Annotated in this window: 77 protein-coding genes, 17 tRNA genes and 1 pseudogene (1 of these 95 running past the window's edge); 51 read left to right on the forward strand and 44 right to left on the reverse strand. The window is 55.2% G+C overall.

Annotation, left to right across the window (positions count from 1 at the left end; translation table 11 throughout):
* Positions 1-372: 372 nt before the first annotated feature.
* Positions 373-2,514 (forward strand): bifunctional serine/threonine-protein kinase/formylglycine-generating enzyme family protein, encoded by a 2,142-nt coding sequence (locus RBB63_RS02820; protein WP_309380897.1) that lies wholly within the window; start codon positions 373-375, stop codon positions 2,512-2,514.
* 10 nt (positions 2,515-2,524) lie between these two features.
* On the forward strand, positions 2,525-2,854 hold the full coding sequence (locus tag RBB63_RS02825; protein WP_309380899.1) for an FHA domain-containing protein: 330 nt from the start codon (positions 2,525-2,527) through the stop codon (positions 2,852-2,854).
* 32 nt (positions 2,855-2,886) lie between these two features.
* On the opposite strand, the gene RBB63_RS02830 is transcribed toward RBB63_RS02825, so the two are convergent.
* The 3 genes from RBB63_RS02830 to RBB63_RS02840 form a co-directional block, all read right to left on the reverse strand.
* Complete coding sequence (locus RBB63_RS02830) at positions 2,887-3,981, reverse strand: Gfo/Idh/MocA family protein (protein ID WP_309380901.1); 1,095 nt, start codon at positions 3,979-3,981, stop codon at positions 2,887-2,889.
* Positions 3,982-3,985: 4 nt separating this feature from the next.
* Positions 3,986-6,490, reverse strand: a complete 2,505-nt coding sequence (locus RBB63_RS02835; protein ID WP_309380906.1) for a beta-mannosidase — start codon at positions 6,488-6,490, stop codon at positions 3,986-3,988.
* Positions 6,491-6,617: 127 nt separating this feature from the next.
* Positions 6,618-7,655, reverse strand: a complete 1,038-nt coding sequence (locus RBB63_RS02840) for an aldo/keto reductase (RefSeq protein WP_309380908.1) — start codon at positions 7,653-7,655, stop codon at positions 6,618-6,620.
* 389 nt (positions 7,656-8,044) lie between these two features.
* Between RBB63_RS02840 and RBB63_RS02845 the strand changes: the two genes are divergently transcribed.
* The 6 genes from RBB63_RS02845 to RBB63_RS02870 all read left to right on the forward strand — a co-directional run bounded on the left by RBB63_RS02845 (position 8,045) and on the right by RBB63_RS02870 (position 14,378).
* A complete protein-coding gene (locus RBB63_RS02845; RefSeq protein ID WP_309380910.1) occupies positions 8,045-8,914 on the forward strand; it encodes a tetratricopeptide repeat protein in 870 nt (289 codons plus the stop codon).
* A gap of 1 nt (position 8,915) precedes the next feature.
* Positions 8,916-10,769: an extracellular solute-binding protein gene (locus tag RBB63_RS02850; protein ID WP_309380911.1), complete on the forward strand. Its 1,854-nt coding sequence runs from the start codon at positions 8,916-8,918 to the stop codon at positions 10,767-10,769.
* Positions 10,770-10,787: 18 nt separating this feature from the next.
* Positions 10,788-12,251, forward strand: coding sequence for a carbohydrate ABC transporter permease (locus RBB63_RS02855; RefSeq protein ID WP_309380913.1), 1,464 nt, complete (start codon positions 10,788-10,790; stop codon positions 12,249-12,251).
* Positions 12,252-12,253: 2 nt separating this feature from the next.
* The gene (locus RBB63_RS02860; RefSeq protein WP_309380915.1) at positions 12,254-13,090 is read left to right on the forward strand and encodes a carbohydrate ABC transporter permease; all 837 of its coding nucleotides are present in this window, start codon (positions 12,254-12,256) and stop codon (positions 13,088-13,090) included.
* A gap of 4 nt (positions 13,091-13,094) precedes the next feature.
* Positions 13,095-14,225, forward strand: a complete 1,131-nt coding sequence (locus RBB63_RS02865) for an ABC transporter ATP-binding protein (RefSeq protein ID WP_309380918.1) — start codon at positions 13,095-13,097, stop codon at positions 14,223-14,225.
* A 77-nt stretch (positions 14,226-14,302) separates the two neighbouring features.
* Positions 14,303-14,378, forward strand: a tRNA-Thr gene (locus RBB63_RS02870).
* Between the two features lie 157 nt (positions 14,379-14,535).
* On the opposite strand, the gene RBB63_RS02875 is transcribed toward RBB63_RS02870, so the two are convergent.
* Together RBB63_RS02875 and RBB63_RS02880 are read right to left on the reverse strand one after the other, a co-directional pair.
* Entirely contained in the window at positions 14,536-16,119 is a 1,584-nt protein-coding gene (locus tag RBB63_RS02875) for a cellulase family glycosylhydrolase (RefSeq protein WP_309380920.1), read from the reverse strand.
* 170 nt (positions 16,120-16,289) lie between these two features.
* Positions 16,290-17,276 (reverse strand): DUF4886 domain-containing protein, encoded by a 987-nt coding sequence (locus RBB63_RS02880; RefSeq protein WP_309380921.1) that lies wholly within the window; start codon positions 17,274-17,276, stop codon positions 16,290-16,292.
* 195 nt (positions 17,277-17,471) lie between these two features.
* On the opposite strand from RBB63_RS02880, the gene RBB63_RS02885 reads away from it, so the two are divergent.
* The 3 genes and pseudogenes from RBB63_RS02885 to RBB63_RS02890 all read left to right on the forward strand — a co-directional run bounded on the left by RBB63_RS02885 (position 17,472) and on the right by RBB63_RS02890 (position 19,012).
* Positions 17,472-18,293 carry a hypothetical protein gene (locus RBB63_RS02885; RefSeq protein WP_309380923.1) on the forward strand — a complete coding sequence of 274 codons (822 nt, stop codon included), beginning with the start codon at positions 17,472-17,474 and terminating at the stop codon, positions 18,291-18,293.
* A gap of 47 nt (positions 18,294-18,340) precedes the next feature.
* Positions 18,341-18,436: pseudogene (locus tag RBB63_RS23635) on the forward strand (prepilin-type N-terminal cleavage/methylation domain-containing protein); the annotation flags it as partial.
* 318 nt (positions 18,437-18,754) lie between these two features.
* The gene (locus RBB63_RS02890) at positions 18,755-19,012 is read left to right on the forward strand and encodes an H-X9-DG-CTERM domain-containing protein (protein WP_309380925.1); all 258 of its coding nucleotides are present in this window, start codon (positions 18,755-18,757) and stop codon (positions 19,010-19,012) included.
* 84 nt (positions 19,013-19,096) lie between these two features.
* On the opposite strand, the gene RBB63_RS02895 is transcribed toward RBB63_RS02890, so the two are convergent.
* Positions 19,097-19,867: an IclR family transcriptional regulator gene (locus RBB63_RS02895; protein WP_309380927.1), complete on the reverse strand. Its 771-nt coding sequence runs from the start codon at positions 19,865-19,867 to the stop codon at positions 19,097-19,099.
* A gap of 140 nt (positions 19,868-20,007) precedes the next feature.
* Between RBB63_RS02895 and RBB63_RS02900 the strand changes: the two genes are divergently transcribed.
* From RBB63_RS02900 to RBB63_RS02925, 6 genes are all read left to right on the forward strand, one after another.
* Positions 20,008-21,372 (forward strand): FAD-dependent oxidoreductase, encoded by a 1,365-nt coding sequence (locus RBB63_RS02900; RefSeq protein ID WP_309380929.1) that lies wholly within the window; start codon positions 20,008-20,010, stop codon positions 21,370-21,372.
* Between the two features lie 123 nt (positions 21,373-21,495).
* Positions 21,496-23,016 (forward strand): GH39 family glycosyl hydrolase, encoded by a 1,521-nt coding sequence (locus tag RBB63_RS02905; RefSeq protein ID WP_309380931.1) that lies wholly within the window; start codon positions 21,496-21,498, stop codon positions 23,014-23,016.
* Between the two features lie 674 nt (positions 23,017-23,690).
* Positions 23,691-25,367 (forward strand): hypothetical protein, encoded by a 1,677-nt coding sequence (locus RBB63_RS02910; RefSeq protein ID WP_309380933.1) that lies wholly within the window; start codon positions 23,691-23,693, stop codon positions 25,365-25,367.
* A gap of 37 nt (positions 25,368-25,404) precedes the next feature.
* A complete protein-coding gene (locus RBB63_RS02915; protein ID WP_309380935.1) occupies positions 25,405-34,512 on the forward strand; it encodes a PA14 domain-containing protein in 9,108 nt (3,035 codons plus the stop codon).
* A 12-nt stretch (positions 34,513-34,524) separates the two neighbouring features.
* Positions 34,525-35,580 carry a hypothetical protein gene (locus RBB63_RS02920; RefSeq protein WP_309380937.1) on the forward strand — a complete coding sequence of 352 codons (1,056 nt, stop codon included), beginning with the start codon at positions 34,525-34,527 and terminating at the stop codon, positions 35,578-35,580.
* Positions 35,577-36,509, forward strand: a complete 933-nt coding sequence (locus tag RBB63_RS02925) for a peptidylprolyl isomerase (RefSeq protein WP_309380938.1) — start codon at positions 35,577-35,579, stop codon at positions 36,507-36,509. The genes RBB63_RS02920 and RBB63_RS02925 overlap by 4 nt, the downstream gene beginning before the upstream one ends.
* 13 nt (positions 36,510-36,522) lie before the next feature.
* Here RBB63_RS02925 and RBB63_RS02930 read toward each other — a convergent pair whose 3' ends face one another.
* The 10 genes from RBB63_RS02930 to RBB63_RS02975 form a co-directional block, all read right to left on the reverse strand.
* Complete coding sequence (locus RBB63_RS02930; RefSeq protein ID WP_309380940.1) at positions 36,523-36,768, reverse strand: hypothetical protein; 246 nt, start codon at positions 36,766-36,768, stop codon at positions 36,523-36,525.
* A gap of 629 nt (positions 36,769-37,397) precedes the next feature.
* On the reverse strand, positions 37,398-37,856 hold the full coding sequence (tnpA, locus tag RBB63_RS02935; protein WP_309380942.1) for an IS200/IS605 family transposase: 459 nt from the start codon (positions 37,854-37,856) through the stop codon (positions 37,398-37,400).
* A gap of 876 nt (positions 37,857-38,732) precedes the next feature.
* Positions 38,733-39,221 carry a YybH family protein gene (locus tag RBB63_RS02940; protein WP_309380944.1) on the reverse strand — a complete coding sequence of 163 codons (489 nt, stop codon included), beginning with the start codon at positions 39,219-39,221 and terminating at the stop codon, positions 38,733-38,735.
* Between the two features lie 773 nt (positions 39,222-39,994).
* Positions 39,995-40,984, reverse strand: coding sequence for a ParA family protein (locus RBB63_RS02945; protein WP_309380946.1), 990 nt, complete (start codon positions 40,982-40,984; stop codon positions 39,995-39,997).
* Positions 40,985-41,736: 752 nt separating this feature from the next.
* Positions 41,737-42,438, reverse strand: coding sequence for an HU family DNA-binding protein (locus RBB63_RS02950; RefSeq protein ID WP_309380948.1), 702 nt, complete (start codon positions 42,436-42,438; stop codon positions 41,737-41,739).
* Between the two features lie 691 nt (positions 42,439-43,129).
* Entirely contained in the window at positions 43,130-44,191 is a 1,062-nt protein-coding gene (locus tag RBB63_RS02955; protein ID WP_309380950.1) for an NAD(P)-dependent alcohol dehydrogenase, read from the reverse strand.
* A 296-nt stretch (positions 44,192-44,487) separates the two neighbouring features.
* Positions 44,488-45,972, reverse strand: coding sequence for an efflux transporter outer membrane subunit (locus RBB63_RS02960; RefSeq protein ID WP_309380952.1), 1,485 nt, complete (start codon positions 45,970-45,972; stop codon positions 44,488-44,490).
* 109 nt (positions 45,973-46,081) lie between these two features.
* Positions 46,082-49,261, reverse strand: coding sequence for an efflux RND transporter permease subunit (locus tag RBB63_RS02965; RefSeq protein WP_309380954.1), 3,180 nt, complete (start codon positions 49,259-49,261; stop codon positions 46,082-46,084).
* Between the two features lie 21 nt (positions 49,262-49,282).
* Positions 49,283-50,452: an efflux RND transporter periplasmic adaptor subunit gene (locus RBB63_RS02970; RefSeq protein WP_309380956.1), complete on the reverse strand. Its 1,170-nt coding sequence runs from the start codon at positions 50,450-50,452 to the stop codon at positions 49,283-49,285.
* 21 nt (positions 50,453-50,473) lie between these two features.
* The gene (locus RBB63_RS02975) at positions 50,474-50,968 is read right to left on the reverse strand and encodes a (R)-mandelonitrile lyase (protein ID WP_343219113.1); all 495 of its coding nucleotides are present in this window, start codon (positions 50,966-50,968) and stop codon (positions 50,474-50,476) included.
* A gap of 258 nt (positions 50,969-51,226) precedes the next feature.
* Between RBB63_RS02975 and RBB63_RS02980 the strand changes: the two genes are divergently transcribed.
* Complete coding sequence (locus tag RBB63_RS02980) at positions 51,227-52,141, forward strand: AraC family transcriptional regulator (RefSeq protein ID WP_309380960.1); 915 nt, start codon at positions 51,227-51,229, stop codon at positions 52,139-52,141.
* 94 nt (positions 52,142-52,235) lie between these two features.
* Here RBB63_RS02980 and RBB63_RS02985 read toward each other — a convergent pair whose 3' ends face one another.
* The 5 genes from RBB63_RS02985 to RBB63_RS03005 form a co-directional block, all read right to left on the reverse strand.
* Positions 52,236-53,636, reverse strand: coding sequence for an RtcB family protein (locus RBB63_RS02985; RefSeq protein ID WP_309380962.1), 1,401 nt, complete (start codon positions 53,634-53,636; stop codon positions 52,236-52,238).
* Between the two features lie 7 nt (positions 53,637-53,643).
* Positions 53,644-54,684 carry an RNA 3'-terminal phosphate cyclase gene (gene rtcA, locus RBB63_RS02990; protein WP_309380964.1) on the reverse strand — a complete coding sequence of 347 codons (1,041 nt, stop codon included), beginning with the start codon at positions 54,682-54,684 and terminating at the stop codon, positions 53,644-53,646.
* Positions 54,685-55,193: 509 nt separating this feature from the next.
* Positions 55,194-55,279 (reverse strand) — tRNA-Leu (locus tag RBB63_RS02995).
* Between the two features lie 5 nt (positions 55,280-55,284).
* Positions 55,285-55,370: transfer RNA gene (locus RBB63_RS03000), tRNA-Leu, on the reverse strand.
* Between the two features lie 155 nt (positions 55,371-55,525).
* Positions 55,526-57,151, reverse strand: a complete 1,626-nt coding sequence (locus tag RBB63_RS03005) for a vWA domain-containing protein (protein ID WP_309380966.1) — start codon at positions 57,149-57,151, stop codon at positions 55,526-55,528.
* A 261-nt stretch (positions 57,152-57,412) separates the two neighbouring features.
* Here RBB63_RS03005 and rtcR point away from each other — a divergent pair, with 261 nt between their 5' ends.
* Entirely contained in the window at positions 57,413-58,993 is a 1,581-nt protein-coding gene (rtcR, locus tag RBB63_RS03010; protein WP_309380968.1) for an RNA repair transcriptional activator RtcR, read from the forward strand.
* On the opposite strand, the gene RBB63_RS03015 is transcribed toward rtcR, so the two are convergent.
* Together RBB63_RS03015 and RBB63_RS03020 are read right to left on the reverse strand one after the other, a co-directional pair.
* A complete protein-coding gene (locus RBB63_RS03015) occupies positions 58,990-59,442 on the reverse strand; it encodes a hypothetical protein (protein ID WP_309380970.1) in 453 nt (150 codons plus the stop codon). The two genes, rtcR and RBB63_RS03015, sit on opposite strands and share 4 nt — an antisense overlap.
* On the reverse strand, positions 59,439-59,999 hold the full coding sequence (locus RBB63_RS03020; protein ID WP_309380972.1) for an RNA polymerase sigma factor: 561 nt from the start codon (positions 59,997-59,999) through the stop codon (positions 59,439-59,441). The genes RBB63_RS03015 and RBB63_RS03020 overlap by 4 nt, the downstream gene beginning before the upstream one ends.
* 181 nt (positions 60,000-60,180) lie before the next feature.
* Here RBB63_RS03020 and RBB63_RS03025 point away from each other — a divergent pair, with 181 nt between their 5' ends.
* Positions 60,181-61,806 carry a hypothetical protein gene (locus RBB63_RS03025; protein ID WP_309380974.1) on the forward strand — a complete coding sequence of 542 codons (1,626 nt, stop codon included), beginning with the start codon at positions 60,181-60,183 and terminating at the stop codon, positions 61,804-61,806.
* Positions 61,807-61,953: 147 nt separating this feature from the next.
* Here the strand turns inward: RBB63_RS03025 and speA are convergent, their stop codons facing one another.
* A complete protein-coding gene (gene speA / locus RBB63_RS03030; protein ID WP_309380976.1) occupies positions 61,954-63,909 on the reverse strand; it encodes a biosynthetic arginine decarboxylase in 1,956 nt (651 codons plus the stop codon).
* A gap of 75 nt (positions 63,910-63,984) precedes the next feature.
* On the reverse strand, positions 63,985-64,863 hold the full coding sequence (locus RBB63_RS03035; RefSeq protein ID WP_309380978.1) for a hypothetical protein: 879 nt from the start codon (positions 64,861-64,863) through the stop codon (positions 63,985-63,987).
* A gap of 366 nt (positions 64,864-65,229) precedes the next feature.
* Here RBB63_RS03035 and RBB63_RS03040 point away from each other — a divergent pair, with 366 nt between their 5' ends.
* The 4 genes from RBB63_RS03040 (at position 65,230) to RBB63_RS03055 (ending at position 69,682) form a co-directional block, all read left to right on the forward strand.
* The gene (locus tag RBB63_RS03040; RefSeq protein WP_309380980.1) at positions 65,230-65,985 is read left to right on the forward strand and encodes a hypothetical protein; all 756 of its coding nucleotides are present in this window, start codon (positions 65,230-65,232) and stop codon (positions 65,983-65,985) included.
* A 119-nt stretch (positions 65,986-66,104) separates the two neighbouring features.
* On the forward strand, positions 66,105-66,461 hold the full coding sequence (gene yajC / locus RBB63_RS03045) for a preprotein translocase subunit YajC (protein WP_309380982.1): 357 nt from the start codon (positions 66,105-66,107) through the stop codon (positions 66,459-66,461).
* Between the two features lie 60 nt (positions 66,462-66,521).
* Positions 66,522-69,182: a protein translocase subunit SecD gene (gene secD, locus RBB63_RS03050; protein WP_309380984.1), complete on the forward strand. Its 2,661-nt coding sequence runs from the start codon at positions 66,522-66,524 to the stop codon at positions 69,180-69,182.
* Positions 69,183-69,280: 98 nt separating this feature from the next.
* Positions 69,281-69,682, forward strand: a complete 402-nt coding sequence (locus RBB63_RS03055; RefSeq protein ID WP_309380986.1) for a cupin domain-containing protein — start codon at positions 69,281-69,283, stop codon at positions 69,680-69,682.
* A 6-nt stretch (positions 69,683-69,688) separates the two neighbouring features.
* Here RBB63_RS03055 and RBB63_RS03060 read toward each other — a convergent pair whose 3' ends face one another.
* The gene (locus RBB63_RS03060; RefSeq protein WP_309380988.1) at positions 69,689-70,270 is read right to left on the reverse strand and encodes a hypothetical protein; all 582 of its coding nucleotides are present in this window, start codon (positions 70,268-70,270) and stop codon (positions 69,689-69,691) included.
* 515 nt (positions 70,271-70,785) lie between these two features.
* Between RBB63_RS03060 and RBB63_RS03065 the strand changes: the two genes are divergently transcribed.
* Complete coding sequence (locus RBB63_RS03065; protein WP_309380989.1) at positions 70,786-75,552, forward strand: glycoside hydrolase family 9 protein; 4,767 nt, start codon at positions 70,786-70,788, stop codon at positions 75,550-75,552.
* 665 nt (positions 75,553-76,217) lie between these two features.
* Here the strand turns inward: RBB63_RS03065 and RBB63_RS03070 are convergent.
* The 3 genes from RBB63_RS03070 to RBB63_RS03080 all read right to left on the reverse strand — a co-directional run bounded on the left by RBB63_RS03070 (position 76,218) and on the right by RBB63_RS03080 (position 78,710).
* Complete coding sequence (locus RBB63_RS03070) at positions 76,218-76,847, reverse strand: PEP-CTERM sorting domain-containing protein (protein ID WP_309380991.1); 630 nt, start codon at positions 76,845-76,847, stop codon at positions 76,218-76,220.
* A gap of 252 nt (positions 76,848-77,099) precedes the next feature.
* Complete coding sequence (locus RBB63_RS03075) at positions 77,100-77,756, reverse strand: polysaccharide deacetylase family protein (RefSeq protein WP_309380993.1); 657 nt, start codon at positions 77,754-77,756, stop codon at positions 77,100-77,102.
* Positions 77,757-77,966: 210 nt separating this feature from the next.
* A complete protein-coding gene (locus tag RBB63_RS03080; protein ID WP_309380995.1) occupies positions 77,967-78,710 on the reverse strand; it encodes a hypothetical protein in 744 nt (247 codons plus the stop codon).
* A gap of 238 nt (positions 78,711-78,948) precedes the next feature.
* Here RBB63_RS03080 and RBB63_RS03085 point away from each other — a divergent pair, with 238 nt between their 5' ends.
* Positions 78,949-79,917: an aldo/keto reductase gene (locus RBB63_RS03085; protein WP_309380997.1), complete on the forward strand. Its 969-nt coding sequence runs from the start codon at positions 78,949-78,951 to the stop codon at positions 79,915-79,917.
* Positions 79,918-79,955: 38 nt separating this feature from the next.
* Here RBB63_RS03085 and RBB63_RS03090 read toward each other — a convergent pair whose 3' ends face one another.
* From RBB63_RS03090 to RBB63_RS03100, 3 genes are all read right to left on the reverse strand, one after another.
* The gene (locus RBB63_RS03090) at positions 79,956-82,697 is read right to left on the reverse strand and encodes an Ig-like domain-containing protein (RefSeq protein ID WP_309380999.1); all 2,742 of its coding nucleotides are present in this window, start codon (positions 82,695-82,697) and stop codon (positions 79,956-79,958) included.
* Between the two features lie 660 nt (positions 82,698-83,357).
* The gene (locus RBB63_RS03095; RefSeq protein ID WP_309381001.1) at positions 83,358-84,167 is read right to left on the reverse strand and encodes a hypothetical protein; all 810 of its coding nucleotides are present in this window, start codon (positions 84,165-84,167) and stop codon (positions 83,358-83,360) included.
* Positions 84,168-84,481: 314 nt separating this feature from the next.
* Positions 84,482-85,351: a hypothetical protein gene (locus RBB63_RS03100; RefSeq protein WP_309381002.1), complete on the reverse strand. Its 870-nt coding sequence runs from the start codon at positions 85,349-85,351 to the stop codon at positions 84,482-84,484.
* A 312-nt stretch (positions 85,352-85,663) separates the two neighbouring features.
* On the opposite strand from RBB63_RS03100, the gene clpB reads away from it, so the two are divergent.
* The 3 genes from clpB to RBB63_RS03115 all read left to right on the forward strand — a co-directional run bounded on the left by clpB (position 85,664) and on the right by RBB63_RS03115 (position 91,192).
* Positions 85,664-88,282 (forward strand): ATP-dependent chaperone ClpB, encoded by a 2,619-nt coding sequence (gene clpB, locus RBB63_RS03105; protein WP_309381004.1) that lies wholly within the window; start codon positions 85,664-85,666, stop codon positions 88,280-88,282.
* 328 nt (positions 88,283-88,610) lie between these two features.
* Positions 88,611-89,309: a class I SAM-dependent methyltransferase gene (locus tag RBB63_RS03110; RefSeq protein ID WP_309381006.1), complete on the forward strand. Its 699-nt coding sequence runs from the start codon at positions 88,611-88,613 to the stop codon at positions 89,307-89,309.
* Positions 89,306-91,192, forward strand: coding sequence for a hypothetical protein (locus RBB63_RS03115; protein WP_309381008.1), 1,887 nt, complete (start codon positions 89,306-89,308; stop codon positions 91,190-91,192). Before RBB63_RS03110 ends, RBB63_RS03115 begins: the two co-directional genes overlap by 4 nt.
* Here RBB63_RS03115 and RBB63_RS03120 read toward each other — a convergent pair whose 3' ends face one another.
* The gene (locus RBB63_RS03120) at positions 91,193-92,128 is read right to left on the reverse strand and encodes a glycosyltransferase family 2 protein (protein WP_309381010.1); all 936 of its coding nucleotides are present in this window, start codon (positions 92,126-92,128) and stop codon (positions 91,193-91,195) included.
* A gap of 421 nt (positions 92,129-92,549) precedes the next feature.
* Here RBB63_RS03120 and nadA point away from each other — a divergent pair, with 421 nt between their 5' ends.
* Positions 92,550-93,533, forward strand: coding sequence for a quinolinate synthase NadA (nadA, locus tag RBB63_RS03125; protein ID WP_343219114.1), 984 nt, complete (start codon positions 92,550-92,552; stop codon positions 93,531-93,533).
* A 42-nt stretch (positions 93,534-93,575) separates the two neighbouring features.
* Here the strand turns inward: nadA and RBB63_RS03130 are convergent, their stop codons facing one another.
* Together RBB63_RS03130 and RBB63_RS03135 are read right to left on the reverse strand one after the other, a co-directional pair.
* A complete protein-coding gene (locus RBB63_RS03130; RefSeq protein WP_309381014.1) occupies positions 93,576-94,046 on the reverse strand; it encodes an EVE domain-containing protein in 471 nt (156 codons plus the stop codon).
* Positions 94,047-94,078: 32 nt separating this feature from the next.
* Positions 94,079-94,294, reverse strand: coding sequence for a hypothetical protein (locus RBB63_RS03135; protein WP_309381016.1), 216 nt, complete (start codon positions 94,292-94,294; stop codon positions 94,079-94,081).
* 319 nt (positions 94,295-94,613) lie between these two features.
* Between RBB63_RS03135 and proS the strand changes: the two genes are divergently transcribed.
* Entirely contained in the window at positions 94,614-96,128 is a 1,515-nt protein-coding gene (gene proS / locus RBB63_RS03140; RefSeq protein WP_309381018.1) for a proline--tRNA ligase, read from the forward strand.
* Between the two features lie 1,360 nt (positions 96,129-97,488).
* Here proS and RBB63_RS03145 read toward each other — a convergent pair.
* The 8 genes from RBB63_RS03145 to RBB63_RS03180 all read right to left on the reverse strand — a co-directional run bounded on the left by RBB63_RS03145 (position 97,489) and on the right by RBB63_RS03180 (position 104,165).
* The gene (locus RBB63_RS03145) at positions 97,489-98,004 is read right to left on the reverse strand and encodes a cell wall hydrolase (RefSeq protein ID WP_309381020.1); all 516 of its coding nucleotides are present in this window, start codon (positions 98,002-98,004) and stop codon (positions 97,489-97,491) included.
* A gap of 251 nt (positions 98,005-98,255) precedes the next feature.
* The gene (locus RBB63_RS03150; RefSeq protein ID WP_309381022.1) at positions 98,256-98,723 is read right to left on the reverse strand and encodes a Dps family protein; all 468 of its coding nucleotides are present in this window, start codon (positions 98,721-98,723) and stop codon (positions 98,256-98,258) included.
* Between the two features lie 79 nt (positions 98,724-98,802).
* Positions 98,803-99,609 (reverse strand): MBL fold metallo-hydrolase, encoded by an 807-nt coding sequence (locus tag RBB63_RS03155; RefSeq protein WP_309381024.1) that lies wholly within the window; start codon positions 99,607-99,609, stop codon positions 98,803-98,805.
* A gap of 73 nt (positions 99,610-99,682) precedes the next feature.
* Positions 99,683-101,374 (reverse strand): MFS transporter, encoded by a 1,692-nt coding sequence (locus tag RBB63_RS03160; protein ID WP_309381026.1) that lies wholly within the window; start codon positions 101,372-101,374, stop codon positions 99,683-99,685.
* 78 nt (positions 101,375-101,452) lie between these two features.
* Positions 101,453-101,818 carry a dihydroneopterin aldolase gene (gene folB, locus RBB63_RS03165; protein WP_309381028.1) on the reverse strand — a complete coding sequence of 122 codons (366 nt, stop codon included), beginning with the start codon at positions 101,816-101,818 and terminating at the stop codon, positions 101,453-101,455.
* On the reverse strand, positions 101,811-102,647 hold the full coding sequence (gene folP, locus RBB63_RS03170; RefSeq protein WP_309381030.1) for a dihydropteroate synthase: 837 nt from the start codon (positions 102,645-102,647) through the stop codon (positions 101,811-101,813). The genes folB and folP overlap by 8 nt, the downstream gene beginning before the upstream one ends.
* Complete coding sequence (locus RBB63_RS03175; protein WP_309381031.1) at positions 102,628-103,398, reverse strand: ABC transporter permease; 771 nt, start codon at positions 103,396-103,398, stop codon at positions 102,628-102,630. Before RBB63_RS03175 ends, folP begins: the two co-directional genes overlap by 20 nt.
* The gene (locus RBB63_RS03180; RefSeq protein WP_309381032.1) at positions 103,395-104,165 is read right to left on the reverse strand and encodes an ABC transporter ATP-binding protein; all 771 of its coding nucleotides are present in this window, start codon (positions 104,163-104,165) and stop codon (positions 103,395-103,397) included. Before RBB63_RS03180 ends, RBB63_RS03175 begins: the two co-directional genes overlap by 4 nt.
* A 151-nt stretch (positions 104,166-104,316) precedes the next feature.
* Between RBB63_RS03180 and RBB63_RS03185 the strand changes: the two genes are divergently transcribed.
* The 19 genes from RBB63_RS03185 to RBB63_RS03275 all read left to right on the forward strand — a co-directional run bounded on the left by RBB63_RS03185 (position 104,317) and on the right by RBB63_RS03275 (position 112,930).
* Positions 104,317-104,469, forward strand: a complete 153-nt coding sequence (locus RBB63_RS03185) for a hypothetical protein (RefSeq protein WP_309381034.1) — start codon at positions 104,317-104,319, stop codon at positions 104,467-104,469.
* Positions 104,470-105,385: 916 nt separating this feature from the next.
* Positions 105,386-105,459, forward strand: a tRNA-Trp gene (locus tag RBB63_RS03190).
* 53 nt (positions 105,460-105,512) lie between these two features.
* Positions 105,513-105,588: transfer RNA gene (locus tag RBB63_RS03195), tRNA-Asn, on the forward strand.
* A 419-nt stretch (positions 105,589-106,007) separates the two neighbouring features.
* Positions 106,008-106,083, forward strand: a tRNA-Leu gene (locus RBB63_RS03200).
* A gap of 118 nt (positions 106,084-106,201) precedes the next feature.
* Positions 106,202-106,275: transfer RNA gene (locus RBB63_RS03205), tRNA-Ile, on the forward strand.
* A 54-nt stretch (positions 106,276-106,329) separates the two neighbouring features.
* Positions 106,330-106,402 (forward strand) — tRNA-OTHER (locus RBB63_RS03210).
* Positions 106,403-106,406: 4 nt separating this feature from the next.
* Positions 106,407-106,503, forward strand: a tRNA-Pro gene (locus RBB63_RS03215).
* Between the two features lie 169 nt (positions 106,504-106,672).
* Positions 106,673-106,749, forward strand: a tRNA-His gene (locus RBB63_RS03220).
* Between the two features lie 86 nt (positions 106,750-106,835).
* Positions 106,836-106,907: transfer RNA gene (locus tag RBB63_RS03225), tRNA-Met, on the forward strand.
* 7 nt (positions 106,908-106,914) lie between these two features.
* A tRNA-Asp gene (locus RBB63_RS03230) sits at positions 106,915-106,989 on the forward strand.
* Between the two features lie 8 nt (positions 106,990-106,997).
* Positions 106,998-107,072, forward strand: a tRNA-Gln gene (locus RBB63_RS03235).
* Between the two features lie 57 nt (positions 107,073-107,129).
* A tRNA-Cys gene (locus RBB63_RS03240) sits at positions 107,130-107,205 on the forward strand.
* 548 nt (positions 107,206-107,753) lie between these two features.
* Positions 107,754-107,828 (forward strand) — tRNA-Tyr (locus RBB63_RS03245).
* A 3-nt stretch (positions 107,829-107,831) separates the two neighbouring features.
* Positions 107,832-107,902: transfer RNA gene (locus RBB63_RS03250), tRNA-Phe, on the forward strand.
* Between the two features lie 3 nt (positions 107,903-107,905).
* Positions 107,906-107,983 (forward strand) — tRNA-Thr (locus tag RBB63_RS03255).
* 503 nt (positions 107,984-108,486) lie between these two features.
* Positions 108,487-110,004, forward strand: coding sequence for a slipin family protein (locus RBB63_RS03260; RefSeq protein ID WP_309381036.1), 1,518 nt, complete (start codon positions 108,487-108,489; stop codon positions 110,002-110,004).
* A gap of 51 nt (positions 110,005-110,055) precedes the next feature.
* Positions 110,056-110,418, forward strand: a complete 363-nt coding sequence (locus RBB63_RS03265; RefSeq protein ID WP_309381038.1) for an HNH endonuclease — start codon at positions 110,056-110,058, stop codon at positions 110,416-110,418.
* Positions 110,419-110,520: 102 nt separating this feature from the next.
* Positions 110,521-111,519 (forward strand): hypothetical protein, encoded by a 999-nt coding sequence (locus tag RBB63_RS03270; RefSeq protein WP_309381040.1) that lies wholly within the window; start codon positions 110,521-110,523, stop codon positions 111,517-111,519.
* A 265-nt stretch (positions 111,520-111,784) separates the two neighbouring features.
* A complete protein-coding gene (locus tag RBB63_RS03275) occupies positions 111,785-112,930 on the forward strand; it encodes an aldo/keto reductase (protein WP_309381042.1) in 1,146 nt (381 codons plus the stop codon).
* On the opposite strand, the gene RBB63_RS03280 is transcribed toward RBB63_RS03275, so the two are convergent.
* On the reverse strand, positions 112,927-114,297 hold the full coding sequence (locus tag RBB63_RS03280; protein WP_309381044.1) for a GH1 family beta-glucosidase: 1,371 nt from the start codon (positions 114,295-114,297) through the stop codon (positions 112,927-112,929). The genes RBB63_RS03275 and RBB63_RS03280 overlap by 4 nt on opposite strands.
* Positions 114,298-114,548: 251 nt before the next feature.
* On the opposite strand from RBB63_RS03280, the gene RBB63_RS03285 reads away from it, so the two are divergent.
* On the forward strand, positions 114,549-115,343 hold the 5' portion of the coding sequence (locus RBB63_RS03285) for a LacI family DNA-binding transcriptional regulator (RefSeq protein WP_309381046.1). Its footprint extends 255 nt past the window's final position; 795 of the gene's 1,050 nt are visible here — the first part of the coding sequence; its start codon is at positions 114,549-114,551; its stop codon lies off the right edge, out of view.

Below are 115,343 nucleotides of genomic sequence, written 5' to 3' on the forward strand. Positions count from 1 at the left end.
CTGCGACGCTCAAGCCGCCTTGCTGGACACGAAAAATCACTGCGGCCTGATCGGCCAATCTAGATGAAAAGTGCTCTTGTTATTCGCTCATCGCCGTTTTCCTAAAAGATTGCCGAATTTGATGGGACAGGTTGGCGCTTTTAGCGCCGTTGAAATCCATGAGTTCAATAGGGGCTGTACGGCCGTTAGCTTGGTGAGAGGCATTCCTTAAGCCATGGGTTTTTTGGTGTAGAGCAGAATAAACTTTGGTCATTATGGGAATATTACCCTGCATGCTAAGGTCTAACGTATAATGAACGATACTTAATCGCTCTTTCGGGTTTTACTTACTGCAAAGAGGAGATTGAGTATTAAAGAGACGTTAATGGTTGAATGAGTATAACGGCCAAACTTACCAACGGACTGTTGGTCTTTGAGAGATACCGCCTGAAACGCCTGCTCGGGCGCGGCGGCATGGGGGTGGTGTGGCTGGCTCATGACATTGAGTTGGAGAAGGATATCGCGCTTAAGTTCCTCACGGAGAACCTACTCTTTGACTCTACGGCGATTAAGGATCTGAAAAAGGAAACCCGCCGTGGTATGGAGTTGGCGCACCCGAACATCATTCGGGTTTATGGGTTCTTTTCTTCGGAGGACCGCGCGGCGATTGCGATGGAATATGTGGAAGGCAATAACCTGTCCAGCCTGCGCGACACCCGGGAAGGTCATTATTTCGAAGTCGATGAAATTGCGAGTTGGACGTTGGAGCTTTGCTCGGCTCTGCACTACGCGCACACGCACGCCGAGATTGTCCACCGCGACCTGAAGCCAGCGAACCTGATGATTGACCACAAGAACCGGCTGAAAATTGCCGATTTCGGCATCTCGGCCAGCTTGAGCGACGCGCATACCCGGTTGACGGGCACGATGGGCTTGCGCGGCACGATGCTTTACATGGGCCCACAGCAATTGCTGGGGCAGCGCCCTTGTGTGACGCACGATATCTATGCACTGGGCGCTACGTTGTATGATTTGCTGACGGGTAAGCCGGTTTTCCACACGGGCGATGTTAGCTTGCAGGTTCGCGAGTCGATTCCACCAAGCATTGCGGCGCGACGCGCCGAGCTGGGCATTCAGGGATTGGCTATCCCCGACACGTGGGAAGAGACCATCGCAGCGTGTCTGTCCAAAGACGCAGCTGACCGCCCTGCTTCTGCAGCTGAGGTGGTGACGCGTCTTTGCCTGACAGGTGACGTTCTAACGGATGGCGGCACGCCATTACCTGTGCCGATGTATTCGATTGATCCTAGCCGCCCACTCGACCCCACTGTCCGCGAAAGCAGTGGACCGGTGGTCGTGACTGGTCGGCCGCCTAATCAGCCTTCCACTGCGGCACCCACTGTGCAGGAGGCTGCCCAGACGGCCAATACCCAGACGCTGAATGTCGGCTCATCCGGTTCGCATCTTTCGGGTTTGGTGGTTGCACTGCTGGTTATCGGCAGTGTGGTGGCCGGAGGCGCTGTCGCCTATTTTGCCTTTTTGCATGGCAGTATGAAGGCCACGATTGAGGCCAACTCGACCCCCATGATTTCGAAGCAATTTAGCGGGTCTGGAGATGGGCAGTCGGGACCGCCATCGCAACGCGGGGACGGTTATCGCGGTCCGCGTGGCGCGACTTCAGGTGCGGGATATGCCTCGCGGCCCGACTTCGGGGCGGACGCCTATGGCGAAAATGGCCCCCAGGACGTTCAACCGTCCCGCGGCGTACCCAATCGAGTTTCCGGCTCGCAGACGATGAGTCCGGAGCCCGGGCATGATTTTGCCTTGCCGGGATCGGGCATGATTTTTCGCTGGGCGCCGCCTTTCGAGTTCATGATTGGCTCGCCTCGGCACAATCCTGACTACGAAGTGAATTTGAACACATTAGTCACCTTTTCGCAGGGCTTCTGGTTTTGTCAGCACGAGGTGACCCAGCGCGAGTATGAGTTAGTAATGGGAGAAAACCCGAGCTATTTCAAGGGCGGCAAACTACCGGTGCAGAACGTTAGCTGGAATGATGCGATGGCATTTTGCCAAAAGTTCAATGAGAAATACGCCGATTTGATCCCGGAGGGATACACCTTTTCTTTGCCCACGCAGGCTCAGTTTGAATTTGCGTCTCTGGGTGGAATCAACGGGTTCTACGGTCGCCGAACGCATGGGGACTATGGTTGGAGCGACGAAAATGCCGGGGGCCAGCCGCATGATGTCGGACTTTTGCTGCCCAATGAGTTCGATATCTATGACACTGTTGGGAATGTTGCAGAGTGGGTTTTGGATTGGTATGCGCCATTGCCAGGGGGCAATGAAGTTGATTACTCGGGGCCAGCGACCGGCGAGGAAAAGGTGGTTCGAGGCGCCAGTTTCCTAGATGCCGGGCACGAACTGCGCGTGAGCCGTCGTTGGAGCTTTCCCCCGGATTATGAAGACAGCTCGGTTGGCTTTCGCGTTGCGCTAGTCCCAATCAATGATCTGAATCGTCCACTTTCCCAATAGCTATTCGAACATGTCAGAACACTCATCCGATTCCACCACGATTGAACCCGGCTTGAAAGTCACCGTCGAAGGTAAGACCTACTTGGCGCATCATGGCGATGTGCTGGGGCGCGAAGGCTCTATCGCCAAAGACGTCTTTTACTTCATCAAAACGGTGTCTCGCGTACACGTTAAAATCCTGAAGCAGGAAGGCTTTTGGTTCATTACGGTTCCGCGCGCCGTCAGCAACTCGACGAAGCTGGATGGCGTCGAAGTCCCCCGCGACGTGCCGCAGAAAATTAATGGCACCCGCATCCTGAAAATGTCCGACAGCTGTGTCGTGACATTGGAGTCAGAGTAGATCTTGGTTTGCGCGGCGTCGCGTGTTTCTGGTCAGTAGCGTGAAACGAGTTCTGCTTCGTAGGCTTGGCCGTCGAGCGGGAGCGTGACTGCTTGTTTTTGAAACGTTGAGTAGAGCATCGCGTTGGCGAGCTCGACCGAGTGAATGCCTTCGACTGCGGGGGCGACGAGTGGTTCGCCCTGAAGAATTGCCGCAGCGAAATTACTCAATATCTCGACGTGGCCGTAGGTGTAGGCTCCGGTCGGGATTGTGATGTCCCACGTCTCAGGCTTTTCGAATCCATGAGAAGAGGTCCGGCAATGGATCGGCGAGGCCACTTCGTTGCGGTGGTATTTGAAAGACCCATTCTCCAAAACAACACGCCCGAAATCCGCAGCAACCTCCAAGCGATTGACGCCGGGCGCTTCGCCAGTGCTGGTGATGAAGACCCCCGTTGCGCCGTTGGGAAATTCGAGCATTGCAGTCACCGCGTCCTCGACTTCGATGTCGTGGTGTCGGCCAAACTGGCAATTTGCGGTGATCTTGCTCGGCATGCCAAAGAGCCACTGAAGCAGGTCCAGGTTGTGTGGGCATTGGTTGAGCAGCACGCCGCCGCCTTCGCCTTTCCAAGTAGCGCGCCAACTGCCCGCTTTGTAGTAGGCGTCGGTCCGGTACCAGTCAGTGATGGTCCAGTTTACGCGATGAATTTCGCCCAGTTGACCGCTTTGGATTAGCTCACGCAGTTTGCGAAAATACGGGATGCAGCGTTGGTTGAATACGGCGCCGAACACGAGGTCAGGGTTGGTGTAGGCGCTGATGAGCTTCTCGCAATCCGCCTTGTGGACGGAGATCGGCTTTTCAACGAGGACGTGCAGGTTGTGCTCCAAGGCGGCGATGCCCAGGGGTGTGTGGCTGAAATGCGGCGTGGCGATGAGGACCGAGTCAATCGCCCCGGAGTCCATCATGGCCAGTGGATCGGTGAATTTCTGCACGTCGTCACCGAGGGCGTCTAGTCGAGTCTGATCGCTGTCCGCCGCCGCGACTAGTTGTATGCCCTGCGTTTTGCCGTCGAGGATGTTGCGGGCATGGTTGTTGCCCATGCCGCCCATTCCAATGATGCCGAGTCGAATCGTAGGTGAGGTTTCCATGCAATTAATCAACGAAGCTGTCGCGGTAAGAGTAGGTGGTGAGCGCTTGGCGCACCTCGCCGATATTCATCGGCTGGAGTGGGCGCAACGTCACCGTCTTGGTCTCGCCAGGGAAGAGGTCGAAGAAGTTATCGCTCAGGCGGTGTGGGATGGCGTTTGTGAGGTTGAGGTAGACCTGATAGGCAATCCGGTCGCTGCTGAGTGTGATCTCATATGCGCCATCCGTGGACTTCTGGACTTTGGTTTTGATTTTCGGGGCGTCAAAATCCAAGCGTTTGGGACCCGTCAAGCAGGTGGTGTTGACGCTGTCAGCATAACCTTCGGCGGTGAGGCGCGTACGGATTATCAAGTCCTCGAAACCGTGTTCGGCAATTTCACTGCTCAAGTCCAGCTTCTTGCGGCGGACCGCTTTACCGTAGTTTAATTTAACCGGCTTGGTTTCTTCCAAAATCACCTTGTTTTGACTGACGGACCAGACCTGCCAAGTGAGTTCTCCGGAGCTTGCTTGAGGGCCATCGAATACCGTGTAAATTTCGACCGCATCGACGTGCTCGACGACGTAGTTGGTGCTGCCGTGGACTTTCTCCCTGCCAAGCCATTTCACCGAAACCAGTGCAGGCGCGAAGAAGCGCTTGGCTGCGTAGTGCAATGCTTTCCAGCGTCCGCCGAAGTCAATGCTCGACCACGATGCGACGGGCCAGCAATCGTTGAGCTGCCAGTAGACGGCGCCCATGGTGCGCGGCGAATTGCGGCGCATGTGCTCGATGCCGTAGCGCAGGGTGAACGCCTGCATTATTTGCGACAGATAAACCGTCGCCTGATAATCTTTCGGGAAGCGATAAAGCTCGGCAATGTAGTGGAAAATGATCTGGTTTCCGCCGCCGTTTTTCTGATGGTTGTTCATCTCCGGGCTGAAGATGTTTTGGCTCTTGGTGAAGGTGGCTGCCGTTTCCATATGTGGGAACGCCTGCATGCCGAACTCACTGAAAAAGCGGTGTTGTTGCTCTTCGTAGGCTGAGAAATGCTGACGGTCATGCCAGACGCCCCAGAAGTGCGCGTCGCCGGAATCCTGATTGGTGGTGTTGCCGAAAACGTCGTGGGGGTTGATCTCGGATGTGTGAATATAGTCTGCGCCGGGGAGAAACTTCTCCAAGGCCTTGGGCAGTATTTCGAGAAAGATCTTGGTGTAGGCGCGCGCCTCTTTTTTGTCGGAAAGCAAGGTGTCGCGGTGAAGCTGGACGATCTCGTTGTTGCCGCACCAGAGGGCAATGTTGGCGTAGTTGCGGAGGCGGCGAACCTGATACTCAGCCTCGGCGCGCACCTGCTTGCAGAATGCGGGATCGCCGGGGTAGGGGGTGCAGGCAAACATGAAGTCCTGCCAGACCATCAACCCACGCTTCAAGCAGGCTTCATAAAAGGACTCCAGCTCGTAGACGCCGCCGCCCCAGACGCGAATCATGTTCATGTGGGCGTCGACTGCGGAGTCGAGCAAGTCGTCGAACAGCGCTTCGCCTTCGTTCACAAAGCTGTGGGCTGGAATCCAGTTGGCGCCCTTGCCGAAGATCTCCTTGCCATTGACGACGAATTTGAAGCTCTCGCCCCATTCGTCGGCTTCCTGAACTAGCTTGATTTCGCAGAGTGCGATTTTTTGCGTGCGCTGGTCAATGAGTTCGCCCTTTTGCCAGAGTTCTACGGTGAGGTCGTAGAGTGGCTGTTCGCCATGGCCGTTGGGTTGCCAGAGCTCAGGCTTGGTCACAATGACTTGGACTGTTTCGCCAAGGATATCGGAGCTTTGCGTGATTTCCTCGCCCTGATAACTCAGGCGAACAGCAACTTGGAAAGCTTTGCCGCGTTTGGCGGCGTTGACATCGACATCGAGCACGCATTGCCCGGGAGAGTGGCTCTGCGATACAAAGTAATCTTCAATGCGGTTCCCGGACCAGGCTTCCAGGCGGATCGGGCGCCAGATGCCGCTTGTGCCTAGGCGCGGACCCCAGTCCCAACCGAAGGAACACTGCTGCTTGCGAATTTCAGTGCGTCCGCCTATGCGGTCGCCAATGCAGCGCACTGGCTCCGGTGCGCGGGCGCGGATGGCGTCCCACGGGCTGCCCAACATCACTTCAATTTCATTTTTGCCTGCTTTTAGCAGTGCCTTCACGTCAAAGCGGTAGCCGACGAACATGTTATCCGTGTTGCCGACGATTTCACCATTGATTTTGATGGTGGCAAACGTGTCGAGCCCCTCGGCGACCAGTTCAATGCACTCCTGGTTGAGTGTGTTCTTGCCGAGCGACACCGTTGTGCGGTAATGCCAGTCAGTTTGCTCAATCCAAACTAAGTCCAGCTCGTTGCTGCCGTAGAACGGATCAGGAATTAAATCGTGCCGCCGCAAATCGGTATGCACGCAACCAGGCACGACAGCGTCGAGCCACTTGTTTTCTTTGGCGCTGCGGAATTGCCAATTGTCGTTTAAAGGAATCAGTTCTTTGAATCGCGGGGGAGTCGACATGCGGGTAAGTTAGCATGCAGAAACCCCGGTGGCGCGAGTTCAAAATTCGTTTGATGTCCGAGTTGGCGCATTGGTTAGCCAAAAGAATTGTTGGCTCGGTGAAATCTAATGGAGCGAGAAGGCGCGCTTAGTTCAGCACGCTCTCAATTTCGTCCAACTCTGCTTCGGAAATGGGGCCGGCGTCGAGCGCCTTGGCGCAGTCTTCCACCTGTTTGGGGCGGCTGGCGCCGATCAAAACACTGGTGGTTTCATCGTGGCGCAGCACCCACGCTAGTGCGAGTTGGGCGAGTGTCTGACCGCGTGCGGCCGCAATTTCGTTCAGCGCTCGTAGCTTAGCCTGCAGTTCCGGCGTGATGCGGTCAGCGCTGAGAAAGGCGCTTTCGCTGCCTGCGCGGGAATCGCTGGGAATGTCGTTGAGGTATTTCCCGCTCAGCAACCCTCCAGCGAGTGGACTGAAAATCATTGTGCCAACGCCGTCCTCGCCGTTGGTCTTAAGTAATTCATCGCGCCCTTCGCTGTTGAGCATGCTGTAGCTGAACTGATGAATAATGGGGACGGTCCAACCATGGCGGTGGCACAGTTCCACAACCTTTCGCGCGTGCGCCGGGCCGTAGTAGTTTGAGAAGCCGGTGTAGAGCGCGCGGCCGCTTTGCACGAGGAAATCAAGCGCGGCAAGGGTTTCCTCCAGTGGCGTTTCACTATCCGGACGGTGGTGATAGAAAATGTCGACGTAGTCCAACTGCAGCCGGGCCAGCGATTGGTCACATGAACTGATGATGTATTTGCGGGAGCCGCCGTCACCATAGGGGCCGTTCCACATTCGGTAGCCAGCCTTGGACGAGATGATCAACTCGTCACGGTAGCCCGCGAAATCCTGCTTGATAATTTGGCCGCAGCGTTCTTCGGCTGAGCCGGGGGGAGGGCCGTAGTTGTTCGCCAGATCAAAATGGGTGATGCCGAGGTCGAATGCGGTAAACAGCATTTGCTGGCAATTGGCGTGAATGCTGGCTTCATCGCCGCTCTTGAGCGAATCTGTGCCGGGCGCGCCGAAATTATGCCAGGCGCCCAGGCTGACTGCGGGCAAGGTGAGGCCAGAGTTTCCGCAGCGGCGGAACCAGGAGTTGGGGGTGGAATCGTAACGATTTTCAGATGGGGAATATGCCATTAGTAGATCAGTAAGCAGAAGTCGGCGCGCTTGCCAACCTTGTCCCGATTTTATTTACAAGTAAAATTGAATTTGGGCTGCAGAGTCCGTGGGGGAGGTGCTAGTTATACGGATGGATTCCGTTCTCTCAGATGCGGTTCCAAGGGCATGGCATTGATATGCAAATCTTTAGACTTGGATTCGCGTCCGAATGCTACGACCTGAATGAGGAGCCTGCAACGACTACCGAGTTGCAGAAAAATAAAACGATTGAATCATAACAAGTTATTCTTAAAAGAACGCTATTTTTAGGTGGACATTGGTTGTTCCTTTTCACTCATTGTTCATTTTTCCCCCCTTTGATGAATCCCCCTTATAACAGGATATTATTCTGCTGTAAGCCTGTAATCGTGACCCTGATTGCTGCTTGCGCCTTGCTGGTAGGCGGCTGTGATGCGCCCGGCGGCTCGTCCAGTGACTCAAGCGATGCTTATTCTAAAGGCATCGAGGCATTAGAGATGTTCGATTTCAACGAGGCCTACAAGCAGCTCTCGAAATACCAGCCAAATTTATCTCCTAAGGATAAAAATTGGCTCGATGCGACGTATGCCTACGCAATTTCCAGTTGGCATCGTCCCCCCCCCCGCAAGGAGACAATCGATCAAGCCGTTGAGCTGTTTAACGAGTTGTTGGCGGCCGACATCCCGGAGGATTGGAAGGCCCGCGTTCGGCTGTCGTTGGGGCGTATTTACGAAGTCGATGACTACACGGGTGATTCGATTGATTTGGAAAAAGCGCGTGGTTTTTATCAGGAAGTCGCCAAGCAATATCCGACTGGAGAGCTGGGCTATCAGGCCACGCTCCGCCTTGCACAGACCTACGTTCAGCAGTTGAATCCGGAGGCGATCGATAAGGGGGTCGAACTGCTGAAACAGCGTATTAAGCAGGACCCCGATTCACCATGGGCCAGCCTTTCCTACCAGTATCTCGGTGATCTTTATGCAAATTATTATGAAGACATTGCCGCCGCGCTAGAGTGTTATCAGCACGCGGAAGTAATCGGATTTGCAAACGAATCACAGGCGCACTTTTACCTTTGGCAAATGTCCAAATGGGCCAATCAACTGGGGCAGCAGGAAGAAGCGGTGCGGTTGTGGACCAAGGTGGTGGAAGATTACCCACGTAGTCCCTATGGCACAGTCTCGCGTGACCACGTGCGCGCCTACGTAAACGAACACCCGGAAAGTGGAATCACCCCACCCGAATTAAAGACTTGGTAGCATGAGTAATTCAGATTCGGAGAACAAAGGTTTTAATTGGAACTGGGTCGCCTTGGGCGTTCTGTTAATCGCCTACATTTTCAGTGCGGGTCGCTTTTTCCTGTTCAGCATGCGCAACAAGGAAGGCGAGGAGAGCAAAGTAGTCCGCATCGCGCATTGGCAGTTGGAGCCTGGTTATCGTGAAGCCCTTGATTGGGCCATGACCCAATACAATAACCTGCCTCACGTAAAGGAGGCAGGCATCACCGTGGTGCAAATGCCCATGCCGACACGCGTTTACACGCAGTTCATGAATGTCCACCTGATCAGTGGAACAGCGCCTGACATTGCCGCCGCTGGTTTTTCCAGTATGATTCAGGGCAACTCCATTGCACGGTTTTACGCCTCAATGGGACCCTATGTGACCGAGCCCAATCCCTACAATGGCAAGGAATACACCTCCTCGGACCTGGACCCTGAGTTGCGTGAATACCTGGCGACGGCGGCCTGGAAGGACACGTTTCTCGATGGCATGGAGGGAGGCTATAAGCAGGAGCTGAACGATTATTTTTCGGTGCCGATCAGCAACTTGGGTGGTATGCGTCTATTTTACAACATCACCCTCGTTAATGAAGGGAAGGCGTTTATTCGCCAAGCGCTGGCCCAAGACCCCCAGCCAAAGTGGCTCCAGAATTGTTGGCTGCGCACTGAGGATGGTCACGATGCTGGCTATTTGCCAGATAATGAGCGCCTGCGCAAATGGTTGGCCAATGAGGGAGAAGTTCCCCAGACGCTCGGTCAGTTGATACTCTTGTGCTATGGCGTCCAGCAGATGGCCAAGGCCGAAGGCGCGGAATATTTGACTCCGATGTCGGTGGGCAATTATGTCGCTGGGGATCCGGTGTTCCGCTATCAGGCGAGTTTTCTGCAACTCTTTGTCAATGAACTGGAGCAAGACGGTAAGGCGACGATCAGCGGTTTGGAAGCCATGGATGGGCTCTCGCGTGGCGCTTGGTCCTTTGAAGCCGAGCCGATGACTGCCTTTGTGGAATTAGCGAAAGTCTTGACTAGCTTCTACCCGGCTGGATATCTGGGGCTTGATCGTGAGCAGACCCAGCGTCGCTTTGTCTCGGGCGAAGCTGCGATTTTCTCTTCGGGTAGTTGGGATGCCGCTGGTGTCTTCAAGGGAGCGCAAGAAAGCGAAAATCCCGATAGGCGATTTGAGGTCAAAATCACTCCGACTCCAATGCCCGCTCCGGATGAGCGCTGGGGCGACTTGTTGAAATACCAACCATCGGAGGCAAACTTTAAGGGGGGCGTGCCACTTTCCGTCAATAAGCAGTCGCATAATTTTGACTGGTCGCTCGACTTCCTGCAGTTCATTTCATCCCAGCCGATCAATGAAGAGTTTAATCGTCGCGCCATCTGGCTGCCTGCGGCTGTCGGCGCGGACACGGTTCCGTCCATGATTGATTTTGAGCCCATCGTTGAGGGGTATCCGGGGGACGAAACCTTCTCCCCTGCTGGTGCGCGTTCCGCAATCCGCACGGAGTGGATGGGGCAGTTCAAGCTGGTGCTGACCGGCGAGCTTGAATACGAAACTTTCGCCCAAAACATGATGGCTTACCTGAAGCGGCCTCATCAGGGCACGCCTGGATATTGGTATCATGACAAGCGGGACGCCCGCGACCGCACTCGGGCGTTGGATCGTAATTTATCAGTAGAAGAATTCATGCAGGCCACAGAAGACAATCCTCAGGTCGCAAAGCGTTTTCGTGCGCTTTTTTACCAGAGTGTTTCGGATGACGAAGGGGTATACCTTGACATCATGTGGAAGCGCCTTCATCCGGGCGAACCTTATCCCAGCGTGGAATAACTTATAATCATCTGACCAGTGGCCACTTCCCCCAAAGCAACAAATAAAGGACTGTTTCCGAAAGGTAAACTTTACCTGGCGCTTTACACGCTTTGCCTACCGACTGCGTTGTCGCTGTTGGTTTTCAGCTATTATCCAAAGATCGATGTGGTCTTCATGTCTTTCTTTCGCTGGAAGCCTCCAGTGGTGCAGGAGTTCATTGGCCTGCGCAACTTCCAAGAGGCGTTTTCCGATCCACAATTCTGGGCTTCCTTTAAGTTGGTTGGGATTCTCCTAACCGCAAACTTGCTCAAGCTCTGGCCCGGCATTTTGGCGGCCATTGCGCTCCACCGGCTGCTTAACGACAAGCTGCGTTACATATTCCAAGTGTGTTTCGTGGTGCCCATGATCATCCCGGCGATGGTTTGGCTGCTGATCTGGAAAAGCTTCTACGACCCGGATTTTGGTTTGTTGAATCGATTTCTTAACGCCACGGGGGGGATGGACCTCCTTGCCTGGATGGACCAGGCAATGCCCAAGGCTGCTGGCGCCTTGGCTCCGGTCATAAATGGGTTTATCGATCCGGTCTTTGGCGGCATCGGGGGCGTCCTTGTGCTTGGTGCTTTCATCATGGCTTTTGGTGGTCGCCAGGAACGCAACGCCTCCCGTTGGACGGACTATGGGGCGCTCATTGCCGGGAGCTTTATATTACCGATTTGCGGCGCCATTGGGTTGTTTAGTTCGGCGGCGCTCATGCTGATACCATTCTGCATACTCGTGGGCTGGATGGTTGTGCTGGCCAAGCGCATGGGCAGCAGCTGGATCGCATGGCCATTCTTGATGTTGGCCGGCACGGTGGTGTTCTGGAATGAACTTTGGCGTCTGCCCGTTGCGATGGTTGCGGCGATTGCAGTCTTTGAAGTCGTGCGCGCCAAACTTGATTATTTTACAGGTCGCCCCTTGTTAAATTGGATATCGCTTGGCGTGCTTGGTGTCGGTTGTTTGTTCATTCTCTTTGGCGCGATCTGGACTGAGCCGATTGATCAGTTTGAGATGGGTACGCCCGCTTGGTTGGGTAATAAGGATTTGGTCATCCCGGCCTTGCTTTTCTGGGGGTTCCCCTGGGTGGGCACCGTAGGCGTGCTGATTTACCTGTCTGGTCTGCAAAACATTTCGAAGGATGTTTACGAAGCGGCTGAGCTCGATGGAGTTGGCCCGTTGGGGATGATTTTCCGCATCGAATTGCCGCTCATCATGACGCAGGTGCGCATTAATTTGATCTTCATGACGATTGGCACGCTCGTGCAGTACGAGACGTTCCTGATCTTGCTGGGGCCGGAGGGCGGACCTGGCAACAAGGGTATGGTGCCCGGGCTTTACATGTTCAGCTCCGCATTCTCGGAAGGGCGTTTTGGCTACGCCTGCGCTCTGGGCATGGTGTTGTTCGTGATCATCCTGCTCCTCACGATCGTTTATCAGAAATACGTAAAGGTGGATAAATAGTTATGTCCCAACAAAACAGCAAAATTGGCGAAGCAGTCAAGATCAGCTACCTGCTGTTCGTGTTGTTCTTTGCGTTTGTGCCACTCTTCGTGATGATTGTGGTCAGCTTCAAGAGCAACGAACAATACTTGGCCAATCCCTGGTTCTTCGACCATCCTTCGACTTGGAAATGGGATAATTGGCAAATCGCGTGGAACTCGGTCAGCGGTTACATCGCCAACTCGATTTTCGTCTCTGTCAGTGGCACGACGATCACACTCTTTATAGTACTCTGCGCCAGCTATGCGATCGCGCGTTATAATTTTCCGGGGAAGAATCTGATTTTCTACCTGGTAATGGCGACGATGTTCTTGCCTGGAACGGTGGCGGCGTTGGTGACGTTGTTTGACTTGCTGCGTAATTTAAACCTGATCAACAGCCTATGGGCGCTGGTGGTGATGGCGGCCGTTGGAGGCCAGGTGACCGGGGTCTTCATTTTGCGAAACTTTATTGAAGACATCCCCAAAGAGCTTTTCGAGTCCGCTCAGCTTGATGGGGCGGGGCACCTCCAGCAGATCTGGAACATTGTGCTGCCGCTTTCGGCGTCGATTATTTCGGTGACCTGCATCATGGATTTTCTGGCGTCCTGGAACAACGTCATCCTGCCTTTGTTGCTTTTGCGCGACAACGAGCTGTTGACGATTCCGGTTGGGCTCTACCGTCTCGACGGCGAATACGTGAAGCAATACGGGCAGCTGATGGCGGGTTTCGCGATCTCCTCCGTGCCGCTCTTGATTCTCTTCTTATTTTCGATGAAACTGTTTGTGAAAGGACTCTCCGCTGGCGCGGTGAAAGGATAATACCATGGCAGAAGTTACCTTAAAAGACCTGGTCAAAGAATATCGCGACGATAAGCGTACGACCTTCCGTGCCGTAAAGGGCATTAACCTGGAAATCCGTGACCGCGAGTTTATGGTTTTCGTCGGACCATCCGGTTGTGGCAAATCGACCAGCCTGCGGATGATCGCTGGTTTGGAAGACATCACCGACGGCACGATCTCAATCGGTGACCGCGTAGTGAACGATGTGCAGCCGAAGGACCGGGACATCGCCATGGTGTTCCAGAACTACGCTCTTTACCCGCACATGACGGTTTTTGACAACATGGCCTTTGGCCTGAAATTGCTCAAGTTCCCGCGCGACGAAATCAAAAAGCGTGTCGATGATGCAGCGGATATTCTTGGTTTGGAGTCGATGCTCGACCGCAAGCCCAAGCAGCTTTCCGGCGGTCAGCGTCAGCGCGTTGCCGTGGGCCGGGCGATTGTCCGCAAGCCCAAGGTGTTCCTCTTTGACGAACCACTCTCAAACTTGGACGCCAAGATGCGCGTGTCGATGCGCACGGAGATTTCGAAGCTCCATGCCCGCCTCAACGCCACGATGATCTATGTGACGCACGATCAGACGGAGGCGATGACCATGGGCGACCGCATTTGTGTGATGAAGGATGGCAACATCATGCAGGTCGACGAGCCATTGAATATCTACAACCATCCGGAGAATATGTTCACGGCTGGGTTTATCGGCAGTCCGCCCATGAACTTCTTCCATGGGCAGGTGGTCTCTGAGGGAGGTAAGCTGGTCTTTGTGGAGAAAAACGAGGTCGGCGCCCCCATTCGCATTACGTTCGATGATCGCTTGGCCCGCCTTGCGCAAAGCTATCAAGGCAAGCCAATCGTGCTTGGCATCCGCCCCGAAGACATTGCAGACGCGGTCACGGTGACTCATTTGGACGAATCGCGCTGCCTGACCGCGAAGGTCGAGGTCTCCGAGCCGATGGGAGCCGAAACCTATCTTTACTTTGATACCGGCGCCCACAGCTTCATTGCCAAGGTGCATTCTGAGCACAAGTTTGACTTCGGACAAGAGGTCAAAGTTTCGCTCGATCTCGAAAAAGCGCACTTGTTTGATCCCGAAACAGAAAACGTGCTGAAGTAGATTGGTGAAAAAAGCGCTTGCCCCTTCGCTGGGCATCGCTAAACCAGTTTCTCTTTTACGGGATATTAGTCCCGTTTGCCACCTTAGCTCAGCTGGTAGAGCAGTTGATTTGTAATCATCAGGTCGTCGGTTCGATCCCGACAGGTGGCTCCACCTACAATAAAGGCAGCAAGCTGATTATTGGGGGAGGTTGTAGGTCCAGCCTCATCTGGTCCAAAAAGTTAAGCTGAGTTAAGGCTTCGGATGGCTCGATTAAGTCGAAGGGCATAAATTAAAACAGCCCTAAAGATGTTAGACGACGTTTCTGTCTCTACGGGATCGAATCAGGAAGCAAAGCAGAGGTCGCCGTTGGCAATGGCCCTTGAAAAAGCTCCTGAAGTTTCAGGTAAACAGGTCGTGGGGTGAGGTCATGATTGAGCAGACCAAAGCCCTGCTCATAGGCAGCGGGTTCGAAGTCCTTGACGCGTGCGTTATAGAGGAAGACCGCTCCGACAGCAGGATGTGAAACCAAAAGGGGAATTTCTTCCGCAGTGAATGCGGCCTGGTCTTCAAGAGTCCGGTTTTCAAAAGCAGAATAACCAGTTTCTGTTATCCATATCGGCTTAACCGCATTCATTTCCCGCATCGTCGCAAGAACGGAGTTCACCATGTAGACAGACTCGACCGGCTGGCCGGGATAGAGATGAAGCGAGAATATATCGTAGGCGGCAGAGTTTTCCGGTTCGAGTAGTTTGCGGAGAGCTTCGGGGCGACTTTTGGGAAGTCCTTGCAGGCCAGCGTCCGTTAGCCCCGCGCATAAAATGACATTGTTCGGATCGACATCCCGCAAGATGCGCGAGGCCGCATGTAATTCAACCAGATACTGGTCGTAAGGAGATCGCCAGAATTGACTCCAATTAGTCTCATTGTTGATTTCCCAGTGGGTGATCCGTCCTTTAAATGCCTGGGCTACGAAGCTAACATAGTTTTCGTAATCCGAAAGATTTCGTGCGGCATAGCGCCAGGCCTGCTCTGGATCTTCTGATGAAGAAGCCCAAGCGGGAGGCGCGATCAGGATCACCAAGAGTTGAATCTTCCGTTTTTGGGCTTCATTGACGATGAAGTTAGCGCGTTGCAACGCAGCGGCGTTTACTTGGTCAGGGCTTTTTGGGAAAAACCAATCCCAAGGGAAGTTCAGGCGCACCCAACCGGCCCCTAGCTGCTCAATCCGATCCAAGGCGGCCAAGACTTCATCCTCGGTTTGGTAAAAATGCAGCCAATCGAGGTGTGCGCAGACTCCTATGGAGTTGCGCCATGATTCCGGCTCTTCGCCGTATTGTGGTTTCGTTATTGGCAACATGGGCAGCTCCTCAATAATGAAGTTATCAATCGCGATCTCTCCCTGATTGCGAATTCCCAGCGAAAGGCAGCAACTGTCTTCATCGCCCGTCAAGAAATCATACACCAGTTCTGAGGGCTTACCGGGTTCGCCCATCAGGCTGGGGGCAGGTCGCCAGCGTGACTCCTGCTCTTCTGCGCGAATATAAAGATAGGCATAGCTTCCCTCATTCCATGGCTTTAATGTCTTGTATCCAAGGCGTATGCGATAGTGTGTATTGGCCTTGAGCAGGCCCGGAGCGGTCTTGAAAAAAACATTCCAAGAATTCGGTGCTCCCTCGCATTCAACTACGAGTGCTTGAGTGCCGTCTACGGATTCATCTGCCTTCTTTGAAAAGCGCACCCAGCCAGCCTCTGCGGACTCAGTCGTTATTTCAGCGAGTGACGCAGACTCGAAATCATAGGATGCGATACGATTACCCGGCGGTGAAATTTCGCGAAAGTCGCTCGAGAAACCCGATAGCAATGAGGTATTCAGCAGGGCGAGCGCCGCAGACGCGATTAGAGTTTTAAACATTATCATCGGAGGGTATTATCTATCTTTGAAAGGTTGAATGCCATGCAGGGAGAGACTCAGGAATATTCAGGTGAGTGAGTCATAAGACAGGTCTTTAAAAAAGAGTGCGCTCCCCGGAAAAGAGCGCCTCTTCTTTCATCGCGTCTGTCGCAGCGACAGAGCTCAGAATCTTAATGACCACTGGTTAAGGGTAACGGCCTGGGGCCCGAGTAGGAGGCAAGGTTTAATGACTCAACGGACTGTTTGGCGACCTGACGTAGCGACTCTGCTTGCTCTGTAGAGAGTGAATCAGGCTTGAACGTAACCTCAGTGGCGGGCCGACCCGTGACCATCTGGAACCAGACCAGCCCGGCCAAGTACTCGCCTGCGGTGTTGGCATGGAAGCCGTCCCAAGTCACTACCCATCCCTCATCGGTTTTCTTCCAGAAAAAATCCTTGTTGAGCGACTTACTCATACCGGGCAACTTGTCTTTGTCCTCGGGGTAGGTAAGCCCGTGGTTTTTGGGGTCGAAGTTAATTGGCGCGAGATCCCACATCTCGGTAGCGCGTGCGTTTTGAAAAGCCGTACCCGAAGGGATTAAGCGCAAATTGTTTTTCTTAGCCAAATCCTGATAGGCGGCATGCAACTTATCGTACATCTCGTCGGGATTGATCAATGACTTGGCGCGCGGGCTGTTCACGCTATGCGACCAAGTTTCGTGGACGACGATTTCTGCGTTGGGACAGTACTGATGGCAATAGGCGATGAGTTCCTCTCCATAGGGGTCATAGCTCTCGGATTTATAGCTCAAAATACTGACTTGTTGGATCGAGATGATGTCCCAATCTTCAGCCAGTAAAATCTCCTTCAGCGACATTTCTTTACCGACTATACGCCAGTTTGCTCTGTAGACGTAGGCCTTTCCGGTCTGCGGATCTGCTTCCTGCTCTTTGGCGTGCTGAACGTGGCGCTCCAATGAGCAGCCTGAGATAGTTGCTGAGCAGACATCGACGTTTACACTGTCGGCAGAATCACAGATGTCTTTGAGATACCGAAACGCATTGAGGGTAAAGCTATTGCCTATGCCGAGTATTTTGGTCGTTTGGGTCTCGGCCGAAAACACGGGAGTGAGCGAAAGCAAAAGCGCGATAAAGAATGCAAGTCTGGGATTATTCATAGGGGAGTATTCTGTGTGTCACAGACGATCTGGATCAATAACGCACCCATCGAGAGGGACACCTGTGTTCCTTCCGTGGAACGCCGTTGATGTGCCGCTGCTGAAAAAATTTGCGCTCACTAATTCCCAGCAAAAGGTTAAACGCACCGAGCCTTACTTTGTTCGGACTTAAACCAACCCTAAATCATCCCATCTATGAATAGCCTATCCCGTAAATACTCTCCAATTTACTTTGGATTACTCCTGCTGACCGCCTCAGCTACAGCTAATGCCAATACGCTGATGATCGACTTCGGTCCAACGACAGTGACCGGTGCTGATTTGACCAACAGTCCTTATCACACGGAGAACAGCGAATACACGGGCACAAGTTGGAACCATGTTGAAAGCACTGACGTGACCTCTGGAGTTCTATGGGGAGATGGCGCCTCCGCTGATGGCGTTGGCATCAACGTTGGACGCTCCTCCTTTCTCAACGAATACACTTTGACCTTTGCCGGAGCCCCAAACTCGTTCGCGCTGGGAAGCCAATTAAACACCGGGGTTTTTAGCGACACTTCGGTCGGTAAAGATGGCAACTTTTACACGAAAATGACCGGTGTGCTGATCAGCGGATTGAGCGCAGGAGACTACGAAATTTACGTTGTTGGCGCTAACACAAACCTTTCCGCCTCTGATGGCGCGGCGATGGGTTTTTGGGCTATCAGTACGGATACCACAGCAAATATCGATGCTACTCCTTATCTGGAGTCGACGCCGCAGGCGACCTCGACAAATACGATTGTCAGCTCCTGGGTCGAAGGTTCTAATTACGCCAAGTTGACCATCACCCTGACTGAAGAGAACCCTTACCTCGTCCTCTTTGTCACGGGCACTACTTTAACTGAGGATAAGGGCTACCTGAACGCCATCCAGATCTCCAGTATCCCGGAACCGGAAATGGCCAGCATTGGTTTTGGAATTGCTATACTGGGCTTGGTGCTGGTGAAACGACGTGTTCGTCATTCACGCCAATAATATATACCTCCTGATGAAATTAACCCCACCCCCATCCCTGTTTCAGTATGACTACGCAGTACTCCTTTAGGCAAAAGCGGCTGAAAGCGTTCAGCTTGGTCGAGCTTCTGGTTTGCATTACGATAGTGGGTATCTTGGCTGCGATTTGCATATCAGTCCTCAGTGGGATCCGAGAGCGGGCGCATATATCGGCCAGTGCTTCGAATATGAGGCAGTTAACGTCGGCTACATTATGCTATGTTTCGGACCATGATGGGCAGTTGCCACTGGTCTTTAGGAATGAAGAAGGGGACCGTAGTCGCTGGGCTGTTCAGCTTTTGGACTATTTAGGCGACTCATCTCCACGGGGCTATGAAGAACAAAGTGTTTTTCATAGTCCCGCCGATGAGATTGTGCGGACTCAGGCGGTAGTGAGTACGCCATGTAGCTATGGGCTTAATTTATATGTCCATATTAATGCCGTGGCGACGAATCCCACCCGTAAGTATGTATCTGCCATTGCGGATCCGACAAAGGCCGTTCTATACGGAGAAGTCTGGCACGAGGCCAATACCGTCTTTCATTCGTTAAGCACAGGTAGCCAGGAGATGTTCCTCGATGACTACTACGATGGGCGTGGCTCCAACTACGTCTTTGTGGATGGGCACGTCGAGTTCCTCAGCAAGGATGAAGTTACGGCCAACAATAGTGAGTTGATGAAAGCCCTTTCCATAAAGTAGCTAGCAGTCGAAGGTGGGCCTGTCGCTCATGTTGAAGGCCCTTTAGATTGCGCGGTGAGAACTCCCGAACGCCTGTAGCGGAAATTATGCTTTGGCATGCCAGCCGAGCTTGCGCTGCAGATCGGTGGCCAACTCAAGTAACGCGTGCTCGAGTTCAAGGTCGTCGCGCAAGCGTAAGGTTTCCTGGGGGATCAGGAATGCAACAGCCAGTCGCGGTTGTTGTATGAATGGCTCATGCACAATCGTGGCCAGAGACACGTGAGCCACGCTGCATTCCCGATGGTTCCAGGCAATGCCTCGCTTACGCACTTCTCTTAGCTCTGCAAAGAAGCGCTGTTTGTCGATGTTCGTGTATGGCGTGATCAAGGAAGACTTATCTTCGAGGGCAGGCGCATAGTTTTCCCATGTGCTTTCGTCACGATGGGCAATTAACACCTTGCCCGCGGACGTTGCATAAGCACGCGCGTGTGAGCCGAGACGGGTCGTGTTTCCCTCATCGCCAGCGCCGCAGATAATATAGGAGTCGCGCTTGCCGAGCATGTTTAAATACACACTGCACTTGAGTTCCGCCGCTGCCTCGCGCAGGCGTTTGTCCATGCTCAAGTTTCTTCCGAAATTCCAGGCAATCTCATGGATGAAATCAAAAATGTCTGCACAAAGGGTATAGCGCCGAGTTTCGGGAATCTTCTCCACAAAGCCTAGTGAGATTAACACCTGCAACAGGCGATACGTGGACGATTTGTGCATGCCCATCTCCTGGGCCAATGCAGTGACACCCCATGAGTGGCCGCTTTGCACCATCAAGCGGATAATTGCGATGCCTTGTCCTAAGGGGGATTCCGTTTCACGCATCATAAGCAGGCAACGAGATACAATTTCTGACGTCGAGAGCGAAGGTTTTTACACAAAGGAGATTGTTCCAAGCGTGGAACGCAACCGAGCATGTGGCAGTGGTGTTGCTTGTCAATGGTTGTTGCTGGCTCTGGTTTATCGGCATGCAAACAACACTTCATCGCCTTGAAACGGACTGCTTGGTTATCGGCGGGGGGCCTTCTGGTTACGGGGCTGCTTTAGCGGCTCAACGTATGGGCTGTCAGACAGTTCTCGCTGAGCGAAACGGTTATCTCGGAGGGATGGGGACGGCTGCTGGCCTGAGTTGTTACCTCAATCACAAACATGAGTCTCAGGACCTTTCAGGGGCGGTGTATCGGGAGTTTGTCAGCCTGCAACATGAACGCGGGATGCATTACTATGACGCTCAGGCCCAGGCAGATTTTTTTGAGCCCGAGTCGTGTAAAAGGACGATGGAGCAACTGCTGATTCGGGCCGGATGCAATCTCCTCTACCACTCATTGCTGGCCGAAGTCTCTCGTGAAGACGGCGACTGGGTCGCTACTTTTGTCAGCAAGGGCGCCTCTACGCGTGTGCGCTGCAAGGTGATGATCGATACCAGTGGAGACGGCGACGCTTGTGCAATGGCGGGGGCTGAGATGACCCACGGTCGGCGATCGGACGGACTTACTCAGCCAATGTCCATGGTCGTCCAGCTCGGAGGCTTTGATCCACAAGCGTGGAAACAAGCCGGCCATCGCTTGGTCGAAGGAAAATATGCGACCGAGGGGGATGCTTTTTCCGAAAGTGTTTTGATTGCCCGTGAAGCGGGAAACTGGTCGATTCCTCGTACTGACATCGCCCTGTTTTGGGCCATGCCCGGCGACCCAACCCGTATTACCATAAATGGGACGCGCATCAACGGCCTCAGTGCCTGTAACCCCATTGAGACGACGCAAGCGGAGATCGAAGGTCGTCGTCAGGCAGAGGAGCTGCTGCATTTCTTTCGCGCGCATGTGCCTGGTTTTTCCAAGTCTTATCTGCTGCAGACCGGCCCACAGATCGGGGTGAGGGAGTCTCGCAGAATCGTCGGTCGAGCCGTTCTTGACGAAGTGGGTGTGCGCGAAGGAGTGATACCCGAGTCGAGCGTTACGCTCTGCGCCTATCCCATCGATGTGCACAATCCCGTGGATAGCAGCACGCAGTTCGAGCGATGTTCAAGAAAGGGCGTTTACGGAATCCCATGGGAAGCTCTGCTGCCGAATGGGCTCGACGGGTTAATCGCCGCAGGACGCTGCATCAGCGCCACTCACGAGGCGGCTGGGAGCTTTCGGGTCATGCCAACCTGTATGACGCTGGGAGAAGCCGCCGGTACGGCGACTGCACTGGCAAAGAAAAAGGGGGTGCTGCCCGCGGAAATTACTGGGCGGTTAATTCGTGCCGAGATGGACAAGCAGTTGATTGCAATGGGCGCGCCCGCACTGAGTAAACACTTTTCCTTTTCCTCACTATTGCCGCTTTCCAATTAGTATGGCTCAATCTTTCTATCATTCCTCAACCCCTCCTACCTTATTTTTTTCTATCCCTTAATTCATACAGTAGTGATGAAATTCGTTGTTCTCTGTCTTTGTCACCAACTCCTCCTCACAGCTATGCACGCCGCCTCACTGACATCTTCTGAAACGGGCAATTTCTTTCTGCCCGGTAATAAGTTAACCTTCACCTTTAATCTGGGTGAAACGCCGCCTCCGGAGACGGGGCTGGTGGTGTTTAATCTTCTCAATGCGCAGGGCCGCCAGTTGGCGAGCAAGACTCAGGATCTGGAAGGCAAGAATGCGTTGGAGGTGACGTTTGAGCCACCAGCCTTGGAAGGCTTTTACAAGCTGGAGGCCGAAGGCGATCATGGTCAACTGGCGCACTGCACGCTGGGCGTCCTTGCCGCCGCCGAGGTTTCCCCCGAGCCCGATCCGTCGTCTCGCTATGGGACCGTAGCGCACCTTAAAGGAATGGATGATCAGGATCGGGAACTCATGCTCGACTTGATCAAGCGCGGCGGGCTTGGCTGGATACGAGAGGGATTCCTCTGGCACCAGATGGAAAAAGCGCCCGGCGAATGGACGACGGAACGCTACGATGACCTCATGGCTCGTTCGCTCAAGCACGGCATCTGCGTGCTTCCGGTTTTGTGCTTCGGGACACCATGGGCGGCCATTGATTCGTCTTTGCCCGATGGCAAGCGCTACAGAGCGCAGCCCAAAGCCGAGGCATGGCAGAACTACATCCGCACCATGATTGCACGCTATGGTGAGCATGTCCACGCCTGGGAAATCTGGAACGAGCCGAACCTGAAAACGTTTTGGCAACCCGAGCCCAATGCGCCTGCCTACGCTGAATTAATGTCGCAGGCAAGTGCGACCATTCGAGAGGTTGCTCCGGGGGACACGATTATCACATCCGGATTTTCGCCATGCCAGTCATACCTTCCAGATGCGCCGAATCAGGACGAGGAGTTGTTTGTCCGAGAGCTGGTCAAATACCGGCCGCTGCCTTTTGACGCGCTGGGCGACCACCCATACACGTCTTATCAGCATGGAGTTTCGCTGGCCAGAACGGAGGAATGCTTCAACATAAATCTTGGTAACGCTCTGCGCGGTCTGGATGAAGCAGTCGATGACGTTGATAGCTATCCGATGTGGCTGACTGAAATGGGGGTCTCCACCATACCCCACATAACCACAGAGATGCAAGGCGCTGGTTACCTGACTACGGTGATGACGGTCGCCACCGCGAAGCAAAATGTTGAGCGCATCATCATTTATAATTTTCGCGATGTCGGCACGGATCCCACTGAAAAAGAAGACATGTTTGGTCTTCTCCATCACGACTACACGCCCAAGCCGGGTTATTTCGCCGTATCGACCCTGATTAAGAAAATCGGAAAGGCTAAGTTCGTTGGGCGTGAGACCGATGAAGGATTGATTGTCTACCGGTTTGAAAAACCGGATGGCGGCCGCACGGAAGTCCTTTGGACATCGGGTAATCCAGTTGAGTATGTGCTGCCCGCTGAAGTTAAGGCTGTGACCGATGTAACAGGCTGCCTGTTTCCTGTTGATCTGAAAAACGGCGTCAACTGCGTAAGCATAGGCACGCTTCCCATTTACCTGGATTATTAAAGTCGTTCTTAGGAGCGCAGGTCCGAGTTGTGACGATAATGCGATGGCGAAAAGCCTTAGGCTCGTTTTTGAAAACAACCGCCCGTGTGTTGGACCAACAACCGATGCTATGTTGCTCCAACAACCGGTGCTATGTTGAGGCAACAACCGAGCGGTTGTTTGGGCAACATAGCATAAGGCTTTTTGAAAACAACCGAGTAGGCTTTTTGAAAAAGAAGCATAAGGCTTCCTTTCGACAGGAGGACTAATGAAGCAACCTTCGCTGACGCCCACTGCGGCTAACGGACATTCAGCTTTCAGCCAATTTTGCCTCAACGGAGCTACGCATCAATGGCCCAGGGTTGGTGTGAGGGCTCAAAGCGGCTGAATGCCTACTCGGGGTTACGCATTGGTTTTATTGCCTTTCCCAACGGTCTTACGCAAAACGACATTTTGCGTAGCCCCGTTGGGGCAGTCCAAGATGCACATTGAATGTCAGTTGGCCCTCAGGTTGAAATTGTAGTATATCGAATACTAGTTGATTCAGTGATTCAAAGTGAAGTCGCTCTAAGTTACGAATTTGGCCAATTGTTACGAAAAGATATATCAATTTTAGAAAACGTAACACTTGCTTAATGCAAACTTAACGTCCGATTAATGATCTTGCCGGTATTATTCGGCGCATGAATTTGCATGTGTCTAGAATACTTCATTCGGCGCTCATCCTGTCTAGCTTGGCGGGTTGTTTCTTTAGCTCGAGCACTCTTTCGGCTGACTCTACTACTTACATTAGCGGCGCCGAAGTTACCCAAACGTTCTCACTCAATGCCGGGTGGAACGCCGTTTATTTAGAGGTCGATCCGGAAGGCGCGGCGCCTGCTGAGGTGTTCGCTGATGCGGACATCGAGGCCGTGTGGTATGGGAAATCCAGTTCGACGGATGCGGAGTTTATATCGAGTCCCAATGAGGCCTCCTTCAGCTCGGATGGCTGGTATTTTTACCTCGCTGATCCGGACACCACCGCGCTGAGCACCTTGAGCAGCATCTACGGCGGTCGGTGTTATTTAATCAAGGCAACGGTTGACACCACGATTGCAATCAGTGGCGAACCGGTGTATCGCCGGACGCCCTGGGAGAGCCAGACTTATAAGCTGACGGGTTTTCACGCTGATCCCACTACGGCCATTACTTTTCAGGACTTTCTCAACTTGGGTTCCGACGCGGCTGCCGATCTGTTGATATATAAAATGGATTCCGACGGCGCCTGGAATCTGGTTGCTGCGCCACAGAACGAAATTGTGCAGAGCGGCGTCGCTTACTGGGTTTATAACGATGGGACCATCTATGACACGGGGCCCTGGACTCTGTATTCGCTCGGGCTTGGTGGGATTGATTTGGGCGCCTATTCGGGGACTTACTCGCTGAACATCATGAACAACTCCGCGTATGACCTCACCGATCTAACTCTGTCGATGGGGGCTAATATGCCACTGACTTACTACGTGGGGATGGACGCCGAAACCGCCGAATCTATCTGGGATGACATCGCAAACTATGCTGGAGACATTGACGTCGACGAGCAACAAACAATCATCCTCGGGATCGTGCGTTCGGCAGGCGAAGCGGGAACTGAGGATGTGTTAACCGTTTCTGGTGGCGGCATGCGTGTTCATGTGCGTGTGACGACCGACGACGCCCTTACGGATACTGGGCTTTGGTATGGTTCCGTCATTCTTGATGCCGTCAGCTACGTGAATGATGCATCGGCTTCTGCGACGCCTATCGCCACGGATAGCGAGTTTAAGTTCAATGTCATCCTGCATGTTTCTGATGACGGAACCATCCGCTTGCTCAAGGAGGCTTACTTGGTCGGCGAGAGTGATGAGAATGGCGATGTGACACCGGTGCTCCTGGCCAACGAAGGTTTGTTGGTGGACTACGACGGGCTTTGGTATCGCGACGGCAGTTCATTCGGAACCCGCTACAGCGCGATGACTTATAGCTTCGATGCCGATTCAATGATCCTCAATGGCTCTCTGGATTCGACGCTCGATGGCGAACTAATCATCGATAAAACGCAGCGTGCGCATCCATTTTTCCACCAGCACCATCCTAAGCACGACAACCTCGACAGCGATGGCGTGGCGCTGACGGATAACCCTGACTATCCTGACTACAAGCTGGAGGTCTGGGACATTACGCGTGCGTTTACTTTTTCTTTCGCTGATAGCGCTGCGTCATCTCCCGATGAAGGTCTGGGCACTCTGACGGGCACTTACACCGAAACCATGACGGGCGCCTATAAGGATCCTATCAGCATTTCCGGTTCCTTTACATTGAAGCATATATCCAGCCTGGAGCTGGTCCAATAGCTCGGCGTTTTTAACTTTTTTATCTTCTACAATTGCCATGTATTTGAAACGTTTTCTGTTAACGGCTCTGTTGCTTCAGACGACACAGGTGTGTTTGCACGCTGAGTTGTCGGACACCGCGCTATCGCTCAAGCTCGATGGGACTGCGTCTGAGTTTATCCTCGCCTCGACATCCGATGAAGAGGGCAATTTGTATGTCGCCGGCGCCACATCATCGCCGGACTTGAAGGCAACGCTATTCCAGAGCAGCGATGTTGCCGCGGGCGCGAGCACGATCTCGTCTCCGGTGGATCAAGTGGCGCAGAGCACGATCACGTCTTCTGTCTACGGCGAGACGGATATCTTTGTCATCAAGTATGACTACGAGGGGCAGGTGGAATGGGTCGCTACGGCTGGTGGCGCCGGAGAGGATGCGGCCACGGGCATCGTAGTCGATACCGATGGTAACGTGTATGTGTCCGGTTACATGGAGGGCGATGTCATCTTTGGCGGTACTTCCGTCAATGCCAACGAGAACTCCAGCGGCGTTTCCACCGATGCGCGCAACCTCTTTTTGGCGACGCTCGACTCCAGTGGCAACTGGGATCAGGTGAATCCGATTCCACTCAACGCGACGGTGAAGTCTGGGGGTTCCAACGTGAGTGGTAAAACACTCACCGGGGTCAACTTAACTACCGGGCGCATGGGCTCGAATCTGCGCGAGGGCAATACGGTGGGTGACAGTCTGGCCAATGTGGCGCAGTCGCTGAATGATGCCGGTGGCATCACGGTTTATATCAAAGGCGAGGTCGACACATCGGGGCTGGGGGGCGCGGTTCCGAATTCAGGAACGTACGACTATTACCTCGGACTGGATGACAGCAGCGACTACTTCCTTTGCTCAGTCGATTCCGACGATAGTCAGACGGACAACAGCGGGACTTGGGCCTTCATCATCAAAGCCACGTATTCGACCATCTCGGCATCTGACAACGCGGAGTGGACCTGGGATTGGCTCACGCCGGTGAGCACCGTTCGTAACGCAGATGAATTCTCCACCATTACGCAAATCGAGACGAGCCCGGACCCCGACGACGACAAAATCTATCTGACGGGTTATTGGTCCGGAGACCTGGCTGCCGGTAGCACCTTTAATTCCGGAGATGAGGAAGATGGCTTTGTCATGGCGATAAAAGCCTCGGGTTCTACCTCCTGGGTGGCGACTGTGACCGGGTATGCAGTGGTCAACGCCCTGGCCATCGAGCCCGATCTTTATGAGGGTTCCAGCGTCCTGATTGCGGGCAATATCTACGATGGTGAGACGGCGGAATTTAATTACGATACCAGCTACGCTTCGATCAGCGTCAGCGCCAGCTCCGACACGTCCAATGGCTTCCTGGCGCTGCTCAATCCCAATGGCAAATTCATCTGGGCCGAGACAACCGATGCCACAGGAACCGATGCTGCGGCTACGGCTACGCACTTGGTGCGACGCTATCAGGGGGACTACTTTCTGGCTGGCAGCTACACGGGCTATGTCACGTTGAGCTCGAATAATACCGACCTCTCTGGAGGCCAGTCTGCTCCCACCGTGCAGGCGGCCTACCTGGCCAACCTCGACATCTCGACGACGGGCAGCACGTGCAACTGGGTGGAGGACACCCGGAGCTCTGAAGACAGTGAGGTCTACTCCGCGATGCTCACCCTCAATCGTTTGCAGTCGGTCTACTGGAGCGTGGCTAACGGGACGGAGATGAGCCTGAACACCGGCGGCGCGGGCCTGAATGGCGATTACTACCTCAATGCAGTATCCGGCTACGAGGAGATTGCCTCCTTTGAAGTCAAGGGCGAGATCAAGGGGGCTGTTTCGTTAAGCGGCTCAGTTTATAACTATACTGGTGGTTCGAATGGTAGTAGCCTCTACTATACCACTACGACCTTTGAGACCAGTGCAGACACTTACAATCAATTATGGGGCTGGTGTGAGGATAAGACGATCGAGATTCTTGGATATGACATCGAGATGGGCCAGTTATACGGCTTTGCTAACTATTATTGGAAAGAACCCACTATCTACTGCGCATCGCTTTGGCCGGATGAAGGCGCCTATGGGCTGGGCGAAGTACCGCTGGTGTTCGATAGATCGGTACCATATATTGGTCGTCAATCGGGCGACCTGACAGTGGACTGGACATCGATCCCCATCGACAGGGGAGTGTTGGCCGATGGTTCGACCGTCACCATGCAATTCTACAGTCGGAACTCGCATGTAACTGTAGAAAAAATGGCATCGGTCCCGGGAACTCCCTTGCATTCAGTTTTCACGGCGAGTCCGATTTGGTACGCAGATGATTTCCAAGCCCGAATCAATGGAGAGGTCTACGACTTTGATGAAGATCGCTATGATAGTCACGTCATCATTTCTACCAATAGGCAGTTTGACTTCACGCTGCCGGAGTGGCCGCTCTACGAAACACCCTTTACCGGGACGATTGAAATGGAGCGCGTTGATGGCCCGATCTATTTCGACTGGGAGGACAACTCTCCGGTATCGCGCGACATCGGCTATAGCGTGATCTGGACGGGCTGGATCGTCGTGCCTACGACCGGCGATTATACGGTCAGGATGTCCTTTAGTCGCTTCAGCGAAGTCGTGATTGGCGACGAGATATTCTGGACATGCGATGGCGACTCGAGCACCAAGAAGCGCCGTGAGCTCGAGGCCGGGGTGGCGTATCCCATTACCATTAGATACCAGCCAGACGATGATGTCACTTCCGCCACCTCGCCGGATTTACGGTGGCAGCTGTCGGGCTCTTACGAACATACGGTTGACGCCGAATACCTCTTCCCCTACGAGCCGGATTTAACGGTGCTCAACGCGAGTGACTTTCCGCTGACCAGCCGTGGCCTGTCATCCCAGGATGAGGTGTATCAAGCCGGAGTGGTCACCTTTGCGATCAAGGCGGATGGTGGCGAAGGCCAGCCCGAGTTTCTCGATTGGCGCGAGTATGTGGTCGGCGACGAACTTGAGCCGGTGGCCGGCGCGGTCATTAGCTCTTCGTCCACCGCCACGTATTATCCTGACTTGAGCGATTACGGCAGCAACGTTCCCATTTACACCGACCCGACGACCTTCAGCGCTTACGCGGCAGGGGAAATACGGGTGCGCATGCTTTGCGCCGAGCCGACTTCGAATTCGTCCATCTCTCTCTACCACCAGGGATATGCCATCGCCATCCGCTGGCCTACAGAAGAGGAGGGACTCATCGATTACCTGTATGGCGATTTGATCCCGGCCATTGATTTGGACCGTGAAGACACCGTCAAAATTTTCCAAACGCTACAATACACCGATAACGGAACGGTGGTCGAAGACTCCTTGCTGGAAACCACCGCAGCAGGCTACAGCACGCTGCTCTTTCTGGACGATGGCGCCGACTTGACGACGACAGTGCCCGACTTCGTGGTGGTGCGCGCGGTCGATTGGGCGGACTACGTGACGACCGCTGACGCGGTGATCGGCGAAACCATTCCCATCCCGGATGATGCGGTGGATGAGAGCGTGGATGGCGCCTCCCGCACCGGCTACGTGATGCGGGATCTAGCTCGCGTGGACGCGGATTCGAGCGTTTACGATCGCGATACGTATTTGGGCCAAATCATCCCCGTGAATTTGGAAGAGTTCGTGGATGGCGATGAGCAGGCCGACGATGATGACCTCGATGTCGCCTGGTTCACGCAGTATACGCAGACCAGCACGATTCTCTGGCCTTATGAAGTGATTCACTACACGGCATCCTGGCCGAGCGACTACGGCCGCATTGTCATCGCCAGTGGCGAAGGTTCAGAGGGGATGGATGCGAGTGGCGCCTACCAGGATTCTTTCACGGATAATGAAAGCAGTCTCAGCATATACAATCAGCCGGACAAGACGCTCATGGGCTACAACCCCAACGAGGAGCATGCAGTCCTTGTTACCGGGCAGCGGACCGGAGCGGCAACGGCCTATGCGTTGCGCAACGATCTGAATAACCAGCCCAGCGACACAACTACTTCGGATGCGTATGTGCTCGTGCGCTACTTTGACGAAACCGAGCAACTCTGGGCGTATCGGATCTACGAGGTGCTGCAGACTGATAGCAATTATCCGTCCTTTAATGTTTCCGACGGAACTGCGGGCAGCGTGGTTTATGCGCCTTATCCGCTGTCGCTCAGCATCTTTTATTCGACGCAGACGATAGGCTCCGGCGATCCGTATTGGTTGGACCGCACCGGGCAGGTGTGGGCAGTGAGTGCGGGCACGATGATCGCCCAGTACTTTTACACGCTCTACGATGGCTTCTGGTATGACGCCGATGGTGATGGCGTGCTGGATGACGCAACTGATGTGGCTTGGCTCTCTGGCGGTTATGACGACACGACGCCGATCAACATATACTACGAAATCGAGTGGCCGGCAGACATTGCGACGATGAACGTCGGCGATACCGTCGCTTACGCCCGAGACGGTGTTCCTGGAATTTATAATATGCTTTCGGCGGAAATTATTTACGACAGCCGGGACGTTGACGCGTATGGAAATACCCAAGCGAACGTTGCTACGGCGACCAAGGCCACGCTGCCATCGGCGCGCATCTATGATATGGTGAGCCCACGCCGTTATATGACCCCCGGCCTGTATGGCAAAGGTCTGGGCACGTCCCTCCAGCTACTGGATGACGAAAACAACGCTGTGGTCGTCGAGTTAGATGCGGTCGAGACCACGGATAAGCTGTATGAGTTTGAGGACCTCTCGCTCGACCTGATTTCCCGCTTCTACTACGACCCGACCGAAAATGATTTCGTCTTCAAAGGACTGGCGCCAGACGATTCCTACGTGGGCGATCCCGTCATGTTGCCAAATGTGATGACGGCGGCTGAGGCGGAGGAAATCATGTTGCTCGATGATGCCGACGGAGTCGAAAGCGCGGAATCCACCGAGTGGGACCTGATCATCGAGAATCTCTACCTGTTGACGCGTAATCCTTCACAAGCCCGTGATATCGCCAGTGGGCCGAATGTCATATCTGACGAAACAGAATACGCTTATGACCTGGTTTCCAGCCAGATTCTCATCGGGCTGGCCGAAAGCGATGACCCCGACGTGATCGGTTACCAGCACATTGCGAGTATCGGTGGCGGTGCACTGACTACCGCCTTCTCATCGGGTGAGGGCTACATTGCCATTGCTGAAAATAACGATGAGTCGCTGACGGATCCTGTCAACGTACACCTCGTCCATGTGGTGGATTCCGGCGTGGTTGGGCAGCTGGTGAATTTTGAAAGTGAGAACTTGCTCGAAGAAAATTACTACGTGCGCCACCGCAGTGATTTTGGCGGGCGCGCCGACGAGCTGTACTTTGAATGGTACTGGCAGGAGTATGCTTCCGAAAATAATGCCGAGGGCAAAAGCCATCCCGCAATCGTTGTCGGAGATGATGCCGGTCCAGGTGGAACCTGGTTGAAAATTGCTGAAGGCTATGGACTAAACCGATTCGTGATCGAAAGCGGTGTCGAGATCCTCAGTGATGGTTGGTTACTCGTGCGCTACAAAGGCCTGAATACTGACGCCATCTCGGTGGATGACTGGTTTGGCTATGCCGGTGATGCGCAAGGTACGACCAGCGATCCGTTCCCGCACTTTGTCAAAGGCTGGGTGAAGCGAGTGTTGGAGAACATCAACCCGTTCGAGCAACGCTTTAGCGATTTCCACAGCAGCGAAACCGAAACCTACGTCACCATGATTGAGCAGGCGGGATCACCTTACGTTGGGGACATCGCACTGAACGGCAGTGACACCGATTACCTGAATAGCATTGGGCTTATCGAGCTATACACTACGGTGCTGAATCGGGCACTCAAGCTGAGTCTCGAAGCCAACCCCGCGCTCAGCACGACAGGCGTGCGGGATCAACTTCTCTTCGCTGCGACGCGAACGGCTGACTTGTATATGCTGCTGGCCAATGAAGCTTACGCTGATGCGCAGGACCCGACGATTGGTTTCACGACGTCTTCCGACGCAGGTTACCTGGCGCCGACTTATTTTGCCTTTGAGGGGCAAGCTTCGGTCCCTGATTTGCTGGCGGAGGAGCTTATTCTATTGCGTGGGCGTGACCTGAGCGGTTTTCCGGCGTATCCAATCTACAACCGTTTGCCCTGGAATTATAACACCGACGGGGAAGCGATTTACAATACAGCTTATGCCATCACCGATGCCGATCCGGATGGCCTCATCAATGAGTACGACGCCAAAGTGATGTATCCAATGGGGCACGGTGATGCCTGGGGGCACTACCTGTCTGCGCTTAGCCAATACTACAGCCTCTTGCGCCATCCTGAGTATGACTGGCAGGCGCACACGGAGGGTACGACCATTGCGGGAACGTCGGTCGAGGTGGATTACCTTTCGGAGAAGAAGTTTGCCGCCGCCGCGCTAGGCCTCGCCCGGACGGGACTCGAGGTCATGAAGCTCGAATATTGTGACCGCTATACTGGAAATCCGAGCGGGCAGTGGCAGGGCTACAAGGACACGGATGCAGAGCGCGCATGGGGTGTCGACGAATGGGGGCGGCGGACCGCCCAGGGAGCGCTGGTTAATTGGGTGGTGGGGAATGCGATCCTCCCCGAAGAAGACACCGAAGATACTGATTTATCGGCTCAGGTGGACCGCACCACAGTGGATGAATTAAGCACGCTATCCAGTGTCGTATCTGAGTTGGAACGAACCATAGCTCGTTATGACCGCGGCCTTAATCCGCTGGGCATTGATTCTCAAGCGACGCCCTTTGATATCGATCCGGATCTGTTCAACGATGCGACCAACCCGCGTAGTCATTTCGAACAAATCTACGATCGTGCCCTGGATGCTGTTTCCAATGCACTGCAAATTTTTGATTTCGCCAACGACCAGACTCAACGCATCCGCCAGGGAACACTCGATGCGGCTGATTTCGCCCTGCAGGTTGAGCAGCAGGAGATGGATTACCGCAGCCGTCTAATCGAAATCTTTGGCTATCCTTACACGGGAGATATTGGCGTGGGTAAAACCTATCCGCTGAACTACGATGGACCCGACCTCTACCACTACATGTATATGGACGCCAATACCGTCTCCGAAGAAGATTTACCCGAATCCGAAATGGACTCAGTGGTGGCGTCTTTCAATGCCTTTAAAGATGCAGCTACTTTCGGCTCTTCAAAGTATAATTTTCTCTTCGATACTGATGTCGATAAATATACGGCTGCGGCCTATCTCGACGTCAATGCAGACGCCACCCTTGACGTAACGTATCCCTATGCGTCTACGGCCGACTACACTGCGATTGCGCCTGAGTCCTGGGGCTCCCGGCGGGCTTGCGGCGATCTACAGCTTATCCTCATGGAAACCCTGCGCCTGCAATCCCTGGTGTTGGAGGCCCAGGCTAATCAAGCGGCCATTATTGAGAAAGCGGAAGATCAGGTCGAGGTGCTGGAAAGTCTGTATAACGTCCGCGCTGAGCAGATCGAAATCTATGATGAGACCAGCAAAGAATATAGGTCTCTTGCCAAGCAGATTGCAGTATCGCGCGGAGCCGCGACTGGATTTTCGAGGACGGGGGATGCGATTTACCGTTCACTTAAAGTCGCCATGGAGTTTCTACCCAAAAGTGTTAATCTCGATGGTGGAGATATTTTGTCTGCAGCCCGGGGATCGTCGATGCAAAGTGTTTCAGCTGGTATTGAGGCAATGCTGTATGCGGGGGCTGCCACTCTCGAAATAGACGCCTTATTAAATCAGGCGGATCTCGATATACTGTCTTTCGAGGCGAAATACGAAATCGATCAAGTAGGATATAAATACGAGATCCAGAAGCAATTGGCAGTGATCGAAGCCCTCTTGTATGATGAAATGGTAGCGCGCTACGAAGTGTATCAGAATGTTTTGGCCGTCACGACCAAGCTGGCAGAATTTGAGGCCAAACTGGCGGAGGGACAGCGGTTGCTCGAAGAGCGCGCGCTCATTCGCCGTCAGGCAGCGGGCACGACTCAAGAAGCGCGTTACCAGGACATGACGTTCCGCATCTTCCGTAACGACGCTCTCCAGAAATACCGCGCCGCTTTCGATTTGGCGGCTCGTTATACTTACCTGGCCGCTCGGGCGTTTGACTACGAGACCACGCTGTTGGCCGATGATAGCGATGCGGGTTGGCAGTTCTACGACAACATTATCCGCCAGCGAACCTTGGGCGAATTTGGCGATGACGGAAATCCGGTTGCCGGCAGCGAGGGGCTTTCAGCGCCACTCGCTGACATGGATACGATTTTTGCCAATGTGCGCACGAGCTACGGCATTAACAGCCCGCAAATAGAAGAAAATCGCTTCTCGCTGCGCACGGAGGCCTTCCGTATCAAGAGCGACTTCGCTAGCGATGATGCCTGGCGGGACACTCTGATGGCCACCTATGTGTCCAATGTTTGGGATGTGCCGGAGTATCGTCGCTATTGTAGCCCTAGTCGCTCAGAGAGCAGTGGCCCACTACCGGCGTTGGTCATTACCTTCAGCAGCGCAATTGCTTCCGGACAGAACTTCTTCGGCTGGCCGCTGGGTGGTGGCGACAGTTCCTATGATTCCTCGCGCTTTTCCACGCGTGTGTCATCAGTGGGCGTCTGGTTTGAGAACTATGACGGGAACGAGTTAGCGCTGACCCCGCGTGTCTACTTGGTACCGGTAGGCATTGATATTATCCGTTCGCCTTCGGATGAAGGAGCTATCCGTCAATTCAACGTGTATGATCAGGCAATTCCTATGCCCGAAACAAGTATCAGTAGCTACAGTAGCGACGATGGCTGGATACCATCTATCGACACCGTGACTGAAGGCTGGGGCACGATGCGTCGCTACTCACGATTCCGTGCCTATCACGATGATGGCTTTGACGAATCGGAAATGACCAGTGACACCCGCCTAATCGCCCGGTCGGTTTGGAATACCGAGTGGATGCTCGTCATTACCGGCGATACCTTGCTCGCCGACCCGGATGAAGGTATCACGCGATTCATTTTTGGAGATCCCATTGACCCGGATGATACGGGCGTGACGGACATCAAGCTTTTCTTCGAAACCTACAGTTATTCTGGAGATTAACCGCTTCTTCTCATGAAAATAGTATTACTTTCAATCTGTGCAGTTACCTGCTTCTGCAGCATCACTGCGGCGACCATTTCCGAGCCGGACATCATCTTTTACGGACGCATTCTCAAGGCCGGTACGCCCGCCGATGGAGCCGTGAACGCCAGCCCGGAGGGCGTCGACGATGGCACGCTGGTCTGGACGATCCAGCCCTCGGTCGGCAGCAGTTTTCAGGTTGCCACGGATATCGAACCGGTCGAAGGAACCGTCTACCAATACAGCATTCAAATCCCCGTTGAGAAACTGCCTGACGGCGAAGCCAACGGAACTGGCGATGCCGTCATCTCGACAGACGCTGACCAGACGGTGAATCGCGCAACGGTGACCCTCGATGGGCAGGCGCTTTACATCGTTGGCCAATCGGGCAGCACTGCCGACACGTTTACTTTTGGCGTCAACAATCGAGGTCTCATCGAGCGCGTGGATTTGTCCTTCGATCCCGAAGTGAGCGATTGGGACGCGGATGGATTGCCGGACGCTTATGAAGAACTTTTTGCCGACGTAATGGTCGGGGTGGAAAATGATGATTTAGGGCTAAATAATAATTCCAATGACGCCGATGGCGACATGGACGGCGACGGAAAGTCGAACCTGCAAGAGTACCTGAACGGCGACGACCCTTATGGCCTGACCTACAACGAATGGATTCAGATGCATGGCTTCTCCTTAGCCGATCCACTCGCCGCTTTCGATGCCGACGCAGATGGCGACGGGCTGGCGAATTGCCTCGAGTTTGCCCTCGAAGGCGACCCGAATGTCGACGATGGCCAACTGCTTGAGCAGGCAATGATTTCGCTGTCCGCCACCATCAGCAACATGACCTATCAGGTTTCGCTGCCCGGGGTGTTTGCGCCTCGACGCAACGGAATCCTGCGTAGCATCGAATACAGCAGCGACATGAAAACCTGGTCTGGAAATGGCCTCGCGATGGACGAGGACAGTGATGACCTGCTGTCGGCGACGAAGCCATTGTCCGGTAGCGACAGAGCATTTTTCTTCGTCTTCAAAGTCACCGAAGAATGAAATTGATTTGCTCAATTTTGGCAGCCACGGCTTTGATGTTTCTCGCAGCGTCTTGCGCCAAAAAAACTGACCCGGAGGCGTTGGCGACGGTCGGGGAAAAATCCATTTATCTGGAAGATCTTTTGAACCGCCCTGGCGCCCGTCCCGTGTCGCAGACGCGCGAAGGGTTGACCCTTGCCCTTCGGGAAGCAGCGCTCAAAAAAGCCAAAGCTCAGCGAGCGATTGCCGCAGGTTACTTGGATGATCCGCTCGTGCAACAACGCATCGAGGCGTTGCTCGCGACAACCTGGGATCAGCGTCACGCGCCGGCGGACGATCCGCGTGAATACGCAATCAGCGAAGCCGACATACGATCAAAGTTTGAGCAGAACCAGGATCAGTATGGCGCGCCGGCGCGCCTACGCGCCCAAGTAATTGTGATCGAACGCGACTCGGATCAACCCCAAGCCCATCAACTTGCTTTAAGCCTGCTTGCTCAATTGCGCGCTCTCCCCGCCGCCGATCGGGACCGACAGTTCGCCAAGAATGCCCAGCAGCATTCTGCTGACCAAGCGTCACGCTACCGCGCAGGCGATATCGGTTACTTCACCGAAGGCGAGACGACGCGCGGCTATTCACCGGAACTCATTCAAGCTCTCTTTAATGAAGCGAGGAACGCTAGCTTAGCTGACATCATCCTGATCGAAACCGACCGCGCTGTTTACCTCGCCAAGGCCAACGCTTATCAACCTGCCAAACAACCTTCGCTCGACGATGTGCACGAACGCCTGAAAACGCAACTGCAGGCCCACGCAGCCCAACAAGCAACGAATGACTACCAATCAGAAATCCTGAATCGCGACGTGCAGTTCTTCTACGAGCGCCTCGAAGGAATCGCCCAAACCGACAAGCCAAGCCCCACCAACGCCCCAAGGTTCAGCGGTATGTAGCATTTCGTTAATCTCAGTGAAGCGTCACTGCAACGCGCAGAATTCTGGAGCTCAAATAGCAAGACAACCTGACTTGCTTGCTGTCGCCCTCGGTCCGTATCTGAAGTCCCTCCGCGTAAAACTCCGCCATCAACGCCGGATCATTCCGGTTGTAGATCGCAACCCACTCTACACAAATGCCCGTAAATTCATCGGGCTCCTCGCGCCAGACAGATGAGGGACAAGGAAGAATATCAGCAAGAGGGAAGTCGGCTTTCATGGGGGGTGAATTTTAGGTTCATTCTCTTGTTTGGCGTTTCGGATGCATTGATAGAGAAGCTAGGGTCTGTTCTAAAAGGTGGAGCCCGGTAGGGACACCGGGCTCCACCTTGTGAAATAGCTTTTTTGCATTTTCGAACACACCTTAGGCAAAGAGGCTGGTTATACGTTTTGTAATGCGAATGAACCGTCGCGTTGCGACGAAGAATTTTATACTCGGTTACCGGGGGCTGAAGCCCCCGTCTATGATTGAGAAGTGCCTTCGGCACATCAGATGTGGACGATGTCGCATTGTCCACGATGTCGCATTACCCACGATGCCGCATTGTCTGCGGTACAGCATACCCACGGTGCCGTATGCCCAAGATGCGCGATTGTCCAGGATGCTGTATTGTCCTTGATGCCGCGTTGTCTGCTGTGCTGCATTGTGCAACTTGGCTTGGCTTGGTGTTACTATAGCCTGAATGCTATTCGCTGCTGTTTGCGCGCGTTGATCCCGAAGGGATCGCTCATTCCTAGACGGGGGTTTCAACCCCCGGTCATAGTATGTGGCCCGGTGGAATCGTCGCGATGCGACGGTTCAAATCCAAGCCGCATCGACGTTTTTCCGATTGGTTGAATCCAATACGCCTAGTCAAACAAATACTCCCGCTCGTATTCGATGCCATGCTTGTCGAGAAATGCGGTGTATTCATCTTCAAATGTGCGCTTCGTATGATGCTCGCGCTGGTTGCTGATATACTCGACGACATCCTTCTCGTTGGACCGACTCACGGTGAACGCCGCATAACCATCCTGCCAAGCTAGTCGACGATCCGGGCCGAGGATGTTCTCGCGGTTGATGTATTTGGAAGATCCGCCTTTCAGGAGCTTCATCGCGTCCGCCACCGAAAGCGTTTTCGGAATATGAATCAGCGCATGCACATGATTTTCGACACCCCCGACGCGAACGGCCATCATGCAATTGTGTTGGGCCGTTGCGGAAAGCACGCGCCAAACGCTTTGTTCGACTTCGGGCGAGATGAGTGGCGCCCGTTCTTTGGTGCTCCAGATGCAATGGTAGAGAAGGTGGGTCAAGGTGCTTGCCATACGTTTTGTGATAAGAATAAACCGTCGCGTTGCGACGATAAATTATTCATCGCGGTATACCCGGGGGTTGAAACCCCCGTCTATGTATAAGTTGTGCCTTCGGCACATCGGTGCGGATTGAGGGCGGATTGCATCGCATTGTCCGGTGTAGAATAGACAGGAGTAGCGTTAGTCGAAGTGGCGTAGACTGGCGCTGCGTAGATCTAAGTGGCATAGACAGGGGATGCGTAGATCGACGTCGGGGACCCTCGTAACATAGATCTACGAAGATAGGCACATATTCGCAATGTTGATCCCGAAGGGATCGCTCATTCCTAGACGGGGGTTTTAACCCCCGGTCCCTGTATGCGTCCCGGGGAATCGTCGCGATGCGACGGTTCAAACCGAGGTCGCATTTACGAAACGCCTGGAGATGAGCGGCGCCCGTTCTTTGGTGTTGCTGATGCAATGATAGAGAAGGTGGGTCAAGGTGCTTGCCATACGTTTTGTGATGCGAATAAACCGTCGCATTGCGACGATTAATGTTTATCGCTGTTTGGACGGGGGTTAAAACCCCCGTCTATGATTGATAAGTGCCTTCGGCACATCTGGGGCGGATTGGAATAATGTATGGGAGCGTGGCGTAGCCTGGTGCGGCGTAGGCCGGCATAGTGCAACCCGACGTGATGAAGGCCTTCGTTGGGGGGAGTCGGCATGGGTGGATCAACATTCTCGCTGCTTATCCCGAAGGGATCGCTCATTCATAGACGGGGGTTTCTAACCCCCGGTCCCAGTATGCCCCGTGGGATCGTCGCGATGCGACGGTTCAACCCAGGCCACATCAACGCCGGGACGTCCCGCTCGTCGGCGCAATCTATCCAAGGCCGCCGTGCGTCGCTAGCTGCCGGTGGATGACTGGATGCGGGTTGCGCGCGGGATGCCTTGGATGGGCGAGGAGTGCTCCTGGATGATTTTCCAGCCGTCGCCGTCGCGGTGGAGCGTCATCGTGGTGCGGATGTGGATATTCCAGCGGGACTTATCCGGGCGCACGTAATACTTAAAGAAATGCTCGAACGAGACGAGCGCGGTGTCGCCCTCGGCCCAGACCTGAAGCTCCTTCGCGTAGGAATCATAAAATTCGACGACTTGCATGTCGCTGCGATACAGCTCGGCAATGGCCTGGTAGCTGCGGAAGGTTTTGCCAACGGACACCATCACCGTGACCCTCGGATCCTCCGCGTAAAACCCCGCCATCAACGCCGGATCGTTCCGGTTGTAGGCCGCAACCCAATCCAACACCAATGCCCACGCGCTGTCATCGGCCTCACTCGCGCCCCACGCAAGAGGCGTCAGGAGAAAGATTAGCAAGGGGAGGGCGGCTTTCATGGTTGTTTGGATTTAGGTTCGCTCTCTTGTTTGGCGCTTCGAATGCATTGATAGGGAAACGAGGTAAAGAGTGTGGTTATACGTTTTGTAATACGAATGAACCGTCGCGTTGCGACGAAGAATTTTTATTCTCGATTACCGGGGGCTGAAGCCCCCGTCTATGCATGAGTTGTGCCTTCGGCACATCGGATGTGGATGATGTTGCATTGCCCACGATGCCCTATTGTCCGTGATGCGGTATACCCACAGTGCAGTATGTCTACGGATGTCGCATTGCCCGCGATGGCGTATTGGCCGCGGTGTAGTATGTCCACGGTGCCGTATGTCACGATGCCCTATGGTCCAGAATGCCGCATTGTCCGCGATGCGGTATTGTCTACTATGCTACATTGTCCAACTTGCGTGGCTTGGCCTTGGCGTTATTAGAGCCTGAATTCTATGCGCTGCTGACTTCGCCCTGTTGATCCCGAAGGGATCGCTCACCGATAGACGGGGGTTTTAACCCCCGGTCCGAATATGCCCCGAGAAACCGTCGCGATGCGACGGTTCAACCCAGACCGCATCAACGCCGGATCGTTTCGGTTGTAGGCCGTGCCCACTCCAACGCGAATGCCCGCGCACTGTCATCGGGCTCATTCGCGCCCCACGCCAGGGGCGCCAGGAGGAAGATTAGCAAGGGGAGGACGGCTTACATGGATGCTTGAATGCTACGTTCAATTGCTATGGCAATGTTCGAGGATACTGGCTGTAAATTTAAGTCTGCATGCTTGCGTTTATACTATCCCAGCTAGTGTCCTTACGATCGGGCGGAAGAGCTTCTTTGAATTCTTGGCTCGAGTGATATGCTCACCTTTGAGTCCATCTCTAGATGTGCAGTCGAACACAGGCTTTCTTGCTTCTTGTGAGTAAGGGATCAAACTATGCAAGTTTGGTATCCTACCTAAGTTCCAATTCCCATCATCCCATTTTATCGCTTGGCCCTTGGGGGATAGTTTGTCGACGATGTTCTCTTTTACTGCATCCTCAACGCGTCCACCAAAAATTGACCAGCCTTTCGTCATTCCTGTAGCGGTCTGTCGAACGTTATGCTGCTGCATAACATAGCCAAGGAACTTTGGCTTGCCCGGGGGGAGCTGGATGTCTTCACCATCCCAGGCAGCATGGCATTGAGCCCACTCTTTATTCCAAATTACTAGCTTGTTCCCGAGATTTTCTGTTCCTCGAATTGAGAACAAATCAGGTGACATCGGTATGATAAAGTAGTCGCTAGCGGCAAGAACCGACCTGTTTAGTGCGCCAAGATTTGGCCCAAGATCCAACATTACAACATCGGCGTTGACCTTTTCTGCGCACCATAGGATGTAGCGATATAGGGCGGATTGAATTCGGAGCGCTGGTTCGGCGCCGCCTTTGGCAGCGCTCCAAGTATCGCCCAGCGAGTCTTCGAAATTGCTCAGAAGTACATCACCTGGCACAAGGTGTAAGTTACGGTGGCCTTTTCCAATATCTAGTGGTTGTCGGCGTCGTATATCGCCAAGCCCGCGATATACCTCTTCAACGGCTCGCCAGATGCTGTTGCCTTTGGTATTCCACGCTTTTTCTAACTCATGCTCTGATAGGGAGTAGGCGGAGAGGTTGCACTGAGCATCAAGGTCAACCATCAATACCGTCTTACCCTCTTCACAAAGAAGATTAGCAACGTGAAACATGTAGGTTGTTTTACCAACGCCACCTTTGTTGTTGAATATGCTGACAATGCTCATTCGTTTTTCTCGGGCTTATTTAGTTTATTTAATGGTTAAGGTGATTTATTCTGAGTATTTTGCCGTAGGAGGTCGTGCGCGGGAAGGCATTAGTTTACTTGGCTGTGCAGAGCGATTCGACGTTTAGCATGAGGGCTTTACTTGGTAAAGTGTTTTTTATCAAATGAAGCCAAGATTGGCTGGGTTTAGGTTTCTTATGGCAGTTTAGCAAATTTATGGCATTTTCATTCCTCTAGGCGGAATGAAAGTAAAAGAGCCACCTCGATTGGGGGTCGTCTGGGGGATTGGTGGATGTCTTTGAGCTGGGTTGTAAGTTTATGATTATTAGTGGTAAATGAAATTTATTGGGTGGGGGGTTGCGTTCTTTTCGTTTTCTGTTGTCCAGACGCGATGGTTTTTAGGTATGTTGAACTGATGATGTTGCGTTCGAGTAAGTCAGCGGAATATCTTCCATGTGTAGGTCGTTAGGTAGCAGCATGAGGATGTTCTTTTGAGATGAACTTCGGATGTGCTTTCTGGGTTGTTTTGCGGCATCTCCTCCGCATCTCTGGCTTGCCACAACATCGCCGCTGCTAAGGTTTAGCACAGGCAGTGCTAAGTAATGACACAGGCTGTGCTAAGGCTTAGCAGCGGCGATGTTGTGGCGCAGTCGTGGGGTGGGGGCACACAAAAAACGGCCACGAACTGCGGGAGTTCGTGACCGTTGGTAGCGGTGGTGGTGGCTGGATGAGAGGCGGTTGCCGCGGTTGGGTTTACGTGGTGAGGACGGCTTCCAGCTCGCCGGTGCGGAGCTGGTCAGAGCCGCGCATGCGGGCGCGGACCTCGATGCGGTAGGTTTGGCCGAGGGGCAGGTCGGGCGGGATGCGGAAGATCAGCTCTTTGGGCAGGTTCCGCTTGATCTGGGCCAGGCGCGTTTCGGAGTTGTCGGCGATGTTGATGAAGAACAGGCCCTCGTCGGGGGAGTCGGGGTTGAACTTCAGCTTGCTGCCGACGATTGAGCCGATGTCGCCCGGCGTGATCTGTTGGTTGAGCGTGCCGCTGCCGTCATCGATGAAGTCGAAAACGAGCGGGGCCGGCGGCATGCCGTCGATGCGCGCGGGGTCGGACTTCTCCCGCAGGGTTTTGAGCAGCCGGCGACCGGCGGAGGCGTGGAGGGAGACGCGGTGGCGCGCGGAGTCGAAGGCGTCGTTTTTTCCGTCGAAGCTGCCGGTGATGCCGGGCCAGAGCTGGACGAGCCCGCCCATGTTGACCCGGTTGCCGTCGATGAGGAGACTTTCGACGGCGCGGATGGCTTCGGTGAGGACCGCGTGGATGTCCGCCTCGGTGATGGTGGAGCCGAGCAGGATCATGCGGTCAATGACGGCTTCGAGGTCCTTGCTGCCGCTGATCTGGGTGATGGCCCGGTATTGGTTGCCCCCGTTGGCCAGGGGATTTGGGAATAGTGCGTATTTCATGGATGGCTTAGTGGTAAGGTTCAGGCGCCGAGTGGTGTTGGTCGCCTGAGGATTAGTTGTCTTTTAGTTCATTGATTGTTGGTTGTGATTGGTTGTTTGGTGATATTCGGGGCGTTTATGTCTCGAATATGTGTTAAATAATTCACTTGTTGTGGGTGTTTGGCAAGCGTAAATTGCGCAAAATAAGAAGAAATAGTAAATTTAGGGCGTGTGGAGGATGGGAAGAAGGAGATGAGGTGAATTAGCCGCGGATGAACGCGGATTGAACGCGGATGCTAGTGGGGCGTGGACGGGGAGGCATGGTTTTTAAACAGGAAGATCGGGAAGTTCGGGAAGCCAGCGAGGCGTGAGGGGAACCGCCGCAGAGAACGCGGAGGACGCGGAGAGCGGCGAGGGGGTGTGTGGTAGGGAAAGGACAATTAATGGTGGGTTGGGTTAGTTTACGTAGAAGCGGCATCCTGCCGCTTGGTTTCGGTTGGTTGGAATTGATGGAGTCGGTAAAGCGGCAGGATGCCGCTCCTACTGGAAGACAATGGATGTGAGGGGGCTCAATTCTTAAAGCTCCTCATCAGATTCTCTTTGTGTCTCCGTGCTTCAGTGAGAAAACCTTTTGCCTGTTGGCGTCCGTAAACAAAAAGCCCGATGGACTTGGAGTCCACCGGGCTGAAAGTTGGTTGCGAGCTCGCTGGTTTTACGCGCCCTTGAGAGAAGCCATGTCGATGGTGAAGCGATACTTCACGTCGGACTTGAGCATGCGCTCGTAGGCTTCGTTGATCTGCTGGATCGGGATGACTTCGACGTCGGCGGTGATGTTGTGCTCGCCGCAGAAATCGAGCATCTCCTGCGTTTCCTTGATGCCGCCGATCATGGAGCCCGAGAGTGACTTGTTGCCGAAGAGCAGGCCAAAGATCGCGATGGGCAGCGGTGTGTCCGGCGCGCCAACCATGGTCAGGTTGCCATTCACGGCGAGCAGGGCGATGTATTCGTTGAGGTCATGCTCGGCCGCCACGCAGTCGAGGATGAAGTCGAATTTGCCGGTCACGGCCTTCATGGCGTCCTTGTCGGTGGAGATGACGACGTGGTCCGCGCCGAGCTTCTTGGCGTCTTCCGCTTTACTTTGCGAACGCGAGAACACGGTGACTTCCGCGCCCATCGCGTGGGCCAGCTTCACGCCCATGTGACCGAGACCGCCCAGGCCCACGATGCCCACTTTCATGCCCGGGCCAACCTTGGCGCGCATGAGCGGCGAGTAGGTCGTGATGCCGGCGCAGAGCAGCGGCGCGGCGCCAGCGGGGTCGAGGTGCTCCGGCACTTTGAGGACGAAGCGTTCGTCGACAACGATGCTCTCGGAATAGCCGCCGTAGGTGACGGGGGCGGTGCCGTGGGTGTCGGGCGAGTTGTAGGTGAAGGTGGTGCCGGGCCAGAATTGCTCCTGATGCTGGTGGTGGTGGGCGCAAGTGTGGTCGCCCTCGACCATGCAGCCGACGCCGACGAGGTCGCCGATCTTATACTTGGTCACGGCGGAACCGGCGGCGGTTACGCGGCCGATGATTTCGTGGCCAGGGACGCAGGGGTAAACCGTCGGCATGACGCTTTCCCATTCGTTGCGGGCCTGGTGGAGGTCGGAGTGGCAGACGCCACAATATTGGATGTCGATTTGCACGTCGCGATCGGTGGTTTCGCGGCGGGGGATGCTGTCTTGAGCGAGGGGCGAGCTGTCGCTCGCGGCGGAGAATGCTTTTGCGGTATACATAAGGAGTGTGGGTTTGATGTTTTAAGTAATAGAGGGATTTTGATTTTGCGAATCACTGCATGGTTTTCATGTCGATGACGTAGAGTCGGATTTTCGAACGATGTCTATGATACACCATTTGGCGCAAGAAGCGGTAGACTGTTCCTATGGGAATCTTGCCTAATCCTCCAGAGTCTTGGCGGCTGTAATAAGATGAAGGTCTGTTGGCATCTTTATATGCGGATAGGGTGAAGCAGTTCGCCATTCTGATTGCCTATTCGGGTGAGGTATCAAAACGTTTTGCAGTGCTGAAAGTGCTACTCGGCGGGCATGTCTTGGTCCACGTCGAGGCGGCCAACGAGGATCACGTCTTCGCGCTTTGCGGGGACTTCCCAGCCACCGCCGAGGGCCTTGTAGAGCTCGACCGAGGCCAGGTAGCGATCTAGCCAGGCGTTCACCAGCGTGAGCTCGACATTGAATTGCGTGTTCTGCGCACTGAGTAGATCTAGGTAGCTCGTGAGTCCGGCGCGGTAGCGGCTTTGCGCGAGGTCGACGGTGAGGTTGATTGCGTCGAGGTGGGCGCGGCGGGCGTCGATGCGGCGCTCCGAATAGTTGAGTTGATCGACGGCGTCCTTGAGTTCGCGAAACGCCTGTTGCACGACTTGCTCATAGCGGATCAAGGCTTCGTTTTGATAGGCCTCCGAGGCTTCAACACGCGCGGCATTGCGGCCAAAGTCGTAGAGCGTTCCAGTTACCATGCCCGTGATGGACCACGTGGCGTTGTCGTCGGAAAACACTTTGCCCATCGGGTCGGAGATGAGTCCGCCCAAGGCGCCAACCGTGACGGTTGGCCAGCGCTCGGCTTTCACGACGCCGATCTGATACGTGAGTGCGCGGGCTTGCGACTCGGCGGCAACGATGTCCGGTCGGCGCGCAAGCAGGGACACGGGCGCCTGGTCGAGATTGGTTTGCGGTGGTGGCGGCAGGATGAATCGGTTCTCTTGAACCGTTGGCTCGCTCCAGATTTCTTTGGGGCTGGCGCCGACTAAGACGGCGAGCGAAGTGGTGAGCAGGCTGGCCTGTTCGTTGAGGCTTGGCAGCTCGGCATTGGCGGCAGCGAGCTCCGCGGCGGCTTGCTGCTTTTCCAATTCGGTGATGGCACCGCTGTCGCGCCGCACGCTTTGGATGTCGAATGCTTCCTGACGCGAGCGAATCGTGTCTTCGGTAATCGCGACCTGACGTTGCGTTGCGAGCAGCATGAAGTAGGTCGTCGCAACCTCCGCGGCGAGCGTCGTGCGGACGGTTTCATAGCTGTATGCTGTCGCCAGAAGTTCCTCACGCGAAGCATTGCTGGCGTTGGCCAACTTGCCCCACAGGTCGATCTCATAGTCGAGCATGCCGATCAGCTGAAAGCTATCCTGCGGGCCGCCCTGCGATGCGCCGTTGGGGTTCAGCGTATTCGGGTAATCCTGACGCGCGATGGTGGAGTTACCGGTCAGCGTGGGCCACTGGTTCGCCTTGGCGAAACCGAGGTTTGCGCGGGCAGCTAGCACGCGTTGGGCGGCGGCCTGGAGGTCGAAGTTCTCCGTGAGCGCACGCTCGATGAGCGCGTTCAAGACATCGTCGCCAAACGCGGTCCACCAGGTCTCCAGCTGGGCGTCGGAGATGGCTTGGGACTCGGAGGATTTGCCGTTGGAAAAGCTGTCGGGCAAAGTGCTTTGCGGCTGCTCATACTCGGGTGCGAGTGAGCAGCCGCCAAGCAGGCTTATGGTGATCGCTATGATCGAAAGTCGCCAATTCATGTTGGTATAAAATAGTGGTTTAGTCGCTTAGTGGGCGTTTAAAAACTCAATTGACCTTCGTTGGAGAGCGTCTTCGTGGTCAAAATTCCTTTTCTTCACCTCGACGAAATTAGACGTTGGCCGTTTGCGGGAGCAGCTCGGGCTCGCGTTGCTTGAGCCGGATCACCGACAGGCGGCGGCAGATGACGTAGAACACCGGCGTGAAAAACAGACCGAAGAACGTCACCCCGAGCATGCCGGAGAACACCGCGACTCCGAGCGCCTGACGCATCTCAGCGCCCGCGCCCTTCGCAAGCACCAACGGCACGACGCCGAGGATGAACGCAAAGGAGGTCATTAAAATCGGACGCAGGCGCAGGCGCGCTGCCTCGGTGGCGGCGGCCCAGCGGTCACGGCCCTGGCTTTCGAGTTCGCGGGCAAATTCCACGATGAGAATCGCGTTCTTTGACGCTAGGCCGATGAGGACCACGAAGCCGATTTGCGTGAGGATGTTGTTGTCCATGCCGGCAATCGACACGCCGCTGATCGCGGAGAACAAACACATCGGCACGATCAGGATGATCGACAGTGGAAGCATCCAGCTTTCGTAAAGCGCCGAGAGGAGGAGGAACACAAACACGACGGCCAGAATGAAGGCGATGATCGCGGTGTTGCCCGTGAGACGCTCCTGATATGCCAGTTCGGTCCACTCGAAGTCGAAGCCTTCGGGCAGCGTTGTTGCGGCGATCTGCTCCATGGCGTCGAGTGCTTCACCGGAACTGTAGCCGGGCGCTGCGCTGCCCCGAAGAGGCGCGGCAGGATACAGATTGTAGCGCGGAATGAGCGTTGGGCCAGTGGTGTTTTGCACGGTGGCAATGGAGCCGAGCGGGACCATGCTACCGTTGTCGCTGCGGACTTTGATCTGCATGACGTCTTCGACGTCGAGGCGCTGCGAAGGCTTGGCCTGGGCGGTTACGCGGAAGGTTCGGCCGAGGTAGCTCAAGTCGTTCACGAAAACGGAGCCGACATAGACTTCCAGTGCTTCAAAGATGCGCGATACGGGGACGCTCAGTTGCTCGGCGCGCACGCGGTCGACATCGAGATAAATCTGCGGCGTGTTGTTATTGAAGAAGGTATTGACGGCCGTTGTCGCTTCGCTGCTGGAGTCGTTGCCCGCAGCCTCCATCGCAAATACGGCTTGCTTGAGCGCTTCGGTACCGCGGCCACTGCGATCCTGCACCATCATGCGGAAGCCGCTCGCGCTGCCGATGCCGCGCACTGGAGGCGGCGCGAAGACGACAGCGGTCGCGTCTTTAATGGTGGCCAATTCTTCGCGCACGGTGTCCATGATCTTCTGCTGCGTGAGGCCTTTGGTTTCGCGCTCATCGAAGCCTTCCAAAACCGGGAAGAGGGCGGCGCCGTTGGACAGGCGGGCGCCACGGGCGGCGGAGTAACCGGAGAAGCCAATGATGTCGGCAATGCCGTCGATGGCCATGATCTTGTCGCGAATGCGCTGCGTAACGCGGTCGGTCTCGGAGAGCGAGGCGCCTGAGGGCAGCTCGATGGATACGATCAGGTAGCCTTTGTCTTGCGCGGGAATGAAGCCCGTGGGTGTGCGGTTAAACAAGGTGATCGTGCCGACCATTAGCAGCGCGTAGATGAAGAGCATGAGGATCGGCCAACGGATGACGCCGCCAACGATGCGACCGTAAAAGTTCGAGAGCCCGTCCATGCCCGCGTTGAATTTGTCGCAGCAGAAGTGGAAGCCACGGCTGAGGAAGTTGCGGGGCTTGGGATCGTGTTCGTGCTCCTTCATGAGGATGGCCGCGAGGGCCGGGGAGAGCGTGAGCGATACGAGCACGGAGATCATTGTCGCCACAGCGATCGTTACACCGAAGGCCTGATAGAACTTGCCTGACATGCCTTCCATGAAGGTCGTTGGCAAGAATACCGCCACGAGCACAAGGCCCATCCCGACGAGCGCCGAGCCCACTTCGTCCATCGTCTTGCGCGCCGCCTGGAGCGACTTCATGCCCTCGCGCATGTTGCGCTCCATGTTTTCCACAACGACGATGGCGTCGTCCACCACGATGCCGATGGCGAGCACGAGCCCGAAGAGTGTGAGCGTGTTGAGGGAGAAGCCGAGGGCGGCCATGACGGCGAAGGTGCCAATGAGCGAAACCGGAATCGCCACAATCGGAATGATCGCGACGCGCCAGGATTGCAGGAAGACGAACATTACCAGCACCACGAGCACGACGGCTTCGATGACCGTGTGCTCCACGGCGTTGACGGACTCTTCAATGAACTTAGTCGGGTTGTAGGCGACCTCGTATTGCAGGCCCGGAGGAAAGCTGTTCGAGATGTCTTCGATCTCGGCCAGGATCGCGTTGGCGGTCGCCAAGGCGTTCGTTCCCGGGCGTTGATAAACGGGCACGGCGACGGCCGGGTAGCTGTTCAAGTAACCCAGCGTGGTGTATTCCTGCGCGCCAAGTTGGATGTCGGCTACGTCGCGCAGACGCACCAGGCGGCCATCGTCGTCGGACTTCACCACGATCTCACCGAAGGACTCGGGGTCGATCAGGCGGCCCTGCGTTTGCAAGGTGTATTCGTAGTATTGCTGTTGCGGCTGAGGCAGTTGATTAAGCGTGCCGCTGGCGACCTGGACGTTCTGTTCGCGAATGGCGTCGAGCACTTCGCCGGGCGTCAGTTCATAGGATTGGATCATGTCGGGGTCGAGCCAGACGCGCATGGCGTAGTCCGAGCCACCGTAGATCGCGATGTCGCCCACGCCATCGATGCGGCGGATGCGGTCGCGCACATTCAGCACGACATAGTTGCTGATGTAGGACTGGTCGTAGGTGCCATCGGGCGAATACATGTTGATGACTAGCATGAGCTCCGGAGAGCTCTTTTGCGTCGTCACGCCGAGGCTTCGAACGGCTTCGGGCAAACGTGCTTCCGCAATGGCGACGCGGTTTTGCACGAGCACCTGCGCGGTGTCCAAGTCGGTCCCGAGCTCGAAGGTAATCGTCAGGTCCATGTTGCCCGTCGAGCTGGATTGGGACGACATGTAGAGCATGCCTTCGACGCCGTTGACTTCCTGTTCGATTGGCGTGGCGACGGTGGCGGCGACGGTTTCCGCATCAGCGCCCGGGTAGGTGGCGCGCACGCGAATCGTTGGCGGCGCAACCTCCGGATAGGGCTCCACTGGCAGCTCGAAGAAGGCGAGGCCGCCTACGATCATGGTCAGGATGGAGAGGACCGTCGCGAAGATGGGACGGTCGATAAAGAACCTTGAAAATTTCATGACGTCGGAGGGCGGCGCCCTTTAAAGTTGTCCGATTTGTATCTCCTCAAGCGAGGGGATGTCTTCGATGGAGGGCATGAATTCGGTGTCCTGCCATTCGATGGTTTCCATGACGGGCGTCACGTCCTGCTCGGCGCTGCGGATGCGCACGACGCCATTGATCACGACGCGTTCGGCGCCGGTGAGGCCTTCGCGGATGATGATGAGACCGTTGTCCAAAACCGGGCCCAGTTTGAGGTAAGCGCGCTCGGTTTGGTTGGCGTCGTTCACAATGTAAACGAATTTGCGGTGCTGGTCGGTTTGGATTGTGTGCTCGGGCAGGAGCGTGGCCTCGTAATTGCCGCTGCCAACAAGGCGTGCGCGACCAAAGAGACCGGGCTGCAAAATGCCGTTGCGATTGCCGACGAGTGCGCGCACCGTGATCGAGCCCGTGCCTTCGTCGACTTCGTTGTCGACAAAATCAATGCGGCCACGGTGCGCGTAGCTGTCCTCATCCTGCAGGCGGACGAAGAGCGGGTTGGGATTCGCGCCGTCGCCCGGGCGTTCGCCGGACTGATCGAGGCGCGCGTACTTGAGCAGCTCGCCCTGCGAAACTTCGAACGTGAAGTGAATCGGCGCAACGCTGACAATGCGCGTGAGCAGGGTGTCGTTTTCGCGAACGAGGTTGCCGGTATCGACAAAGCTTTCGCTGATCTTGCCGTCGATGGGCGCGGTGATCGTCGTGAACTCCAGGTTGAGCTGGGCTTCGTTGAGCGCGGCTTCTGCGACTTGCAACTCCTGCAAACTCATGTCCAGCTCCTGCTCGGAAATAGCGTTGGAATCGAGCAGCGACTTCGCGCGCTCGTGAACTTTCTCCGCCAAGGCATACTGCGCCTGCGCGCGTTTGACCTCGAACTCGAATGGGCGCTGATCGATGACGTAGAGCACATCGCCCTGCTTCACGAACTGGCCGTCGCGGAATTGTTTTTTGACCAGGTAGCCGGTCACGCGGGCGCGGATGTCGACTTCTTCCGTGGCTTCAAAACGGCCGGTGTATTCATCCCACTCGACGATTCTGCGCTTGAGCGGATGAGCGACGTCGACTTCGGGGGGCGGTGCTTCGGCCTGCTTTACTTCCTCGCCGCAACCTGCGACAAAGAGCGCCGCGAGTACAGCCGGAAGCCAGTGAATTATGGTGCGTAGTGGTGTCATGTTGATATCCCGATGATTGTTTTACTGCCGGTTGGCGGTTGCGTATTGTTCGTCGCTGACTCGCTCGAGCCAGGTGACGCCTTGGCCATTGAGGGATTCCACAATGGCCACGTGGGTCATGGCGCTATCGGGGGCCGCGCCATGCCAGTGTTTGATGTCGGCGGGGATCCAGACGGTGTCGCCCGCTTTGATGATTTGCAGGGGCTCGCCCCAGCTTTGGACGCAGCCAATGCCCTCAGTAACGATGAGGAGCTGGCCGAGTGGATGTGTGTGCCAGGCTGTGCGCGCGCCGGGCTCAAACGACACCGTGGCGCCGTAAGCCCGGCTCGGCGGCTCGGCGCGAAACGGATTATCAATCGTGACATCGCCGGTGAAGTTCTGGCTATTACCCTGAACGGCGGCTTGAGCATCGCTCTTCGTGACGATGATTGCGTCGGTTGGTTGTTCTTCGGTTGCCATAATGTTTGCGCTGGCAAGCAGCATGAGTGAAAGAACGCTGAGACTGAGCTTGGGCATGAATCTGCGTGGGCGTACTGGTTTCGTTAGCTCTGCGTGTGTTGCTGCATCTGGTGTGCGTGTTTCCATGTGTATCCTCAGTTGAATTTCGAACTGCGGCTATGATACACCAAGCGCATGAAAACCGGGTAGACCGATCCTCTTGGATTGTTGCCTGATTCTCCGGTTCGTGAGAAAAATTTGATTTTTGCCCGGGAAAAGTGCTATTATTGCGACAAGCAAAAGCGGCTATGCACCGCATCAACAAAGGCTCGCATCATGAAATCAGATCCAGCATTAGAAAAAGCAATCGGCTCTTTAAGCCGCTTAATTGCCCAATTGACTGAAAGAGGAAATTTAAGCGAATGTGCAATCGAGGGGCTTGGCTTGTTTACCAGCACGACAACCTCTGATCCTCTAACCGGTGTTTACGAACCGAGCATTTGCATCGTTGCGCAGGGCGCGAAGCGCGTGCATCTGGGTGAGGAATCGTTCGTCTACGATTCGCAGTATCACCTGATCACGTCCGTGCAATTGCCAACGGTGGTGCGCATCATTGAAGCCAGCGAGGAGAAACCGTACCAAGGGCTTCGTTTGAAGTTCAACCTCCGCGAAGTCGCGCAGCTCATGGTCGACAGCGATCTGCCCCCCGCGCGACCGCAGCAATCGAATTGCGGCATGGCTGTGGGGCAAAACACACCGGCGCTGATCGACGCGGTGACGCGTCTGGTCAACCTGCTCAATGAACCGCAGGATATCCCCATTCTCGCGCCGACGATTCAGCGCGAAATCATTTACCGCGTGCTCACGGGAGAGCTTGGCGCGCGCTTGCGCCAAATAGCGGCGGGTGGAAGTCAAGGCCACCAGATCGCGCGGAGTATTGAATGGCTCAGTGAAAATTACACGCAGCCTCTGCGCGTGGAAAACCTGGCGCAACAGGCAGGAATGAGCGCGTCAACGTTTCACCACCACTTCCGCAACATCACTGCGATGAGCCCGCTGCAATATCAGAAGCAACTTCGCTTGCGCGAGGCGCGACGCCTGATGCTGATGGATCGTCAAGACGCAGCCACGGCGTCGTTTAACGTCGGCTACGAAAGCCCATCGCAGTTTAGCCGCGAGTATAGTCGCTTGTTTGGGGCACCGCCGATGCGTGACATTGCGAATCTGCAGGAGATGTCCAAGGCGAGCTGAGCGTGTGCAATTGCGCTACTGGGTTATGCGCAAAAAGCACGGACGTGAATGACACGACCGTGCTTGGGTTTCGTTTTTCTTTGAAGGTTGGCTGCTAGTCTTCCGGGCGTTCGCCGGCTTCGGCCATTTTGACTAGGCGCGGTTGGAAGCGAGCCAGCTTGTCGACCAGATCGCTTTGTGCGCCCATGACTTCCTCGATGTCTTTGTAGACCATTGGGACTTCGTCGATGCCGGCGGACAGCAGCGTAACGCCTCGTTCCTTCAGGAGCGCGTTGGCGGCTTTCCAATCCAGGCTTTGCTTGGCCTTGGTGCGCGACATCACACGGCCTGCGCCGTGGGACGCCGAGTGCAGCGACTCGGGTTGACCCTTGCCGCGCACGATGTAGGCCGAGCTCGCCATGGAGCCGGGGATGATCCCGAGAGCGCCTTCACCGGCCGGGGTCGCCCCCTTGCGGTGCACGTAGACTTCGCGTCCGTCGTGGATTTCCTTCCATGCGAAGTTATGGTGATTCTCCACGTCGAGCAGGACTTCCGCGCCCAGGTGCTTGGCCACGTGTTGGTGGATGCAGGCATGGTTCGCCGCCGCGTATTCGCCCATCAGGTTCATCGCCGCCCAGTATTCCTGGCCGAGCTCCGTGTCCATATCCAACCACGCCAAGTGCTTCAGGTGGTCGGGCAACTCGGGGTGTTGCTGCATGGCTAGCTTACTGTAGCGTCCAGCAACTGCCGCGCCCGTTCCGCGGCTTCCGCTATGGGACAGGAGCGCCAAATACGTTCCGGGCGCCAAGCCCAGCTCGGTCTGGTTTTCAATGGTCAACTCGCCGAACTCGACGAAGTGGTTTCCGCTACCGGACGTTCCCAACTGCGCCCAAGCCTTGGGCTTCAGGTGGCTCGTCACTTCGGAGACCGACCAATCGCGGTCCAACACTGCGTGCTGGCGCTTATGGTTCTTTTGAAACTCAGCGCCCGTTCCGAAGCGGGTTTCCTTATCGATGGCCGTGGTCAGGCGTTGGCGTCCGCGCTCGTCCTGCAGTTCGCGCAGCGGGATGTCGAGCACCGTCATTTTCATACGGCACGCGATGTCCACGCCGACAGCATACGGGATGACCGCGTTGTTGGTGGCAAGCACGCCGCCGATCGGCAGGCCGTAACCCAGGTGGGCGTCGGGCATCAACGCGCCGGCGACGGCTACAGGAAGATCGCAGGCGTTACGCATTTGCTCGATGGCGTTGTCGTCGAGGTCGTCTCCCCATTGACGCCAAGGCGCTGGCTCCTTGCGCGGAGTGAACTTCGGCGCCGACAGCAGTTCATCGGCGAGCGGCGCCCAATGCAAATGCTCGATATACTCATCGGGCTTACGGATCACGTTAAGTAGCTGCGAGCGGACCGTTTCCGGAGAGACGGCTTCGTTCATCAGGCGCTTAATGATTTGGAAAGCGGCGCGGGTTGCGTCGCCCTTCGGGACGCCCCAGCGTTCTAGATCTTGTGCGTTCATGGTAAAGTTATTGGTAGAAGTTTACGCGCCAAGCCAGGCGGGCTTCGCGCTCGGTGTTAATGCGAATCGGGAGAAAGCGCTCCACGGTTTCGACGTTGGTTAAGAAGTGTTGGGTGAGGGCGGTGCAGCGGAAAGAACCGCCGCCTGCCAGCGCGAAAGGTATCAACAACTGGTCGGCCAGGTAGTCGCCCACCGGCGCATCCGAGCTGCGGTAGCGTTCGGCTTGGTCGCAGGTTCTGCGGGCAATGTGCTCGGCCGGTTTGCCAACCTCGCCAAAGCCAACAAAGGCTTCGCTGATGTGTTCATAATCTTCGAATAGTTGAAATACGTTGCCGGGGCCATCGGCCTGCAAGTCGTCCAGCTTGATCAACTGATCGCGGCGCAGGTTCAGGCGGTCGCGCGCGACCTTCAGCTCGCGGTCGCCGATGTTGCTGGGCAGGTTGTTGATCATCGCCACTGCGCGTTCGGACTTGAGTGCGCCGCGCTTGTCGAGCTCCAGCGGCTTAAGCTTTTTCGTTGGCTCAATGCTGATGCGGACGCGTCCACCTCCGGCCGGAAAGAACCCGGGCTTCTCCAGCTTGGCGCTGACCTTGGCGCCCATCCGATTTAGCAGTGGCAGGAAGGCGTGCTGGATGAAGTCATAGGTCGGCGCAAAGGGATTGTGTGTGCCGCCATTGAGCACCACTTCGCTCGCTTGCTTTGCATTGCAAAGTGGCAGCAGGATCGTCTGGAGAATCAGCATGGTGCTGCCCGCCGTGCCGACGGAGAACTCATAGTGCCCACCGGAAACAATCGCCGGCTCGAAGCTCAGCTCGGAGGAACTCATCTCGTCGCCCGTGACCTGAGCTGCAGCAATGCGCTGTGCTGCGTGCACGCAGGTCAGGTGTTGGCGCAGGAGCCCGGGCTTCTTGCGCTGGCCACGAATGTTTTGAATCGTGAACGGCTTGCCGGTCAGCATCGATAGTGTCAGTGAGCTGCGCAGCACTTGGCCGCCGCCTTCTCCGGCGCTTCCGTCGATGATGATGTGACTATTCTTTGCGGGTTTCATGGATCGTGAGTTTGTGAGAATAAATAGGAATCTGCGACAAGAATTAAAAAGACGTTTTTCTGATTACTCATTACTGAGCAACACAGTCCGAGAATTGAACTCGGTTGACCGAAGTCTTACCAATGTAGTCCTTTCAGCATTCGCAGATGTTTGATTATGGCTTGGAAAAATGGATTGCCGGACAAGTGTTTGCGGAGAGGGATTTTCGTTTACAGCGATGTACTCCCCAGCGGCATTCCGGCAAAATTAGTTGGAGCGATCCGACTCGACGAGTGGTTGAAAAGACGCACTAACGCGCTCTACCGACTAAGCTACCGTCCCACGGTGAAACGCTGGCGAACCAGCGCTTCATGGCGGAACGGGTGGGAGTCGAACCCACGTCTCGCGAACCGGAATCGATGTAGTCCTTTCGGCATTCGAGCCGGATGGCTCCAGAAATAAAATGATGCGACAAGTTTTTCGAAAGACGTTTTACGTGCTCTATCCACTGAGCTACCGCCCCTTTAAAATGGTGCTTAGAGAGGGAGTCGAACCCTCATGCCCGGTCGGGCGCTACCACCTCAGGGTAGTGTGTCTGCCATTCCACCATCTAAGCAATGTTGGTAGCCGAGGCAGGACTTGAACCTGCATGCCCTTGCGGCGCCGGAGTCTGAGTCCGGTGCGTCTACCAGTTTCGCCACTCGGCCATGGTCAAAGAGTAGGGCGGGTGGGACTCGAACCCACGTCCACGTCGTTCATAGCGATGTAGTCCTTCGTGCATTCGCATCAAAGTTGAGAAAAATGTATTTTAAAGAACGAGGGGGAAAGCCGGGGCTGGGGAAGTGCAGCCCCGGCTGAGTTGTCATTTAACCAGTTGAACCGATTGCTCGATTCGCTGAATCCAATGTCCGTTGTCGAGTTGTCCCTTGGCGAAGGCTTCGATGATCTTGAATACCTGATCGGAGAAGCCTCCGATGTTTAGGATGTCGTCGCGCTCCGGCGCCTGTGTGGTTCCGTAGGGTTGCAGGTCGATGCAGACCAGGCGCGCCTTCGGGTTGTAGCGCTTGAACTTTTCCCACTCCTGGAGCGTCGCGGTGGCGTTGTAGCCCCAGGTGTTTTTGCGCTTCGTGTCGATCCAGGATTCGTTGTCGGAAACATAGATCACCAGGTCGGCGCTGTAGCGGTGTTTGTTCAGGCGTTGCAGTGGCAGGGCGCAGTTGGTTCCGCCGTAGCCGAGGTTCGATAGAATCTTGGCGTTGGTCATCACCGAGTCACGCGGGTTGAGCTTGGTGTCGATCACGCGGTCGTGGAACGGCAACAGGAGCGCCTTGCGGTTTTGACGCAGGATCACGGATGCGATCAAGGCGGCAACTTGCACGCAGTTCACGCTGGTCGTAGCGCCTTGACGGACACCGGTAACCGGCGACTGCATGGAGCCGGACGAATCCGGGCAAACCACCACCGAGCAATCGAAGGACGGCACATTCTCGGTCGCCACTTCCATGGCGTCCTGCAGGGCCTCGCGGACCTCATGCGGCGCATCCGGGCTCACGTTCAGGTAGGCGTTCAGGAGCTGGTATGGGAATACCTTGGCCTTACGCACTTCCTGCGGATTTGCCAGACGCTTGGCGATGCGTTGAGTCACCTTGCGGTTCTCAAACACGCCGTGTCGCATAAAGGTGTTGAGGTTCATACGGGTCATGGTCCAACCAGCGTTGTCCGCAATTTGCTTCCACTGACGGTCGGTCAGCGGCAGTGCGGTCAGCATCTGAAAGGGCACGTCCGGCATGGCCGGCGCTTCAAAAGCGGGCTTATTCGACTTGGAAAGAACGGATGCTCGGTGGAGCATGGCAGCCTTGAAGGCCTCGAACTGCTGCACGAGCGGCGGCAGGAGTTTGGCGTCGTGTGGCTTACCGATTAGGTAAGCGTAGAGCGCCTCGCGCTGCGGCGAATCCGGAGTCGGGTGAACCATCTTGATGATGTCCGCCAGCGACGGTGAGTTACCCACGTTGGCGCGGAAGATGGATTCATCCGAATGCATAGCCAGCCAATCCTTCACAAAGCCCTTCGGCGCGGAGCCGAGAGACTTGCGGCCGATGGCGCCGCTGCGCATGATCTGCACGAAGTTGCGCAGCATCTTGGCGTTGTCGATGACCAGCGGGGCAGCGGCCTTGAAGAGCGCGATATCCTTTTTGGTCAGGACGGCCAGGAGCAGGGCGGGCATGTCTTTCATGTAGCCGGTAGCGCGAGCATAAACGGCGAGCTTGGCGAGGAAGTTGGCGTCGACCTTTTGAGCCAGCTGAACCACGCGGGAGAGCTGGGCTTCGGCGTCGGCGTAGAACGTTCCGTTCAGGCAGCCGGTCACCACGTATTGGGCGAGCTCGTGCTTGGGCGCCAGGCTGTAGGCTGCGCCGCCTGCTTCGTTGGTCGTGTTGGCTGCTTGCAGCCAGCGTCCACGCTTGGTCTTGAAAAGTGTTTTGTTAGCCATGATTGCCTCCTGTGTTGTGGTTGTTCGTGAATGCGAAAATGAGTTTCGCCAATTGCAGACTATTTAACAGGCGGCGTGCCAAAGCGGTTTTTTGAGTGGTCGATGGTTTTGTTAGTCATTCATAATCAATGAAAAGAAAAATATTAAAATATTAAAGGCTAACTTTTGAGGTATTTGGATGTGTGGTGGATTTGGAATTCGATTATCTATCAAGATAAGAATTACGCTTGAGGATTAGACCTGTGCGGTCATTCTAGCGACATGAAGACCGTGGTTATCAGTTTGCTGGGGACGTCGATGGACAACGCCAAGCATGGGCAGCGTTGGAATCGCTGGCGGCCAACGGTATCGCTGTTTCAGCACAGCGATCTGATGATCGATCGTTTGGAGCTGATCCACACGACAGCCTCGACGAAGCTCGCTGGGTCCGTGGCCAAGGACGTGCAGCAGATCTCGCCGGAGACGGAGATTGTGCTGTCGGTGATTGATTGGGAGGACCCCTGGGACTTCGAGGAGGTGTATGGAAAGCTCTTGGATTTCTGTCAGGCATATGCGTTCGACAGCGATGCGGAGCGCTACCTAATCCATCTGACCACGGGCACGCACGTGGCGCAGATTTGCTGGTTTCTGCTCGCGGAGTCGCGCAACTTGCCGGGCGCTTTGGTGCAAACGGCGCCGCCCAAGCGGGACTCCGATGCAGCGGGTAGCTACTCGATTATTGACCTCAACCTGTCGCGCTATGATTCGATAGCCGCGCGCTTTCAGCAACAGGCAGAGGAAGGGCTGGCGTTTCTGAAAGGGGGCATCAATACGCGCAACGCGAAGTTCAATGCGATGATCGAAGAGATCGAGCGCGTGGCCATCAACTCGCGTTCGCCCATCCTGATTATGGGCCCGACGGGCTCAGGTAAGACACAGCTCGCCAAGAGGATTTATGCGCTCAAGCGAGCGCGGCGTCAGGTGAAGGGGCAGTTGGTTTCTGTGAACTGCGGGACGCTCCGTGGCGACGCCGCGATGGCGGCTTTGTTTGGGCACACGAAGGGCGCCTTTACTGGCGCGAACGTGGAGCGCGCAGGCCTGCTCAAGTCGGCCGATGGTGGCATTGTGTTTCTCGATGAGATTGGGGAGCTCGGCTTGGATGAGCAGGCCATGCTGCTGCATGCAATCGAGGAAAAGCGCTTTCAGCCGATGGGCGCGGATATGGAGGTGGAGAGCGACTTTCAACTGATCGCCGGCACGAATCGTGATCTCTCCGAATCTGTTGCGGAGGGGGCGTTTCGCTCGGACTTATTGGCGCGTATCAACTTGTGGACCTACGCGCTGCCGGGCTTGGCGGAGCGGCGTGAGGACGTGGAGCCGAACGTAGAGTTTGAGTGTTGTCGCTTTGAGGAGGAGCATGGTCGGAAGGTGCGTTTTAAGAAGGAGGCCTATCGCGTGTATATGGATTTTGCTCAGAGCAGTGAAGGTAAGTGGGCGGGCAATTTTCGGGATCTATCCAGCTCGATTACGCGTATGGCGACGTTGGCCGGTTCGCGGCGCATCAATGAAGATGTGGTCGGGCGTGAGCTCGAACGCCTGCGTGAACAATGGCGCGCCGAGCCTGCGGCGGACGATGCGTTGGCTGGTTTGCTGACGGCGAAGCAACTCGAGGAAATCGATTTATTTGACCAAGTCAGCTTGCGGGAGACGGTGAAGATCTGCCGCGAATGCGAGACGCTTTCCGATGCGGGGCGTCGCTTGTTTCAGGTGTCGCGTTTGCGGAAGGCGAGCGCGAACGACGCCAACCGTTTGAAGAAATACCTGGAGCGTTTCGGACTGAGTTGGCGGTTGGTGAAAAGCTAATTTACCCAGCGCACGATCAGCAGATATGTGCCGGTGTTGTTGGCGTCCTGCGGGCCGCCGAGGATGGCGGGGGTGTTGGGGTTGAGGCGGACCATGGTGCGCAGGAGTTTTTCTTTGCCGCGACGCCAGTCGAGGTTGATGGGGAGCTTGCCGTCGCTGACGGCTTCCGCGCCAAGTTGTAAATCGGTGCCGCCGTAAAGATTGGTGTTCCGGCCGCCGGGCGCAGTCATGTCGAGCACCTTGCGGTCTTTGAGCTGATAGGTGTTGAAACGGAATAGCCGCTGCAAATTGCCAGCGTAGGGCTTGAGCTGCGCGTCGACGCCTTGACCGGAGTTGGACGCCATGACGAGGAGGACTTCGATCTTGGTCGGGCTTTGCGCTTGGGCGAATGTCGGCGCGAGGCCAAAGGCGAGCAGCAGGAGGGTGGTGATGAGGGTGCGGGCGGTCATGAGTTTGAGCTCCAAAGTGTGGCGAGTTTTTGGCGGGCGGCGTGTAGGCGGGACATCACGGTGCCGGTTTTCACACCAGTGGCGTCGGCGATTTCTTGATAACTATACCCCTTCAGCTCGCGTAAAACAAGCGCGCTTCTTTGGTCTTCGGGGAGCTGGTCGAGGGCGGCCAGCATCTCGCGCCATTGTTCATTGAGCTGAGTTTGCTTGGCCGGGGTGGGGGCGTGGGATGGCTTTTCCTCGATCTCCTCGATGGCGGCGCCGCGCTGGTGGTTGCGCTTGCGGGCGCGAATGGCGTCGAGTGCGGTGTTCACGCCGATGCGGTGCAGCCAAGTGCTGAAGGAGGATTCGAAATTGTAGCGGTCGATTTTTTGCCACGCTTTGATCCAGGCTTGCTGGGCGACTTCGCGGGCCTCGGCCTCGCTGCCCATCATTGCTAAATGTGTGCGGACGGTGCGCTCGTGGTAGCGGCGGAAGAGATGGCCAAAGGCGTCCGCATCGCCGGCTTGGGCGGCTCGGATCCAGGCATCTTCTTCGGCGCGGATGTCGTCGGGCATGGGTTGCAGGTTAGGGGAACGATAGCCAAGGCGGGGGCCAGGGCCACGATAAAGATCAAGAATATCCTTGTTTTAGACAGGCATTGTGGGCGGTTGTCGCATGGATTTTTTTTGCAATTTTAAGTGATTCTGCTTTGCTGGCGGAAACGTTGTTTGAATAACCAATAAAACCCGAAAACTTATGCCCAAGAAAAAGACTGTCTATTTGGTCGCGAACGGCGACCTTCGCTTATCTGCCAACCAGAATTGCTGGGAAGAGCAGGATAAAATGGAAAAGGAGCTGGCGGCCGTTGTGGAGTCGCTGGGTGGCAAAATCAAGCGCGCGCACGAATATAATCCTGAAGAAAAGCACGGATTTATTCAAAGTCAGCGGCAGGGTATGGATATTTTTGCCAAGATCGACCGCAAGGCGCCGCTCATCGTGGCTGAAGCGGTTTGGCAGTATTCGCACCACCTGCTCGCGGGCTTGATCTCGCACCAGGGCCCGATTTTGACCGTGGCCAACTGGAGCGGCACCTGGCCGGGCCTCGTGGGCATGCTCAACCTCAATGGCTCGCTGACCAAGGCGGGCGTGGAATATTCCACGCTGTGGAGCGAGGGCTTCAGCGATGACAAGGCGTTCCAAAAGAACCTCGCTGGCTGGCTGAAGACCGGTGTGGTCAAGCACCCGACGGCGCACGTGAAGAAATACACTGGCCGCACGACGCCTGCTCGCGCCAAGAAGATTGCCGAAAAGATCGCCAAGGATCTCGATACGAACAAGGCCATCATGGGTGTCTTCGACGAGTATTGCATGGGCATGTATAACGCCATGATCCCGGATGAGCTGCTCTTCCAGACTGGCGTTTACAAGGAGCAGCTCAGCCAGAGCGCGCTCTTTGCCGAGATGCAGACCGTGACCAACAAGGAGGCTGAAGAGGTCTTTGCGTTCATCGAAGGTCGCGGTTTCACGTTCCACTTTGGCAAGAACGGCAAGAAGGAGCTCACCAAGAAGCAGGTGCTCGAGCAGTGCAAAATGTACATTGCCGCGTGCCGCATCGGCGACCGCTTTGGCTGCGACGCAATCGGCATCCAATACCAACAGGGCTTGAAAGATATTTGCCCGGCGTCGGACCTCGTGGAAGGCATGCTCAACAGCACCGATCGTCCGCCCGTTAAGAATGCGAAGGGCGAGGTCATCAAGGCCGGCGAAACCTATCCGCACTTTAACGAAGTCGACGAATGCTGCGGCCTCGATGCGCTGATGACCAAGCGTGTGCACGCCGCGTTCAAGCAGCCGACCGAGACCACGCTGCACGATTTGCGTTGGGGAGACTGGGATCAGTCTGGCACGACCGACGAATATGTGTGGGTATTCCTGATTAGCGGTTCCGCGCCGGTGGAGCACCACGTGGGCGGCTGGAAGGGCAGCCATGGGTATCGTCAGCCCGACATGTATTTCCCGCTCGGCGGCAGCACGCTGCACGGCATTGCCAAGCCAGGTGAAATCGTTTGGAGCCGTATTTTCATTGAAGAAGGCAAGCTGAAGATGGACCTCGGTCGCGCGAAGGTGATCGAGCTGCCGGAAGCCGAAACTCAGCGTCGCCTCGACGAGACCACGCCGCAGTGGCCGATCATGCACGCAGTGACTTACGGTGTCAGCCGCGACCAGATGATGGCCCGCCACAAGGCGAACCACATCAACGTAGCCTACGCTGAGTCCGCGAAGCAGGCCGACAACTGTCTCTACGCCAAGGCCGAGCTGGCCAAGCAAATGGGCATGGAAGTCTCGCTCTGCGGCACTGACGCCAAGGGCTCAAAGCTCTAAGCGCAGGCAGGCAGCGTGCCGCTGCACCCATAGTTTGCCGCAGGGCGGCAAAGCGGTGGGGCAGGGATTTTTATTTTCGAGCGTCAGAGGGAGAACCTCTGGCGCTTTTTTGGGCTTTGCTTTGATTTAAGCGAAGGCTTGCGCCGCTTAACGTTTCTTGGCGGCTTTTTTGGCCGGTTTGCTGCCTGGCGTGAGGTAGGTTTTCTGGTTGAGCATATCGGTGTAGAGGCTCAGCAGGCGAACGCCTTCACGGGGCTTGACGACGTCGGCGCGGGTGGCGGCGTCGATTTGCTTTTTCATGGCGCGAGTCAGATCGGCGCCCTTATATTGGATGAAATTCAGCACCTCGTCAGTGGAAAAACCCTTAATGGTTTCCTCGATGTAGAAGCCATCTTCTTCGTCATCCTCAAGGAACACGTGGATTTCGTTGACGCGCCCAAACAGGTTGTGCAGGTCGCCCATGATGTCCTGGTAAGCGCCGACGAGAAAGAAGCCGAGGTAGTAAGGCTTTTTGTTCAGCGGATGCAGGCGCAGGCTGTGCCGCACGTCTTCCAGGTCCACAAAGTCCGAGACCTTGCCGTCGCTGTCGCAGGTAATGTCGACCAGCGTGGCTTCGATCGTTGGCTCTTCATCCAGCCGTTGTAGCGGAGCGATGGGGAATAGTTGATCGAGCGCCCAGTGATCCAAGAGGCTTTGGAAGACGGAGAAATTGCAAACATACTGCTCAGCGAGGAGTGCGCCCAGGTTTTCAAGGTCTTCGGGGATGTAGCCATCGGTGCGAAGCTTGGCGTGAATGTCGGCGCAGATTTGCCAGTATAGCGTATCAGCCTTGGCGCGGGTGGGCAGGTCCAGGTAGCCGAGGGAAAAGAGATTGGCGGCTTCGTCCTTTTTCTGTTGTGCGTCGTGAAAGCGCTCCTGCGGGCCGTGGCCATCTTTATTCTCTAAGATGTATTGAAGATCAGCGAGCAGCGGTTGCTTTTTGCCGCCGTTCTTCTTGTCTTCAATTTCCGGGATTTTGATGATGCGGTCCACGGCCTCGACGACGAGGATGGAGTGCGGCGCCACGAGCGCGCGTCCGCTCTCGGAAATGATGTCCGGCATTGGGTGGCCAGCTTGTTCGCAGACGCTTTTGATGTTAAACACCACGTCGCGCGCGTATTCGCCCATGGAGTAATTCATGGAGCTTTCGAAGTTGGTGCGCGAGCCATCATAGTCGATGCCGAGACCGCCGCCCACGTCGAGATATTTCAGGTCGAAGCCCATTTCGCGGATTTCGCAATAGAAGCGCGCGGCTTCGCGAACAGCCTTTTTGATGGTCAGAATATTCGGCACCTGTGAGCCGATGTGAAAATGAACCAGACGCAGGCAATGGCCCAGCTTGGCGCGTTTGACTTTCTTGGCGGCGGCGACGATTTCCGCTGGCGTCAGACCGAACTTGGCGTTGTCGCCCGAGGAGGTCGCCCATTTGCCTTCTCCGGCAATGGACAACTTGACGCGGAATCCGATCAGCGGGCTGACGCCCATCTCCCGTGAAACTTTGATGATGGCGTCGACTTCAGAAAATTGTTCCACGACGAGGATGACCTCGCGCCCTAGGCGGACGCCGAGCAGGGCGGCGCGGATGTAGTCTTCGTCCTTGTAGCCGTTGCAGACGAGTAGGTCGCCCTTGCGATCCAGTTGGGACAGGGCGATGAGCAGCTCGGGCCTGGAGCCAGCTTCGAGTCCGAAGTCGTAATCACGGCCAGCGTCGAGGATTTCTTCGACGACTTCGCGCAGTTGGTTGACTTTGATCGGGAAGACGCCGCGGTAGTTGCCGCTGTAGCCTTCTTCTTCGATGGCGCGGCGAAAAGCCTCGTTGAGCATTTCGACACGACGGCGAAGCAGGTCCTGTACGCGGATGGTCAGCGGCGGGCGCAGACCATACTCGGCTTCGGCTTCGGCGAGGACATCGGCCAGGCGAATGCTGGGGCCGTCTTCACCGAGCGGTTGCACGCAGAGGCAGCCAGTGTCATCCGCAGAGAAGTGCCCCTGGCCCCAACGGGGCAGGCCATAGTATTCGGCGGATTTTTGTGGAGACCAATCAGACTTTTTGGAAGCAGGCATGGAGTCGCGCTAACGTGTGGGTTTCCGGTGGATTCGTCAAAGGCGAAAGCAGGAAAATCTATTGATGCCGGTTCGCTAATTCTGTTGAGGGCAGTCGCCGAAATCATCGGGCCCGAGAATGCCAGGGTAGTGCTCTTGGCCACATTCCGGGCAAAGGCTGTGGCTGAACTCCGCAGGGGAGTGAGCGCGAATGTAGGATTCGACTTCATGCCAGTACCCTTTGTCATCGCGAACTTTTTTGCAATACGAGCAGATGGGGAGCAAGCCGCGTAGCGTTTCGATTTTATTTAAGGCGTCTTGCAGTTTTACGCGCGCAAGGTGCTCGCTTTGCCATTGTTGGAATTCGGCAATGCGTGTTTGATGGATGCGCCAGTTGACGTATAGGCCACAAATCACCGTGATGGGAAAAATGAGCGCTGCTTCCCACCAGACGTCAGTGAAACCGCTATGCAGGTGAAGCATCCAGATGTGAAGTCCGGCGAAAAATACGCCTGAAATCATCTGGTAAACCAACCGGTTGGGCATGAATATAAAGATTGCGATGAGATACGCGAGATCGGCCAGCGAGTTCTGGTGGGCCGTTACAGGTAGCAAATGGTCCGTCCAGACAAAGAATGCGCTGGTGATAAGCTGCCAGCCGAGAAGCAACTTTTGCAGCATGGGGGTGGATCGGATAAATGGAATCCAACTGGCGAAAGCCAATGACAGTGCGAGGAGTAAGGCGCGCATAAGCACAACGCGACCACTGTCCATCGATCCATGAGGAACCCCAGCTTCCTCGACTATGAAGGCGAAGTTGACTACGCCGACCAGGATAACGGCAGTGATGATTAGCCGCCGATCAGCCTTCGCGTAGCGGCAGTAGATTGCACTGTCTAAAGCGCGACCTGTTAAGGACAAGGACTCCGCGGATGAATGGGAGGGCTGGCTATCGTCGGAGGCGGCGATCGTCATGCTTGAAGAAATAGGCGTAGAGAAAAGGAGAGAGGCTTCATACTTTGTCTTGTATACGATTGATTAAAGCAAAAAACGCAGAATTAGGGAATATTCCTTCAGGGCCATCTTTCCATGCAGTCCAGAGGGGAGGGGCGTCTGAATATGCAGCCTAAGAGCATATTCCGTTTGAATGCTCTGCTCACGGGGGGGGATGATAATGAATGCAGCACCTTGAACCGACAATTAAAACTGAAATGGCGCTAACTCGTCGCTAAACAATGCGCGGAAAAACACTGTCTGGGGGCAAGGAGTGATTTAACCGGGGCTTATTCAGGGTATACGAATAGGTTTGCGCGAGCCTCTGTATTACAATGGACTGTTGGCATGATAAAAAATCTCGTTGTCGGCGCCTGGGCGTTGATGGTTTTGTTTTTTGCAGGCTGTGAGAGTTCGGCCCCTGCCACCAGTTCAAGCCCAGCTCAACCGTTCGGAGATGAGTTCAATGGGCAGGTGGCGGTCTTACCGGCCGATGTGCTGAGCTACCTCCCTGAGCAGTATGCTTTCCTCCATCCGATGGTCAACGAAGCGACTGAGCAGGCGTTGATTGCGCAGGGCTATCAGGTCATGACGGCGCACCAGGTTGAACAGGCGCTTGACGCCAACGGTGGCGCGTTGCGTCGGCGGATTCAGTCTTCAAGCCCCAAAGAGATGGCGCAGGGCGTGAATGACTTGATTTGGCAATTGCGAGACGAGCAAGCCGTCGATGTGTTGGCCGCTCCACAGGTATTGGAGCAATCTTTGGTGATCAAACGGCCCTACGATGGCGCGAGTTGGGGAGGCGTTCGTCGGGAGTTTCACGTAAACGGCGCTCGAAATCTAGGAGATTCGTTACAGGTGGACACCGCGTCGGTCGTGATGGGCGTCTACAATAAGTTTGGACAGGCGATTTACTTCGGGCAGGGGGGGATTGATTTTCTGGAAAACGGCACCGTGGCGGGACAGAAAATTTATTTATCGCCGAAATTGTCAGGGCAGATTCCGATAGCTTCAGTGCAGGAAGCGGTGGATAAGGCCTTGGCCCGCTGGCAGATGGAGCTTGCCGTAGTGATGGGGCAGAATGGCTTCGAACGAAGTCGCTGAGTTCCAGGGGGCAGAGCTTGTTCTTTCAGCTCGTGTTGGAAACCGGGGTAATTGGGGCTGATTCACGCTTGCTTTCCGGCTCCCCATCCGTTTGTGTGCCCGATTTCCCGTAATTAAACATGCTCGAAACACCCATTTTTGCATCGATTCTTTCTATTCTCGCGCAGGCCGAAGGCGCCCCAGGCGGCAACGGCATGAGCTGGCTGATCCCCATCCTGTTTGTTGCGGGCTTCTGGTTCCTGCTCATTGCGCCACAACGCAAGATGCAGAAACAGCACGATAAGCTGGTCTCGGAGCTCAAGAACGGCGACGAAATCATGACCAAAGGCGGCCTCTACGGCACCGTGGTCAACGTCAAGAGCGACCGTTTTGTCGTCAAGATTGCAGAGAACACTAAAATCGAAATTTCCAAGCCCTTCGTCCAGAGTGTTGTGAAGAAGAAGGGTGAGCCCGAAAAAACTGAGGAAAAGAAGTAGTTTTTTCGGCGAACAACGATCCCCGAAATTTGACCAACAAAAAACGGTCTAATTAAACCCATGAAAAATTCCATCATTTGGAAACTGATCCTCACCGCTGTCATCATGGCTTGGGCGGTGCTTAGCCTGTTCCCGATCAATGACACGAATTTCCGCGATTTTATCATCGCGGAGCCGGTCACGAACAAGGCTGAGTTCGACAAGCTGGTTGCCGAAGCAGACAGCAAGGTGACGGAAAACTATGCCTTTGTCGCCGCCTTGCGTGACACGGCCAATGAGCAACAGATCAACCTGCATGACGAGTTCTTCCCCTACGTTAAGATGGTGAAAGAGCCGAATCTACAGCGCAGCAATAAGATCATCGCTGACTACCTATATCAGGAGTCGCGGGGTAAGCTGCACCGCGGTCTTGATCTCGCCGGTGGCGTATCGCTTGTCTTGAGCATTGACGAGTCTGCCGACCCCAACGCCTCGAATACGCGTCTGGAAAAGGCCGTTGAAATCATCGATGGCCGCATTAATGCGCTCGGCGTTGCCGAGCCGGTCATTCGCCCGTTGCCGCCGAATCGCATCGAAGTTCAGTTGCCTGGCGTCGACTTGCGCCAGAATCCCGAGCTCGTGGTGAACCTAGTGCAAGCTGCGCGTTTGGACTTCCGCACCACGCACCGCTACCTGCAGCCGCGTGATGAGGCCATTGGGACCCTGAAGAGCTTGCCGCTTAATCCGGGCAATCCAGACGGTCCGACCGCCATGTATGAAGTGATGGCTGATGAGAACACCAGTAAGGATGGCGAAACCCTCGTTACCAAGCATTGGGTGAAGAAGATTCCTGAGGCTCACGGCGACATCATCGACGAAGCTTACATCGACATGAGCACCGGTTCGCCCAAGGTTGGCTTCACCACGACTTCTGAAGGCGCCGAGACGATGCGCAAGCTCACCCAGCGCATCGTTGACGAAAACGCCAGCACCCGCACCAATGAGCTGTTGGTCGTTGTGCTCGACGGTGAACTCGAGTCTGCCGCCACCGTGCAAAGCACCATTAGCCGCAACGGTCAGATCACCGGTAATTACTCTCAGGACGAAGTCGTCCAACTCGTCAGCGCGCTCAACAACCCGCTTGAATTCGACCTGAAGGTTGACCAAATGCAGGAAATCGGGCCGAGCCTAGCGAAGGACGCACAAGATGCCTCCATTAGCGCGGCGATGTATGGCGCCATTGCGGTGGTTGCCTTCATGGTGCTGTACTATCTCTTCTCTGGGATCGTGGCGGTGCTGTCTGTGCTGCTCAGTTTGATCATTGTGCTCGGTGCGCTTGCTGGGGCTGGAGCGACGCTTTCCCTGCCGGGTATCGCGGCTCTCGTGCTCACCATGGGTATGGCCGTGGACGCGAATATTCTGATTTTCGAACGTATCCGGGAAGAGTTAGCAGTCGGCAAAAACATCAAGACTGCGCTCAAAACTGGTTACGACAAGGCGCTTTCGACGATTGTGGACGCGAACGTGACGACGATGATCACTGCGCTCATCTTGTTCCTGCTCGGCGTAGGGCCGGTCAAGGGCTTTGGTTTGACGCTGGCCATCGGTATTGGTTCGTCCGTTTTCGCCGCGCTGATCATCAGTCGCGCTTTGTTGGAAATCATTGTCCACGGCGGCATCGCCAAGAAGGTGATCCCCAACTTCAGTATCCAGAAAAGTCTGGGCACGTCGTCTATCAACTTCCTTGGCAAGCGTGCTCCGGCATTCGTTTGCTCTTGGGCGCTGGTGCTGGCGGGAGTGGTTTCGGTGTTCATTGCGAAGGACCACATCATGGGCATCGACTTCCGCGGCGGCGCCGAGGTTGTCTTCGAGTTTGATCCTTCCGCCCGTGACAACCTTGCCATTACGGACATCGTGGCGATGGCTGATGACAAGGGCCTGGGCGAAGTCATTCCAGTGTTCCAATCAGAGATCGGACAGGGCATCGAGCGCTTGCGCATTCAGGTTGATGACGCTGAGGGTCGCACAGATCAGGTCGTGGAAGCCTTGATCGCCACATTCCCCGATTCTGGACTGGTGAAGGTGTCGGAAAATGTCATTGGCGCCTCGGTCAGCGATCAGATTGTTTTCAATGCGATTGAGTCCATCATCTTTGCGCTGATCGGCATCCTGCTCTATGTGGCGCTGCGTTTCGAAATCGGTTATGGTGTCGGTGCAGTGGTTGCGACGATTCACGACGTGCTGATGTCGATCGGGCTCTTTGTGATCTTGGGGCAGTTCTTTGGCATTGGCAGCGGGCAATTTACTGCGCCGATGGTGGCTGCGATTTTGATGATCGTTGGTTATTCGATCAATGACACCATCGTTGTGTTCGACCGTATTCGTGAAGAGTTGGAGCTTAACCCCGCGATGAAGTTGTTTGACGTGGTCAACCTCGCGATCAGCCGCACGCTGAGCCGCACCTTGTTGACGAGTTTGACGACCTTTGTCGCAGCGCTCGCGTTGTTTATCTTTGGCGTTGGCGTGGTGACTGACTTTGCACTCGTCTTCCTGATCGGCATTCTGACGGGCACGTTCTCGTCGATCTTCATTGCGAGCCCGGTCTTCTTCGCTTGGCACAAGGGGGACCGCAAGCATGTGACTGAGCACGAATATGCTAAACCTACTTACGAGTGGGAGGCAGGCAGCAAGCGTGCAACTAAGGAATCCGACTCGGACAAGACGTCGGGCGCTCCGGCTTAATCGCTTCCAAATCCATTTACTTGGGCGAATGCTGCTTCTGGCGGCATTCGCCTTTTTTTTAACTTTGCGCGGGCAGCTAGGACTGGCAGTCTCGCGGCATGGATAATCCCCGCATCCTCCACCAGTCTACTGGTGATCAAGATAAGGTTCAGCGACTGGGCCCCTATGTGCTGGAGACGCTCATCGCCGAAGCGGACGAAATACAGATGACAGCTTACCGGGTGACGATTGAGCCGGGCTCGACAACTGCGATCAGCCATCATCGCAAGGCAGAAGAGATTTACTACGTATTGGCCGGGCAGGGGATTGCCTTGCTCGATGGCGTTGAGCACAGGCTTCATGCTGGTGATTTTTTGCGACTGCCTCCAGGCGTGAAGCACGGTTTCGTGACTCAGGAGGAAGCGCTCGTTATGCTGGACATTCATAGCCCAGGTTCGAGGCCCAACCGTGATGTCTTTTTCGAGGGCGAGCCTCCAAGTGGTTTTAGTCCAAATGAATGACCTTGGCTACTTGAGCACTAGGTATTCGAAATTGATGTAGCAGACGTAGTCGTCAGTCTGTCCTGTGAAACGGATGCCTTTGAGAATGTACGAGGTATCGTCGTCTTTGTCTAGAATCACGGCTTCTCCGATTGCGGCGCTTTCACGTTTTTTGGCCGCTTCTTCCATCAGCGCTGCGCGTGCTGCACGCTCCTTGGCGGAGTTCAGGCGTTCGTTGATCATACGCTCAGCTTTGTAGCGCGCATCGATTTCAGCCATGGCGATGGTGCGCCCGTAACCAACGGTTGCTTCTTCCAGCGGCTTTCGATTGGAGGGGCGGTAGACATCATGTTTGATTTTTATGATGCAGTATTGTTCTTCATCCTTGTTGCCCAGATTGATGTATTTCAGCTCGTAATCCCCATCAAACGCTTTGTTGCGAGCCTGCTGGAGCACTGCTTCTTCCGCGCGCTGCTTGGTGCGCCCGTAATCGATCAGGATTTCTTCGATGCTGGTGTTCGGCTTGCGCTTGCGAGGCTGCTCTTGAGCCGAGAGCATTCCGGGGATCAATAACAGGGCGATAAAAATCGAGATGGTAGTTCGCCACATGGTTTAAGCGCTAGTCAATTTGCTGGTGTCAGTCAACAACCAGAATGAGCCGTTTATGGATGGTCGTTGTTGCGTGATGATTTTTTAGTTAATTTATCTTTGCGATAAATTTGTCGAATTCCTTGTGCTGAATTACAAATTTAAATGAATACACCTGTGTTTAATGGGGTCTTTTATCTGGTCAAAATGAGGAGTGTGTAAAAACTTTATAAGTCCATGATGATGAAATGGTAAAAGAAATAATCCTACTTGGAATAAGTCAGAGGTTCCTTACTCTTATTACCAATACCTGATCTGCGAGTCCCGAACCGATACACAACATGCATAGACTCCAGTTAACCACATTAGATTCGCCCTAGCCTGGGTGTGATCACTCTTTGTTTCCTGCCGTGAGCCAGGGGCCCGAGCCCCTGTTGGCCTGAACGCGTTGTTCGGCCCTACACATCAAAATTCTGGCGATGCGCCCGAGTGGGGCGCCGCTGTACCCATGCAAATTTGACTTACGACCTACACCAATGAAACGCACATTAATTACCGGACTGGCGGCGCTGGGACTCAGCACGTCCGCTTTCGGCCACGGATCGATGGCCGACCCCGTTAGCCGGGTCTACGAAATCTTTCTGGAGAATCCACAATCTCCGGATTACCCCTCTTCTGAGGCCGCGATTGCGGTCAATGGAACGCAACCCTTTTACGACTGGAGCGAGGTCAACCAACTGGTTCCGGACTACAATTACCAGGCGCTCATCCCGGATGGCGAACTGCCCGGCGCTGGGCGCGATAAATACGCCGGGCTTAATTTGCTCCGCGACGATTGGCCGGTAACACAAGTTGAGGCTGGCTCTTACGACTTCGTTTACGCGGCGCATGTGCCGCATGATCCGAGCTTCTTCATCGCCTACATCACGAAGGAGGACTATGACCCACTTCAACCGGTGGCTTGGGATGATCTGGAGGTGCTCGATGACTACATTGAAGCCAATCTGGTTGGCAATAATTACCTGTTCACGCTCGATTTGCCTGAGCGCGAAGGACGCCACGGCATCTACGTGATCTGGCAACGCATTGATCCGGCAGGGGAGGCCTTCTTCTCTTGGAGCGACGTCGTCTTCGGCGAGGATAATGGCAACACCACCACCACGCCCACCATGGATATGGGGGACACGTCCTCCTACGTGGACTTCTCGGTTCCAGATTCCTGGAGTGGCGGTTTTGTGGGGAGCGTGACGCTGACGAACCCCTTCGACTACGCCATCAACGGCTGGACGCTGGAGTTCGATTTCCCCAATGAGCTGATCAACGTTTGGAGCGCCAATGTGGCGGGTCGCGCTGACGACCGCTACACGCTGACCAATGCGGGCTGGAATCCCAGTATCCCAGTGGGCGGTTCAGTAACCTTTGGTTTCCAGGCCAGCGGAGATTCCACCGGAATCGACCTGAGCAATGTCACCTTGAACGGCATCGATATCAGTGACGAAACTCACGATCATGGTGACCATGACCATGGCGACGATGACGATATGGACATGGGGGGCGATGATGGTTCAGACGATGGCTCTGATGACGGCATGGACGATGGCCACGATATGGGTGGTGATGACGGCATGGACGACGGCTCGGATGATGGTTCGACCGATGACGGCAACACCGACAATGGGTCGGACGACGGTTCGACTGACGACGGTTCAAGCGGCGGCGACGATGGTGTTTCCGGCGATGCTGGCTTTGTGGTCAACGTAGTCAACGATTGGGGCAGCGGCTTCACGGCGAGCGCCACGATCACCAACACCACTGGAGCCGACCTCAGCGGTTGGACCCTGACCTTTGACTGGGGGCATGTTCCGACCAATGTTTGGGACGCAAATCTGGTTTCCGTTGATGGCGACACCATAACTATTAAGAATGCTTCCTGGAACGCCTCGCTTCCAGCCGGTGGCACCGTAACCTTTGGCTTCAATGGTTCCCCCGGTGATGTGACTACACAGCCAACCAATGCGACACTCAACGGTGCGTCTGTTGGCGGAGGATCGGATAACGGCTCTGGCGATGATGGTTCAGACGATGGCTCCACTGACGACGGCTCGGATGATGGTTCGACCGATGATGGCGGCTCAGACGACGGGTCCACGGATGATGGCAGCACCGATGACGGTTCTGATGATGGCAGCACCGACGATGGGAATACCGATGACGGTTCGACAGGTGGAGACGCCACGGCAGGGTTGACGATTACCATTGGTAATGACTGGGGCAGTGGTTTTGGCGCCACGGCGACGGTGACCAATACGACTGGCTCGGCCATCAGCGCCTGGGAGCTCAGCTTTGACTGGCCCTACGACATCAATGATTACTGGAGTGCGGTGTTGGTCTCGCACAATGGGGACCGCTACACCTTCTCCAACGCCGCTTGGAATGGCAGTATTCCGGCAGGGGGCTCGATTGAGTTCGGCTTCAATGGCTCACCTGGCAACGTGTCATCCTTCCCAACCAACATCACGCTCAATGGCGTCGCCGTATCCGGTGGCAACGATGGCGGCAGCGACGACGGCTCGGACAACGGCTCGGACAACGGAGGTTCCGATGACAACGGAAATGGTTCGGATGACGGTAGCAGTGACGGCGGAACGGACACTGGCAGCGGCGATGACAACGGCAATGCCGGTGTTGAGGTCGATGGCAACTTCCGCAAGCGCATCGTAGCCTACTTCCCGAGCTGGGGCATCTATGGGCGTGATTATCACCCGACAGATATTCCCGCCGAACGCCTGACGCACATCATTCACGCTTTTGCGACGATCAACTCAGCTGGTGAAATCGAAATCATCGACGAGTGGGCCGACGTCCAGCGCCCCTATGGCGACGACCAAGCCGGTCAGGAGTTGATGGGCATCTTCAATCAATACATCGAGCTGAAGGAAGCACACCCGCACTTGAAGACCTTAATCGCCGTGGGCGGTTGGTTTGACTCGGATCGATTCTCGACGATTGCCGCTACCGCTGCGGGCCGCGAGAAGTTTGCCGAATCCGTACGCGAGTTCGTGGTGCAGTATCAGTTCGACGGTGTGGACCTCGACTGGGAATACCCGGTCATCGCTACCGGCGTGAACAGCAATGTTTCCCCGGCCGACGGCGAAAACTACGTCCTGCTGGCCCGCGCCATTCGGGCTGAGTTTGACGCTCAGAGCGCCATTGACGGCAAGACCTACTTGATCAGTGCTGCGGTTCCAGCGGGCTATGACAAGTATGAGGAAATCAACCTCGACGGCTTGGCCGATGAACTCGACTGGATCAACGCCATGACCTACGATTATCATGGTCGCTGGGTCACGAACCGCACTGGTCACAACGCGCCACTCTTCGACAACCCGGCGAGCCCGGACAGCAGCCGCTACAACGCGTCGTCGACCATCCAGGGCTACATCGACGCTGGCGTGCCCGCCTCGAAGATCAACATGGGCATTCCGCTCTATGGCTACAGCTGGAAGGGAGTTCCTTCGACCAGCAATGGCCTCTACCAGAGCGCAACTGGCGTTGGCTTTGGCACCGTTTCGGATGAGCCCGGCATGCCGGACTACCGCACGGTCGCCGCACTGGTTGACGCTGATCCATCTACCGAAAAGTGGGACGATGTTGCGGAGGTTAGTTACTTCTACAGCGCAACGCTAGACGGTGGCACTTGGGTCGGTTACGACAGCCCACGCTCCGTAGAGCGCAAGCTTGAGTATATCGACGATGAAGGCCTCGGCGGTGTGATGTTCTGGGAACTCTCCAATGACATCCGCGACTACGACGATCAAGACAGCATCATCCACATTGCTTCGGCAGCATTTGCCGAAGACGATGCTACGGATGATGGCGACTCGTCGGGCAACGATGACTCCAACAGCGGGAGTGATGACAACGGCTCCGGTGATGATGGCTCGGATGATTCATCCGGCAATACAGACCTGGGCGCCTTCAACTACGGTGAAGCCTTGCAGAAGTCTTTGTACTTCTACGAGGCTCAGCGTTCCGGTGAGTTACCCGAGGATAACCGCGTCTCTTGGCGCGGTGACTCGGCGCTCGACGATGGCTCGGATGTCGGCCTTGATCTCAGTGGTGGCTATTATGATGCTGGCGACCACGTAAAGTTCGCCTTGCCGATGTCTGCCTCGCTCACGCTGTTGGCGTGGGGCATCGAAGAGTACGAGCAGGGGTATGCCGACAGTGGTCAACTCGACGAGGCTCTGGATACGATTCGTTGGGGCACGGATTGGCTGATGAAGGCCCATCCCAGCGCCAACGAGTTTTACGCACAGGTTGGAGATGGTCACGTTGACCACTCCTACTGGGGCCCGCCGGAAAGCATGACCATGAATCGTCCGGCCTGGAAGGTTGATGCCAACAACCCTGGCTCCGATGTCGCGGGTGAGGCCGCAGCTGCTTTAGCGGCTGCCGCCATCATCTTTGAAGATAGTGATCCTACTTACGCTAGCGAATTAATTTCCCATGCTAAAGAACTATACGCCTTTGCTGATTCCTACCGCGGCAAGTATTCTGATTCTATTTCGAACGCTCAATCTTTCTATAATTCCTATTCCGGTTATAACGACGAACTCGTCTGGGGCGCGCTCTGGCTTTATAAAGCCACCGGCGACAATAGCTACCTGACGAAGGCGGAGAGCTACTGGAGCAACATTGGCGGCCTGAATAACAGCTGGACCATCAACTGGGATGACAAGTCCTACGGCGCTGCCATTCTCCTCGCTCAATTAACTGGCAAGGCAACTTACAAGAACGCAGTTGAAAACTGGCTGGATAATTGGGTTGGCGGATCGGTTCAGCAGTCCGATGGTGGTCTGCGCTGGATTCAACAGTGGGGTAGCCTGCGCTATGCGGCGAACACTGCCATGATGGCCTTCATCTATGGCGACACGGTCAATGACGATGGCGGCGTTTACACGGACTTCGCTGCGGGCCAACTCGACTACATCCTTGGGGACAATCCCGCGAACCGCAGCTACGTGGTTGGCTTCGGGAATAACCCCCCGATCAATCCGCACCACCGCGCCGCGCACGGCTCGACCACGAATAACATCAACTCTCCAGCCAACAACTTGCATGTGCTCTATGGCGCATTGGTTGGCGGCCCAAAGTCAGCCAATGATTTCGACTACGTCGATGATCGCACGGATTACGTGACCAACGAAGTCGCGATGGATTACAATGCCGGCTTCACTGGCGCCCTTGCGCGTCAAACGCAGGTTTACGGCGGTGAGCCGCTGGCAAACTTTCCCAACTAAGCACATTGAGAAAGCCATAATCGATTCTTAGTTGGTCGAGATAGCCGGGCGTGGAGCATTCCACGTCCGGTTTTTTTGTAGCATAGCTGAGCGCATTAAACTGGCCGCTCAATGGCGAGGGCTTAGCTTGTCAGCCATGACGCCGAAGTTATTTGAAGCCTATCAGCACTGCCCGATGCTTAGGCTCTCCTAAGCTTAAAGCACTTTTCATCGAACTTGCCCCAAGACTCAAACCAAGTGTTTTCCGCACCAGCGGCGTTGGCTTTTCGCTCACAGGCTTGCTTAGAGCACTTTACATCTAGATTGGCCGATCAGGCCGCAGAGATTTTTCGTGTCCAGCAAGGCGGCTTGAGCGTCGCAGGCTGGAAGCCTGTGAGCGAAAAGCCAACAACGCTGGCGCGGAAAAGCACTCGGTTTAGGGCTTGGGGCCAGATTGGAAGTTCGCGGCGTTGGCATTTCAATCACGGGCTTCCAGCCCGATCAATCAAAGCCGCCTTGCGCTGCATCCAATCTCTACCCCACCTGACTCGGCCAATCTAGATGAAAAGTGCTCTAGTGCTGGTGAGCTTCAGCGCGAATGCGAAGACTGTGGGCACGCCATGTTTAACAAACCGATTGCTGCTGTGGCGGTCTGGATATTTGATGTGATATGGGCCGGGTGCTACTCATCGAGCGTAGCAGCGTTTACGACGGCGATACGCGACAACGCCAAGCGCCGCAATGCCTGCAAAAAGCGCGAGCGTGCTCGGCTCTGGCACAGCGGTGATGGTTCCGTCGATAGAGGCGCCGGTTATGTGCGTGTTCGAACTATCGACGTTCGCATTCCAGCCATAGAGGCGGAACTCCACCGTCGTGCCGCCGGCAATCGTTTGAAAAGCGCTGTTCGAAGTTGTGTCTGCGCTGAAGGCCTCAGCGCTGGTCGAAGCTGTATTGAGCGTTGCCAAGGCGTCCGAGTCGGTGAAACCGGAAATGCTGCTAAGGATCGCGTAGTCGTCAGGAGCGCCACTGCCGTTACGACGGATGCCGAAGGTGATGGTGGTCAGATCGAGTGTATATCCCTCGTCCACCGTAATGCTGAAGGTCACGTATTTATTGCCAGCGATTGCCTCGGCAAGTTCTGAGCCATCCCGGCGCGTGTAATCTGAGGTTGCAATCTCATAGTCAACCGGATCGCCACTCTTGTTTTTGAGGCCTGAGCCAAGTTGTAGTCCCTCGGCTAGGCTGATCCCCGCCTGCACGGATTCAATTGCCGTAACGGGTATGCCGGTCGGGCCACCGTCAACAACGCCTGACATGTCAAAGGCATAGTTGAAAACGACAGCGTTAGCGGAGCACAGCAGGGTTGCTGATCCGAGGCATGTGAAGATAGACTTTCTGTTGATGAGCATTGGTGGTTCGCTTTGTCTGAATCCGAAAAGCGGGCATCATAACAGAGTTTCATGAAAGGATTATTAAGCACGTAAAGAATACGGCATTTTTCTTCAAATGGCGCCTATTTGTTGCCTAACGGACATTCATCCGCCTCGTTCACACGGGCTGGTTTCAGCTTATAAAAACAGATCTGGCAGCTCTGCCCATTCGGCATCGGGGTCTGCGGTGATGCGGGCGATTTTTTCATCGAACGCTGTCCACTGCGCCTCGGTGCAGAGCTCGTAGCTGTGACCCCAGAAGTAGAAGACGCCGCAGCCGGAAGCCTTCGCTTGCTCATAGCGTTCCCAGAATACCTCATGGTGGAAATGGCAATTGGAAGGGAGGAACATCGGATCGTCGACCGGCCAGCAGGGGGTGGCGTTCTTTGTGGTGCGGGCGTAGCAATGCCCGGCTTCACGAACGACGTCCGCTGTGGCCGCATCACAGTCGCCAAACGGATAAACGAAGCCATGGATCGGCTGCTGAAACCAGTCCTGAAGGATCTTGCGCGCATCGACGACTTCGGCTCGCCAGTCGTCCAGCGGAATGCGGGTCGGCCAGGGGTGGCTCATGCTGTGGTTCGCAATAGTGAAGCCGGCATACACATCGGTCAGCTCGCTCTTGGCCAGGCGTTGAATGCTCTTTCCCCATCTCTCATTGAAGCCGCCCTGGCGCTCCGCATGGTGCGTTTGCGGGTTCAGGTTAAAGGACGCCTTGGCGGCATGCTTGCGGAGGATTTCGATGAGGCGGATGTCGTCATTGACGCCGTCATCCCAGCATTGGACAACTTTCATAGCGGTGATTTTTTGGGGGGAGTTATTTGAAAACACTCCCTTGAGATAAAGCTGCGGGCTGATCCGCATTTTGGCAAGGCCGCAGCAATCGTTAACTCAGCGGTGATCCAGTCTGCTGTTTGGTTGGCTAATTCATTGACGAAAAAGCGCCCTCCGCGTTTGGGCGGAAGGGCGCTTGGAAATACTTAATGCGGATCGCAGAAACGTCGCTTACTGCTGTTGTTTGCGGCGGCGATGCAGCACAACGCCACCAATGCAGACGAGACCTGTGGCCAGAGCGTAGGTGCTCGGCTCGGGGATGACGGCCGTGATCTGCATTAGGTTCAGATAACCGAAATCTCCGTTGGTGCGGCCAAGGTTGAATACGACATTGCCACTGGCGTCCGGCGTCACGTCGTTAAAGGTCAGCACGGTGTTGTCATTGAAGTTCTGCGTGCCGCTGCTGGAAATATTGGTCCCCGAAGTGGTCAGCGTGCCGTAGTTGGTGTTCGCGCCGATTGCTTCGTATTCGGTTTGGCGGGTCTGGGTGGAATTACGGGAGCCGAAAATGGTGAAGCTATACACGGTGTTGCTGTCCAAACCGGAAAGCGTGAAACTGCCTGAGCCGCTGAAGGGGATGTTGCCCTGCACATAGACGAAGTCGGATGTCGCAGCAGCCACATTTAAGTCTGCCGGGAGTAGAGGCAGGCCCGAAACTGAGCCATCGGAGTTGGCGCCATTGAAGGTGTTGGTGACTGTCAGGCTGACGCCACTGTTGGTGTTGGTGGTGTCGACCAGGTCAGCTAATGTGGTCGTCGTGTTGCTGACGGTGTTCCAGTAGTTGTCCGTTCCTGCATCGTAGAATGTGCCTTCTGTGCCGCCAAAATCGATGAGTATCGTGCTGGCGTGTAAGGCTGTGGAACTGGCGAGTATTAGCCCGGCAAGGCAAAGCGTCGAGGTGCTGGGGATTTTCATTGAGTTAGCTTATTTGGAATTAAACTGGGAATTAAGATTCGAGCACATATTGCCAATAACCTCTTTTTTTCTGAAGCAATACTATGGTGTTACTGTCACGGCTGCGTCTGCCTGGGGTCAGCCATTGGAATCTCTAACCGAGAACACCGGGCCGTAGGTCCTCCTAATGCCGCGTTTGATGAGGTTCACCTTGCAATGCGGTTTGAGTCCGGCGTGAATCAGTTTTTGGGTGAAATTAATGAAAACGAAAATACTTGGTCGAACTGGAATTGAAGTCCCCATCGTTGGCTTGGGGACGGCGTTTCTGGGCATACCAACGCCCAACCAAGGCAGATTCGAATACCGCGATGGGCCTTGCCAGGTGGACGTATCCCTCGGCGAGCAGACGGTGGCCGCAGCGCTGGATGCCGGCTATACCTTTTTCGACACCGCTGCGCTTTATGGGCGCACCAAGAGCGAAAGCATGATCGGCAAAGTCTTCCGACAAAAGCCCGAACAAGCCGCGCAATGCCTGGTGACGACGAAGGTGGGCCGCCACTACGGCAGCTGCGACTACAGCTTCGACGGCATCATTCGGCACGTGAATGAAGGCCTGGAGCGCCTGGGCCTGGAGCGCTTGGAAATCGTCTACATCCACGACGCCATGGACCAACCCATGCGTGAAGTAATGGCGAAAAACGGGGCGCTGGGCGCACTCCGACATTTGCAGAAGACGGGCGTGGTGCGGTATGTCGGGACGGCGGCCAATAACCCGGCCACGAACATTGCGTATATCGAAAGCGGTGAGTTTGACGCTGCCGTGATCGCCGATTCCTACAGCTTGCTCAACCAACTCGCGGAGGAGCGTATTTTCCCCGCCGCTGAAAAACACAAGGTGGGGCTGGTTGTCGCGACTCCCTTGGAGCGTGGGTTACTGGCCACGGGGCCCTTGGATGAACTGATCTACCATGACCGCAATTTTAGTGTGGAGGTCATGAGACATGCCGCCCAAATCAAGCGCCTCTGCGATGACTACCGCGTGCCCATGGCGGCGGTGTCTCTACAGTGGGTGACGCGCCATCCGCTGGTCGCGACAACCGTTCCGGGCGCCCGCGTGCCCCAGGAAGCCGTCGAGAACTGGCGCGCGGCGGAAATCGAGATTCCCTCGGCGTTGTGGGCAGACCTAATGCCGCTTATCCAGAGCTGGGATCTGGGAATTCCCTATTGAATCAACCAGGGCCAGCCTTGGCTATTGGCGGCCCTGGTTTACGGATTCGAGAAGACTCGCAGGAAGTAGGCGCGGAGGGTGTCGTTGGTAATCTCGAGCACCCGGGTCTCGGTGCCGTCTCCGTTGTCCGTGCTGCTGATCAGTGTGTAGTCGGTCTCCAGCACGAGCGTCTTCCATTCCTCCAGGTCGGCTGATCCCTCGTAGCCGATGGTGACGCCAGCGTCCGGGATAAAGCGGGTATAGGTCACGCGAAACTGGCCATCGACATAACTAAACTCTGGCTCGACGCGGGCCAGCGCATCGTCCTGATTGGTGATGGTCAGCGCGGCGTAATTGCTGTAAGCAGTGCCGCCGTAGATGTTAGTCGTGTACGCGCGGAATTGGACCGTGCCGTTGGCGAGCGCCGTGATGAGTCCATCGCTGGAGATACTGGCTTCGTCGCCAACCATGACCCAGCTGACCTCGGTTTCGACTGCGTTTTCGGGGAGGATCGTCGCGGTCGCCTGCAGCGTGCCCGCGCGTTCGTCGATGGTGGCTGTTTCCGGATCAATGCTGATGCTTGTCGCCGTCACCGGGCCAGCTTCCTGATTGTATACGTAGATGGTGTGGGTGTCAGTTGGGCCATCCACGGATGTTACGCGAATAGTGGTGACCCCGTTTTGCAGGGCGGTGACCAGCCCATTGGAATCCACCGTGGCGACTGATGGATCAGACGACGTGTAGATCATTGTCGGGTCGGTTGCATCGAGTGGGTAAAACGCCAGCTTGGTCTGTAGTGTCCCCAAATCCTCCCAGATCCAGGATGTTTTGCCCGACGAAGTAGTTACATACAAATTGAGCGCCACGACTTCCGCATACTGGTTGCTCATCGTTACCGTGTGCGATGCGCTGACATCTGAGCCATCGGTGGCAGTCACCGTGACGGTGACCGTACCATTGCCCTGTGAAGTCAGCACGCCATTGGCGTCGATGCTGGCGAAGCTGGAATTTTCCGTCCAGACGACTGCCTGATTCGTCGCGTTGGCTGGCGTGACGACGACATCGAAATCGATGCTCTGACCTAGCTCGTCGAGGGTATCCGTTAGCGGGGTAATCGTGAGCCCGGTGACGAGCTGCGTAACGGAGACTTCCAGGCTCGCGCTCACGCCGGAGCCGTCGGTTGCCGTGGCCGTAATGGTGGCGGTTCCAGCGCCAATTGCTTCGAGGAGCCCGGTCGCTGAGACCGTTGCAATGCCGTTGTCCGAGCTCGACCAAGTGACCTCCTGGTTGCTGGCGTTGACGGGGGAGGCGTCGGTATAAAGCTGCTCGGTGTCGCCAAAGGCGGTAAAGAACATCACACCCGGAGTGACCGCCAGCGACTCAATGGGAATCACGGGTCCCATGCCGTCCTGATTAGTCACTTCGATGGAAATTGTGTCCGCAACGCCGAGGCCGTAATTGGCCGTCGCCGTCACGATGACGGTTCCGTTGCCAACTGCGGTCAGGAGGCCGTCTGTATTAATCGTCGCTACGGTGTGATCATCAACGGTCCACACCACGGGTTGATCCGCCGTCTCGGCGGGCAGTAAATCGGCCGTGAGCGAAAGCGTTCCGTTGTCGACATCGATGCTGGTGGCGGAAGCTTGAATTGTGACAGAACTCACTGGACGTTCGCCAACTTCGATTAAGCGAGGTTCACTGGGAAAGCCGTCATTGAAGCTTTGCCGAACACTAACGCTAACGGTCGAGGTATTGACCTCGTAGATCGTCCCCAATCCACTGCCCGATCCGCCATAGCGCGTTACTCCGAAGACCCGGCCCGCCCAAGTCGTCAGGAGTGAGCCGGTGGTGATATACGTGCCCGAGGAGGTGAAGCTATGCACAAAGTCCAGCGTTTCGGTGGTGGGATTGTAGCGGAGCACGCCGCCTTGACCATTGACGCCTCCAATGGAGGCCTGGAGGTAGAGATTGCCATCGGGCCCCACGGCGAAGCCCTCTCCATGCCACGACTCGTAAGTATAATGTACTTTCTCACTGAAGGTGTCGGTATCCAGGTCATACTCGAATAGCACGCCGTTGCCGTTGTCGCCGCTCCAGGTGGTGGAGCCGTAAATGCGCTGCCCAATCATGGCCAGGGTGGGGGTAGGGCTCCGACCGCCTACGGAGCCAAACGAGTGCAGGACGCGCCAGGTTTGAGTATCTAGATCATACTCATAGAGCACGCCCCTATCTTCGTCACCGCCACTGTATGTCGTGCCGTAAATCAGATGATTGTTCACGAGAAGGAAGTTCGATTCGGTAAACGCGGTGCGTCCCTCCGCATTGGGATAGTCGTAAACCAGATCCAATGAATGGGCCACGGGGTTGTAAGCGTAGAGCGAGCCGTTGCTCTCAATCGACATGACAATGAACCGGCCATCGGGAACTAGGAGTAGTTGTTGGCCAATGTAGATCTCCGGATGATGTTCGACCGAGAAAAGCTCGTATTGGGGATCATACGAGTAAATGACGCCAGCGCCATGCTCTCCGCCTTGAGCGGTAATCCCGTAAAGCTTGCCGTCGCTACCCTCGGTCAGGGCGCCGTTGGGCCACTCTCCCCGCAGTCCACCTTCAAAATGGTGCACTTTTTCGAAACTGCCGCCATCTGCCGCCATGCGAAAGATGTAGCCGTAGTTATGGTCGCCTCCGAGGTAGGAGGTTCCCCAGATCTCGGAGTATTGTGCGCGAGCCGCGCCAGCCGCGAAGACCAAGACGACAAAGAGCAGCAGTGTTTTAGAGTAGGAGGAAATCGAAATCCGCATGGCTGATGAGAATGTAACTATACCTAATGAAAAATTAATGAACGCTTAATGTATTTTGAATTTTTGACCGGTTGCTTTGGAGGAAGGGGGGACTCAAGTTTATTGACGCTGGGCAAAATTGCCTCAGCAATTGGCTGCGTCATTGAGTCAGCGGCAGGGGGATTGCGGAAGCTAGCGCGCCCTGCTGCATATTCCCGAGCCGCCGACCGGCATGGCCGACCTCGGCGCGGTTACGCTTGGCGCCTTCGTGTTGCAACGCCGACGTAAGGGGGCGAGGGGGATAGGCGTTGGTTAAGACGCCCAGTTGTCGCGGAGTTTAAAGCTACGTCCAATAAGAAAGGTGGAGCCCGGTGTCCCGACCGGGCTTGTTCCATCCAGTTGACCAACTGAGAGGCAAAGCAAGCCTGCTCGGAACCGCCTCTTAGAAGAGCAGGACCAAGCTCCACCTCAGTTAGATCGTTAAGGAAACAAAGCCAAGACGGTTGGAACAGATGCGGGATCAGGTCTTGGGGGAATGTTTAAAATCTACGTTCTACCCTTTTTAGGTTCATCACCTCGAATCATCTTCATTTCATCAGAGACACTCACTCTTTTGGGATGGCGTAAAGAATGGATTCGTGAATGCGACGTGTTACATTAATCCGCCCACAAATCACTGTACTAACGGGTAGCGTATATATCATTCGCATAGATTAAACTTTGATTGCCAGACAAACGAACTAAGTTTTGGCGAAACTGAAGTCTACTGGCACTAGGATAGTTTTGCTTAAGGATGGACACATCCTCATTGAATCGGTCTGTCACCTTAAGGAAACCGCCAATAGCATAATATACATCCTTCTCAGAAATTCGCATATCTCCAGTACGGACCTTTCTTGAGGTGGTAGTCTGATCATACTTCTGCCTAGCGGTTAGATTAAAAGAACCAATGTAAGCAACCTCACCACTCTGCACGTTGATTTGACCCTCAAATGCCAGACCTGGAAACATCAATTTTGAGGAAAGAAACGAATGGTTTAGGGGAACAAAGGCCCCTCCAGCATAAACTGTGGTTGATGCGTTGTACGTTCCAGTACATTCTAATCTGGCAATCCTGTAGCTCCCAACCGGCAACCCCTCAAAAGCAACAGTACCATATACCCTCCCGATTTTGCTGATAGACTTAGAGTTTTTACTCTGGAATTTCTGCGATTTGACTAAAGAATCAAAAACCATAGTCCGATTAGTGGTGTCTTCTACAAGAACCATCCTCACATTTCCTACATTAAGCACTGAGGCATCGGGTATTTCACCTTTTGACTCCCTGAGGGATACAATCAGTGAAAACATTACAGCGCCCGTAGATTTTCCAATCCCGACGTTAGTGATCTCTTGATTAACCTTTTTTTCAAATTGCTGACCAGCGCACCCTGATAAGATCGCGACTGCAGTAAAGCATATAGCCAGTAAGTTGGGATATTTTGAATTCATCTTTGAATGGATAATGATTAAAACCATACCCACATATGAATTCCGCCCCGAATCAATACTTTTCCGCAAATTGTGGTTGAATGCCATCGTGCCCTGATTGCCAGTGATCCGTAAGTTCCTCCGAACCGGTCTGAGCCCAGAGCAATCAAACGAAGACCCAAGGGATACCAGTTCCTCACCAAGCCAAGAACACAGATGGTCGTAGCACCCTCCAGGAGGCCGAAATGAAAAACGATTGGGGACCAAATCTTAGCGCTATTCACGTTTGACCCCTTTTTAACCTACCTCTCCTTTTTCTCCGATCGCATTTAATTTTAGCATTCATAATCGCACTTACTGCATTTGCGCTGCTCTTCATATTCACTGTATGAAATGAAGCGCATATTCCCTTGTTGGCATTGGGGGCAATTATTCCGACCGATGAATTGGTAAAGCTGCTCCTCTGTGTATTCATCAGAATCAATCTGCTGCTTCAGTTCTCGTAATTCTACGCCTGATTTCTCTCCACTGTATGAGCCTATTAATACCTGGTTGTGGTATTGGTTATGCTCGTCGTCATCGTCTGCAAAACAGATTCTAGCTTTGGGGATGAAATGCAGCTGTTCCACAATCTTTTTAACCTGTTCAACAGTGAATCCTTCTCCCAAGGATACAGTGAAATTTTTTGGGGTGTAGGCTCCTTTTCCAAAGGTTTCATGGACTGGAATTTTATTTGCAGTAAATCGCATATGGATTTCTCTAAAGTGCTGCAATGTCTCATTCAATGCAACAGTTACTGTAGACCACTTAATTTCAACACTGCTTGATATTACTGGGATCTCCACAGGACTTCTCATGATTGCTTGCTGTAATTCCGCTAAATCCTCCCTAATTTTTGATACTGATTCAGTGGTCACTTCTAACTTTGTAAAGCCTGTTTTAGATTCAATGTACTTGGAATAGTAAACATCTTCCTGCATTTCAGGTCTGAATTTGGTTTGAAGTAAAAAAATGGATATTAAGAAAGCAGGGACATTTGTTATACTGGCAATTACTAAAGTTGCTGGGATCCATGATGGATTCTCTATGTGTGCTGCAGCAGTAAGAAAACTTAAGTTCACTAATACTAGTCCGCACAGCCAAGCGGCCAAAAGCTGTATTGGTTTTGTGATTTTATGAGCGTCAATTTTGGGGCTATTATCCATTGTTTGAAGTAGGCTTGATAAATAAATCGAAGCATCTGTGAGGCAGCTGAATGTAGTTTCTTATAGAAAATCTGTACAATTCGTTTTCGTCAATTTGAATTGAGTAACATGGTGATTCGTAATCATTCTAAGATTTATAGTATGTCATGTTAGAGGCGCCGTGAGAAGATGAGTCGCAAGGGTGTGTCAATGTGACTCTGTTGGTGGCGATTTGTTTGTGCTTTATGATTTTGTAAGATGTTAGAATAAAGCAGTTTGTGAAATTGGGTTTCGTTTTTTCACTCTCGGCACGCAACCTGCCCTTAGGTAGGCATGAATATCGATTTTAACCGCTTTACCGAGAAGGCCCGTGAGGCCGTGATGGGGGCGCAGAATGATGCCCGCCATCGGAACCACCAACAGATTGACGGGTGGCATTTGCTGCAGGCATTGCTGGAGCAAGAGGGGGGCATTGTCCCGAGCCTGCTCAACAAACTGGAGATTACGCCCAATGCCGTGAAGCTCGCTAACGAGCGCGAGCTCGACCGTTTGCCGTCCGTGACGGGCAGCACCAGCGCCAACAATGTCTACGTGACGCAGGCGCTGCAGGATGTCTTTACCTACGCCGAGAAGCAGGCGCAGAAGCTCAAGGACGAATACGTGTCCGTGGAGCATTTGCTGCTGGGCCTCGTCGCGAACAGGGACGACAAGTTGCGTGCGTTTTTTAAGTCCTTCAACCTGGACGAAAAGCGCGTGTTGGAAGCGCTCACGCAAGTGCGCGGCAACCAGCGCGTGACCTCGCAGAACCCGGAGTCGACCTACGAAGCCCTGGCAAAGTATGGGCAGGACCTCGTGGAGCTCGTCAAGCAAGGCAAGCTCGACCCGGTTATTGGGCGCGACGACGAGATTCGCCGCGTGATCCGTATTTTGTCCCGTAAGACGAAGAACAACCCGGTGCTCATCGGCGAGCCCGGCGTTGGCAAGACCGCCATCGTCGAAGGCCTCGCCCAGCGGATTGTGCGTGGCGACGTGTCCGAGGGCTTGAAGGACAAGACCGTGTTTGCGCTCGACCTCGCGAGCCTCGTAGCTGGCGCGAAATATCGCGGCGAGTTCGAAGAACGTCTCAAGGCCGTGCTGAACGAAATCAAGTCCAGCGACGGCAAGGTGATCCTCTTCATCGACGAGCTCCACACGATTGTGGGCGCGGGCAAGACCGAAGGCGCGATGGACGCGGGCAACATGCTCAAGCCCATGCTGGCCCGCGGCGAGCTGCGCTGTATCGGCGCGACCACGCTCGACGAATACCGCAAGTATATCGAGAAGGACGCCGCGCTGGAGCGCCGTTTCCAGACGGTTATGGTTGACCAGCCAACGGTCGAGGACACGATTTCGATCCTGCGCGGCCTGCGCGAACGTTTCGAAGTGCACCACGGCGTGCGCATTCAGGACGCCGCGCTGGTGCAGTCGGCGGTGCTGAGCCATCGTTACATCAGCGAGCGCTTTTTGCCAGACAAGGCCATTGACCTCGTCGACGAAGCCTGCGCGCAGATTCGCACGGAAATGGACTCCATGCCCGCCGAGCTCGACGGCCTCAACCGTCGCGTCATGCAGCTGGAGATCGAAGAGCAGGCCCTCAAGAAGGAGAAGGACGAAGCCTCAAAGCAGCGCCTCGAAACGCTGCGCAAGGAGCTGTCCGACATCCGCGAGAAGGCCAATGCGCTGCGCGCCCGTTGGGAGGCTGAAAAGGCCGAGCTGGGCAAGGCGCAAAAGGTTCGCGAGGAGATTGACCAAGTGCGCCAGCAAATGGCTGAAGCCGAGCGGGTTTACGACCTGCAAAAGCTCGCCGAGCTGCGTCATGGCCGCCTGCCTCAGCTGGAGCAACAGCTAAAGGACCTCGAGGCCAAGGAGCACAAGCAAGTCGAGAAGGGAGACACCCTCGTGCGCGAGGAAGTTTCCCCGGAAGAAATCGCCGAGATTGTGGCGCGCTGGACGGGCATCCCGGTCACGCGTCTGGTCGAAGGCGAGCGCGACAAGCTGCTCAACTTGGAGAACGTTTTGCACGACCGCGTGGTCGGCCAAGACGAAGCGGTGACGCTCGTCAGCGAAGCAATCCTGCGTGCGCGTTCGGGGATTAAAGACCCGCGCCGGCCGATTGGTTCGTTCCTCTTTTTAGGACCGACGGGCGTCGGCAAGACCGAGCTCGCGAAGACCCTGGCGGAGTCGCTCTTTGACACCGAGGACAACATTGTGCGCATCGACATGAGCGAGTACATGGAGAAGCACAGCGTGGCTCGCCTGATCGGCGCGCCTCCGGGGTATGTCGGTTACGATGAGGGCGGTCAGCTGTCCGAAGCCGTGCGCCGCAAGCCGTATTCGGTGGTGCTGTTCGACGAAATCGAAAAGGCCCACCCGGACGTCTTCAACGTGCTGCTTCAGATCCTCGACGACGGTCGCATCACCGACAGCCAGGGGCACGTGGTGAACTTTAAGAACACCGTGATCATCATGACCTCCAACGTCGGCAGCCGCTACCTCATCGAGGGCGTCTCCGCGAACGAGATCCCTGAGAGCGTTCGTGAATCGGTGATGACAGAGCTGCGTGCAGGATTCCGTCCGGAATTTCTGAACCGCATCGACGACATCATCCTGTTCAAACCGCTCAAGCTGGAAGAGATCACGCGCATCGTGGACCTCCTCGTGGCCGACTTAAACAAGCGCCTCGAAGACCGCCGCGTCACGGTTACTTTGGATGACAAAGCTCGTGAGTGGGTTGCCGAGCGCGGCTACGATCCGGTCTATGGCGCCCGCCCGTTGAAGCGGTTCTTGCAGAAGCGCGTGGAGACGCAACTGGCCCGTAGCCTGATCGCCGGCGACATCGGCGAGGGCGACCAAGTCAGCTTCACGATCGAGGACAACGAACTGCAGATGCAGCAGGTCCAAGCAGTTTCATAGTTAGTAGAATAGTCAGAGTAGAGAGACAAGTAGTAGCAGTATAAAGGAAGAGTCCCGGCCAGTTGGATGGCCGGGGCTCGTTTTTTTTGATGCAGAATAAAATAAGTTGGCGCACTTTTTCATTAAAGGGCGAGTAATGTAGTAGCTGCATCCAAGCAGCGAGTAGTAGAAATAGTAGTAGCAAGGGGCCTCGCTCTTCACCTTGAGCGGGGCTCCTTATTTTTGACAGATCTTCCATCATGCCGCGATCCTGCTGAGCAACCGCTTTGGTTTTCAGTTGCATGTCGCTTGGGGCTAGGCTGTATCTTACTGCATACATCTCAAGTGTATGAGTGAATTCCAGCAAACAACCGACAGCTACGAGGCTATGGTCCAGGAGGCCATTAACTTCAGTGGCCAGGATCACGATCACTTTACGCGGGTGAAGGCGCAGTGTTTGCTAGACATCACCCAGCGCCTGTTGGGGCCGGTTGCCGACCAGCACTTTCTGGACATCGGCTGTGGCATTGGCCTGACGGATGCGCATTTGTGCGAGCATGTGGGCCAGCTAACCGGAGTTGAAATGCACCCGGATATCGTCGCCAAAGCGCAGGAGCGTAATCCCACGGCAACCTACTACGCCTATGACGGCTCACGTTTGCCGCTGGACGATGCATCCGTCGATCTGGCTTTCACCATATGCGTGATGCATCACGTGCCACCGGCGCAGTGGAATCACTTTTGCGCGGAGGCATACCGCGTTGTCCGGCCCGGTGGCTTGTTTGTGGTGTTCGAGCACAACCCCTGGAATCCATTGACGCAGTGGGTCGTCTCTCGGGTTCCCTTTGACGCAGACGCGGTGTTGCTGAGCGCCTGGCGGACGCTTCAATTGCAGCGAAAGGCGGGTTTCTTTCCGTTGGAGCGTCGGCACATCCTCTTCACGCCTTGGGCAGGCAAATTATGGAGCCAAGTCGATAAGCTGCTTGGCCGGACGAACATCGGCGCCCAGTACTACGCCGCTGCCCGCAAGCCGGATTCGCCACGATGAAATCTCAGCGCTGGGCACTCATTGTCGGTCTATCCCTGACCGCGTTTTACCTAGTCCTGGTTTACCGATTCGGCTTTGTTGGCTGGATTGCCTGGGACGAGGGGGCGCTGGGCCAGATGGCCGAGCGCATCCACTTTGGCGAATTCCCGCACACCCACTACGACTGTATGTATACGGGCTTCCTGAGCATGCTGCATGCGGGGTGGTATTGGCTCTTTGGCATCGATTTATCGACTTTGCGCGGCTTTCTCTTTTTCACCAATTACGTATTTCTCGCGGCGTTTTACTGCCTGGCGCTGCGGCTGACTCAGCGCGTGAGCGCCGCCGGGATGGTGACCCTCACCGCGATGTTGTGGGGGTGCATTCAATACCCGACGTCGATGCCAAGCTATCAGGTGACATTCCTCACCCTGGGCGTCGTGATGACGCTGATGCTTCACCATCGAACCGGGCTGGTGCGTTGGGCGCTGTTGGCGGGTTTTCTCTGCGCTCTAACCATCCTGATCAAAATCACCGGACTGTATCTGGTGATGGCGCTTGGCTATTACTGGATTTATGACAACCAGAACCGCGCTGCTCGGCAGGTCGGGTGGGGGAAATGGCAGTGGTCGACATTGACGCTGGGTATCTCGGCCTGTCTGCTGTTGCCGCCCCTGATGATCGGCAAGCTGGTTGCGCATCTTTGGCAATCGGGTGGGTTGGCTTATTTTATTTTGCCCTTTATCGGTCTGGCTGCGGTCATCATCGAGCGGGAATGTCGTCTTGGTCGCACAACGTTGCGCACGCGTGCAATGGACTTATTTCGCGTTCTGTGGCCTTATGCGGCGGGGCTGTTGATTGGTTTGGCGCCGTTCATCCTTTTCTATGCCTCCATTGGTGGTTTGGGCGCGCTTTTACATGGGACTTTGATTGCGCCGTTTGCTCGGGTAGCGAGTCAAACGACGAGCTCTTCATACGGGTTAACGGCTTGGACACTGACCGCAGTCGCGGTCTGTGGCGCTTTGCTGTTCCCCCGACGATTGGCTGCGGGCATCGTGCTGTTGTGCGTAGCCTTGGGCGGTGCGTATGTCATGTTTTTCGAATCATCGCGCACGATGTTCTTTGCGCTGTGGACATCCGCGCCCTGGATGGCGCCCTTGGCGGGCTTGCTTCCGTTGGTGAGTCGGTGGACGATTCCCGCTGCCATGCGCAGTGAAAAAGCCGGCGCTCCCTATGGTGATTTTATCCTGCTGGTTGCCGGTTTGGCCAACGTCTCCCTGCTGCAATTTCCCTACGCGGTGCCGATCTACTACCTCTATGTGATTCCGTTGGTGATGCTGGTATGGCTGGCTTATTTGAGAATGCTGCCCGAGCCCACCAAGGCAGTGTATTTATTACAGCTGGGCTTGCCGGTGTTCTTCATTGCTTATGCACTGATTCATTTGGAAAAGGGGCCACGCGCAAGTATGTGGATCAAGGATATTCCACTGCATCATGCGATCGAAACGCCGCGCTCAGGCATTGATGTTTCCGCCGCAGAATTTGTCATCTACCTTGAAGCCAGCCAATTGATTGAGAAGCTAGCCCCGGACGATGAGTACATCTATGCGTTTCCGGATTCGCCACATATCTATTTTCTGAACGGCAAACGCAACCCGACGCGCGCGCTCTTTGATTTACTGGGGCGAGGGGAGGAAGACTACGCCAGTGATGAAACGCTGGCTCTTTTGGAAGAGAAAAAAGTGAATTTGGTGATCATCAACATTGGGGATACATTCTCGCCTCGTCCCAGCCGCGAGACCATCGATAAGCTTCAAGAGCGGTATCCCAACGCAACCTTGTCGCTCGACAAGCGGCTACTCTATCTGTGGCGCGATTCTCCAACAAGCGAGGCAACGCCTTGATCACGGATCGCGGAGAATTTTATCAATGAGGTAGCAGGGGCGTTGTTTCACCTCCATGTAAATGCGGCCGATGTATTCGCCGATCACGCCAAGGAACACCAATTGCACGCCTGCAAACAGGATGATGGCGTTGATCATCGCCGTGAATCCGCGCGGTGAGGAGTTAAAAAAGAGAAACGCGATTAAGGTGTAGGCTGCGTAGCAAACCGTTGGCGTCAGAATCGCCAAGCCGAGCAACATCGCTCCACGCAAGGGGGCGACCGTGAACGAAAATATGCCGTCCAAGGCCAAACGCACGAGCTTACGCAGCGTGTATTTGGTTTCGCCTTGCGCGCGCTCGGGCCGAGTGACAGGCAATGCTTTTTGCTTGTAGCCAACCCACGCCCGCAAACCTCGCAGATAGCGCTGCTGCTCTGGCATGGCGTTGAGCGCGTCCACTACGCGGCGGCTCATCAGAGAAAAGTCACCCGAGTCCAGCGGGACTCTCGTGTTTGAAATGCTGGAAAAAATACGGTAATAAGCAAAGTAAGCCAACCGCAACCAAGGGGAAGCGATGCGCCGCTCTCGGACTGCGTAAACAACATCATAGCCCGCGCGCCAGTGTTCGACGAATTGCCTGATCACTGATGGCTCGTCCTGCAAGTCGCCATCCATCAGCACGAGGGCGTCACCGCGGGACAATTCCATCGCCGCTGTGAAGGCCACTTGTTGCCCATAGTTGCGAGACAGGGACACTGCCACAATGCGCGGATCTGCCTCATGGGCGGCCTGGATTTTCGCAAATGTCTGGTCGCGACTCCCGTCATCGACGAGGATTATCTCAAAGTCCGGCTCCAGCTCTGCGAGCACCTGCGTCAATTGCTCCAGTAATGCATCGATGGACGCTTCTTCATTATACAAGGCAATCCCAACTGACAGCGTGACGCGTTTAGCCATGCTGGGTAGCATTTAGTGGCGCCTGTTTTTCGCAATCAAGAAATCCATCTGAGATAGCGCGCTTAGCGACCAGTGTTTTACCTTTGTGGCCGGGCCGAGGCCCGTAAAGCGCGTCTTCCGGCGCCTGCATCGCGCCCATGAAATAGGCTTTTTAAACCACGAAGGACATGAAGCGCATGAAGCCAACCATCGTTTTTTAGATTTCACGCAAAGACCCAAAGACCCCAAGTTGCTTTAAGGCTGAATTTCTTGGGGTCTTTGGGGCTTTGCGTGAGTTTCAATTCGTTGCCTCTCTAACGTCGTGCGTTTCGTGTCCTTCGTGGTTAAATCACGTTTCGTTGGTTGGAGCCTCTCATGTTAAAAAATCCCTGTAACGAAGCCGGTATTTGACAAAACGGCGCCAATCCCAACTGTGTGCGGGATCATGGCAGTCCTTGATTACGAACCCTTGGTCTTTAACCCGCGTCCGTCGGGCGATGCGCCGCTGTCCGCAATTCAGGAGGAAATCCTGGAACTGAAGCAAAAGCGCAATGCCGTCATCCTTGCGCACAATTACCAGATCGACGCCATACAGCAGGTGGCTGATTTTGTCGGCGACTCCTTGGGCCTGGCCTACCGGGCGGAAGAAGCTGACGCCGATGTGATCGTTTTTTGCGGCGTGCACTTCATGGCGGAGACCGCGAAAATCGTCAATCCGAGCAAGACGGTTCTCTTGCCGGAAATGGACGCTGGTTGCTCGCTTTCGGATAGCTGCCCTCCCGAAAAGCTCAAGGCTTACCAAGACGCCAATCCCAATCTCTACACCGTGGCGTATATCAATTGCTCAGCTGGCGTGAAGGCGCTGAGCGACGTTATCTGCACCAGTGGCAACGCCATGAAAATTGCAGACCGCATTCCGGCGGATCGCGAAATCCTCTTTGTGCCCGACCAGAATCTTGGCCAATGGGTCAGCAAGCAACTCGGCCGCCCCATGCGTCTGTGGCCCGGCAGTTGTTACGCCCACGTCCTGTTCACGACACGCGCCATTGAAAAGGTGAAGCTCAAGTTCCCGGGCGCTCCGGTGGTGGCGCACCCCGAGTGCGTTGAAGCCGTCCGTGATGTGGCGGACGAAGTTTGTTCGACCGAAAAGATGGTTGGTTTTTGCAAAAGCCATCCGTCGGAGACGATCATCGTTGTCACCGAAACCGGCATGATCCATCGCCTGCAGCGCGAGATCCCGGAAAAGACCTTCGTGGCTGGCCCCACCGACACCTGTGCCTGCAACGACTGTCGCTACATGAAGATGAACACGGTCGAAAAGCTCCGCGATTGCCTGCGGGACATGTCGCCCGAAATCACCATGGATGAAGCAGTTCGCAAAGCCGCCTACGCGCCGATTAAGCGCATGCTGGAGTGGTCGAAGTAGGGGCGAGAATTTTGTTTTTCGAGCTCCGGGTGCTGCCGAGTGCTATTTCCTGGCCAGCTTGCAGATATAGTCGAACTCGGCCTTGGTGACGGGGTTGATTGACAGGCGGTTACCGCGTTGGACGACGCGCATGTCGGCTAGCTTTTTCTCGGACTTTAGTTCGTCGAGCGTGACGGTGCGCGGAAAAGTGTCGACGTATTTGACCGGCACGCGGACCCAGCGTGGGTTCTCGGGCGAGGCTTTTTCGTCGTAGTAATTGCTCTTCTTGTCCCAGGCAAGGGGGTCTGGCTCGGGCTCTCCGGCGACTTCCGCAATGCCCACTACACCGGGCGGAGTGGTGTTCGAGTGATAGAACAAAATCTGATCGCCGATCTGCCATTCGTCGCGCATGAAGTTGCGCGCCTGATAATTGCGTATGCCGTCCCAGGGTTCCGTGCCGTTGGGGCAGTTTTTGAGGTCGTCGATCGAAAAGACGTCTGGTTCGGATTTGATCAGCCAATATTTGCGAGGCATGGGAAGGATAAACGTTTTGGGTTAATGACGAGCTAGGCCTTGTCGGGGTTTTGGGCTTGGGCGGCGGTGACTTGAGTTTCTGCGGCTTGCAGATACTCCTCGACCACACGCTCAAGGTTTTCCGCGATCAGGGACGGAAATTCGGCGTCGCCAGCGCACAGGCGCACGAGGGCGGGGAACTGCTCTGCGGTGATCGTCACTTGCAGCGTGCCCTGGTAACCGCGATTGGAAGTGGATTGTAGCTCCATGCTCGTGAGTTAAGGCGCTGAGCCGGGCTTTGCCAATTATGGAGTGGAAAAAAATGGCCGCCCACCTCGGGTGAGATGGACGGCGCTAGTTTCTACCCCAAAACGTCCCTTGCGGGACCTAACAAAAGAATATCACTACTCGGATAGGAACGACACTCCGGTTCGTGAAAAGTTCCTGTAAAAAAAATGGTTATACCAACTCTAGTGGCACATGCTGGTTTTGAGCAAGATCGCTGAGCACGACAATTAGAGGGGGAGGCTGATTCGTATATTTTGGCCTTTGCATGGGCCGAAAATTCGGTTTTTCTCGCGAGTACTTATGGGCAAAGCGAAAACAGCCATCACCCCGACGCGGGCCGAAGATTACCCCGAGTGGTATCAGCAAGTGATCAAAGCCGCCGACATGGCGGAAAATTCGCCGGTGCGCGGCTGCATGGTCATCAAGCCGTGGGGGTATACCCTGTGGGAAAACATACAGCGCGTGCTGGATAACATGTTTAAGGCCACAGGTCACGTCAACGCCTACTTCCCGCTGTTCATCCCCAAGAGCTTCCTCGAGCGTGAGGCCAAGCACGTGGATGGCTTTGCCAAGGAATGCGCCGTGGTTACCCATTCACGCCTCGTGGATGACGGGCAGGGGGGCTTGAAGCCCGATGGTCAACTCGACGAACCCCTGATCGTGCGCCCGACTTCGGAAACGATCATTGGCGCGAGCTACGCCAAGTGGGTGCAGAGCTATCGCGATTTGCCGATCATGATCAACCAGTGGGCCAACGTGGTTCGTTGGGAAATGCGCACGCGCTTGTTCCTGCGTACGGCGGAGTTTCTCTGGCAGGAGGGGCACACCGCGCACGCCACCAGCGAGGAGGCCATGATCGAGACCCGCCAAATGCTCGACGTTTACGCCGACTTTGCCGAGAACTGGATGGCCATGCCGGTCATCAAGGGCGAGAAGACCGAAGGCGAGCGTTTTCCCGGCGCCGACCACACTTACTCGATTGAGGCCATGATGCAGGACCGCAAGGCGCTGCAGGCGGGCACGAGCCACTTCCTTGGCCAAAACTTCGCCAAGGGCTGCGGCATTCAATTCCTTTCCGAGCAGGGCCAACAGGAATACGCATGGACGACTTCCTGGGGCGTTTCGACGCGCCTCGTGGGGGGGCTGATCATGACGCATTCTGACGACGACGGTCTCGTGCTGCCGCCAAAGCTCGCGCCGAAGCAGGTCATTATTTTGCCCGTGTTGCATAAAGCGGACGACCCCGGCGCCATTCTCGAATATTGCAATGGCATCAAGCAGGAGCTCGAAGGCCAGCTCTTTGCCGGACGCGCCATCCAAGTGGAGATCGACAAGCGCGACCTTCGCGGTGGCGACAAGCGCTGGGAGTGGGTCAAGAAGGGCGCGCCGATCATTTTGGAAGTCGGTCCCCGCGACATGGCCAACGACAGCGTTTTTGCGTTCCGCCGTGACACGAGCGAAAAGGCTGGCGTTGCCCGCGCTGAATTCTGCGCGACTGCGGTTGCCCGCCTGACGGAGATTCAGGATAACCTCTTGGCCCGCGCCAAGGCATTTCGGGAAGAAAACACCAAGGAAATCAATTCCAAGGACGAGTTCATCGACTTTTTCACGCCTTCCAATCCGGACAAGCCCGAGATCCATGGCGGCTTCGCGCTGGCTCACTGGGGGGGGACTGCCGAGGAAGAAGACGCGCTGGCCAAGGAATACAAGGTGACGATTCGCAATGTCCCGCTGCAAGGAGACCTTGAGCCTGGCGTTTGCCCTTTCACCGGCAATCCCAGTCCGCAGCGCGTGGTGTTCGCGAAGTCTTACTGAGGCCAGTCCTCGGAGATTCCTAATCGGAGGGGGCAATAAATCGGCTAATCCCGTGCTGAGGGGGGGGTAAATTCGCCGTGATTGCATATCAAAGAACACTACTGTAACTGCCCGCTCGCCGGGACGAGGCGCAGGTGGGGCGCAGGCGGCTCAGGGGCTGCCTACCGGAGCGGCGGATAACTCCGTTGCTCACACGTCGATGCTGCGCTGACCAGGCTGGCATAGGGCGTCGTGCAAAGAGTGGGTCGGGCAACGGTGGGCGTCGCGAGACTGGTTGCTGTCACCAAGCCAGTCCGCGAATGAGCCCGTTTGCCCGTCACGCAATGCACGCGATCCGAATGGCCCCGCATGGCGTCGACTGGGATACCTGCGTGGTGGTTGCTATGGCGGATGTTGGGGGGAGGGGGAGTTCATGGGTTTGGAGGTTCGAAGGTTCGAAAGTTTGGAGGTTTGAAAGTTGGGGAGGAGGGGGGATGTGGGTAGTGTGGGTAAGGTGTGTAATGTGGGTAAGTTGTGGGAGTTGAGTGGCGCAATTGGGTAGCATAGGCGTCTCGCCTGTGCCCCGATTTCCAACTGACTGAATACACCGGCTGGACACCAATGCGATGGGGATGCGTCTGTGTGCAGTTAGATGGGGTAGGGCACAGGCGGGACGCCTATGCTACGTCCGGGAGGTAACGTACAAAGGGAAATAAAGTGATCAATAAGACACTAAGATTTCAACGCCTGGTCGCAAACAAAAAGTGAACGCACGAGCATTTTATTAGTGAGTGGCTTTCACTAATAATCCGAGCTGGGAATCAACGACTTACGCACGCGAAAACCGTCGCTGCAGCTGTAGGCAGAGCATCTGAATCGCACTGCATTGGGCGATTCACCTTTTCGTAGAAAAACACTCTTTAGAGCACTTTTCATCTAGATTGGCCGAGTCAGGTGGGTTAGAGATTGGATGCAGCGCAAGGCGGCTTTGATTGAGCGGGCTGGAAGCCCGTGATTGAAATGCCAACGCCGCGAACTTCCAATCTGTCCCCAAGCCCTAAACCGAGTGCTTTTCCGCGCCAGCGTTGTTGGCTTTTCGCTCACAGGCTTCCAGCCTGCGACGCTTAAGCCGCCTTGCTGGACACGAAAAATCACTGCGGCCTGATCGGCCAATCTAGATGAAAAGTGCTCTAGCCCCCGAGGGCTGTTCCGTTGACGCGACATTGCGCTTTGGGGCGCTTTCCGAGAGGTGATGGGCAAAATGAAACCGGCAATCCGAAGATTGCCGGTTCAAAGCTGCGTCGTCGCTGGCAAGGTGGTAAGGACTGGATCGGCTTTACCTAACTAACGCAAGATGCCTGACGACGACGCTTGAAAGTGTTTAAGGGTATTCGGCGACCAAGTTTGCGGGTGCTTTGTCGCTGCGATAAAAAGAGTGTTTGCCGATGGTGCAGGTTGGCAACATGGTTTCGGTCCAATACGGAGTTTCGCCATTATCGGCGTGATAATGGTCGGCTCCGCCAGTGAGATCGGCGAGTTGACCCTTCTCCATGAGGATCACCATGTCGTAAGCGGCGCTGAAATTGGGGTCCTGCGTTGCGCGTTCGATAATGGGGCCATAATCCGGATTGCGAACGCCGGTTACGCTGTTGAGCGCCGTGAACTGCTTGGGGCGGCAGACGACGCCCATGACGCGGGTCAGGTCGCCATTGGCGCGGTTTTGAATGACGTTCAACACAGCCTGCATGCCTTCGGGACCTTCAGAGGCTGCTTCCAGGACTAAGCACGATGCGACCACTAGGCGCTCATAGTGGGTAAGCTCCACCTCTGCAGCTTGAGCGCGGGAGGCCAAGAGCAGCAGTAAGCTACAACCAGTGATTCGCATTAAGTTCGTCATTAACTACACAGTAAAGTTAGTAACAATTCGAGCGCTCAATAAGGCGATGTGCCTAATAGTTGTAAAGTCGATTCACTATACTGATTTTTAAACAGTACGTAAAATGCTGTTAATGAGTAGTTAAAAGATTTATAAAGTTATTCACATTGCGATGTGAATAACTTAAATGGCTGTGAATTAATTGTGAATGAACAAAAAGGGCCCAGCTTTATATCAGCCGGGCCCTTAGGAAGAATTAGATTATTTAGACCTTATTTAAGGTAGCTCTCAAGCATCCATACAGTCTTTTCATGAACCTGAATGCGCGCAATCATGAGGTCCTCAGTCTGGTCGTCGCCTTCGTCGCCAGCTAAATTACGAGCAGTGACCAAGTTTTTGATGGTTTGCTTATGCAGGGTGGCCAAATGGGAAACCATTTCCTTGTCGGTCGCATTCTCCTTGAGCTCTTCGTAGCCGGCCATTGCGGCGAGGTTGCCCAAACCACCGGGAGCATAAGAGCCGAGGGCGCGTATGCGTTCGGCAATTTCATCCACCGCAGCGAAAAGTTCGGTGTATTGCTCTTCAAACGCGGTGTGCAAGGCGAAGAAGCCTGGGCCTTCGACGTTCCAGTGACAGAGGTGCGTCTGTCCCATCAAGGCGTAGGTGTCCGCCACGATCTGGCGAAGCGCGTCGGAAACCGGGTTAGTCGATGTGGATTTCTTGGATTTCTTTTTTGCCATGACCACAACTTATGGCGCCTGATGAATTTCGCAAGTACGGCGCAGTCAATTCTTAATGAATTATCCCTGCTAATGGGCCTTACCAGCCCGCGGCAAGGTTGTACTCCTGACCCACATCGAGGGCAGGGTCAAAAACGTCGATTCGCAGGTTGTAGTTTCCGTTGCGCAAAGGCTCAAAATGGCGGTGCACGAGGTCCGGGCAATTACAGTCTTTGCTTAAGTGGGCCAGGCAGATGTGCCGCCAGCGGGGGCTGAGCGCCTCTGTTAGCAATTCGAACGCGGCGTCGTTGGATAAATGGCCATGTCTGCCACGGATGCGCTGCTTGGTGCTCCAAGGGCGTTTTTCGCAGCGTTCCAGGAGTTCGAGATCGTGGTTGGCCTCCAGGACAAGCAGGTCGCAATCGCGGATGCGCTCTTTTACTAGCTGCGGCGCGTAGCCCAGATCGGTTAGCCAGGCGAGTTTGCGAAATGGCGAAAACAGGCTCCCGTCGCCACACTCGAAAACGTAGCCCACCGGGTCGTGCGCGTCGTGAGGAATGGAAAATGGGTGAATCGTCAGATCTGCAAATTGAAAGCTGACGCCGGTTTCAAACAGGCCCCAGTTGACCTTGCGTTCGAGCTTGGCTTGCGCGGCGCGGGCCGTGTCGCGGTTGGCGAAGAACTTGATTTGCGGCAGGCGGCTCAGCCCACGCAGGCCAGCGGTGTGGTCGCCATGTTCGTGCGTCAGGAAAACCGCGTCGATGGACTCCAGTGATTCGCCAATTGCGGCCAGCTTGTCGCGGAGGCGCCGCCCGGAAAACCCGGCGTCAATCAGCACCTTGCATTGCGGCGTTATCAGGAGCGCCGCGTTCCCCGAACTACTGCTGCCCAGTATGCGGAATCGCATAGTAAGAGCATGAAAGCTGCCCGCTCGCGTTCAAGTCCGAATCTCCTCCGATGGGTTGATTCGTGTCCATCGGCTAGCTGGGGAGCTCTTGATCGGGCGGATTTTTCTTTCCGTTCTCAGCCGTTCGCTGCGATCGGAAAACGCCGGTTGCGTCGGAAAAGCCCTTTTGCACAGCGCCCGCCATGCGGCGTGTCGGCTGGAGGGCCACGGTATCCAGCATTTCCAACGGAAAATAAGCAAAGCGCCGCATGCCGACCATGTTGGATAATCCAAATATGCTGCTGCGGGCCGAGGCGTAGGCCTGGTTGAGGATTTCCTTTTCCTCGATCGTGCCTTCTTCCTCGATTTTAGAGAGAAAATGCAGCGCAAGCAGCCCCACGCAGGCCGCCAGGATGAAGACGAAATCCAGGCCGCCCAGAATCATCGCCGGGATGTCCACTACGCCCTCCGGGGCTCGGTAACTTGCGGTGATGCGGAACTCGCGTTCGTTGAAAAAGTCCGCCATCCAGCCGCCCAGGATCGGCGAACAGGTGGCTGCGAGGCCGGCGAGGGTGGCGTTGGTCGCGAGATAGGCCGTCGCTTGGCCCTTGGGCGCAAATTCCAGGGCAATGTTGGCTGTGCAGAGCATGAAGCCCGCCGTTGCAATGCCGCCCAGCACGTGGATCACGATCAGGATCGGGATGCTCCCCGCCCAGTGCTCCGGCATCGTCGTAAAGGGATACATGATGATCGTGGAGATAAAGATCGGGCAAGCAACCTGGAGGATCGCTTTGTTGCTGGTGCGGTCGGCCAGCATGCCCCAAAGCTTGAAAAACCACGCGTTGATGAGCTGGTTGAGGACAGCCAGGGCAACGACCACGCCAATGCTGATCTCGACTCGCTCCAGCATATAAACTGCGGCGAATGCGCCAGCCATGATGATCGCAAAATTCCAAGTGGCCGAAAAATACAGCAGCTTGCGAAAGCGCTTATCTTTCAAGGGTTCGACCATGATTTTCAGGAACGAGAGCCCTTTGCGTCTCTCCACCACGGGCTCAGGCACCCCTTTCAGTGACAGGGCGCCGATGATGCCAAAGATGCCGCCGATCACGAATACCGAGGCGTAGGCCATCGCATCATTATTGGTGGCTTTTTGCAGTTGGGCGACCACGACGCCGGCCACCACCATCAGCACGGCGCCAACCAGTGTTGCGATGGCCAGCCGCTTGCCAAAGAAGCTGCCGAATTGATCTTGCGGGATCAGGTCGCGCATCCAGGAGTTCATGGAGCAGCCCGCGATGGCGCTCAGGATGAAGAACATCGCCAGACAAAACAGAAAGGCCGGGACCGCGAGCTCGGGCGGCGCCAAAAACGGAATCGCGGCAATGCTTAAGAGGAAAATACGCCCGAGCGTCGCCGCGCCGATCACCAGCTTTTTACGTGAAGGAGTCCAGTTGACGAGGAGGATTGCCGGAATTTGGACTACCTGGCTTAATGGCATGATTGCGGCCAAAATACCGATCACCAAATTGCTGGCGCCCAGCGCTAAGCCCATGCCAACGAGGAATGCCCCGCCGGTTATCACCGTCATGACGCGTGAGCAGATCGCGTCAACGATGAGCTTTTTCATCCCGCGCTCGAGTTCGTCGTCAACCGTCGACTCATCATCCGCCTCTATAGGCGTTGGCGCATCGGATGCCGCGTGCTGATGAGTGGGTTCCTGGGGGGATTCCGAAACTTCTTCGGGTGCTGATTTTTTGGTTTCGTCCGCGTTATGTTCGCTCATGCAGTTAGTGGTAAGTGCAGATAGTTTGCCAGTTTGGCGAATGCGCCAGATTTCTGAACCCGAACCAGAGTGCGTGGTTTAAGATTCCCGCTCGCGGCTAATGGCGACAGCGACTTCCCGGAAGTTGCCCGCAATGGGGGCGTTGGGCTTTTTCACTTCGACATCCACGCTTTGTATGATGGGGAAAATATCCAGAATTTGAGCCGCAATGTGCTCAGCGACGCGCTCGATTAAGTTGTGACTTTCCACCTCCACCACGGTGCGCACGATTTCAAAAACCTGGGCGTAGTTGACCGTGTGTTCGAGATCATCGCTCAGGCCCGCCGGGCGTAAATCGAGGTGCAGAGTCAGGTCGACATAGAATGGTTGACCATCGCGCCTCTCAAAGTCCAGGCAGCCGTGGTAGCCATAAAACGCTAGGTCCCGCAGGTGGATTTTATCCATGGCGATAAATGGCGTCCGCCATGCGAATGGCGCGCAGGTTCGCCTGGACGTCATGGACGCGAATGATGTCAACGCCTTGCTGAACGCCGACGACGCTCGTTGCGATGGTGCCTTCGAGACGTTGGTCGACTTCGAGGTCCAGCGTTTTGCCAATGACAGATTTACGCGATGCGCCTAGCAGAATCGGAAAGCCAAGGCTGCGCAATTCGCCCAGACGCCGCATGAGCGTGAGGTTTTGCTCAACGCTTTTGCCAAAGCCGATGCCTGGGTCGAGCACGATATTTGCAGGGGCTACGCCAGCATCCGTTGCGATTTGCACGGATTTTTCCAGGAAGCGTTTCACTTCGTCTACAATGTCGCCGTCGTAATCGGCGCCCCGAGCATTGTGCATGAGAACCGCGCCGGCGCCGAACTCCGCCACCGTCGCAGCCATGTCTGGATCGTGTTGGAAGCCCCAAATGTCATTGATGATGTGCGCGCCAGCTTCGAGCGCCTTGCGCGCAACGGAGGCCTTGTAGGTGTCCACCGAGATGGGCGTTTCGAGCACTTCAAGTAAGGCTTCGAGAATGGGCAGCAGGCGCGCGATTTCCTCGTCGTCCGGGATTACTTCGGCGCCTGGTCGCGTTGACTCTGCGCCGACATCGATCAAGTCTGCGCCTTCACGGATCATGGCCTGCGCTTGGCCCAAGGCGTTGATGGGCGATGCGAACTGCCCGCCATCGGAGAAAGAGTCGGGGGTTACATTGAGGATCCCCATGACGAAGGTGCGCGCGCCCCAAACCGGCGGCGTCCAGCGCTGTCTTATTAAATCAGGCATGTCCATGCTCATTGTCGTGCCAGTGGTTGAGCGTCCAAGCGGAAATCGCGTGTACCGTGCCCGCCATGACCACACCCAGCATGGCCGCCAAGATGCACAGCGCCGCGACGCCAGCGTAATTCTGGGCGGCGTAGTATTCGCCTAAAAGCCTGCCTAAGCCGGGTTTGCTGGCGAGCAGACCAGATAGGTAGTCCGTTACCAGGGCAGCCATTGGCGCGTAGATTGCGGCGCGCTTAATGGCTGTCATCAGTTGGGGAAGGGCATGCGGGAGGCGCAGCAGGGCGATTTCCTGCCAATAGCTGGCCCGGTAGGTCTTAAATAGGTCGAGAAGGGATTTATCCGTGGCCATGAGCGCGGGTGTCGCCACTGAAATGACCGGAAAAAAGCAGGCCGCAGTCGTCACCACCAGTAAGGTCATGAAGCTGGACAGTGGGCTGACTATGATCAGAGGCGCCAGGGCAATGATGGGCGCCATACGACCGATCATCATCCACGGAGCTAAGGCCAGGCGGAGGCCTTGATAGGTGACGAGTGCGATGGAGCAAAGAACGCCCAGCGCTGCGGCGAAGATGAAGCCGAGAAACATGGCGGCGGCGTCCACGCTTAACGCGGAGAATAAGGCCCCGCGATCCGCCCAAAAGGCATGGGCAGTGCTCAAGGGACTCGGCATGTGGGTGATCTCATTGGTCATCAAGGATAGGCACGCCCAGATGATGATCGCGATCCCCGCAACTACGAATGGCAAAATAAACTTCACGCTCATGCTTTTTTGGCGGCCTCCTGAACCTTGCTAAGGGCGTTACGGACTTGATTGGACGCTTCCTGAAAGAGATCACTTTCACGCCAGGAGAGTTTTCGGGGGTAAGGTTCAGGCACGTCTATGATTTCAGCAATGCGACCAGGGTTCGACGCCAAGACGATGACTTTATTGGCTAGAAAAACCGCTTCTGCTACCGAGTGAGTGACCAGGCAGCCCGTGAAGTGACGTTTCTGGCGCACTTTGAGCAGATCGACGCAAAGCTTATTGCGTGTGATGGCGTCTAGTGCGGCAAAAGGCTCATCAAGCAGCAAACAATGGGGCTTGGTGATCAGCCCGCGAGCCAAGGCCGTGCGGACTTTCATGCCGGGAGTCAGTTGAAGCGGGAAGCGATTGCTGATATGGTTGATGTCCCACAGCTTGAGCACATCCTTCGTCTGCTCCGCAACTGCCTCCTTGTTTTCGCCGTGGAGGCGGAGGGGGAGGCCAACGTTACTTTCCGCCGTTCTCCAGGGCAGCAGCGCGTATTCCTGGAAGATAAATGACGTGCGCTGGTGGATATTTTCGTCGTTGGCGTGAGTAATTTGACCAGAAGATAGTGGGGTGAGGTCAGCAATTAAGCGCAAAATGGTGGATTTGCCGCAGCCACGAGGGCCAATGAAGGCAACAAAATCCTCGTTTTGGATATCTAAAGAGAAATTTTCCAAGACGGCGTTGCCGTTGGCATAACGTTTGCTAACGTTTTCAATTCGCAGTTGTGGCTCAGTCGTCATTAGCGAACAGGATGCATAAGTTTCTGTGTAGCAGTCGGCAAGGCGTAACGGCGCGAACCTTAGCATTAGTTGTTCCCAATGCAACGCTTAGGTGAAGATTCCCGAAATCACTTGATTTCGACCCGGGATTAACTTTCCTGCAACCACTTTTATGAAAAACACAACCATACAGTCCACCACCACCGTCGTCAGAAACGCTGGCGCTGCGAAGCGCTTCTTTAGCGTGGCATGGCAGGTGACCCGACGTATGGGCGTCCTGTGTTGGGCGATCGCGGTTGCCGTAATCAATTTGGGAGACGCTTAGGCCATTCTGGCATTTGCGTTATTCGGCGGTTGACTCAAGAAGCCTGTTGGTTTCTAACAATATTTTTCACGAACAATGATCACGCGACTCACAGTCATATTATGCCGACAGGGCAGTCATGAGGATTTCTCAAAGAATCCACAATGGATTGGCTATGGCTCCATGGGCCGAGGGCCGCGTGTGTCCACTGAACGACTAACGCATTTTTGCGATCGATAGAAGTTTACTACGAACACATTCGTTTGGCCCGGTTAGCTCAATCTGCTTCCGGGCTTTTTTGTGCGCTGCTGATGGCGCTGACCTACCGCAACCGGTTAGTTAGCCGCCCGGGCGGAGCTTGAAATATTGATACATAAAAATAAAAAATAAAAAAATATAATATTTAAATTTGACAGAGCAATTAACTTCGGAAATTATTCCGAGCATCAACCAACTAAACGACATGCACCTGATTAACCACATACCAAACTGCTCCGAGCGACTCGGTGACTTAGGCATTAATACCGCCTATGGGTCACAGACGAGTTGGGCAGATTTTCGCCAAATGGCGAGAGGGTGCGCTTCACCCAAACCGCGAAAGAGCGGTTGTCGGTTTACTAAGGATTAACCGAAATGAGTTATCAAATAACCAGTGAAGCCCGAGTCGCCCTCCAATCAAGCACTCGGGCCTTTTTGTTTTTACAGCATTTAAAGCAACAGTTGAACGGCGCCCTGGCCGCCTTATGTCAGGTAGAACGTCTCGTAAATGGCGTCCAAACCGCGATACCGGCCACTCCCGGAAATCGCGAGAGGGGCGAAACAGCAGTGCTTTATCTATAAATCAAAGCTGGGCATCGCCCCAGCAATCGGACGCGAAACCGCGTCTTTTAAATTCAACCGTCGGCGCGCTATGCCCGGCGGTTCACTTTTTTGCAATAGGAAGGTGGTGTAACGACAACATGCGAGTCTCCAAAACTTGAGCCGAGGGTTTGACTCCTTCTCTTCCTGCCACCAAAGCGCAGCTTTGGAAACTGGATGCTGTCGCATCCAACTTTCTCTTTTGTTCGGCGGTAGTTCAATTGGTAGAACCCCTCCCTGTTAAGGAGGCAGTTACAGGTTCGAAGCCTGTCCACCGAGCCACCAAGGCTTCGCCTTGGAACCGAGAAACTGCGTGTCTCATTTTTTCGCGCTTCGGCATGCCTTCGGTCAGCCCTGTCCACCAATTTCATAAACGCCTGAGTGCATGATAAACGCGCCGCGTTTCTATAATTAACGAATGGCTGCTACTGAGATACAATGATCTCCGAAGCCATCACTATTACCTTAAAGGGAAGATGCCGCCGTCTGTGTTGGAACACCAGGAAATGGCCCTCTGCTAGGATGCGGAGAAAACCAGACGGCGGCGCAATTTTCCAAGGCAAGCCTTGGAACCGAGATGCTGCGCATCTCACATTCTACAGAGGATGCTGCGTAGTGGGTTGCGACGCCGCTTGCTAAGCCGCCGATTCCCCGTGGGGAATGTGGTTCGATTCCACCGTCCTCTGCCAACTTTCTATTCTGGCCAAGTAGCCCAACGGCAGAGGCATCGGTCTTAAGAACCGTAATGTGTGGGTTCGAATCCCTCCTTGGTTACCAACTTTACGTTGCAACGAGATTGGATTGGGCGGGCATGTGCCATGGAGGCGACAGTGCTTTGCAAGCATCGTGCGGCGGGTTCGATTCCCGTACCGTCCACCAATTTTATTTACTGCATGGTGATGTAGCTCAATGGCAGAGCAACCGGCCGATAACCGGTCGACCCTGGTTCGATTCCCGGCATCACTACCAGCAGGGCTGGTCATAAATTCCGCGTACCGCAATCCGCGTACCGCAATTTCTTTTGCCTCCTTAGTTCAATGGTAGAACAGCCGGTTTTGCCCGGTTGACCGTGGTTCGATTCCATGCGGGGGCGCCAATTTCGTAGAGTGCGCGAGTATGGCTAAAGCGACTTGGCTTGGAACCAAGTGAATTGCCCCGTTGGCCGTTCCGTGGGTTCGAATCCCACCTCTGCGACCAAGTTTCTAAATATGCTTTGCATTGCAAAGCTTCTGATGGGCTCATGGTGAAAGCGAAGATCATGCAAGGGCGCGAACCTTGCGTTGGAGGTTTGAGTCCTCCTGAGCCTACCAGCAGGGCAATGCCCTGCACCCGAGATACTGGCGTATCTCATATTCTTTCTTAACTGCAGGTGCGTGGCCCAAGGGGCAGGGGCATCAGGTTGTGAGCCTGGGGAAGTGGGTTCGAATCCCACCCACCTGACCACCGCCAAGGCTACGTCTTGGAACCGAGATGCTGCCGCATCTCATGGCTTCGCGATTAGTCATGCGCTCTTCGTAACTCCCTTTCATCGCAGAGTAGCTCAACGGATAGAGCTCCGGTCTCATACGCCGGCGGTACGGGTTCGATTCCCGTCTCTGCAACTGTTTCGGGTGCATCGTCCAGCGGCTAGGACAACGCATTGTCTATGCGAAAACGCCGGTTCGATTCCGGCTGTGCCCGCCATTTTAATTTACGGGATAGTGTAGTCGGTAACACCGCAGATTTTGAATCTGCTATCGGAGGTTCAAACCCTTCTCCCGTAGCCAAAGCAAGCTTGGAACGGAGTTGCTGAGCATCTCATTTTGCCATCTCAATTTTTCTCTGGCGCTGAACCCCAATGGCGAGGGCGCGGGCCTGCAAAGTCCGCTCTATCGGGTTCGAATCCCGGCGGCGCCTCCAATATTTCAGCGACCATGATAAACGAAGTGCGATTCTGTAATTAACCTCGTCCTTTCGAAATATTATACTGAGAGCATGAAACATTCTAACTAAAATAAAGACTAAACAGCGTAACTAACGATCCGCCATGATATACAAACTGTATTCAAAATTAGCTGATAATCCGGAAAAGATTTTAAAGGAGTTTAGGCTCAGAGTGAACTTTTCTGGAGACAGGTGATAAACTAATACACGAAATTATGACATCGCCAATTATTGTAAGCGAAACGAGATATGATTCGTCTTCAGCGGGCTCAGACATGATCAGAATCGGGACCAGTCCATTCTTTTAAAACCCATCTCGTGGTATCATTCAATTCTCGGCTCATGAGTAATTTTTGCATTCCGCCAATCACATGAATTTCTGCGCGCTCAATCGAACGTTCGGTTAGCGCGCTCATAACCCTTTCCACGTCGGTCGACGGCGGCGTCTTGCGTCCATTTTGATGGTCTTGCGATTCGCCGTTCCGTTTCAGGCAGTCTAAGCGACGTGAGAAACATAGACATCTGAGGATATAGCTCAGTGGTAGAGCAGCTCGCCGTAAGCGAGTAAGTCGGCGGTTCGATTCCGCTTATCTTCGCCAAGAGAACTGTTAGCTCAGTTGGTAGAGCAGTGGATCGAAAATCCATTAGTCTCGGGTTCGATTCCCGAACAGCAATCGGAAAAGTAGTGCAGTCAGGTTAGCGCACTGGTCTTGTAAACCAGAGGTCGAGGGTTCGAATCCCTCCTTATCCACCAAAGGAAGTCACGGTTAAGACTTAAAAAATGCCACTAGCATAGGGTGCTAGCAATGCCAGTACGAGAGGAACGCAAAGCAAAAACAAAAGCCCAAGGGGAGCCTTGGCATTTCGTGAAAGCCCGGCGCGGATTGTTTAGCAATAGGCAGTTTCGCGCCAGCGCCGCGGCCGCTTGTGTCGGCGTGGATACCGGTTGCTACTTGACTGGGCAAGACGGCGGTGCATACCGCGCACGTTGGGTATGGATGCGATTGAGGCGAACCTGAGGCAGCTTCTTTCGTGGAAATACTCTGCGTTGCAAAGTATGCGCCAAAGTCGCGCTCAGCCAACTGGCTTCCTTAAGCGCGGACCCGCGAGTCCGCCGCGTGGCTGATCGATTTGTCCAACTCCCCGCGGGCCCATTTTCTTTTTAACCTAAGTGCAGACGCATGGCTGAGCGTGACCCCGGAAGGTTACGGCTGCGTGCGTTGTGTGCTTCTTCTGAAACCTCAACCCAACACGAACATGATCCCGATCAAATATGTGAACATTCCGTATGAGCACTTTGGTCTCGTTTACCGTGACGGACGTTTCGTGAAGCTGCTGAAGCCGGGTCGCACCTGGTACTTCGATCCACTCTGGCGAGTGTCCATCGGCAAGCTCTGGCAGGGCAAGCCGTGGATCGAAATGCCGGCGACGCAGCTGCGTCAGCTTCGCGAATCTCCCGCCATTCAAGAGCACGCAGCGTTCATAGACCTGAAGGATACGCAGCGCGCGCTCGTTTGGCTGGACGGCCGTTTCCACGGCATCCTCGAGCCGGGGCTCTACGCCTACTGGAAAACCGTCGTTGAAGTCCGCGTGGAAATCATGGATGTGCGCAACATCCTGTTCCGCCACGACGAAGCCGACGTCATCCTCAAGACCGCTGTGGCCAAGCGTTACCTAGACGTTTACGAAACTGCCGAAAACCTCGGCAGCGTAGTTTACGTGGACGGACGCTTTCACGGCGTTTACGGTCCGGGAACCATTGGCTACTGGAAGAACGGTCTGACCGTTCGCCGTGAGTCCTTTGCGCTCCCGTGGCTACCGATGCACGACAACGAACTCGAAAAGCTCCGTGAAGACGGTCAGCTCGACGCGTTCGCATCCTTCGTCGATGTTCAGGACAACCAGCGCGCACTGGTGTGGTTTAACGGCCGCTTCCATTGCATTCTGGGGCCGGGCCTCTACGCCTACCTAAAGGAAGGGCATGAGGCCCGCGTCAACCTGATCGACGCGACGATGCCGCAGTTCATCTACGATGAGCTCGACGTCATCTTTAAGCACGCCGAGGCGCTTCGCCAGCTCGCGGTTTACGAAATCGGAGACAACGAGCAGGGCGTGCTTTACCAGGATGGGAAGTTCACTGAACTTCTCTCCCCGGGCCGCTACGCGTTCTGGAAGGATGTGGGCAACGTCCGCGTCCGCCAATACGATCTGCGTGAGCAAGTCCTCGACGTGAGCGGGCAGGAAATAATGACGGCAGACAAGGTAACCCTGCGTCTGAACGCCGTGCTGACCTACCGCATCGTCGATGTCCGCAAGGCAGCTGAAACCGTGAAGGACGCCGAACAGGCGCTCTACCGTGAGCTTCAACTGATCATCCGTGCGGAAGTCGGCGGCCGCACCCTCGACCAATTGCTGACGGACAAGACTGCGGTGGCGCACGACGCCCTGAAGTCTATCCAGCAAAAGGCCGAAGGCTACGGTCTCGCAGTCAAGGGGCTGGGTATCCGCGATGTCATCCTGCCGGGTGACATGAAGGAGCTCCTGAACCAAGTCATCGAAGCCGAAAAGGCCGCCCAAGCCAACGTCATCAAACGCCGCGAAGAAACGGCCGCCATGCGCAGCCAGCTCAACACGGCCAAGATGATCGAAGACAACCCGACGCTCCTGCGCCTGCGAGAGCTCGAGACGGTCGAAAAGATCGCTGAAAAGTCGAACCTGCAAATCTTCGTTGGGGATGGGCAGGGGCTCACCAAGAGCATTGTCAAACTAGTCTAACTCAGTCCCGGAGGGCCAACGACTCCGGGGCTTTATTTTTCATATAACGCCATGCTTGAAATTTACACCGCAAAAATTAACTTTGTGGGGCAAAGTAATCGCCCCCTCATGTCGAAGAAAATCGTTGAAGATCTTGCCTGCTCGCTCTGCGGTCGCGCCACACCGGCTAAGCATGCCGAGAAACATCACCTAGTGCCGCGATCCAAGGGCGGGACGGACACCATTGATGTTTGCCGAAACTGCGGCGACCAGGTCCATAAGCTTTTTTCGAATAACGAACTTCGCGACGAATACAACACGCTGGAGAAGCTGCGAACCGCACCGGGAATGGAGAAATGGATCCGCTGGGTGCGCAAGCAGGATAGCTTCACCTTCTCGATGAAGTCGCCCAAGGGCCGACGCTCGGACAAGTAGCCGCGGGCATTCATTTTTTAATCAATGCAGGTAGTCCATTTGCGGGCTGCCTGTTTTACTTTGCAATACAAAGCTTTACTGCGCTGGGAGGCGCACCTAGTTATGAATACCGAAGAACTGCGCCTGATTCGGGATTGTTTACCCGAGGGGCGCACCAAGTATTATTACTTCAAAGACGCTTATCTATTCCAGATACTCAAGTGGAAACTGGGCGAGGCGCAGGCCACGGCTTCTTCGCTCAAACAACACGCGCAATGGCAACGCTTCGCCAAGAAGGAAGCCTTCGCGCGTTACCTGTCGAAGTGGCCCGATGGCTTGGTCGATGGCGAGCGCTTGGGCTACTATTGGCCGAGTGATCAGGAGGTGCATGCGTTCCGTTTAACATTGGGCGAGTGGGGGCAGGAGCCGAGCAATCAGAACGATTCCTGGTTTCAGACTTCGCGTTCCGGCTGGAACCTCGTGCTTCAGCTGAACTTTCCCGCCGAGCATGACCGCGAATACCGCAACCTGGTTGGTCCGGATGGAGGCAGCTACTTCGCGTGGACGTTTCACCCGGTGCGCGTGGGCCAGTTTAATACGCTGGCTTGGGCGCGTCTGGATATCGACCTTGATCGCGGCGTGGCCTTGATTGAGGAAATTCAAACCGACTGGCTACGCGAGGCTGCGGATCAACGTAGTCACTTGGCTAAGGAACTGAAGCGCGGTCAGCTGAAGCTCGATGACCGCTGGTGGCAGTCCACCGTGGGGAACGTGATCAGCTACTTCGATCGCAACCTCGAGCCCTTGCTCGATGTGTGGGACGAGGCCATGTTGTCGGCGGCCCTGTGGTTCCTCTACAAGGAGCTCGGCGTTTCGCGGGTGTATTATCACACGTGGGAGTCGGGGCTGCTCTACAAGCAGTTGACGGAAGACAGCGCGCCGCCGCGTTCACTCTACACCAAGCTGCCGAAACGATTCGGTTTTGAAAAGGTGGAGATGGGCCCAAGTTTCCTCGACGAGGCGCAGAAGTCTCGCCGTTTCTGGAAGCGGCGCAAGGACAAGCGAACCACCGCAGCCTGGTGGCGTCTGGACCTGGAGCCCGCCATTCAATTCGCCAAATAGGCATAGTGAAAAGGGGAAAAGGGCGGCCCGGCCTTTTTGGTTGGCCGGGCCGCCTATCATTTTTAGCTGAAGGCATCCTCTCCGCATCCTGCGCCGTTCGACTGTTGCTGCCCAATTATTGCCGGGAGCATAAAAGCTGTTGAGTGGTTTGCTTCCATGGCAAAGCGCATTATAGCTTTGCGTGGACATGCATCGGTGTGTCATGGATTAATCCCTCTCCAGTCTTGTTATGCATTATCGACGATTTGGCCGAACTGAAATTCAAATGCCCGTAATCACTGCCGGTGGCATGCGCTACCAACAGTCATGGGACGACATTCCTGCGGACAAAATTAAGGCGGAGGAGCAGGAGCGCATCACGAGCTGCATCCACCGTGCACTCGAATTGGGAATTAACCACATCGAAACGGCGCGTGGCTATGGCAGTTCGGAAGTGCAGTTGAAGCGTGTATTCAAAGACATTCCACGCGAAAAATATATTTTGCAGAGCAAGGTGGCGCCGCAGGAAGACCCGAAGAAGTTTGAAGAGATTCTGGAAAATACCTTCGACCGATTGGGCTGTGAATATTTGGACCTGTTTGGCTTCCATGGCATCAACTTGGACAAAATTCTCGACTGGACCGTTCGCAAGGGCGGCTGCATGGAGGTCGCGCGTCGCTGGCAAAAAGACGGCCGCATCAAGCACATTGGTTTTTCCACCCACGCGCCTTGCGACGTCATCGTCCGCGCGGCCGAGACGGGTGAGTTCGATTACGTGAACCTGCACTGGTATTTCATCAACCAGACAAACTGGGCCGCTGTTGAGGCAGCGACCAAGCAGGACATGGGCGTCTTCATCATCAGCCCGAACGACAAGGGCGGTCAGCTTTTTAACCCGCCGCAGAAGCTGGTGGACTTGTGCGATCCGCTGACGCCGATGGGCTTCAACACGCTTTTCTGCCTGCGTCGTCCGGAGGTGCACACGCTAAGCGTAGGCGTGGCGCAGCCGGATCAATTTGACCCGCAGATCGACGCGCTCGAACACTACGACAACATCGATGCGACCATTGCGCCGATCGAGCAGCGGATCAACGACGCCATTGCCGCCGAGCTGGGCGCCGATTGGTGGCCGAGCTATGTCGAGGGTTTGCCGAGTTATTTAGACGCTCCGGGCGAAGTGAACCTGCAATACATTCTGCGGCTTTGGACGCTGGCCAAGGGCCTCGATATGGATGGCTACGGCAAATACCGCTATGGCATGCTTGGCAATGGCGACCACTGGATGGGTGGCCAGAAAGCAACCGACTTTAAAGACGAAGACGTCATCAATGCGGTCAATGGCCACCCGTTTGCCGAAAAAATTCCAGGGATCCTGCGCGAAGCACACGAAATGTTTAAGGGCGAGGAGCGTAAGCGCCTCTCCAGCGCTTAGAAATTACTCCCATTGCTTTTGATCACATCTTGGTACCAGTAGTAGGAATCTTTGGGGGTGCGTTTGAGCGTTTCAAAGTCAATGTGAACTAAGCCGAAACGGTGATCGTAGCCTTCGGCCCATTCAAAGTTGTCCAGCATTGACCATTGGAAATACGCAGCGACATCGACGCCGTCTTGCGCGGCGCGACGCAGTTCCGAAAGGTAGCGCGTCAGAAAATCGATGCGGTGGTAGTCGTGGCATTTGCCATCGGTGTGCACCCAGTCTCCTCCGCTGAGTCCGTTTTCCAGAATTGCGATAGGCTTGCCGTAGCGCTCGTAGAAAGTGACAGGCGTCCAGTAGAGGCTGCCGGGCGTTACTGGCCAGTGGAAGTGCGTACGAGGCGAGCCAGGGCCGTAGTCGTCCGGTTCGCGGTAGGCGATTTGGCCTTGTTCATTGCGGTAATATTCCCGGCCTGAATTATAGGTGTTCAATCCGCTGAAATCCTGAGGCTGCTGAATGATCGCCATGTCGTCTTCCCAACCTTTGGGGAGGGAGCAGCCATGCAATTTCAGGTAGTTTTCTGGATACTTTCCAAAGAAAGCAGGGTCATTCCAGACTGCTGGTTGGAACGCCATCACGCCTGTTTCAACATAATCGAATTGATCCTCCTTGGCCTTGGCGACGACCTCGGCATCGCTGGGATCTTCCACCAGATAAGCGCCATTAGCGGTCGCCCAACCGACTTGCGCATCCTCCACGTGTTCGCGAATCTTCAAGCAGGCTTTACCGTGGGCGAGCAGGGTGTTGTGAATCATGCGCACCAGGTCGGGACGTGGGTGCTTCATGCCGGGTGCATGTTCGCCCACCTCGTGGCCCAGGCCGATGAACATCTGTGGTTCATTATGGGTAATCCAGTGCTTCACACGGTCGCCGAGTGATTTGACCGCCACTTCAGTGTAGGCTTCGAACCAGTCAGGGCTTGCCGGATTCATCCAGCCGCCTTCATAGAAAAGGTCGAGGGGATAGTCCCAGTGGAAGAGGGTGACCCAGGGCGTTATATTGGCTTCTAGCAGGGTATCGATCAGACGGTTGTAGAAATCGAGGCCTGCTTGGTTAACTGCGCCTTTTCCAGAGGGCATGATGCGAGGCCAGCTCAATGAAAGACGATAGGCTTTCAAGCCCAGTTCACTCATCAATGCGACATCCTCGGGGTAGCGGTTGAAGTGGTCACAGGCGACATTGCCTGTGTCGCCGTGTTTGACCTTGCCTGGCCAACGGGCCATGCGATCCCAGACGGACGCGCCCTTACCATCGGCATTCCAGCCGCCTTCAATTTGATAAGACGCCGTGGCGGCGCCCCAGATCATGTCGGGTTTAAAGCTCATGGGGTTAGGTATTGGTGAAGGTTGAGGTCGAACACAAGTGTAATGCGGATGTTCCACCGAGACCTTATCTTCTGTTATAAGCGTGATGCGGGCGCTTAATTCTTGCTCGCAGCTGGCCTAAAGAGTCGGGGCAGCGGCGCTGTTGATATCATCCAGTTGATTTTGTTTTTTCTGAAACAAATTGCAGTGGCGTCCAAAATAACGATTGTTTTGTTAGGCAGTTCTATGTTGTTAGTTATATCGTTCTACTCATGAAGACCAAACGCAGAGCTACTATTCGCGATGTCGCCCAGGCGTCAGGCTACTCCATCTACACGGTATCGTCTGTGCTTAACAACAAGGGCGACATTAGTGAAGCGACCAGTGAGAAAGTCCGGCAGGTTGCGCGTGAATTGAACTACGACCTTTTGGGGAACGTTTCGGCGGCTCGGCGTATGACCACGCGCTCAATCGGCATCGTCCTGCCCGAGGCTGGTTGCATGCATGATGGATTTTACAACCGTGCTGTATCGACCTTTCGCGCCATCGCTTCCAACCGTGACTACGATTGCAAACTGTTTGCGGAGGAAGATATCACGCGTCGCTTGGACCCCTCGAAGAGCGGTGGCATTTACTCGCTGGGTTGCAAAGGGTTGGTCGTGTTTTGCCCCAAAGGCGAATATAAGAACTACATCGATGAGCTGTTGCGCAATGGCGTGGCGGTCGGGTTAATTCGGCGCAAGAATCCGAAGTTGGACGGCTTGTATCAGGCGCTAGACAATGACGAGGCATCGATGCGGGTCTTGCTCAAGTATCTTTATGAGCAAGTTGGCAGCCGTCGCATGGTGATGATGTCCAATCGGAGCCGTTCCAAAGTCTTAAGTGCGCGTGAGAAAGCATTCGTCAAATTTACGGCAGAGCATCTGGCTGATGGCGACCACATGATCGCCATCGAAAATGATTTTGCTGAAGACGCGGCGACTCTGGATGCGTTTTTCGCATTTCTGCGTCAGTCCAAAGAATCAGGGCAGACGCCCGTGGTGTCATGCTGGTCAGATTCATCTGCG

This window comes from Cerasicoccus frondis, assembly GCA_031296915.1.
Lineage (GTDB): Bacteria > Verrucomicrobiota > Verrucomicrobiia > Opitutales > Cerasicoccaceae > Cerasicoccus > Cerasicoccus frondis.

Coding starts and splice junctions, on each gene's coding strand:
- RBB63_RS02965 (WP_309380954.1), bottom strand. CDS start 49,261: ATGAAATTTTCAAGGTTCTTTATCGACCGTCCCATCTTCGCGACGGTC.
- RBB63_RS02930 (WP_309380940.1), bottom strand. CDS start 36,768: ATGAAAGCCGACTTCCCTCTTGCTGATATTCTTCCTTGTCCCTCATCT.
- RBB63_RS03160 (WP_309381026.1), bottom strand. CDS start 101,374: ATGAGCGAACATAACGCGGACGAAACCAAAAAATCAGCACCCGAAGAA.
- RBB63_RS03265 (WP_309381038.1), top strand. CDS start 110,056: ATGCTTGAAATTTACACCGCAAAAATTAACTTTGTGGGGCAAAGTAAT.
- RBB63_RS02940 (WP_309380944.1), bottom strand. CDS start 39,221: ATGAAAGCCGCCCTCCCCTTGCTAATCTTTCTCCTGACGCCTCTTGCG.
- RBB63_RS03040 (WP_309380980.1), top strand. CDS start 65,230: ATGATAAAAAATCTCGTTGTCGGCGCCTGGGCGTTGATGGTTTTGTTT.
- RBB63_RS02885 (WP_309380923.1), top strand. CDS start 17,472: ATGAATAGCCTATCCCGTAAATACTCTCCAATTTACTTTGGATTACTC.
- RBB63_RS02905 (WP_309380931.1), top strand. CDS start 21,496: ATGCACGCCGCCTCACTGACATCTTCTGAAACGGGCAATTTCTTTCTG.
- RBB63_RS03055 (WP_309380986.1), top strand. CDS start 69,281: ATGGATAATCCCCGCATCCTCCACCAGTCTACTGGTGATCAAGATAAG.
- RBB63_RS03135 (WP_309381016.1), bottom strand. CDS start 94,294: ATGGAGCTACAATCCACTTCCAATCGCGGTTACCAGGGCACGCTGCAA.
- RBB63_RS03180 (WP_309381032.1), bottom strand. CDS start 104,165: ATGACGACTGAGCCACAACTGCGAATTGAAAACGTTAGCAAACGTTAT.
- RBB63_RS03130 (WP_309381014.1), bottom strand. CDS start 94,046: ATGCCTCGCAAATATTGGCTGATCAAATCCGAACCAGACGTCTTTTCG.
- RBB63_RS03080 (WP_309380995.1), bottom strand. CDS start 78,710: ATGAAAATCCCCAGCACCTCGACGCTTTGCCTTGCCGGGCTAATACTC.
- RBB63_RS03175 (WP_309381031.1), bottom strand. CDS start 103,398: ATGAGCGTGAAGTTTATTTTGCCATTCGTAGTTGCGGGGATCGCGATC.
- RBB63_RS02835 (WP_309380906.1), bottom strand. CDS start 6,490: ATGTCGACTCCCCCGCGATTCAAAGAACTGATTCCTTTAAACGACAAT.
- RBB63_RS02915 (WP_309380935.1), top strand. CDS start 25,405: ATGTATTTGAAACGTTTTCTGTTAACGGCTCTGTTGCTTCAGACGACA.
- RBB63_RS02830 (WP_309380901.1), bottom strand. CDS start 3,981: ATGGAAACCTCACCTACGATTCGACTCGGCATCATTGGAATGGGCGGC.
- RBB63_RS02960 (WP_309380952.1), bottom strand. CDS start 45,972: ATGAATTGGCGACTTTCGATCATAGCGATCACCATAAGCCTGCTTGGC.
- folP (WP_309381030.1), bottom strand. CDS start 102,647: ATGAGCATGGACATGCCTGATTTAATAAGACAGCGCTGGACGCCGCCG.
- RBB63_RS02850 (WP_309380911.1), top strand. CDS start 8,916: ATGAGTAATTCAGATTCGGAGAACAAAGGTTTTAATTGGAACTGGGTC.
- RBB63_RS03150 (WP_309381022.1), bottom strand. CDS start 98,723: ATGGCAAAAAAGAAATCCAAGAAATCCACATCGACTAACCCGGTTTCC.
- RBB63_RS02840 (WP_309380908.1), bottom strand. CDS start 7,655: ATGGCATATTCCCCATCTGAAAATCGTTACGATTCCACCCCCAACTCC.
- RBB63_RS02880 (WP_309380921.1), bottom strand. CDS start 17,276: ATGAATAATCCCAGACTTGCATTCTTTATCGCGCTTTTGCTTTCGCTC.
- RBB63_RS03085 (WP_309380997.1), top strand. CDS start 78,949: ATGAAAACGAAAATACTTGGTCGAACTGGAATTGAAGTCCCCATCGTT.
- proS (WP_309381018.1), top strand. CDS start 94,614: ATGGGCAAAGCGAAAACAGCCATCACCCCGACGCGGGCCGAAGATTAC.
- RBB63_RS02955 (WP_309380950.1), bottom strand. CDS start 44,191: ATGTATACCGCAAAAGCATTCTCCGCCGCGAGCGACAGCTCGCCCCTC.
- RBB63_RS02925 (WP_309380938.1), top strand. CDS start 35,577: ATGAAATTGATTTGCTCAATTTTGGCAGCCACGGCTTTGATGTTTCTC.
- RBB63_RS03020 (WP_309380972.1), bottom strand. CDS start 59,999: ATGCCCGACGACATCCGCGCCGAAGAAGATGCCTGGATCCGAGCCGCC.
- RBB63_RS03075 (WP_309380993.1), bottom strand. CDS start 77,756: ATGAAAGTTGTCCAATGCTGGGATGACGGCGTCAATGACGACATCCGC.
- RBB63_RS03275 (WP_309381042.1), top strand. CDS start 111,785: ATGCCCGTAATCACTGCCGGTGGCATGCGCTACCAACAGTCATGGGAC.
- RBB63_RS02820 (WP_309380897.1), top strand. CDS start 373: ATGAGTATAACGGCCAAACTTACCAACGGACTGTTGGTCTTTGAGAGA.
- secD (WP_309380984.1), top strand. CDS start 66,522: ATGAAAAATTCCATCATTTGGAAACTGATCCTCACCGCTGTCATCATG.
- clpB (WP_309381004.1), top strand. CDS start 85,664: ATGAATATCGATTTTAACCGCTTTACCGAGAAGGCCCGTGAGGCCGTG.
- RBB63_RS03025 (WP_309380974.1), top strand. CDS start 60,181: ATGCCCAAGAAAAAGACTGTCTATTTGGTCGCGAACGGCGACCTTCGC.
- RBB63_RS02865 (WP_309380918.1), top strand. CDS start 13,095: ATGGCAGAAGTTACCTTAAAAGACCTGGTCAAAGAATATCGCGACGAT.
- RBB63_RS03065 (WP_309380989.1), top strand. CDS start 70,786: ATGAAACGCACATTAATTACCGGACTGGCGGCGCTGGGACTCAGCACG.
- RBB63_RS02970 (WP_309380956.1), bottom strand. CDS start 50,452: ATGACACCACTACGCACCATAATTCACTGGCTTCCGGCTGTACTCGCG.
- RBB63_RS02975 (WP_343219113.1), bottom strand. CDS start 50,968: ATGCCCAAGCTCAGTCTCAGCGTTCTTTCACTCATGCTGCTTGCCAGC.
- RBB63_RS03155 (WP_309381024.1), bottom strand. CDS start 99,609: ATGCGATTCCGCATACTGGGCAGCAGTAGTTCGGGGAACGCGGCGCTC.
- rtcR (WP_309380968.1), top strand. CDS start 57,413: ATGAAGACCGTGGTTATCAGTTTGCTGGGGACGTCGATGGACAACGCC.
- RBB63_RS03110 (WP_309381006.1), top strand. CDS start 88,611: ATGAGTGAATTCCAGCAAACAACCGACAGCTACGAGGCTATGGTCCAG.
- RBB63_RS02900 (WP_309380929.1), top strand. CDS start 20,008: ATGCAAACAACACTTCATCGCCTTGAAACGGACTGCTTGGTTATCGGC.
- RBB63_RS02825 (WP_309380899.1), top strand. CDS start 2,525: ATGTCAGAACACTCATCCGATTCCACCACGATTGAACCCGGCTTGAAA.
- RBB63_RS02950 (WP_309380948.1), bottom strand. CDS start 42,438: ATGAAATACGCACTATTCCCAAATCCCCTGGCCAACGGGGGCAACCAA.
- RBB63_RS02945 (WP_309380946.1), bottom strand. CDS start 40,984: ATGAGCATTGTCAGCATATTCAACAACAAAGGTGGCGTTGGTAAAACA.
- RBB63_RS02895 (WP_309380927.1), bottom strand. CDS start 19,867: ATGATGCGTGAAACGGAATCCCCCTTAGGACAAGGCATCGCAATTATC.
- RBB63_RS03270 (WP_309381040.1), top strand. CDS start 110,521: ATGAATACCGAAGAACTGCGCCTGATTCGGGATTGTTTACCCGAGGGG.
- yajC (WP_309380982.1), top strand. CDS start 66,105: ATGCTCGAAACACCCATTTTTGCATCGATTCTTTCTATTCTCGCGCAG.
- RBB63_RS03280 (WP_309381044.1), bottom strand. CDS start 114,297: ATGAGCTTTAAACCCGACATGATCTGGGGCGCCGCCACGGCGTCTTAT.
- RBB63_RS03095 (WP_309381001.1), bottom strand. CDS start 84,167: ATGAATTCAAAATATCCCAACTTACTGGCTATATGCTTTACTGCAGTC.
- RBB63_RS03015 (WP_309380970.1), bottom strand. CDS start 59,442: ATGACCGCCCGCACCCTCATCACCACCCTCCTGCTGCTCGCCTTTGGC.
- RBB63_RS03100 (WP_309381002.1), bottom strand. CDS start 85,351: ATGGATAATAGCCCCAAAATTGACGCTCATAAAATCACAAAACCAATA.
- speA (WP_309380976.1), bottom strand. CDS start 63,909: ATGCCTGCTTCCAAAAAGTCTGATTGGTCTCCACAAAAATCCGCCGAA.
- RBB63_RS02920 (WP_309380937.1), top strand. CDS start 34,525: ATGAAAATAGTATTACTTTCAATCTGTGCAGTTACCTGCTTCTGCAGC.
- RBB63_RS02875 (WP_309380920.1), bottom strand. CDS start 16,119: ATGTTTAAAACTCTAATCGCGTCTGCGGCGCTCGCCCTGCTGAATACC.
- RBB63_RS03060 (WP_309380988.1), bottom strand. CDS start 70,270: ATGTGGCGAACTACCATCTCGATTTTTATCGCCCTGTTATTGATCCCC.
- RBB63_RS02860 (WP_309380915.1), top strand. CDS start 12,254: ATGTCCCAACAAAACAGCAAAATTGGCGAAGCAGTCAAGATCAGCTAC.
- RBB63_RS03185 (WP_309381034.1), top strand. CDS start 104,317: ATGAAAAACACAACCATACAGTCCACCACCACCGTCGTCAGAAACGCT.
- RBB63_RS03005 (WP_309380966.1), bottom strand. CDS start 57,151: ATGGCTAACAAAACACTTTTCAAGACCAAGCGTGGACGCTGGCTGCAA.
- RBB63_RS03035 (WP_309380978.1), bottom strand. CDS start 64,863: ATGACGATCGCCGCCTCCGACGATAGCCAGCCCTCCCATTCATCCGCG.
- RBB63_RS02985 (WP_309380962.1), bottom strand. CDS start 53,636: ATGAACGCACAAGATCTAGAACGCTGGGGCGTCCCGAAGGGCGACGCA.
- folB (WP_309381028.1), bottom strand. CDS start 101,818: ATGGATAAAATCCACCTGCGGGACCTAGCGTTTTATGGCTACCACGGC.
- RBB63_RS02980 (WP_309380960.1), top strand. CDS start 51,227: ATGAAATCAGATCCAGCATTAGAAAAAGCAATCGGCTCTTTAAGCCGC.
- RBB63_RS03260 (WP_309381036.1), top strand. CDS start 108,487: ATGATCCCGATCAAATATGTGAACATTCCGTATGAGCACTTTGGTCTC.
- rtcA (WP_309380964.1), bottom strand. CDS start 54,684: ATGAAACCCGCAAAGAATAGTCACATCATCATCGACGGAAGCGCCGGA.
- tnpA (WP_309380942.1), bottom strand. CDS start 37,856: ATGGCAAGCACCTTGACCCACCTTCTCTACCATTGCATCTGGAGCACC.
- RBB63_RS03120 (WP_309381010.1), bottom strand. CDS start 92,128: ATGGCTAAACGCGTCACGCTGTCAGTTGGGATTGCCTTGTATAATGAA.
- RBB63_RS03070 (WP_309380991.1), bottom strand. CDS start 76,847: ATGTCAGGCGTTGTTGACGGTGGCCCGACCGGCATACCCGTTACGGCA.
- RBB63_RS03090 (WP_309380999.1), bottom strand. CDS start 82,697: ATGCGGATTTCGATTTCCTCCTACTCTAAAACACTGCTGCTCTTTGTC.
- RBB63_RS03115 (WP_309381008.1), top strand. CDS start 89,306: ATGAAATCTCAGCGCTGGGCACTCATTGTCGGTCTATCCCTGACCGCG.
- RBB63_RS03145 (WP_309381020.1), bottom strand. CDS start 98,004: ATGACGAACTTAATGCGAATCACTGGTTGTAGCTTACTGCTGCTCTTG.